This window comes from Kribbella sp. NPDC048837, assembly GCF_055586945.1.
Genome location: NZ_JBVJHF010000005.1, coordinates 447,436 through 559,303 on the forward strand (window position 1 = coordinate 447,436; position 111,868 = coordinate 559,303).

The following is a 111,868-nucleotide window of genomic DNA, read 5'->3' on the forward strand; positions in this document are numbered from 1 at the left end:
TGACCACCGGTTGCGGCGCGGGCAGACGCCGGCAACTCCCTGTTGTCCCGAAGCCCTTTAGAACAAGGGAGAACCGCCCCATGCCCGCGAAACGCCTCCTGCCGGTCGCGGTCGCCGCCTTGTGCGTGGCCGCCGCCGGACTCGGATTCGGCACCGCGCCACCGGCGCAGGCCGCCGGTGAGCAGGTCAGCATCTGGCTGACCACCACGAACGACGCGGCCGGCCAGAACGTCACCCGCGGCCTGCAGCAGCAGACGCCGGTGAACTTCGGCCCGGCCGGCGGCTCGGCCAACCAGACCATCACGGTCAACGAGAACACGACGTACCAGTCCTTCGAGGGCGGCGGCGCGTCGTTCGCCGACAGCTCCGCCTGGCTCTTGAACAGCAGCAACACGATCTCGGCCGCGACCCGCAACCAGGTCATGAAGGACCTGTTCGACCCGGTCGACGGCATCGGCCTGGCCTTCATCCGCAACCCGATGGGTGCCTCCGACCTGGCCCGGTTCAACTACTCCTACGACGACACCTGCTGCGACCTGAACGACTTCAGCATCAACCACGACCTGGCGGACGTGGTCCCGCTGACCAAGCAGGCCCGGCAGCTCAACCCCGCGGTCAAGGTGATGGGCTCGCCGTGGAGCGCGCCGGCCTGGATGAAGGACAACAACGACTTCGTCCACCGCGGCTGGCTGAAGGCCGAGTACTACCCGCTGTACGCGCAGTACTTCGTCAAGTACCTGCAGCAGAACGAGGCCCAGGGCAACCACATCGACTACGTCTCGGTGCAGAACGAGCCGACCTGTTGCGGTAACGACAACACCGGCTACGCGTCGATGAACTGGAACGGCGCCGGCCTGCTCAACTTCACCAAGAACCACCTGTTCCCCGCGCTGCACGCGGCCGGACTCACCACCAAGGTGCTGATCCTCGACTACAACTGGGGCAACTACAACGACCTCGGTTCGGTCCCGATCGCGGACGCCGGCCTGCGCAACGACCCGAACTTCGGCGGCATCGCCTGGCACGGGTACGGCGGCGACGTGAACCTGCAGACCCAGGTCCACAACCAGTACCCGACCGTGAACGCGTACATGACCGAGCACTCGGGCGGGACCTGGATCCCGAACCAGCAGGTCGAGGACATGAACAACCTGATCGACTACACCCGCAACTGGGACAAGTCGTGGGTCAAGTGGGGCATCGCCCTGGACGAGAACCACCTGCCGTTCGTCGGGGCCGGCTGCAACGTCTGCACCGGGCTCGTCACGGTGCACCGCAACGACAGCCAGCGCGGTCAGGTCACCAAGACCGTCGAGTACTACACGATGGGCCACCTGACCAAGTTCGTGAAGCCGGGCGCGCTGCGGATCGACTCGAGCGCGAACAGCTCGGTGAAGAACGTGGCCTGGAAGAACCCGGACGGCTCGAAGGCCCTGATCGCGTTCAACACCACCGGCAGCTCGCAGTCGGTGCGGGTGAACTGGGGTTCGCAGTCGTTCGTCTACACGCTGCCCACCAAGACGTCCGCGACCTTCACCTGGTCCGGTACGCAGGGCGGTGGCGGCGGTGGTGGCTCGGCGATCACCGGGCTGGCCGGCAAGTGCATCGACGTGGCCGGCGCCAACAGCGCGGACGGCACCGCGGTGCAGCTCTACGACTGCAACGGTACGGCGGCCCAGCAGTGGAGCCGCCCCGGCGACGGCACGATCCGTGCCCTCGGCAAGTGTCTCGACGTGAACGCCGGCTCGGTCGCCGATGGTGCTCGCGTGCAGCTGTATTCGTGCAACGGCACCGCTGCCCAGCAATGGACCTATACGAGTGGGAGAGATCTGGTGAATCCGCAGGCGAACAAGTGTCTTGATGTCACCGGCAACAACTCCGCGAACGCGACTCCGCTGCAGATCTGGACCTGCACCGGCGCGGCGAACCAGAAGTGGACCGTCTGATGCGCCGGGTGGCGGCGGTCGCCGCGGCTCTGGTGCTCGGGGCGGGACTGCTGATGACGGCGGCACCCGCACAGGCGGCGACCGGGACGATCACCGGGCTGGCCGGCAAGTGCGCCGACGTTGCCGCGGCCAACAGTGCCGACGGGACCGTCGTACAGCTGTACGACTGCAACGGGACCGGCGCGCAGAGCTGGAGCCGGAACTCCAACGGCACGTTGACCGCGTTGGGCAAGTGCCTCGACGTCAGTGCGGGCTCGGTGGCGAACGGTGCCCGGATCCAGCTGTGGACCTGCAACGGAAGCGCCGCGCAGCAGTGGACCTACACCGCCGGCCGGGATCTGGTGAACCCGCAGGCGAACAAGTGTCTCGATGTCACCGGCAACAACTCGGCGAACGGTACGCCGTTGCAGCTGTGGACCTGCACCGGTGCGGCGAACCAGAAGTGGAACGTCCCGGCGGCCGACGACGGACCGCCGCCGGCCGGTGGCGCGCCGATGGCGGCAGCGCCGTACCTGTACCAGGGCTGGGGCAGCCCGCCGAACCCGGCGACCGTGATGAACGCGGCCGGGGTGAAGTGGTTCACGATGGCGTTCATCCTGTCCAACGGGTACTGCAACCCGATGTGGGACGGCGGCCGGCCGCTCACCGGCGGCACCGACCAGCAGGCGATCAACACGATCCGCGCGAACGGCGGTGACGTGGTGGTGTCGGTCGGTGGCTGGTCCGGCAACAAGCTCGGGCAGAGCTGCAACAGCGCGAGCGAGTTGGCGGGCGCGTACCAGAAGGTGATCAACGCGCTGTCGCTGAAGGCGATCGACGTCGACATCGAGGACCAGGAGTTCGCCAACGCCGCGGTCCGGCAGAAGGTGATCGACGCGCTGAAGATCGTCGAGCAGAACAACCCGGGCATCGCGACGTACCTCACCTTCGGTACGACGACCTCCGGGCCGGACGGGAACGGTCAGGACCTGATCCGGCGGGGTGCGGCCTCCGGGCTGAACCTCGACGGCTGGGTGATCATGCCGTTCGACTTCGGTGGTGGGTCGACCAACATGGGCACGCTGACCCGGCAGGCCGCTGACGGGCTGAAGAACCAGGTCAAGTCGGCGTACGGGCTCAGCGACGACGCGGCGTACCGGAAGATCGGGATCTCGTCGATGAACGGGATCACCGATGTCGCCGGCGAGCGGGTCAACCTGTCCGACTTCGAGTCGATGCTGTCCTACGCCTCGGAGCACCACCTGGCACGCTTCACGTTCTGGTCGGTCAACCGCGACCGCCCCTGCACCGGCGGCCCCGCCGACTCCTGCAGCGGCGTCTCCCAGCAGAACTGGGACTACACCAAGGTCATCGGCCGCTACCGCGGCTGATCCTTGTCACACGAGGGGTGGACGGGCAACTGCCCGTCCACCCCTTCTGTTTGACCCTCCGGTAACCGGAGGGTGGAAGCTTGTCGCATGACGGCAACGGTGACAGTCGGCGAGTTCTCCCGCCTGACGCATCTCAGCGTGAAGACCCTGCATCACTACCACGAGATCGGCCTGCTGGCGCCAGCCTCGGTGGACCGCTCGTCCGGCTACCGCCGCTACGCCACCGCCCAGGTGGAAACGGCCTTGCTGATCCGCCGGCTCCGCGAGCTCCGGATGCCGCTGCCGGAGGTCCGCGAGCTGGTCGAGACGACCGACGGCAGCAAGCGCGAGGAGACCCTCCGCACGCACCTCGAGCGGATGGAGCAGGAGCTCGCGCACACCCGCGAGGTCGTCGCCTCGTTGCGTGAACTGCTCACGCCCGGCCGCCCGTCGCTCGACGTCGAATACCGGTTCATCCCCGCGTTCCGGGCGTACGGCGTGCGCGATCGGGTGGAGCGGGAGGGGATCGGGCCGTGGTGCGAGTACGCGTTCGGGCGGCTCAACGCGGTGGCCGGTGACATCACGGCGACCGCGGGAGCGACGTACAGCGACGACTTCTTCGCCGAGGATGCCGGCGAGGTCGTCGCGTTCCTCCCGGTCGCGCCGGACCAGGCGCCGGCCGACGGGGTCGAGCTCGTCGACCTGCCCGGCGGGTTCTTCGCGATCGCCGTCCACAGCGGGCCGCTGACCGACTTCGACCGCAGCTACGGCGCCCTCGGTACGCACGTCGCCGAGCACTGCGAGGTCGCTCCGGGCCCGATCCGCGAGCTGTACGTCGTCGGGCCGGGGGACGACCCCGATCCCACCACCTACCGAACCGAGATCTGCTGGCCGATCCAGCGAATCCCCGCACTGAAAGGCTGATTCATGTCCATCACCCTCGAGAACGTCGTCTTCGACTGCGCCGACGCCGCCGCCCTGGCAACCTTCTGGGCCGACGTGCTCTCGTCGGAGGTCGATGCAGACGGCAACCAGTTCTTCGCCACCGTGAACAGGTCGGCCGACGGCCCGACGCTGATGTTCGTCCAGGTCCCCGAACCGCGCTCCGGCAAGAACCGCCTGCACGTCGACCTCGCCACCGCCGACTGGTCCGCCGAGCTCGACCGCCTGGTCGGCCTCGGCGCCAAGCGCCTCGACGAGCACGACGAGTACGGCACCCACTGGATCACCCTCGCCGACCCCGAGGGCAACGTCTTCGACCTAGCCCGTGTCTGACGGTCCCACGCCTACTGCGCGGCACTCGGCACGGCACCTCGCCGCACTGGAGCAAAGGGCACGATGAACCACATCGAGGCCTTCGCTCCAGCACGCCGAGGCACCGCACCGAGCACCTGCTCGCTACGGCGCGGGACCGTCAGACACGGGCGCCGAGATCCGCTGACCACGTCTCTTGCGTGGGTGCGGTCGTGAGAGGAGGGTGGGAGGTGACCGGCGGCGCCGGCGGGGTGCTGCCCTGAGGGTAAGGGGGTGGACCGTGTACGCGCGTTCCACCACGATCCACGCCGCGCCCGGGTCGATCGACGCCGGTATCGCACAGGTGCGGGACGAAGTGATGCCGATGCTCGGGGAACTGGACGGCTGCGTCGGTCTGTCGATGATGGCCGACCGCGAGTCCGGCCGCTGCATCACCACCACGGCCTGGCGGTCGGAGGAGGCGATGCGGGCCACCGACGAACGGCTGCGGCCGGTCCGGGAGCGGCTCGCGCGGACGATCGGCGGGAGTCCGATGGTCCAGGAATGGGAGATCGCCGTCCTGCACCGCGATCACCGTTCGGTCGCCGGCGCCCGCGTCCGGGTCACCTGGGTGAAGGTCGACCCGATGAGCCTCGACCGGGCGATCGACGTCTACCGGCTGGCGTCGCTGCCGCGGCTCGAGGACCTGGCCGGCTTCTGCAGCGCCAGCCTGCTGGTCGACCGCGCGTCCGGCCGGGCGGTCTCGTCGGTCACCTACGACACCCAGGAAGCGATGGACGCGAACCGGGAGGCGGCCGCGTCGATGCGGTCGGCGACCGCGAAGGACGCCGGGGCCGAGATGCTCGACGTCTGCGAGTTCGAGCTCGCCCTCGCCCACCTCCACGTCCCCGAGCTCACCTGAAGTCCCGCTCACCTGGAGCAGTCGTCGGCGCATCCCGACCAGCACGGCCCGGACCCAACTCCGGGCCGTTGCTCAGTCCATCGTGTCGAGGTGCGCTTCCAGCGCATCCAGACGACCGCGCCAGAGATCGCGGTACGGCGCGAGCCAGGCGTCGACCTCCGCGAGCGGTGCCGGGCTGAGCCGGTACCACCGTCGCTGCGCGTCCTGCCGGACCTCGACCAGCCCGGCGTCGCGGAGGACCTTCAGATGCTTGGAGACCGCCGGCTGGCTCAGTGACAGCTGATCCACCAGCTCGCCGACCGGCCGTTCCCCGGCCCGCAGCAGATCCAGGATCTCCCGCCGCCGCGGCTCCGCCAGCACCTCGAACGTACTTGCCATATGAGGAATATACGTCGCCTACCGGCTGAGTTCGTGGCCGAAGGTCGCGGTGAAGGCGTCGCGGAACAGGTCGGGCAGGTCGGGCTCGCCGTCCTCGGAGGCCCAGCGCAGCAAGGCGACGTGGGCGATCCCCAGGCAGGCGCTGGCCGCGGCGCGAGCCTGGAACTCGAGAGCCGGATCGGCAGAGCCGGCGCGAAGTGCGGTGACGAAGGCTTCCTGCAGCCGGTTCTGGCTGTCGAGGTGGCGAGCCTGGAGCGCCGGCGTCGAGATCATCAACCGCAGCCGGGCGAGCAGCAGCTCCCGATCGGGCCCGGTGGTCAGGGCGAACGTCGCCAGCATCGTGCGCCCGATCCGGTCGGCCAAGGATCCGCCGGTCGGGAGTTCGCCGATCGTCGCCGCGGCCAGCTGATCGAAGTCGTCGTACAGGACCAGGTCTTCCTTGGTCGGGAAGTTCCGGTACACGGTCATCGCGGCGACGCCGGCCGCGCTCGCCACCTCGGTCACCGTGGTGGCGTCGTACCCCTGCTCGGCGAACAGCTGGATCGCCTGCCGCTGGATCCGCTGCTTGGTCTCCATCCGCTGGCGCGCCCTGAGGTTCACGTGGTAGATACTAACATCATGAGAGTATCTAACATGAATGACAGGGTGGCCCTGGTGACGGGAGCGTCGCGGGGGATCGGCCGGGCGATCGCGGAACGGCTGGCCGCGGACGGGGTCGAGGTCGCGGTGCACTACCACAGCGACAAGGCCGGAGCCGAGGAGACGCTCGAGCGCATCGGCGGTCGGGGATTCCTGGTCGGCGCCGAGCTCGGCGTACCGGGCGATGCCGACGAGGTCTTCGGGCAGTTGTCGGAAGGGCTGGCGGGACGGTCCTTGGGGATCCTGGTCAACAACGCGGCCGCGCCGCCGGCCGGTCCGCTCGAGACGGACACCGTCGACGCGTTCGACCGGCTGTTCGCGGTCAACGTGCGCGCGCCGTACTTCCTGATCCAGCGGCTGCTTCCGGTCCTGGCCGACGACGGGCGGATCATCTCGATCTCGTCCGCCGCGACCCGGATGGCGAACCCCGTCCAGACCTCGTTCGCGATGACCAAGGGCGCGGTCGAGACGATGACTCTCACGCTGGCCCAGGAGCTCGGGCGGCGTGGCATCACCGTCAACGCGGTGTCGCCGGGCGCGACCCGGACCGAGGCGAACGGCGCGTTCTTCGAGACCCCGGGACTGACCGACTTCGTCACGCACCACACCGCGCTCGAGCGGCTCGGTCGCGGCGACGATGTCGCCGAGGTGGTGGCGTTCCTGGCCTCCGACGCGGCTCGCTGGGTCACCGGTCAGACCGTGGATGCCACCGGCGGGCTGTTCCTCGGACCGCGTTTCGCCTGACGGGGTTGGGTTTTCCCCCGGTCTGTACGGTGGAAGGCCCGACCCGAAGACGGCGGTTGGCCCCAGTGTGTGGGTGGTCTGCACGGGCCTAGCGTCGTTGGCATGCACACGACGAATCAGGTGATGATGACCGCGCTGCAGGCGACACAGGAACCGACCGGAGGAGTGGCCGGGTGGGCCATCGACCTGATGGAGCGACTGGGAGCGCCAGGAGCGGGGCTCGCGGTCGCGCTGGAGAACCTGTTTCCACCGCTGCCCAGCGAGGTGATCCTGCCGCTGGCCGGGTTCGCGGCCAGCCGCGGTGACCTCGGGCTGCTGAACGCGATCCTCTTCACCACCCTCGGGTCGATCGTCGGTGCCCTCGCTCTGTACGGCGTGGGCGCGGGGCTGGGCCGGGATCGGACCAGGGCGATCGCGGGCAAGCTGCCGCTGGTGAAGGTGCAGGACGTCGACAAGGCCGAGGAGTGGTTCACCCGGCACGGGCCGAAGGCGGTGCTGATCGGCCGGCTGGTTCCCGTCGTCCGCAGCCTGATCTCGGTCCCGGCCGGGGTGGAGCGGATGCCGGTCGCGGTGTTCCTGGCGCTGACCGCGGTCGGCAGCCTGGTCTGGAACTCGTTGCTGATCGTCGCCGGCTATCAACTCGGCGAGCGGTGGCACGTGGTCGAGTCCTCGGTGGGCGTCTTCCAGAAGCTCGTGATCGCGGGCGCGGTGGCGGCGGTGGTGTGGTTCGTCGTCGTGAAGATCCGGGCCCGGCGTTCGGATTCTGAGAAAGTCAAGTAGCGCGCTCGACTTTGACTACGCTCGATCCAACACTTGCCGAGCACAGGAGTTGGGTCAGATGCCCTCAGTCGCGTTCGAACCGCAGGTCGTACCGGATCCGCCGGTCTGGCCGCAGTCTGTCGTCACCGTGGTCGGCAACCCCCGGCCCGGGTCCAGGACCGCGGCCGCGGCGGCGTCCGTGGCGGAGTTGCTCGCCTCCGAGCTCGGTACGCCGTACCGGATCGACGAACTGGTCGACCTGGTGACGTTCGCGCCGGCGATCTTCCAGGGGGAGCGGGCCGCGGACGAAGAGCGGGCGGCGCTGGAGAGCGCGGTCGATCTGGTCTCCTCGGCTTCGGTGATCGTGGTCGCGACGCCGGTGTACAAGGGCAGCTACACCGGTCTGCTGAAGAGCTTCCTCGACGTCCTGCCGCCGCAGGCGCTGGCCGGCGCGGTCGTGGTGCCGGTGACCGTCTCCGCGGCGCCTAGCCACAAGCTGCTCGCGGACCAGCACCTGCGTCCCGTTCTGGCCGAGCTCGGCGCCAGCGTGCCGGTCCCCGGGGTGATCCTCGAAGAGCGCGACCTCGAGGACCTCCAGGTCGTCCTGTCCACCTGGCTCCGGGCCAACGCCGGCATCGTCCAGGCAACCACCATCGCCCTCCAACCAGTAGCCGAGCCCACCCCAGCCCGCTAACGCCACCCCGGCCCAACCCTCCAGCCCAGCGGGCAGGCTTCAGTCTGCGTGGTTTGGCTGGGTGGGGGAGTGGCGGAGGGTTGAGGTGGCGGGTAGGAGGGTCGAGGTGAAGGTGAGGAGGGCGGCGGCTCCGACGATCACGCCGTAGATCCACAGCGGGCCGGTGGGAATGGCGCTGGTGGAGACCTTGGCCGAGTAGGGGAGCAGGCAGGCCAGGGCGACCAAGGTGCCGAGGGTGATGCCGGCCAGGGAGACCAAGGTGCTTTCCGTCCACAGCATGCGGAGAACCTGGCCGCGGGTTGAGCCGGTGAGGCGTTGGAGTGCGAACTCCCGGCGCCGGCGCAGCGTCGTCGAGACCAAGGTGTTGACGACCGAGACCGCGGTGTAGGCGATCAGCATTCCGACGAGCATGTAGTTGACCCACGCCTGTGTCTGCAGGTCTTCCGCGTTCGCGGCGACGAGGGTGTCCCGGTCGGCGACCTGTACGCCGGGATGCGCCGCGGCGAGTTCGGCGAGCGCCGGTCGTACGTCGGCTCCCGGCGCGGTGCGAACCAGGATCTGCTTGGTCAGCCCGTCCGTGGTGTGAGCCGCGACCAGCGAAGCGGGCAGGATGATGCTCTCGTAGCCGCGCTCGGCCGCGAAGGTCGCGACCACTCGCAGCGTCACCGCGGTGCCGTCGCCCAACGTCATGTCGATCGTCGAGCCCACCGGGCGGTCGATCTTCCCGGCCACATAGTCCGGCAGTGCCACGGTCGACCCGGTCAGGCCCTCGAGTGATCCGCTCGTCAGCCGCACCGGCGCCGTACCGTCGGCGCCCTGGGCGTCCACGCCGATGAGCGGAGCGCCGTCCTCGTCGAAGGGGGCGTTGCGCGGCTCGTCGATCGTTCCCAGGCTGGTGACGTACGCCGACGCACTCGCGACACCCGGCACCGCGCGGACCTGGCTCAGCACCGTGGGGGACAGGCCGGCGTCGGAGACGAGTACGGCGTCCGCCCGCAGATCCCGCGTGAAGGCCTCGGAGGACGCGTGGACCTGGGTGGTCTGCATGTAGAGGTTGGCGGTCGAGATGCCGACGGCAAGCATCACCGGCATCACCGCGGCCGACATCGCCACCGAGCGGGCGGTCACGTTGCGGATCGCGAGGCGGCCGTTGACCCGGGTCAGCGCCTGCACCGGCCAGCGCCAGACCGCGAGCACAGCCTTGGTCCAGAACGGTCCGAGCAATGCGACACCGATGGCCCAGCAGAGAATCGACGGGCCCGCGGTCGCACCGGCGAGCGGACCGGTCATCACGGTCGCGGTGACGATCAGCAGTGCGAGGCCGCCACCGAGGAACGCCAGACCGAACAGCAGGCGCACCCAGCTGAACCACTTCCGCTGCAGGGACGCCTCCATCAACGCCTCGACCGGCCGGATCTTCGCCGACTTGCGCGCCGCCATCAACGAGGCACCGATCGCCGCGAGGACAGCCGCCCCCGCACCGGCCGCGAACGGGATCAGGCCCTGGGAGAACTCGACGACCGGTGACGCGACACCGTGCGAACCGAGCTGGTCGAACAGGAACCGGCCGAGGAAGATCCCGGGTACGGCGCCCAGCGCGACCGCGGGGAGCGACACGAGCATCGCTTCGCCGAGGATCATCCGGCGCACCTGCCCAGGCGTCGTACCGATGCCGCGCAGCAACGCGAACTCGCGCTCGCGGTGCTGGGCGGACAGCGCCAGCGTGGACGCGACCACGAACATCATCGTCATCGTCGCGATCCCGCCGAACGATCCCGCGATCGAGATCAGCGCGGTCCGGTGCGACTCGGCGTCCGGGTGCTCGGCCAGGCCGCGGTCGATCCCGGCGCGGACCGTGATCCCGCCGCCGAGCGCCTCGATCCGGTCCTTCACCTCGTCGACATTCGTGCCTGGGGCAACAAGTACGCCGACGTCGGCGAAGCGGGCCGGGTTTCCGGCCAGCCGGGCCGCCTCGCCGTCGGAGAAGAACGCGTGACCGGCTGGTCCTGCGGCCGAGCCGCTCACGGTGAAGGTCGTCGGTTCGCCGTCGATCAGGAAGGTGACCCGGCTGCCCACCTTGGCGCCCGTCATCACCACCTGACCGGCGCGCGGCGCGTGACCCGACGTCAGCCGGTACGGCGCCAGCGCGGCCGAGGACCAGTTATGGCCTTCAGCAACCGAAGCTCCGACCGCTGGGAAGGTGAGGTCGCCGATGGCCTCCGAAACCCCTTGCACAGAACGGATCTTGGCGACCAGATCAGCCGGGACGCCGACCCGCTCGGGTAGCGGAGTCGCGTCCTCTGCGCCGGGTCGGAGGTGCGACTGCTTGCCGGTGACAACGAGGGAGGCGGCGGCGAGCCGGGTGGGCTCGACGTTGGAGCGGATCCCCGTCTCCATCAGGCCGCCGCACGCCATCACGATCGCGGTGCCGAAGACAACGGCGACGAAGGTGGCGATGAAGCCGCTCTTGCGGTGCCGCAAGGTGCGGACTGCCAGGCGCATCATCCCGCCACCGCCTTCAGCGTGGAACGCGCGCCGAGGTGGGTCATCCGGTCCGCGACCTCTTCGGCCGTCGGCGCGGTGAGGCTGCCGGCCAGGACACCGTCGGCGAGGAAGACGACCTGATCGGCGTACGACGCGGCGACCGGGTCGTGGGTGACCATCACGACCGTCTGGCCCTGCGTACGCACGGGTTCGCGGAGCAGCTCGAGGACGTCGGCCGCGGTCTGGGTGTCGAGAGCACCGGTGGGCTCGTCGGCGAAGATCACTGCCGGCCGGGCGACCAGGGCGCGAGCGATGGCGACGCGCTGCTGCTGGCCGCCGGACAGTTCACCGGGACGGTGCTTGCGCCGGTCGCCGAGGCCGACGCGGTCGAGGACCTCGCGGACGGCGGTGCGGTTCACCCGGCGCCCGTCGAGCTCCTGCGGCAGGGTGACGTTCTGCCAGACGGTCAGCGCGGGCAGCAGGTTGAAGGACTGGAACACGAACCCGATCCGTTCGCGGCGGAGCTCGGTGAGCCTGCGCTCGCTCAGCCCGGCCAGCGGCTGGCCGTCGATGTAGACGCTGCCAGAGGTCGGCCGGTCGAGCCCGGCGGCACAGTGCAGGAACGTGCTCTTGCCCGACCCGGACGGCCCCATCACAGCGGTGAAGGTGCCGGGCGCGAAGTTGATGCTGATGCCGTTGAGGGCGGTGACGGCGTTGGCGCCGCGGCCGTAGACCCGCCGTACGTCGTTCAGGACGACCGAGTACTCGGTGCCGACAGCTGTTTCCCGCGTCCGCTTCTTCATGCTGATGACGCTACGGAGCGCGGACCGGCCACCCCATGGTGCTGGACCACCGCGAAGGGTAGGTGAAACTCCACCTAGGAACGGAGCAGCGCCTTCAGTCCGGCCGTGTAGGAGGCGGGCGTGACGTCGCCGATCAGCAGGCGCTGGAGCACGAAGCCGGGCACCATCCCGAACATGACCTGCGCGATGTCGCGCGGGTCGGCGTCGGCGGAGACCGTGCCGTCGGCCTGGGCCCGGCGGGCGATCTCGAGGAAGTGGTCGCGCAGTTGGCAGTACTTGCCGCGGGCGGTCGCGTGGATCGACTCGTTGCGCAGGGCCTCCGCCCAGGCCTGGACCGCGACCCGGGTGACGTCGCCGCCGGGTGCCTCCGCGACCGCGACCACGTGGTTGAGCGTCGCCTCCAGTGCGGCCAACGGTGACAGCGGCTCGTCGGTGGCGAGGATCCGCTCGAAGAGGTCGTCGATCGTGCCCAGCGCGTCCTCGGCGATGGCCGCGACGATGTCCTCCTTGCTCTTGAAGTAGCCGTACACCGCGCCGGCGGACAGGCCGGACTCGCGGATCACGTCCGCCATCGTCGTCTTGTGGAAGCCCTGCTCGATCACGCAGAGCCGGGCGGCCGCGACAATCTGCCGGCGGCGGGCGAGCCGGTGCTCCTCAGTGACCTTGGGCATGTCCGGAACATAAAACGAATGTCCGTTCTTGACAAGTCGGCGTGGATGTTCCACGCTCGGATTAATAAAGAACGGTCATTCGGTTTTGTTAGGAGTCCCCGCCATGTCCGCTGAGGTGCACGCCGCCGAACGTCGCCGGCCCCCGCTGGTCGCAGTCATCACCCTGCTGACCGCCCTGCTCACCGTGCTGCTGATCGCCTTCGCCTGGCCGGCCGCACGATCCGAACCGCGCGACCTGCCGCTCGCCGTGGCCGGTCCCGCCCCGGCCGTCCAGCAGGTCACGGCCGGCCTGGACCAGGCGATGCCCGGTGGCTTCGAGGTCACCGCCGTACCGGATCGGGCCGCGGCGGTGCAGAAGATCCAGGATCGCGACGTGTACGGCGCGATCGTGCTCGACGCGGCGCAGCCCGAGGTGCTGACCGCGTCCGCGGGTGGTCCCGTGGTCGCCCAGATGCTGACGCAGATGTCGGCCCGCCTGTCCCCGGAGAACCCGCCGAAGGTGACGGATATCGTGCCGCTGCCGCAGGACGACCCACGCGGTGCCGGTCTCGCCGCGGGCGCGCTGCCGCTCGTGCTCGGCGGGATCATCGCGGCCGGTGCGCTGACCCAGTTGGTGCGGTCGGGGTCGAAGCGGATGATCGGCGCAGTCGCGTTCGCTATCACGGGTGGGCTCGCGTTGGCCGCCGTACTGCAGTACTGGCTCGGCTCGTTCGAGGGCAGCTACCTCGGCAACGCGGGCGTGATCGCGATGTCGATCGCGGCGATCAGCCTGACGCTGCTCGGCCTGGAATGGCTGCTCGGGACGGCCGGTCTCGCGCTCGGCGGCGCGGTGATGATGCTGCTCGGCAACCCGCTGTCCGGGATGACGAGTGCGCCCGAGATGCTGCCGAGCGGCTGGGGCGCGCTCGGGCAGTTGCTGCCGCCGGGAGCCGCGGGTACGGCGCTCCGCTCGGTGAGTTTCTTCGACGGTGCGGGGGCCGCTCGGCCCCTCGTCGTCCTGACCTGCTGGCTGGTCGCCGGACTGGCCCTTTGCGCACTCGGAGCGATGAAGTCACAGCGCGCCGTACACCCCCGCCACGAGGCGCAACCCATTACCGTCTGATTGTCATGACAACGCGGTGACCGGATTGTTACGTGCCGGTCACCGCGTTAGCGCGTACCTGCGCGGACAACGTTGTCTGTCAAGCATTGACTTCGGCGGTCCAGGGCTCCTACGGTCGCGGGAAAGCCCGCTCGGTTTGGGCAGGGGTACCGGGATGACAACGATTGCCCGAAGGTGGACCTGATGGTGACTAGGAAACGTTTCAAAGCAGCCGCTGTGGTGAGCGCGCTGCTGCTGGCGGTCTCGGCCTGCGGCCAGGGCTCGACGACCAAACAGCCGGAGGCGGGCGGCTCCCAGAGCTCGGGACCGGCGCACATCAAGATCGCGTACCAGCAGTGGGGCCCGGGCGTGGTGATGAAGAACTTCCTCACCGGCGTCAAGTCCGAGTACGAAGCGGCCAACCCCGGGTCGACGGTCGAGATCCTGCCCATCGTGGCCAGTGAGAACGACTATTACACCAAGCTCCAGCTGATGATGCGGTCGCCCAACACCGCGCCGGACGTGGTCTACGAGGACACCTTCCTGATCAACTCCGACATCACCGCCGGTTACCTGCGGCCACTGGACGACTACATCAAGAACTGGGACCAGTGGAGCCAGTTCGAGGACACCGCCAAGGGTGCGGCCAAGGCGCTGGACGGCAAGACGTACGGCGTTCCGGACGGCACCGACACCCGGGCGCTCTGGTACAACAAGCAGATCTTCGCCAAGGCGGGGCTGCCCGCCGACTGGCAGCCGAAGAACTGGGACGACGTCCTGTCCGCTGCTCGCACCATCAAGCAGAAGGTCCCCGGCGTCATCCCGATGAACGTGTACTCCGGCAAGCCGATGGGTGAAGCCTCGGCCATGCAGGGCTTCGAGATGCTGCTGTACGGCACGAAGGACACGCTGTACAACAACGACCAGCAGAAGTGGGTCGTCGGCAGCCAGGGCTTCAAGGACTCGCTGAACTTCATCAAGACCGTCTACACCGAGGGCCTCGGCCCGTCGCCGAAGCAGGCGCTGGACCCGAACATGGGCAGCAAGGTCGGGACCGAGCTGCTGCCGGGCGGCAAGCTGGGGATCGCGCTGGACGGCTCCTGGATCTACGGCAACTGGCAGAAGACCGGTGCGAAGCCGTGGCCGCAGTGGACCACGGTGATGGGCCAGACCGCGATGCCGACGCAGGACGGCGGCGGCAAGGGCAAGGTCAGCCTCTCCGGCGGCTGGACCTGGGCGATCCCGGCCAAGTCGAAGAACCCGGACGCGGCCTGGAACCTGATCAAGACCCTGCAGACCCAGAAGAACGCGGCCAAGTACGCGACCGACGGCGCGCAGATCGCGGTCCGCAAGGACGTCGCCGCCGACGCCGGCTACAAGAGCTCCTCGCAGAGCACCCAGTTCTTCACCGACCTGGTCTCGGTCACCGTGTACCGGCCGGCGTACGCCGAGTACCCGAAGGTCTCCAACGAGATCATCACCTCGATGGAGGCGGTGATGACCGGGCAGTCGTCGGTCGACGACGCGGCGAAGAACTACGACGAAGCGGTCGAAGGCATCGTCGGCAAGGACAAGACGACCCAGGGCCAGTAACCCGGCCCGGCGAGGAAGTTCCCCTGTGACGACGACAGTCGCCCCTACGGCGGCCGGCACCGCTCCTTCCGGTAAGTCCTCCGGAAGGAGCGGGAAGCCGCGGGCCGCGAAACTGCTCCGGATGCTGCCGCTGGGCCCGGCGATCGGCCTGATGCTGGTCTTCCTGGCCGGCCCCATCATCTACTGCGTGTACGCCGCGTTCACGAACATGGCGCTCACCGGCACCGGCGCCGCGAACGTGAAGTTCGTCGGCCTCGACAACTTCCGCAAAGCCTTCGGCAGCGGCGCGTTCACGAACGCGATCTGGCTGACCCTGGTGTTCACGCTGATCTCCGCGATCATCGGCCAGAACACCCTCGGGCTCGGCCTGTCGCTGCTGATGCGCCGGTCCACCAAGGTGGTCCGCAATTTCGTCGGTACGGCGGTCATCGGTGCGTGGGTGCTGCCCGAAGTGGTGGCGGCGTACCTGCTCAGCGCGTTCTTCAACGACGAGGGCACGCTGAACGTGATGCTGCACGCCGTCGGCCTGCCGGGTCAGGACTGGTTGTACGCGGCACCGATCATCGCGGTGTCGCTGGCCAACATCTGGCGCGGTACGGCGTTCTCGATGCTGGTGTACTCGGCGGCGCTGAGCGAAGTACCCAAGGAGATCGAGGAGTCGGCCGAGATGGACGGCGCGGCCGGCCTGCGGCGGCTCTGGTTCGTCACGCTGCCGATGATCAGCCGGGCGATCATGACCAACCTGATGCTGATCACGCTGCAGACGCTGAGCGTGTTCGGCCTGATCTTCGCGATGACGCGCGGCGGCCCCGGCACCAAGAGCCAGACGCTGCCGCTGTACATGTACGAGCAGGCGTTCAGCTTCTCCCAGATCGGCTACGGCACGGCGATCGCCCTGGTGATGCTGGCGATCGGCGCGGTCTTCTCGCTGATCTACCTGCGTGGATTGAACTCGGAGGCAGCGTGATAGCCCGCGACCGGATCAGCAAGTTGTCCGCCAACCTCGTTCTGCTGGCGATCGGCGTGCTGTTCGTGCTGCCCCTGCTGTGGGTGCTGTTCGCGTCGATCAACAGGACCGCCGGGTTGCGGGTCGAGTTCCCGACCCATCCGACCCTGGGGAACTTCAAGGCGGTGCTGAACACCGACACGACGTACCGTCCGGTGCTCAACGGCATCGTGCTGTGCGGCGGCTCCGCCTTGCTGACCATGGTCTGCGCGGTGCTGGCGGCGTACCCGCTGTCGCGCTTCAAGTCGAAGTTCAACCGGCCGTTCCTGCTGACCGTGCTGTTCTGCACCGGGTTGCCGATCACCGCGGTCATGGTGCCGGTGTACGGCCTGTTCGTGCAGCTGAACCTGGTCGACACCATCGGCGGCACGATCATGTTCATGGCGACCTCGTCGCTGCCGTTCGCGATCTGGCTGACGAAGACGTTCATGGACGGCGTACCGCTGTCCCTCGAGGAAGCCGCCTGGGTCGACGGCGCGGGCAACATGCAGGCACTGGTCCGCATCGTCCTGCCGTTGATGTGGCCCGGGATCGCGGTGGTGATGATCTTCACCTTCATCGGCATGTGGGGCAACTTCTTCGTCCCGTTCATGCTGCTGCTGTCCCCCGAGCGGCTGCCGGCGTCGGTCAGCATCTTCACCTTCTTCGGCCAGTACGGCGAGCCGAACTACGGCCAGCTGGCGGCGTACTCCCTGATCTACACGACGCCCGTCCTGCTGCTCTACCTACTCCTGAGCAAGAAGCTCGGCGGCGCCTTCGCCCTAGGTGGAGCCATCAAGGGCTGACACCAGCCCGGCGGGGCGGTCTGTGGTGTGGGCCGCGGGTGGTTCTCCCCTCGCGGCCTGCTACGCGCGCTCCTTCGTCGCGTGCTACGCAGGCCGCCCCGCCCGCCCTTGGGTGTGCGGGCTGCCGCCCGCGTGAGTGCTTGGCTGCTGTGGTTGCGGGGACGGGCTGTCTGTGTGTGGCGCGTGAGAACCCGGCTGGTGTGGTTGCGGGCGGGGAGCGCGCGGGGGCGCGGGATGACTGTTCTACTGGCGTTGTGGGGTGTGGGGGAGGACGAATCTTAGGTAGTTGGTGAACGGGGTGAAGCCCATTCGTTGGTAGACGGGGGCTCCTTGGGCGGTGGCTTGTAAGAGGATGCCATCGGCGCCGCGGGCGAAGGCGATCTGGGAGATGGCTGTGGTGACTAGGGTGCCGAGCCCTTGGCGGCGGGCTGCGGGGGTGGTGGCTACCCAGTAGATGCCGGCGGTGGGGGCGGTGTGGATGAGCATTGCGCAGGCGACGGGGGTGCCGTTTGTGCTCGCGACTACCGCGGTGACGTTTGGTGCCACCAGGACGGCTGGTGTGGCGAACTGGTCTACGGCCTTGATGTCTCGGCCGGTGTCGCGGAAGACATCGCGGTGAACCGTGGCGAAGGCTTCAACTCCGGCTTGGTCGACGACCTGGGTCAGGTCGACGGCTGTGGGAGGGGAGGGCGGGGGTGGTGGAGTGTGGAGCGCCATGCCTAGGGCGGTGGACCGAGGGTGGAGTCCTTTGGCTTGGGCCTCGTCGATCAGGTCTTGGTCGCGATGGGTCGACGCCCACACAATGAGGTCTCGGTGATGCCGCTGGCCGAATGCTTGGGCTTCGCTGAGCAGTTGCCCGGGGGCGACGTCCGGGGTCAGTCGCAAGGCTGCGTTGTGGAAGGCGCCGACGTAGTTGGAGGCGGCCGCGATGAAGAGGGCGCCCCGCTGCCGCGTGAGGACCGAGTCGTTGCCATGCCGACCGAAGTGCTCCACAGCTGCTTCGATGTTGTGATCTGAGGCGGCGTGCAGGTCCCTTGCATTCAACACATACCGCAGTTCATCACACGAGAGCAGGAACCTGCCTCCGAGTTTCGAGACGGTTGGCGACAGTGGCGGCGGCCGCTCCCTCCTGCCCACGGCAAGCCCGCACCCAATCTGTTCCTGTGGATCCTCCTGACCTCGATGAGCGTGTCGCTGGAGGATCGGAACGGCGCGTCAGCCGGGCAAGTGGGCTGCGGATCCGAAGGTGTTCGGGGCGCGGGGCAGAGTCCAGTGGAGCTGTCGGCCGATCGTGGATACCCGTTTGGTAGCGGTTGCCTCTGGCAAGGAGGTCTGCTGGAGGTGGGTCGACAGCAAGCTGGCGACGGTAGGAGCCCGCGCCGGGGTGGGTGGGAGCGGCGCGGGTGAGCGACGGAGGAGCGAATGTAGCGCCGCGCGGGGGAAGACTCAGCTCGGGGTCAAGGCTTGTAGGCGGTGGTGGGCGGCCTGGAGGGCGGTCGCGGATTGTAGGGCGGTGGGGATTTCGTCCAGGGCTGACCAGTATTCGAGTTTTTGGGTGAAGGGCCAGTCGAGTTGGAAGCAGGCTGTCCAGGCTCGGGCTGAGTGGACGAGGACCCGGAAGGCCAGGAGTGTGTCGTGGTCGGCGTTGGTGTCGGCCAGGGCGGCGAGGAGGTCTTTGTGGGCTTGGGCCGCGATGGTGGCGGGCTTGTGTTCGTGCCAGGCGTCGCGGAGGGCGCTGGTGGTGCGTTCGAGGGCGAAGGCGGCCAGGGCGCCGACTGCGGTCTGGATGACGGCGTCGAGCTGTTCGTCGCCTGCTACCAACGCGGCGGCTGACTGGGAGCCGACGGCGGTGGCGAGGACGAGGATGAGTCGGACGATGAAGCTGAGCAGGCGGTTGAGGCGGGTATGGTCCCGGGTGATCTCGACCTGTTGCAGCTGGATGCGGAGTTGCTTGATGGCTCGCAGCGCCGTACGGCGGTCGGCCCGGGATCCGCGGAGCGGACGGCCGAAGCTGTCGATCGCCTGCTCGATCTCGTCGGCGGGGATGCCGAGCAGGTCCGCGACCTCGGCGAACGGGAGCTCGGTCAGCAGTTTGGCGGCGGCGTCGGCCGTGGCGGCTTTCCGGGGCTGACGGCGGGAGCGCCGTGGCTCGCCGTTGCGGATGCTGTCGGCGGCCAGGTCGAGGAGGTCGTCCAGGCCGCGGACGACGTCGACCAGGGCCGCGTCGGCGGTCTTCCAGCGGTAGCCGGCGAGAGCGTTCGTACGGCGGAAGTCGTCCTCGACCACCTTCTGCAACGCCGGCGGCCAGCCGGCGAACTCGACGGCCGGCGGCTCCTCGAACGGTGCCGCGGGAGTGGAGTCGGGAACCAGTGGCTTGGCACCGGCACGGGTGCCGATGACCTCTTCGTTCTTCTTCCCCTGCCCCGGCACGATGAAGCTCACATCACCACCTTACGTGGCTACTCGGTTCGCTTCAGCTGCCAGACGGACGGGACGACGAGGGTCGCCACGGTGATGACGACGTACAGGGCGGCGCCGTACAGCTCGACCGCGGTGACGCCGGCGGCGGCCGCGACGGCGCCGACCGACAACTGGCCGATCGGTACGGCGATGATGGAGCCGAGCATGTCGTACGACGAGACCCGGGACAGCTTGTCGATCGGGATGTGCTGGCCGAGCGCGGTCTCCCAGCCGATGCCGAAGATCTCGTAGCTGATGCCGACCAGGAACGACATCGCGGCGACCATGATCGTGTTCGGTGCGAGCGCGAGGACGATCATGATCGGTGCGCCGAGCAGGATGCCGAGCATGCCGATCCGGAGCGGGTACTGGGGTTTGACCCGGATCATCAGCACGCCGCCCACGATGAGTCCGATGCCGAAGCAGGCGCTGGCGATGCCCCAGCCGGTCCGGCCGAAGGTGTCGTCGGCGATCACCGGGCCGAGGGTGCGGTAGCAGGCCACGAAGATCACATTCAGCACGCAGAAGCCGAGCACGACCACCCAGACCCACTGGCGGGAGACGAACTCGGCCCAGCCGACCCGCAGATCTGTCAGTACCGAGCTCGCCGAGCGTGGGATCCTCGGGATCGACAGCCGGGCGAGCAGGTACGCGCCGACCAGGAACGTGACCGCGTCGACCGCGAGCCCGATCCCCGGGCTGGTGAAGCCGACGAGCACGCCGGCGACCGCGCCGCCGCCGATCATCGCGACCGAGCGGGCGAAGCCGGAGACCGCGTTCGCCTGGGGGAGTTCGGCGCGGTCGACGATCGACGGCAGGATGCCGGTCAGCGCCGGCATCACGAACGCGGCGGCGGTGCCGTTCAAGGCCTCGATCGCGGCCAGCTGCCAGATCGTCGCGTGGCCGGACAGGACCAGTACGGCGGCGAGGCCCTGCGTGAGCCCGCTGACGGTGTTGGCAACGACGAGCACCAGATTCCGGGGGAGCCGGTCCGAGATCACTCCGCCGACCAGCAGGAAGACGATGTTCGGGATGCTGCGCGCGGCGAGCACGATGCCGACCGCGCCGGCCTTGTCGGACACGTCCAGGACAGCGAACACCAGGGCGATCGGCGCGATCGCGGAGCCGAGCAGTGACACGAAGCGGGCCGAGATGAAGATCCGTACGTCGCGATGCCGAAGCACCGCGAGATCCTGCCGCCAGCTCACCCGAACCCCTCTCCCGGAACTCGCCGATCCTACGAGCTCTCGGGTCGACCGGCCTGGGGTTTTTCCCAGAGCAGAGGTCTAGGCTCCGGGAGCGGCCGGGTCGGCGAGGCGGATGTTGAGTTCGACCTCCCACTTCGTCTTGCGAGGTTCTGTCCGGGGATCCGTGCGGAACAACTCGTACCGGCAGCCGAACAGGTCACCTTCGGCCACCTCGCGTCGATCGAGCGTGAGGTCCGCGGCCCAGTCGAGCAGCGCCCGGTTCGCCCGGAGGGAGTGGTTGCGGTAGGTCAGCGTCACGTACTGGCCGGCCGGGAGCGTGGCCGGCCGCACGCGCGCGTCACCGGTCAGCGGACCGGAGGTGAGCACGCCGACCTCGAGGTCCATCGGGCCGCTCATGTCGATCACATGCAGCCGGAGGAAGAACGAACCGACGTCGTCGATGCCCTGCCGGACGAGCCAGGCGCTGAGCTCGTCGATCAGTTCGTTCCGGACGCTCAACATGCCGCGGAAGGGCGTGACGACGCGGATGCCGAGATAGTCCCGCTCCGCCCGCTCGACCACCCGGGGCGGTTCCAGCAGATCCATCGGTCCCCTCCGTAAACCGTTTGGTCCACACCATATCCGGATGGGAAAGAACCTTCGTTTTCTGGGGGTTCGGGGTGGTTTGGTGCCGGAGGCAACCGTGTCTTTCGTTGTCAGGGGTGGGGACATGCGGGGGCTGCCGCTGGGGGCCGGTTTTCGCTACCTTGGGGTATTGGTCCTCGAACTGCAGGAGGCTCCGTGAAGATCAAGGACGTACTGCGCGGCAAGGGCAACCAGGTCGTCACCATCTCCCCAGAAGCCACTGTCACCGAACTGCTCGCACTGCTGGCCGATCACAACATCGGCGCGGTCGTGGTGAGCGCGGACGGGTCGTCGGTGGACGGCATCGTGTCCGAGCGCGACATCGTCCGGCTGTGGAACGGCACGCCGGACGCCGGCGAGGTCCGGGTGAGCGCGATCATGACCGCCGAGGTCCGGACCGCCACCCCGGACGACCTGATCGACAACCTGATGCGGCTGATGACCGAGCACCGGATCCGGCACGTGCCGGTGGTGGTCGACGGCAGCCTGGCCGGGCTGGTCAGCATCGGTGACGTGGTCAAGTCCCGGATCGGCGAGCTCGAGTTCGAACGCGAGCAACTCTCCAACTACATCACCAGCTGAGTCTGGCGTCAGGCGGCGACGAAGAGCAGCACCATCGCGAGCAGGAACAGCAGGCCGGCGCCGAGCAGAGCTGTGCCGATCAGGCCGCAGATCTGCCCGGCCTGAGCCATGCCCCGGTTGTTGTAGACGCCGGGAGTGGCGTCGATCTCCGCGACCGCCTGGGAGCCCAGCCACCAGGCGACCGGAGACACGACGAGCAGCCCGGTGCAGAGCGCGACCACGCCCAGGACCAGAGCGACCGTGGCCTGCGAGTGGTCGCGCAGTACGCCGTACGCCGGTTGGTCCGGGAAGCCGGGCTGGAGCGGGTAGAACGTGTGCGTCCGGTCCGTGGCATCCGTAGGCCGTTCGACGAACGACATTCTGTGCTCCTAGGGCGTGAGATCGACCAGGTCGCCGACGATGTCACTGCCCAGCTCGGCGAGCTGGGGCCGGACATCCTTGGCTTCCCCTACGACGACGACCAGGAGCCCGTTGGTTCCGACGTACCGGCGGTAGGCCTCGGTGGCCTCCGCGGCGGTGGTGCCGGCGATCTGGGTCAGGTACGTGTCGGCGAAGTCGATCGGTACGCCGTTCGCGATGTTGCTGCCGACCTGCTGGGCCACCGAGTCCGCCTGCTCGTAGCGCAGCGGCGCGGTCCGGATCAGGCTGTCCTTCGCCTCCTGGACCTCCTGCTCGGTCAGCCCGTCGCGAGCGACCCGCAGGATCCGCAGCGCGTCACCGATCGCGGCCCCGGTCACCTCGGTGCGTACGGCGCCGCCGAGGCTGAACGTCCCGCCCTTGCGTGGCGCGGCGAAGCTCGTCCGCGTGCCGTAGGTGTAGCCCTTCTCCTCGCGCAGCACGGTGTCCACGCGGGAGGTGATGGTGCCGCCGACCACGTGGTTCGCGACCGCGGCCGCACCCCAGGCGGGGTCCCGGCGGTCCGGACCGGCGCAGCCGATCAGCAGCTGGCTCTGCACGGAGCCCGGCCGGTCGACCAGGATGACCCGGTTGCCGGGGATGTACAGCGGCTCGGGCGTCTCCAGCGCCGTCCCGGCCGTGGAGGTCCAGCCGGCGAAGGCCCGGTCGATGATCGCCGCGACGTCGACACCGGTCGCGTCGCCCGCGAAGAGGATCTCCGCGCGCTCCGGGCCGATGTTGTTGCGGTAGAAGTCGGCCACCTGCACGTTGGTCAGCGGCCGGATCGTGTCCGGGGTCCCCGCGGTCGGCCGGGAGCGCCGCGTCGACGGGTCGAACAGGCCGGCCGCGAACGCCTCACGCGCCCGGTAGGCAGCGTTCGCCCGCTCCTGGTTGATCTCGCCGAGCCGGATCGTCACGTGCCGGCCGACGTCGGCCTGGTTGAACGCGGGCCGGGTGATCGCCTCCGCGAGCAGCTCGACCGCGGGCGCGAGATGCGACACCGGCACCGAGATCTCCACGTGCAGCGCGTCCGAGCTGACGTCCACGCCGTACGCCGCTCCGTGCCGCTCCAGCGCGGCGGCGAACTCGTTGGCCGAGTGCAGCTCGGTGCCCTCGTCGAGGGTGCGGGACATGATCGTCGCGACGCCCTCGAGCTCGCGCGGCTCGGCGATCAGCGGCATCGCGATCGTGACCCGGACGGTGGCGACGTACTGGCCGGGGCGGTCGAAGACGTGCACCGGGGCGCCGACGCTGGTGATCGTCGTGGTGGCGGCCGGGAACTTCCACGGGCGCGGAGCGCCGACGGCCGGCGGGGTGGTCAGAACCTGGTTCATGCCTGCTCTTCCTCGGTTTCGGCAGCTGTTTCCAAGCGACGGTAGGTCACCTGGACGCGCCCGGCGGCGCGGATCCATTGCGAGGCCGCGCTCTTGACCTGCTCGACGGTCACCGCGCGGACCTGGTCGATCCGGGTGTTGATCCGGTTCGGGTCGCCGAACAGCAGGGCGTGGTGGGAGATCTCGTCGGCGCGGCCGGCGCAGGTCGCCAGCTGCTCCAGCCAGTCCCGCTCGGCCTGTGCCTGCACGGTGGCCAGCTCGTCCTCCGTGACGCCGTCCTCGGCCAGCTTCTCGATCTCCTCCAGCAGCGCGTCCTCGACCTTCTGCAGGTCGATGCCGTCGGAGGCGATCCCGGTCAGCGTGCCGAACGAGACCCCGCCGATCAGCGGCAGCGCGCCGCCGGACACCGACTGCGCGATCTGCTCGTCGCGGACCAGCCGGCGGTTCAGCCGGCCGCTCTGGCCGGCGGCGAGGATGTCGAGCGCGAGCCCGGCCGCGTCCAGCTCCGGCGTGCCGTCCACCGGCAGCCGGAACATCATCGTGATCAGGTCGGACGGTACGTCGGACTTCACGTCGTCGCGGCGCACCTCGGTGAGCGGGCCGATCGTGCCGTCCGGCGCGGCCGGCGGCCGCGCGATCGCCGGCAGGTGCCCGAAGTACCGCTTGGCGGCGTCGAACGCGTCGTCGACGGACACGTCCCCGACGATCGTCAGGACGGCGTTGTTGGGGCCGTAGTACTTGCGGAAGAACGCGTGCACGTCCTCGACCGACGCGGCGTCGAGGTCGGCCATCGAGCCGATCGTCATGTGCGCGTACGGGTGGTCCTCGGGGAACGCGAGCCGGACGAGCCGCTCGTACGAGTCGCCGTACGGGCGGTTGTCGTAGCTCTGCCGCTTCTCCTCCTTGACCACGTCGCGCTGGTTGTCCAGGTTCTCCTGGTTGACCGCGTCGAGCAGGTAGCCCATCCGGTCGGCCTCGAGCCAGAGCGCGAGATCCAGCCCGCCGCTGGGCAGTGACTCGAAGTAGTTGGTGCGGTCGAAGAAGGTACTCGCGTTCAGGCTCGCGCCGGCCGTCTCCAGCAGGCTGAAGTGCTGACCGGAGGCGACGTTGCGCGACCCCTGGAACATCAAGTGCTCGAAGAGGTGCGCGAACCCGGTCAGGCCCGGCGGTTCGTGGCGCGACCCGACGTCGTACCAGAGGTTCACGGCGACGATCGGGACGGCGCGATCCGAGCTGACGACGACCCGCAGGCCGTTGTCGAGCGTCTGCTCCGCGATGGGGTACGTCAAGGGCATGCCTGCCACCCTACGTGGTCCGGAAATTGTTCGGGTGAGATGTCGATCTCGGCGCAGGTCGCGCATCGGGGTGGTAGATGCTGGAACCGACCCGCACAAGAGAGGTGACATCAGTGGGCAAGTACTTGGTGATGATCTACGACGACGAAGCCAAGTGGGACGCGGCCGATCCGTCCGTGATGGAGCAGAACCACAAGAACCACCAGGCCTTCGCGGAGGCCAACGGTCCGGCGCTGCGCGGCGGCGGGCAGCTGGACGGGAGCACCACCGCGACGTCGATCCGGTCCGACGGCCGTGGCGGGTGCGTCGTCACCGACGGGACGTTCGCGGAGACCAAGGAGGTGATGGGCGGCTACTACATCATCGAGGCGGCCGACCTGGACGAGGCGCTCGCGATCGCCAAGCAGGTCCCGTCTCCGATGGGTGGCGTCGAGGTACGCCCGATCATCAACGGTGGCTGACTCGATCTCCGCGGCGGTGGCGGAGGCTCACTCGAGCGAGTGGGCCTTCGTCCTCGCTGCCACGGCACGCGTCGCCGCCGATCTGGATCTGGCCGAGGACTGCGTGCAGGACGCGTACGCCAAGGCGTTGGTGCATTGGCGTGAGCAAGGCGTGCCGCGGCGGCCAGGGGCGTGGCTCACCACCGTCGCGACGCGGCGCGCGCTCGAGTTGCGGCGGCGGGCCGACGTCGCGCAGCGGAAGCTCCCGCTGCTGATGCCGGATCCGGTGGATGACGACTTCGCGGCCGAGGTGTTCCCGGACGATCGGTTGCGGCTCGTGTTCACCTGCTGTCACCCGGCGCTTTCGCAGGAAGCGCAGATCGCGTTGACACTGCGGCTGGTGTGCGGGTTGTCGTCGGCGGAGATCGCAAGGGCGTTCCTGGTGAAGGAAGCCACGATGCAGGCCCGGATCACCCGCGCCAAGCACAAGATCTCGCGGTCCGGGATCCCTTACCGGATCCCGCGGCGGGCAGATCTGCCGGAGCGCATCGACGCGGTGCTGGACGTCGTACATCTGGTCTACACGGCGGGACACACGGCCGCGGACGGGGACGGGCTGACCCGACCGGATCTGGCGCGGCGGGGGATCGATCTCGCCCGGATGATGCGGTTGCTGCTGCCGGACAGCGCGGAGGCGGCGGGTCTGCTCGCGCTGCTCGTGCTGACGGATGCGCGGCAGGCAGCCCGCGTCGACGACGCGGGGCAGTTGGTGCTGATGGAGGACCAGGATCGCTCGCTCTGGGACCGGGAGCTGATCGATGAAGGGCTCGCGCTGGTTCAGGAGGCCCTGGGCCGCTCGGTCGGACGGTTCGGACTGATGGCGGCGATCGCCGCCGTGCATGCCGAGGCCGACCGTTGGGAGGACACCGACTGGGCCGAGATCCTCGGGTTGTACGACGTGTTGCTGGCGCGCTGGCCATCTCCGGTGGTCGCGTTGAACCGGGTGGTCGCGCTCAGCTACGTGTCCGGTCCCGAGGTGGCCCTGGCGGAGCTGGCAGACGATCCGGCGCTGGCGACGTACCCCTATCTGGCGTCGACGCGGGCCGAGCTGCTCTGGCGGACCGGCCGGGTGGAGGAGGCGCGGGCGGCGTACGAGGAGGCGCTGGCGTTCACCAGCAACGCCGTGGAGGCGGAGTTCCTGCAGCGGCGGATCACTCGAGGCGCTTGAGCACCTCGTCGTGCAGGCGGCCGTTGGTGGCGACGGCGTTCGGACCGTTCGGGCCGGGAGCGCCGTCGACGGAGGTGAACTTGCCGCCGGCCTCGTCGACGATGATCGCCAGCGCGGCCATGTCGTAGAGGTTGAGCTCCGGCTCGGCGGCGATGTCGACCGCTCCCTCGGCGACCAGCATGTAGGACCAGAAGTCGCCGTACGCCCGGGTCCGCCAGCAGGACTCCATCAGCTCGGCCCACTGGTTCTTCTTGCCGATCTTCTCCCAGCCCTTGAGCGAGGCGTACGACAGTGAGGCGTCCTCGATCTTGCTCACGTCGCTCACCCGGCACGGCTGCGACGAGTGCAGCGCGCGGCCCGTCCAGGCGCCGTCGCCGTACGACGCCCACCAGCGCTTGCCCAGCGCCGGGGCGGACACCACGCCGACGACCACCTGGTCCTCGATCATCAGGCTGATCAGCGTGGCCCAGACCGGGACGCCACGGATGTAGTTCTTGGTGCCGTCGATCGGGTCGACCACCCAGCGGCGTACGCCCCAGCCGCTGGTGCCGTCCTCCTCGCCCACGAACGCGTCCCGCGGACGGGCCCGGGCGAGCGTCTTGCGCATCACGTCCTCGACCCTCTTGTCCGATTCGCTCACCGGGGTGAGGTCCGGCTTGGTGGCCACGTGCAGGTCGAGCGCCTTGTAGCGGTCCATCGTGGTCGAGTCCGCGTCGTCGGCCAGGATGTGGGCGAGCCGCAGGTCATCCGTGTGCGAAGGCATGCCGGAAGGCTAGCCCGTCGCCCCGCTCAGCGGGGGAGGAGCACGCAAACGTTGCGGATCGGTTGCGGCGCGGATTGAACCGAACACGGTCATTGAACGTGCAGTTAGTGTCTGACCACGTCCAACGACTGCCGGGAGGCGTCCATGTTCGAGCGCTTCGGGGACCTGCCGCTGCACGTCCTCGTGATTCACCTCGCGGTGGTGATGCTGCCGGTGGCCGCGCTCACGCTGATCGTCTTCGCGCTGGTGCCGAAGTGGCGCTGGTTCCTGCGGTGGCCGGCGCTGCTGCTCGGGGTCGGGGCGCTGGTCTGCGCGTACGTGGCGAAGAAGAGCGGTGAGGCGTTCGTGGCCGCGGTGCCGACGCTGCAGAAGCCGGTCGAGCTGCACGAGAAGCGCGGCGACCTGCTGTTCTGGTACTGCCTGATCTTCGCCGTGGTCGCCGTCGCCGCCTTCCTGCTGCTCGGCGGCCGGTCGGCGCTGGCCAGCGGAAAGGGTGAGAAGGCAACGACGAGCCGCCCGCTCGAGCTGGTCACCCAGGTCGCGGTCGTGGTGATCGCCGTCCTCGTCCTCTGGCAGACCATCCGGACCGGCGACGCCGGCGCCAAGGCGGTCTGGGACGGCCAGCTCCCGGCTAAGTAGCGTCCTGCTGCGGTACGGCGTCCTGGCGGGTCTCGCGGCCTTCGCGGCTGGCCAGGAGCCGGCGGAACGAGGCGACCCGCTCGGCGTCGGCGCGACCTTCGGCGACTGCCTCGTCGAGGGCGCAGTCGGGGGCGGTCTCGGTGTGGGTGCAGCCGCGCGGGCAGGTCTCGGCGATCTCGGCCAGGTCGGGGAAGGCGTGGATCAGCTGGTCCGGCTCGACGTGGGCCAGGCCGAAGGTGCGGATGCCGGGGGTGTCGATGAGCCACCCGCCTTCGGGCAGCCGCAGCACCAGGGTGTTGGTCGAGGTATGACGCCCACGGCCGGTCACCTCGTTGACCACGCCGATCGCCCGGTCCGCGCCGGGGATCAGCCCGTTCACCAGGGTCGACTTGCCGACGCCGGAGTGGCCGACGAGGACGCTCGTACGGTCGTCGAGTTGCGCACGGAGCTCGCTGAGGTCGCCACCTTGGTGGGTCGCGACGGACTCGACCCCGAGCGGGCGGTAGATCGAGAGCAGCGGATCCGGGTCGGCCAGGTCGGTCTTGGTCAGGCACAGCAGCGGCCGCATCCCCGCGTCGTACGCCGCCACCAGGAAGCGGTCGATCAGTCCGGTCCGCGGCTCCGGGTTCGCGACCGCGACGACGATGACGAGCTGATCCGCGTTCGCGACCAGCGGTCGTTCGACCGGGTCGTCGTCATCGGCCGATCGGCGCAGCAGTGTGGTCCGGGGGAGTACCTCGACGATCCGGGCCAGCGTCCCTTCGGAACCGCTCGCGTCGCCGTCCAGCTTGACCCGGTCACCGACGATCACGCTCGTGCGGCCGAGCTGACGCGCCTTCATCGAGGTCACCTCGTGGCCTCCGTGGGAGTCCTCGACCCAGCAGGCGTACCGCCCGCGGTCGCGGGTGAAGACGAAACCGATCACGGCGTCGTCGTACGAGGGGCGGTCCTTGGTCCGCGGCCGGGTCCGGCGCTTCGGCCGGTCGTACCGGGCCTCCTCGTCGTACCGCGACATCAGCCGGCGAGCTCCCGCCAGAGTTCGGGGAACTCTGGCAGCGTCTTCGCCGTGGTTCCGATGTTCTCGATCAGCAGGCCGTCGACGAGCAGGCCGAGGACGGCGGCGGCATGGGCCATCCGGTGGTCGTGGTACGTGCCGAAAAGTCCACCCTGCAAGGGCTTCGGCCGGACGATCAGCCCGTCGGCCGTCTGCGTCACGTCACCGCCGAGCGCATTGAACTCGTGCTCGAGCGCCGCCAGCCGGTCCGTCTCGTGGTTGCGCAGGTGCGCGATGCCGCGCAGGTACGACGGCCCGTCCGCGAAGGCGGCCACCGCCGCGATCACCGGGGTGAGCTCGCCGACCTCGCTCAGGTCGAGGTCCACGCCCTGCACGCGACCGCTGCCGCGAACCGTCAGCCCGTCGTCGGTGCGGGAGACCTCGGCGCCGAACCGGGTGAAGATGTCGCGGAGCTGATCACCCGGCTGCGTGGTCTGCGTGGGCCAGCCGGTCACGGTGACCTCGCCACCGGTCAGCACGGCCGCGGCCAGGAACGGCGCGGCGTTGGACAGGTCCGGCTCGATCGCGGTGTCCGTCGCCCGGATGGGGCCGGGGGCAACGACCCACCGGTTCGGCTCGCTGTCGTCGACCTGGACGCCGCGCTCGCGCAGCATCGCCACCGACATGTCCAGGTGCGGCTGGGACGGAACCGGCTTGCCGTCGTGCCGGATGTCGACGCCTTCGTCGTACCGGGCGCCGGCCAGCAGCAGCGCGGACACGAACTGGCTCGAACCGGACGCGTCGAGCGTCACCGTGCCACCGCGGACCGAGCCGGTGCCGGACACCGTGTACGGCATCCGGCCGGTGCCCGCGTCGTCGATCTGTACGCCGAGGGTCCGCAGGGCACCCAGGATGACGTCCATCGGCCGCTCCCGCGCGTACACGTCACCGTCGAACGCGACCACGCCGTCGGCCAGCGCGGCCACGGGTGGGACGAAGCGCATCACGGTGCCGGCCAGGCCGCAGTCGACGCTCGCCGGGCCCTTCAGCGAACCGGGGGTCACGGTGACCGTCGTACCGTTCTCGCTGATGCCGACGCCGAGCGACACCAGCGCGGACCGCATCAGGGCCGTGTCGCGAGCGGCGAGCAGGCCGGTCAGGTGCGAGGGGCCGTCGGCGATCGCGGCCAGGATGAGAGCGCGGTTACTGATCGACTTGGATCCGGGCACCGTGACCCGGCCGCTGACCGGTCCGTTGACGCGCGGCGTCGGCCAGCCCTGCTCTGTACTCATCCCACTCCTTCGGCTCGTGTCCTGCCTTGAGCCTAGGCCATGGGCACTCGGGCGTTAGCCGAGGTTGAGCTGCGCCTTCGCGAGTTTCGCGGCCTGACGGGTCTCGCGGGCCAGCTGCTTGGCCTCGCGCTTGGCCGCCTTCGCGCCACGCTTGGTCTCGCGTTTCGCGGCCTTGGCGCCGTGCGTGGCGCGCCAGGCCACGCCCGGCTTGCCCTCGGTGTCGACCGCGGCGAGCAGCAGCCCGCCGAACAGGCCCAGGTTCTTCATGAACTGGATCCGCTGCGCCGCCCGGGTCTCCTTGTCCTTCATCTGCCAGAACGGGTGACCGGCGACGGTTACCGGGATCAGCGTGGCCGCCAGCGTCGCGGCGCCGACCCGCCGGCCCTTGCCGCTGGCCAGCGCGAGACCGCCGAGGACCTGGACCGCACCGTTCAGCCGGACCAGGTTCACCGTGGTCTCCGGGATCCGGTCGCCGACCTGCGGCGGCGCGACCCGCTTCACCATCGGCACCAGCCGGTCCGTCACCGGCTGGGCCTTGGGCACCAGCGGCTCGGGGTTGCGGATCGAGTTCACACCCTGCACGACGAAGATCATGGACAGCAACGGCCTGGCCAGTGCGCGCACGACAGTCATGCCTCCTTCATACACCACGTGTTGTGTGACTCCCGGTACCCAACGATCAGATCGGGCATCCGTCCGGGCCGCAGGCGGCGTCGTCGGTCGCACCGGGGCTGGTGATCAGCGTGACCGGCTTGCGGTCGGCGTTCGCCCGGCGGAGCGCCTCCTGGAACACCTCGACCGGCTGGGCCCCGCTGACGCCGTACTTCTCGTCGATCACGAAGAACGGGACGCCGTTCGCGCCGTACGCCAGGGCCTGTGCCTGGTCCGCGGCGACCTCCTCGGTGTACGTCGTACTCGCGAGGACCTCGCGGACCCGGTCGGCCGGGAGGCCGGCCTCGGTGGCCAGGTCGGTCAGGGTGGCGTGGTCGCCGACCGGGAGACCGTCGGTGAAGTACGCCTTGAGCAGGCGCTCCTTCAGGCGGTCCTGGGTGTCGGCGGGCACCTGACCGGACTCGACCAGCCCACGGGCCAGGTGCAGCAGGCGGTGTGCGTCGACGGTGTTGGCGGACTTCGCCTGGTCGAGGTGGTACTCGAGACCGAGCTCCGCCGCGATCTCGGTGACGTGGGCGTTCGCCTGCACACCCCACTCGCGGCCGCGCCCGTACTTCTCGCCGAGCCGGGTCGGCAGGTCCCGCGGGTCGTCGTTCGTCGACGACGGATCCAGCTGGAAGCTGTGCCAGACGATCTCGGCCCGGTCGCCGCTCTGCTCGAGCGCCTGCTCGAGCCGCCGCTTCCCGATGTAGCACCACGGGCAGACGACGTCGGACCACACATCAATACGCATGCTTGTCGGCAACCTGACGCATTCCGGTCCTATTCCCAACCCGTCCCGGCTGTGACGCGTCTGACGCTCCATGGACGAAGAACTCGTGCGCGGACTCTTGAAGGAGCAGCATCCGGACCTCGCGGACCTGACGTTGCGTCAGGTGGTCGGAGGCTGGGACAACCAGCTCTGGCGGCTCGGGGACGAGCTCGCGGTGCGGATGCCGCGGACCGAGCGCGCGCCGGAGCTGCTGCGCAAGGAGTACCGCTGGGTGCCGGAGCTCGCGCCGCGGCTCCCGTTGCCGGTTCCGGTGCCGCAGCGGATCGGCGAACCGTCCGAGCGCTTCCCGCACACCTGGCTCGTCACCACCTGGGTGGGCGGCGAGCCGGCCGACCGTACGCCGATCACCGCGGCCCCGGCCGCCGACACGCTGGCCACCTTCCTGCGGGCCCTGCACCTGGACGCGCCCACGGACGGACCGGTCAGTCATGACCGCGGAGTCCCGCTGCGGACCCTGGGAATCGGCGCGGACGCACCCGTTGCCGTCCGCAAGGTGTGGGACGAGGCCGTGGCCGCGCCGGAGTGGGACGGCAAGCCCGCGTGGCTGCACGGCGACCTCCACCCGGCGAACGTCGTCGTCGACGACGGGATGCTCACCGGGGTGATCGACTTCGGGGACCTGAGCATCGGCGATCCCGCCTGTGACCTCGCCGCCGCCTGGGTGCTGCTGCCCGACGGTGCCGCCGAGCGTTTCTTCGCCATGTACGCGGCGGCGGACGACGCGATGATCACGCGCGCCCGGGGGTGGGCCGCCGGCAAGGCGCTGGCGCTGATCTCGGTCGGCGAAGCCGGGGACAAGGGTCTGCCGGGTGGCAAGCCGACCTGGGGCCCGGCCGGCCGGGCGGCTCTCGCGCGCTTGCTCTGACCGGCTCGGCTGCTGACAACCGTCCTGCTGTCGTGTCAGCACGGTGGCTGCCGGGTGTCAGGGCTGCCCTGGATCGTCATTCCGGTCAGCAGTTCTCCAGTGCGCATCAGGAAGGTACGACAATGCCTACGTTCACCACCCCCGAGCCGATCTCCGCCGTCCTGGACATCCCCGCCGGACGCGTCCAGTTCATCGCCGCCGACCGGACCGACACCGCCGTCGAGATCCTGCCCGCCGACCCCTCGAAGGGCCGCGACGTGAAGGTGGCGGAGGAGGCCAAGGTCGAGTACGGCGACGGCGTCCTGCGGATCGAGGTCGTGGCGAAGAACCAGTACTTCGGACCGTCCGGATCCGTCGCGGTGACGGTCCAGCTGCCGGCGGGTTCCCGGGTCGAGGTGAAGGCGGCCAGTGTCGAGCTCCGGGCTACCGGACGGCTCGGCGACGTGGTCGTCGGGAGCGAGCACGGCTCGATCGACCTCGGCGAGGTCGCGAGTGCCCGGCTCACCACCACCGCCGGCGACGTCATGGTCGGCCGCCTCAACGGCCCCGCCGAGATTCGCACCAGCAAGGGCGACATCCGGGTCGCCGAGGCCGTCCGCGGCTCCGTCGTACTGCACACCGTCGCCGGTGAGGTGGAGATCGGCGCGGCCGCCGGAGTCTCGGCCTCGCTCGATGCCGGCACCACCACCGGACGGATCAGCAACGCGCTCAAGAACACCGAAGGCGCCGCCGCCGAGCTGACCATCCATGCGACCACCACCGTCGGCGACATCGTCGCCCGCAGCCTCTGACCGCGTCCTCGATCGAAGGAGCACCCAGGTCGGGGCGTCCGCTCCGTACTCGGTGCGGCTCATGCACGACTTCTGGACCACGGTCTACCAGGCACTCGCGTGAGTACGCGTCGGCCGGGCCGCGGAGTGCGGCCCGGCCGACGTGGGGTTCAGCGGGCGGCTTGTTCGATCAGGGTGGTGACTGCCTTCGGGTGGGAGAGGGCGACCAGGTGCGAGGCGCCGGGGATCTCGACCGTCGTGGCGTGCGCGCGGTCGGCCATGAAGCGCTCGGCCGCTGGGGCGATGGCGTGGTCTCCGGTCGGGATCACGGCGTACTTCGGGAGTCCGGCCGGGGCCGTCTTCACGATCTGCTCGTCGAAGACTGCCGCGTTGACCGGGCGCTGGGACGCCCCGAGGACGGCGGCCTGCCGGGCGGGCAGGTCGGCGGCGAAGACCTGCCGGAACGCCTCCGGCTTCATCACCAGGTCGACGCCACCGGGGTAGCTGATCGCATTGGTGGTGTCCGGTCCGATCTCGCTGCCCGGGTACTTCGAGTTCAGGGCGCCGAGCGTCTCACCGGCCTCCGGGATGAACGCCGCCACGTAGACGAGTGACTTGACCCCGCTGGTCCCGGCGAGCTGGCTGACCAGCGCACCGCCGTACGAGTGACCGACGAGGACCTTCGGGCCGGGGATGCCGTTCAGGACCCCGGTCAGGTACGCCGTGTCGGTCGCGATCCCGCGCAGCGGTACGGCGGGAGCGACGACGTCGTACCCGTCCCGCTGGAGCCGGCTGGTCACCTCGGACCAGCTGGCCCCGTCGGCGAACGCGCCGTGCAGGAGGACGATGGTGGGCTTCTGCTTGTGCTCGGTCTGAGCGGTGGCGGTGGTTGCGCCGGTCACCAGTAGTGCGGCGGCGGCGACGAGGGCGCCGAGGCGGCGGAGCTTCATCGGGTCGCACCTGCCTCGACGGCGCTCGCGATGAAGTCGGCGACGGCCTTCGGCTGGGAGACGGCGACCGCGTGCGAACCGTCGACCTCGATCGTGGTGGCCTTCGCCCGGGCGGCCATCGTGCGCTGGCCCTCGGGGTGGATCGCCTCGTCGCGGGTGGCGACCAGGTCGAAGACGGGCAGCCGCTTCCAGGTCGCCGTACCCGACTTCTCCTCGAACGCCGCGGCGGCGATCGCGCGCTGCGTCCGGCTCAGGATCTCCGCGTCCTCGACGTCGGCGGCGAACAGGGCACGGAACTTGTCCAGGGCGATGCTGAGGTAGATCTCCTCGCCACCGTCACCGGTCGGCAGGGCGTGCGGCACCAGGCCGGAGGCGAAGTCGTTGGCGGGGAAGCTGCCGAGCAGGTCCTGCAGGCTCTCGCCCTCGTCGGGGAGGAAGGCGGCGACGTACACCAGGGCAGTCACATTGTCGGCCTGGTTCGCGGCGGCGGTGATCACGGCACCGCCGTACGAGTGCCCGACCAGGACGACGGGACCGTCGATCTCGCGGACCTGGGCCGCGACCCGGCTGCCGTCGAGGGCCGGACCGCGCAGCTCGTTGGCGACCGCGATCGCCGGGATGCCGCGGCTGGTGAGCTCGGCGATCACGCCCGCCCAGCTGGAGTTCTCCGCGAACGCACCGTGTACCAGGACGACGGTGGGGGTCTTCTCACTCATCTTTCTCGATCTCCTTCGTAGGTGGCTTGGTAGAAGGAAACCGTTCCGGCCCGGTCCGCCGGATCGACCGAACACCCGAACTTGTCACGAGCCTTTGGACCCGGCGGGTGGGGTGGTGCACCCAAAACTCATGCGTTCGGGGGAGAGGCGAAGCGCTCCAGCACCAGCCGGGTCAGCTGGACCCGCGAGTTCACGCCGAGCTTGCCGAACGCGGACCGCAGATGCGTGCCGACCGTACTCGCGGAGACGACGAGCTCCTCGGCCGCCGACCGGTTCGTGTGCCCCTCGGCGACGAGCAGCGCGACCCGGCGTTCCATCGGCGTGAGCGCCTCCCAACCCTCCTGAGCCCGCGGTGGTACGGCGGCCCACCGGCGCCGCCGTACGCCGGCCGCCTGGAGCACTGCCTGGATCCGGCCGGCTGGCGCGGTCGCGCCGAGCGTCGTCAGCGTGTCGAGCGCGTGTTCCAGGGTGGCGATCCCGGTCGTGCGGTCGCCGGACTCCAACTCGGCTCGGCCGTAGAGCTCCTCGGCTCGCGCAAGCAGCAGCGGCCGATGGGCGGTCCGGAGCACACCGGTCGCCGCGGCCAGCAGGCGCAGATCGTTGCCCGCAGCCACCAACTCCAAGGCCCCGCGAGACGCCGCCGACGGACTGGCGGCCACCTGCTCCGTCAGCCGATCCTCGGCCCGTGCTTGAACGAGGACGCCGGTCCGCTCCGGAAAGTCCTGCGGTACGTCGATCAGCCGGTCGGTGGCCTTGGAGTCGCCATCCGCGACAGCGAGCAGCGCGTTGATCGTCGGATCGTGGCCCGCGAACTCCCGAGCCTGGGTCAGTTGGCCGCGCTGGAGAGCGATCAACGCCAGCACCTGATGCGCAGCCGGGGCCAACGCGTTGTCGTGGAACTGACTCATCCAGCGCAGCCCTGTACTCGCGGCGTCCTCGGCCTCCCGCAGATTCCCCGCGGCGTACTCCAACCGAGCCGCCAGCACAGCCAGCTGCGGCGCGGCGAACGAGTCACCACCGGTCAGCATCTCGCGGGCCCGCTGCAGCGCGTGCGGCAATTCGTCGGTCTCCGCCCGGCAGTAGAGCTCGCCGACCTCGACCCGCGTCGCCGGCAGGCTGCCCAGACCCGGTGCCACCTCCCGCGCGGCGACGTACAGATCGCGTGCCTCCGCATACCTTCCCGCTGCCCGCGCGCGCTCTGCTTGCCCCACCTGCAGAACCGCCCGCGCGATCGGGTCCGCGGCCGTGCTCGCAGGCTCCGAACCGGCCAGTGCCCGGTAGGCGGCGAGGCGCTCGGCCAGGTGTGGGGCAGCTCCGGGAACGTCGAGATCGTGCGGATCCAGCAGTGCGATGGACCACTGGTGGGGTGCGAGGTGGAGACGGACCGACGCCCGAAGGTCGGGCGTGATCGGGCCGCGATAGAGGGCGGTTCCACTGAGCAGGTCCTCGGCGAAGGCCTTGGCCCGGTCGTACTGCCTGGCCGTGAGGAGGACGCTGACCACCTCCTCGCCGACCTCGGCCCGCAGCGGATCGTCGACCGGCGTGAGATCGAACGCCTCCTGGATGACTTCGGCGGCCGTGGTCGACATGGTCGCGAGCAGATCGCGAGCCGCCTTGCGCAACGTCGTGACGGCAGCGGTGTCGCCCGGTCGAGCCACCGCCAGAACATGCGGCGCGGCCGCCGCGGCCCCTTGCCCAGTCGACAAGAGCTGGTCGGCGATGGCCCCGTGCAGCGCACGCTGCGCGGATGGCGGTACGTCGGCCAGCGTGGCCGACCGCAGGAGCTCGTGGCGGAACCGCAGTACGGCGCCGGCGTCCGTCAGCAGTGCGGCCTGGATCGCTTCGTCGAGTGGTTCGGCCAGTCTGGCAACGGGCTCGCTCATCAGTACGGCGACGTCCTCCAGGCGGAACTCGCTGCCGAAGACCGCCGCCGTCCGGACCAGGGTGCGGCTGAGCTCGGACAGTCCGCTCGTACGACGACGTACGCCCTCCACCAGGCCGGTCGGCAACGGACCGGTGTCGCCGGAGCCGCTGCCGAGGTAGAGCCCGGCGATGAGCTGCTCGGCGAGGAACGGGATGCCTTGGACACCGGCCAGCTGCACGGCGAGCGTCGCATCGACCGGTCCGTTGAGCAGGTCGGTGGCGATGTCCTGGATGGCGTCGGCGGGAAGCGGAGCGAGGTCGATGGCGTGGATCAGGACCTGAGTACGAACGGCCTCGGCCAGCTGATCGGTCACGCCGCCCGGAGCCGGCCGGGTCGCGAGGAGCCAGAGCAGGTTGGCGTCGGCCAGCCGAGCGACGACGACGCTCAGGACGAAGGCGGTGAGCGGGTCGGACCACTGGGCGTCGTCCAGCACGATCAGGGCGGGGGTGCCGTCGAGGCGGCGGCCGATCAGGTCTGCCAGGCGCTCGGCCAGCCACAGGGGTTGGGTGTTGAGGGTGGCCAGCTCCAGGAAGTGCTCGGTGTCGATCAGGGGCTGCTGGCCGGCGCGAAGGGCCGGTGCGAGCGAGGCGAGCGGGCTGATGTTGTCGGTCTGGTGCGCAGCCGCCGTGGCGATCAGGAAGCCGTGACGCTCGGCCTGCTCGACGGCCGCGGCCAGCAAGGCGGACTTACCGATACCTGGCTCACCGGTGACGATCGCCAGCGCGGCCGTCCCGTCGGTGGCTGCCCGAAGTGCTTCCAGCAGCCGCCCGAGCTCGCTGGAACGTCCCCGCAACGGCGCCATGGTGGATTTGTATCACTCAGAGACAGCGGCGGACGGCCAGCAGGGCGTACGCGCGGGCCGCGTGCAGAACCTCGGCGAGGACGACGTGTTCGTCCGCGGCGTGGGCGTAGCGGACGTCGCCGGGGCCGTACTGCAGGGTGGGGATGCCGGCGGCGGCGTACAGCCGGAGGTCCGACCCGTACGGCGCGCCCTTGACGTCAGGTGTCTCCCCGCCGGCGTCGGTGGCGGCCGCCAGGGTCTGCGCGAGCAACGGATCGCCGTCGGGCAGGAGGCCGGAGGCGAACTCACCGCCCGGCCAGGTCACCGCGACCGGGTGCTCGCGGAGCCACTCGTCCTTCGCGCAGGCGTCGGCGATCGCGGTCTCGAAGGCGGCCCGTGCGTCGGCGAGCGGCTCACCGAGGCGTACGCCGTACCTGCCCTCGGCGATCAGCAGGTCCGGTACGGTGCTCGCCCAGTCGCCGGCCCGCACGGTGCCGACCGACAGTGGGTTGGGCAGATCGAGGTGGGCCAGCAACGGGTGCGGCTCGTGGTTTCGCGAGGATTCGAGGGCCTGCAGCGCTTCCTGGATCAGGACGAACTTCTCGATCGCGCTCACCCCACGGCTCCGGGTCGAGCCGTGTGTCGCCAGCCCCGGGACCTCCAGCCGGAACGTCAGCGATCCCGAGTTGGCCGGGATCACGCAGCCCGCGGTCGGCTCCGCGATCAGGCACGCCGTACCGCCGTGTCCCCGCCGCAACGTCGCGAACGCTCCGAGGCCGCCGTCCTCCTCGCCGACCACCGTGTGCACCGCCAGCGGCTTCCGCAACTTGATGCCTGCAGCAACGATCGCCGCCACCGCGCCGAGGATCGCCGCGACACCGCCCTTCATGTCACACGTCCCGCGTCCCCACATCACGCCGTCCTCGACCCGGGCCGAGAACGCGTCGCCGGTCGCGGGCACGACATCCACGTGCCCGTTGAGGATCAGCCCCGGCGTCTCGTGCCCGCCGAGCCGGCCGACACAACCCCAGGCCTCGTCCCGGGTGACCTCCATCCCGGGAAACTCCGGGTCGGCGGTCAGCGCCGGAAGGTCGATCCGCCAGTTGTCGACAAGCAGACCGAGCGTCGACAGCCGCTCCGCACACCACGTCTGTACGTCGCTCTCCGCAGCCGTCCCGTCCACACTCGGAATCCGCACCAGCTCCTGCAGGTCCTCGACGATCCGCTCGTCGTCGACCACCGCCAGAACCGCCCGCTCCACCTCACTCAGCATGCGCACATCATGCATCGAGCAGCTCGAGCACCCGCCGGCCGCCGCGGGGTGGGGTAACCGACCGTCCGCGCCCGGCGGACGGGCTCGGCCGCCCGCCGGACGCGGGGCGCCCAGCCCGGGTCGCCGCTCCACTTGAGGACGACCCGGGCCCCGCCGTCGACGAGCTCGTACGCGCTGGACTGCAGACCACCGGTCAGTTGCCGGACCAGCCGATAATCGGTGCCTAGGGCAACGTTCAGCTCGGCGACGACCGACGCGGTGGTCTCCGTCACGGCGTCAGGCGGTGCAGGTCGCGCGGGAACAGCGTGACCTCGCGGACGTTCTCGGCCTTGGTCAGCCGCGCCACGAACCGCTCGAGCCCGATCGCGAACCCGCCGTGCGGCGGCATCCCGTGCTTGAACGCCTGCAGGTACGAGCTGTACGCCGGTGCGTCCGGCGACTCACCCCGCGCCTCCAGGGCCGCGACGTAGTCGCTGTAGCGGTGCAGACGCTGCCCACCGGTGACCAGCTCCATCCCGCGGAACAACAGGTCGAACGAGTTCGACCAGCGCGGGTCCGACGGCTGCGGATGCGTGTAGAACGGCCGCTTCACCATCGGATAGCCCTCGACCGCGACGAACTCGCTGCCGTGTTCGCGCAGCGCCCACTCGCCGATCGCCCGCTCGTCGGCCGGCGCCAGGTCCGGCTCGTCCGGGTTCGCCCCGGCGATCTTCAGCGCCTCGCTGAAGTGCACGACCGGTACGTCGACCGGGATCTCGGGCAGCTCCACCCCGAGCCGCTCCAGCGCACCGCCGGCCCGCTCGCCGACCGCGGCCAGCATCCCGGCGACGGCCGACCGGAGCACCGCGAGGACGTCGCGGTGGTCCTGGATGAACCCGAACTCCGCGTCCAGCGAGACGTACTCGGCCAGGTGCCGGACCGTGTCGTGCGGCTCGGCCCGGAACACCGGCCCGACCTCGAAGACCCGCTCGAACACCCCGACCATCGTCTGCTTGTAGAACTGCGGCGACTGCGCCAGGTACGCCGGTCCGCCGAAGTAGTCCAGCGCGAACACGTTGGCCCCCGACTCCGTCGCCGTACCGACGATCTTCGGCGTCTGGATCTCCGTGAAGCCCTGACCGTCCACGGCGGCACGGAACCCGTGCAGGGCGGCCGCGGCGATCTCCCATCCGGCCCGGACGGAAGGATGCCGCAACGCGACCGGCGCGTTGTCCAGGACGACGGGCAGCCCGGCACCGACCGTGGGTCGCCACAGCTCGATCGGCGGCGTCGCGGCCGGCTCCGTCAGCGGCTCGATCACCGGGTCGACGATCTCCGCGCCACCGGGCGCCTGCGGGTTGGCGGCGACCATGCCGGTCACCTGGACGACGGTCTCCTCACCGAGCTCGTCCAGCTGTGCTTGGGTCTCCGGTGCCTTCACGACGATCTGGCTCAGGCCGGACCGGTCGCGCAGGATCAGGAAACTGACGGCGGCGAGCCGTCGTCTTCGGTGCACCCAGCCGGCCACCGTGACGGTCTGGCCCACTGCTGAGGGGATCTCATGGCTGAGAATGCGCATTGCTGTTTTCACCTCCAGGTTGTCTCTCGTACCCCGGAGGTGTGGGCGAAGGGGATCTCGCGGTGCCACCACACCTTCACCGGATCGGGCACGTGCCCGGGTCCGGCCTCTTGCCATGCATTCGCTCGGGAGTGTCTTCACGACCGCTCCACGTGCCGCCTTCACAGCAACCGGCGACTCTCTCGGACGTGACGTACGGCGCTACTCGGTTCCGTCAGCGCGAACAGATCCAAGATATCGCAGGCGGCAACCGGGTTTCACCGGCGGGAGGTCGACGGCGGGATCTGCACCGAGTCGGTGTCCTCCCGGCCGCCGACCCGGGCGTGCACGGTGATCTGGTTGTTCGCCCCGGTGCCCGGCAGCCACGCGGTCCACTCAGAGTTGAACGGCTTGACGTAGTTGTCGGTCCAGCAGGTCGCCCGCCGGATGTCGGTCGACCGCGAGCAGGTCCAGCCCTTGTCGTGCGCGGACAGGAAGGACAGGTTGCGTCCCCAGGAGATGTCCAGGGTCACCCGCTGGTTCGACACCCCGTTGACCTTGAGGAACCGGTTGTAGACGAACGGGTTCGGGTCGGTCTGCGGCGTCGGGGTGATGATCTGCAGCAGCGACTCGTCCACCTGGATCCCCGGCAGCACCTCGGAGTCGGTGTCACTGACCAGCCCGGCCGTCGCGGCCACGGTGAAGGTCCTGGCCGCCGCCGAGCCCTCCGACGGTACGGCGAAGTCCGCCGGCAGCGGAGCCGGCCGGGCCGGGGTCAGCGCCGTACAGGTCTTGGTCGTGGCCGAGCACTTCCAGCCGGCCGGGTTCGCGGCGATCGGCCACTCCAGCGCCGAGCCGTAGGTGATCTTCAGCGTGACGCTGGTCCGGTCCGTGCCGGGGGCAACGGTCAGGATGCGGTGGTGGACGTCCGGGTCGGCCTTCCCGTCGAGGATCTTCAGCAGGTTCTCGTCGGTCCGCGGGGGAGCGGGAGCGGTCAGCGTCTCGGAGTCGTCGTCGTACAGCCGGCCGGTCTTGGCCGAGACCGTGAAGGTGCGATCGGCGGTCGATCCACCGGTCGGGGTGTCGAACGTCACCGGCATCGGTTCAGGCGCCGCCGGGTTGTTCGCCGTACAGGTCTTGGTGGTCTGGTGACAGACCCAGCCGCTCGGGTTGCCGGTCAGCGGCCAGTCCAGCGAGGCACCGAACTTGAGGCCGATCACGACCGGGTCGGTGTTGCCGGCCGGGGGCTTGATGGTGAGGACGAAGCGCATCCCCGCCGCGGCCTGCGAGACGCCGGCCCGGTCGCTCGGGGCGCCGCCGCCGCTCGGCATGGTGATCGTCAGCAGGCCCTCGTCCAGGATCGGTGTCGTCGGCAACGGTGGCGTCGGGGTGGTCTGCGTCGGCGTCGGCGTCGGCGTCGGGGTCGGCTCGGCCGTCGGGGTCGGCGTCGTCGCCTGCTGGGTCGGCTCGGTCGTCGGCGCGGTGGTGGGCGCCGCGGTCGGAGCGGTCGTCGGCTGGGTGGACGGCGGTTTGACCGTCGGCGGCTTCACCGGCGGAACGGTCGGCGGATTCCCCGGCGGTTGGGTCGGCTGCTGCGCCGGCGGCTTGTCGATCGCCGCCGGGGGAGTGTCGTTGCCGCCAAGCGCCATCGCTGCGAGCACGGCGGCGACCGCGACGACCACGACCGCTCCCGCGCCGACCGCTGTCCGGGTGCCGTTCTCGGTGACCTTCTTCCAGCCGGTGGCGACGAAGCCGACCAGCCCGACCTTCGCGCCGGACGCGGCGGCCAGGTAGCCGAGGCCCGCGGTGCCCAGCAGGGCCGGGGCGAGCAGGGCCGGCAACGCACTGTTGACCTCGACGAGCTCGAGGTAGACCGCGGTGCACTTCGCGCAGTCGTCCAGGTGCTCGCGGACGTTGCGGTTCTCGCGCTTGGTCAGGCCGCCGCGGACGTACGCGCCGAGGCGCTCGGTCGTCCAGCGGCAGCGGTCGCCGGCGACGTCGGCCAGATGCTGCTGCAGGTACGCCTGCCGCAGACCCTCGCGGGCGCGGTAGGCCAGCGCGGACACGCCGTTCGCGGTCAGGCCGAGCAGCGGAGCGATCGCGGCCGGCTTCTCACCCTCGACCTCGGTGTGCCAGAGGACGGCCTGCCAGCGCTCGGGCAGGCTCGCGAACGCCTTGGCCGCCGCGCCGCTCTCGAACCCGGTGACCGTCGGATCGTCGAAGCTCTCCGGCTCCCGCTCGTACGCCGCGATGTCGTCGGTGGCGGTCACCTTCCGGCCGGACCGGATCCGGTCGACGTGCACCCGCCGGACCGTCGTCAGCAGGTACGCACGGAAAGAGATGTCGGGACCGCCGCCGGCCCGGAGCGCGTCCAGCACCTTGGCGAACGCGTCACTGGCCAGGTCGTCGGCGTCGTTGGCCGGGACCAGCTGGCGGGCCATCCGCTCGGCCGCGTGGTGGTGGCGGCCGAAGAGTTCGCCGTACGCCTCGAGATCGCCGTTGCGGACGCGCGCGATCAGTTCGGCGTCGCTCGGTCCTTCCGGCGTCTCCATCCAGCTCCCCCGTGGGTGTGTCACGACTGTCCGTACGGCGATGTGACGGTCCGTCACATTGTTGCCGGGAACAAGGTTCCCACGTGGGACGGATCCGCGCACGTCTCCTGACGCGGAATCGTGCACCTTTCCTGACGAGATGACCAGCCCGGAAGTTACGCGAAAAAAGTTCTGCGAATCCGCGTCATGAACCTCCGCCCCGGCTGTCTCACCTGCGAACGACGCTTCCGGCCGACCGGTCGGGAGACTGACGGGGCTATTCGAGGAGGGCCATGTCGCTGTTCGCGGACATCCGCCGACGACTCGACCTGCGTCCAGCCAAGTCCCTGAACCTGGCGGGGTCGCCCGCCCGGAACCGGCCGGAGGCGTCGTCTCCAGATCAACCGTGCGGACGGAGGGAGCCGCACGGCACAGCTGGTCCCGTCACAGACCACAGCGCCTATCTCGCGATCGCCGAGGCGCTGCGGGACGGGGCCGATGTCGTGCCTGCATCGGACGAGGTCGGACGCCGGCTGGCGGCCGACGGAGTCTCGCTGGTGGAGGCACTTGATGGGCTGAGTGCGTTGTACCGCTCGATCGCCGGGGGCGAGCCGGCTTTCGACGCGGTACGCGCACTCAGTTCCAGCTGGGCCGAGGCCTCTCTGGTCTACCTGCACTCACTGTCCTGCGAGGACCCGTTGACCGGGCTGTCCAGCCTGGCCCACCTGCGGTCCCGGCTCGGCGAGCTCTATCGAGAGGCGGAGTTCCGTGGCACTTCCGTACCGCAATCCCACGCACTGGTGGTTGTCGAGCCGCTCAATCCCCCGGGGACGTCGCCGTTCGACCGCGAGCTCCGGCTGGTCGACGTGGCGGAGTGCCTGCGGATCGTCTTCTGCGGCGGTGACGTACTGGGCCGCGTCGGCTCACACCGCGCGGCGGCGCTCGTCGGCCGCGAGCCGAACCTGCCGGAGCAGGTCGCGACGGTACGAGCCCTGATCACCCAGTGGCGGCTGGACACCGACGTACCCCAGCTGGCCCGGATCTGGATCGAAGGCCTGCCGCACACCGACGCGATGGCAGGGAGGGTTCTCGACGAACTCGCCAGACCTTAGGACCTGCGTCCGGACGCCGACAGGGGGGTGGCCGGACGCATCGGCCGGCGGCGGATCGCCTATCACGGGGTAGGCGATCCGCCGCCGCTTGTCCGTGGTCGTGTCTAGGCTGGTCCCATGTGCGGTAGGTATGCGTCCAGCCGGGACCCGTCCGACCTCGTCGTGGAGTTCGAGATCGAGGCGGGCAACGTCCGCGAGTCCGTGCAGGAACTGCCGGACAACTACAACGTCGCGCCGACCGATCAGGTGATCGCGGTGGTCGAGCGGAAGAACCGCGAGGTCCCCGACGAGACGATCCGCAAGCTGACCACGGTCAAGTGGGGACTGGTGCCGTCGTGGGCCAAGGACACCTCGATCGGGAACCGGCTGATCAACGCGCGGATGGAGACGGTCGCGGAGAAGCCCGCCTTCAAGAAGGCGTTCGCCACCCGCCGCTGCATCCTGCCGGCCGACGGCTACTACGAGTGGTACACGGCCGAGGAGAAGGTGAACGGCAAGCCGGTCAAGCAGCCGTACTTCATCCATCCGGCCGACGGCGGCGTCCTGGCCATGGCGGGGCTGTACGAGATCTGGCGCGACAAGTCGGTCGCGGACCCGGACCAGGACGAGGCCTGGCTGTGGACCTGCACGGTTCTGACCACGACCGCCACCGACGACCTCGGCCGCATCCACGACCGGATGCCGCTCCTGGTCGAGCGCGAGCGGTACGACGCCTGGCTCGACCCGCTGTCGTCGGATCCTGACGATCTGCTGGAGCTGCTGGTCCCCGCCGCCCCGGGCCGCCTGGAGGCGTACGCCGTCTCGAAGGCGGTCAGCTCGGTGAAGAACAACGGACCCCATCTGCTCGATCCGCTGCCGCCCGATGGTGTGGATCCGATCGACAAGCCGGCCACTCCGGAGGAGACCACTCTCTTCTGACGTTTCGTGCCCGCCGTTCGACGGTCCGGATGACAGGATGGGGCGGGTGACCGACGAACGGATTGTGGGGACGCCGCACGGCGAGGCCCGGATCGTGGCGCACCGGGCCCGGCGGCCGGTGGCGACGCTGGCCCTCGGTCATGGCGCCGGGGCCGGGATCGAGTCCGGTGACCTGGCCGCACTGGCCGCCCGGCTGCCGAAGCAGGACATCAACGTGTTCTTGATCGAGCAGCCCTGGCGCCGGGCCGGGAAGAAGCTCGCGCCGGCGCCGAAGGTGCTCGACGAAGCCTGGATCGCGATCATCGGCCAGCTCCGGGTCCGCACGCCGCTGGTGATCGGCGGCCGCAGTGCGGGCGCCCGGGTGGCCTGCCGGACCGCGAGCAGTCTGGGGGCGTCCGGCGTACTCGCGTTGTCGTTCCCGCTGCACGCGCCGGGGAAGCCGGAGAAGTCGCGGGTCGCCGAACTGCAGGGCACCGGGCTGCCGACGCTGGTCGTGCAGGGGGAGCGGGACCCGTTCGGGACGCCCGAGGAGTTCCCGCCGCTGACCGAGATGGCCGTCGTCCCGGACGCGGACCACTCCTTCAAGGTGCCGAAGCGGGCGGAGCTCGACCAGCAGGAGACGTACGACCTCCTGGTCGAAGCTGTGTTCGAATGGGTCAGCCGCGAGGTGTCCGGATAGTGGTCAGCGCCCGAACCCAGCTGTGAGCGGGAATGGGCTCGTCGCGGGGCGTGTTGTGACGAACATGATGGCGACGACCGAGGCTCCGGCGAGGACAGCTGGGAAGACCCCGGTATTCTCGATCACGATGCCGACTCCCACCACCACCGAGACACCCGAGCAGCGGACCGCGCGGTTCGAGCGCGAGGCGCTGCCTTTCCTGGACCAGATGTACGCCGCGGCGATGCGGATGACCCGTAATCCGTCGGACGCCGAAGACCTGGTGCAGGACACCTTCGCGAAGGCGTACAGCTCGTTCCACCAGTTCACGCCCGGCACCAACCTGAAGGCGTGGCTGTACCGGATCCTGACGAACACGTTCATCAACGGATACCGCAAGCGGCAGCGTCAGCCGACGCAGTCGCCGACCGAGGAGATCGAGGACTGGCAGCTCACCGCCGCCGAGTCGCACACTCCCGGCGGCCTGAAGTCGGCCGAGGCGGTCGCCCTCGAGCACCTGCCCGACTCCGACATCAAGGAAGCCCTGCAATCCATCCCGGAGGACTTCCGCCTGGCCGTCTACCTGGCCGATGTCGAGGGCTTTGCCTACAAGGAGATCGCCGACATCATGGGTACGCCGGTGGGCACCGTGATGTCGCGGCTGCACCGGGGCCGCCGCCAGCTGCGTGAGCTGCTGGGGGACTACGCCCGGGATCGCGGCCTGATCCCCACGCCGGACTCGGACCAGAGCACGGACGCGAGTACCGGCGCGACCGCGGAGAAGGAGGAGTCGTGAGCTGCGGCGAGCACCACGACGTCGACTGCAGCGAGATCCTGCAGCGGGTCTACGTCTTCATCGACAACGAACTCGAAGACGCCACCACGGACGAGATCCGGCAGCACCTCGAAGAGTGCGCCCCCTGCCTGGACCAGTACGACCTGGAACGCTGCGTCAAGAAGCTGGTCCACCGCTCCTGCGGTTCCGACCACGCCCCCGACGCCCTGCGCCAGAAAATCCTCCTCCGCCTCACCCAAATCCAGGTGGAAACCACCATCACCACCACCGACTGACGTTTGGCCGGTCGTTGTCGAATGCGTGCTACCGGTCGGTCGGACCGGGTCACCTGACCTGCGAGTCGTCAAAGCTGTAGGTGTACTTTCCGCCCCGTTCGACGAGGGCGAGCAGATCCTCGGCCTTTGCCTGGAAATGGGGCGAGATGCCCTGCAGGACGGTGATCGCGGACCGCAGGTACTGCGTCGCGGCGGTCGAATCGCCGGCCGCGGCGCTGACCTTGCCGTGTTCGAGCAGGAAGCATCCTTCGCGCAGCCGGTTTCCGAGCACGCGCACCAATTGGATGCCTTCTTCGATGCATTCGTGCGCTTTGCCGTAGTGGCCCTGACTTGCGTACACGGCGGCCAGACATTGCCAGCCCTGGGACTGCAGGTCGTCGTTGCGTGACCGTTTTCCCGCCTCGATGCTGTGGTGCAACGGCTCGATCGCGTCCTCGGAGCGACCGACGAGCAGGTGGGAAAAGCCGATGTTCAGATATCTCTTGCCGACCGACCGAAGATCACCCGACCGCTCCGCGAGCGCGATCCCCTGCCGGAACGCCTCGTCGGCGAGCGCGTAGTCACCGTTGCGTTCGTACAGGCCGCCGAGGGCGACGTACGAGACGCCTTCGACGGTCGGCTCGCCGAGCTCCTGGCTGAGGCGCAACGCTTCGGTGCCGAACGCGAGCGCTTCCGCGACTCGGTCCAGCCGGCCGAGCACGTGGGTCGCCGAGGTCGCCGCGCGGGCCTGACCAGGTCGGTCCCCGAGCGCCCGGAACATCGCGAGCGCCTTGAGCAGCCGGTCGGCGCCGACCTCGAGACTTCCGTTCTCCACTTCGGGAATCGCGCTGTCGTGCTCCAGCCACGCGGCCATCGTCCGCAGCCCGAGCCGCTCGGCGAGGTCCGCCGCGCCGAGCCCGAGCTCGCGCATCTCCACCCACCGCGAACGGGATTCATGGAAGCCGAACAGGGCCAGGACGAGCTCTGGAAACACCGGAGATCCGGACAGTGACGAGGCGGTCGCTTGGGAGTACCGATCCATCAGGTTGCGCTGCTCGGCGTCGAGCCAGCTCAGCGCCGACTCCGCGTCGGTGATCACCGGCGGCGGCGTGAAGGTGACCGTCGCGAACGCCAGCCGTGGGCTGGCCGGATGGGTCTTCGCCTGGCAGGCCCAGGCGAATCCCGTGTAGAAGCGCAGGATGCGTTCCAGGCCGGCGTCGCGGTCGGCGGGGGTGAGGGAGAGGTCGGCCTGCTCGCGGGCGTAGGCGCGGATGAGGTCGTGGAAGCGGTAGCGCTCGGGGGCGACTGACTCGAGCAGGTTGAGGTCGACGAGGCGCTCGAGGATGGCGTCGGTACGGCGGACCGGGAGATCGAGCAGGTGGGCCGCGACGACCGTGAGCAGGTCGGATCCGTCCGGAACACTGAGCAGGGGCAGGGCTCGCGCGGCCTCGCGGTCGAGCTCGCGATCACTGAACTCCAGGAACCGCACGGAGCTGGCGATGCTGGAACGGACGCCGGAATCGTCCGAGCCGAGGCTGTCGAGCCGGCGCTCCTCGTCGTGGAGGAGATCGACGAGGTGCTGGAGCGGCCACGACGGGCGGGCCACGAGCCGGCCGCCGATCAGTCGCACGGCCAGCGGCAGCCGACCGGTGAACGAGGCAAGGATCTCGGCGGCGTCCGGCTCGGCGGCGACCCGGGACTGACCAATGACCCCGGTCAGCAGCTCGACCGACTCCGACGCCGACAGTGCGTCGAGCCGGATCTGGCGCGCGCCGGGCAGCGTCGCGAGGGAACCGCGGCTGGTGATGATCGCCGCCGACCCGGGACTTCCGGGCAGCAACGGCACCACATGGGCCACGTCGGCGGCATTGTCGAGGAGCATCAGCACCCGGCGGCCGGCGAGCTGGGATCGCAGCAGCCCGGCGGCTTCCTCGACGCCGTCGGGGATCAGCTGGACGTCGAGACCGAGTGAGCGCAGCAACTGCCGCAGCGCTTCGCCGGTCGTCATCGGTTTGCCGGGACCGTAGCCGCGCAGGTTGAGATACAGGTGGCCGTCGGGATAGCTGTCGGCCAGCTTGTGCGCGGCCTGGACCGCCAGCGCTGTCTTGCCGATGCCACCCATGCCGGTCACGGTGACCAGGCCGACCGTGTCGTTCCGCGTCGCGCCGGCCGGAACCCGCAGAACCGTCAGGATTGCTTCGATCTGAGCAATCCGGCCGGTGAAGTCCGGAACGGCCGGAGGTAGTTGCCATGGCATCGGTAACGCGTCGCCCGGAGCGGGCATCTCCGGCTCCGGAACCGCCGTCCGGGCCGCCCGGCTCTTGCCACGAGCAACGGCCAGGAACTCGTCGGCCTCGGCCGCACTGAGGCCGAGGGCTGCGGTCAGTGAGCGAATGGTGTCGATCCGCGGCCGGCTGCGCGTGCCGCGCTCGAGGACGCTGATGGCCTGCTCGCTCAGACCGGCCTTTTCGGCCAGGGCCGCTTGGGTGAGCCCGGTCCTGGCCCGGAACCCGCGCAGCAGTTCGCTCAGGCTCGCCGTGGACAGCCCACCCACCTCCCTCACTCGTCGGACCCCACCCGGCTACGGTCGGTGCGGGACGTCGGGGCCCAACTCTAGGAGGATCCACCGACGGACCGCCGAGGTTATCCACACTGGTCCAATACCCAACACTCGTTTGAAACTAGCATTCAGTATGCGGCCGGGGACTCTCCGAATACGAGACCTGAGGTAAAGCTGGTCTGGTGCCGACCTGTGACCAAATTGCAAAGACCCCGGCTTTTGCCGGGGTCCTCGCTTTGCGTAGCCGCCTGCTGTCAGGCGTTCGGGCGCTTACCGTGGTTTGCGCCCTTCTTCTTGCGTGCGCGGCGCTTGCGGCCGGTCTTGCCCATTTCTAAGCCTCCTTGAAACAACTGCAAAGAGTCACAGTCTCTCATACCATGCCCAGCACTTCGCGTCGTGCGGCGGGTCACGGTCTGGCTTACAGTGTTTCGCGGCGCGCCTGATGAAGCAAAATCATGACGAGTCAGCGATGTGCTGTCTGCCCCCCTGTTCCTTGACGACGCCAGGGAACAAGACCGCGACCGCTGATCGGAGGTGACCTGTCGTGTTCAGTAGTGACGGTTGGGAGTGGTGAAGGTTAGAGTTCCCAGGTGAACAGCCGCTGGCCGCTCCGTCTGACGGTGGCGATCAGCACAGCTGTCGCCGCACTGGTGCTCGCCGTGGCGTTGTTCAAAACCAGGCTGGACGTGCCCACCGTGGCGCTCGGCCTGCTGTTGCTGGTCGGCGTACTACTGCGTTCCAAGGTCGGCCCTGTCAAGGCAGTCCTCGACCACGTGGTCTGTATCGCCCTCCTCCTGTTGTCCGGGCCCGCGGCAACTGTGGTTGTCGCGATTCTGCTGCCCCTTACCCAGGACCGTCGTGTTCCCCTGATGCGACGGGTGTTCAACGGCGCACAGGCGGTTCTGTGCGCCGCCGCTGCCGGCTTCGTGTACGTCCGGACCGGCGGTGTTCGTGGTGACGCCGTGTTGGACGCGCCGGGACAGGCAACGGTTTCCGGGTTCGCGGCGATCGTGACCTGGCTCTCGGTGAACGCCGCCCTGATGTGCCTGGTGCTGTGGCTGGACCGTGGTGGAACGCCGCCGCTGACCTTCCTGCGGAAGGCGGCTGCGCCCACCGTGATCCCGATGACCGGCTACGGGCTGCTCGGCGTCCTGCTCGCCGTGGTCTGGATCGGTGGTCTGGGCGTCGTGGCGGTGTTCCTGGTCGTCGTGCCGCTGGTGGTCGCCCGCTGGGCTCTCTCGCTGTACGAAGCCGAGCGCAACGCCCAGGCAGCGACCATGCGGGCCTTCATCCAGGTCATCGAGACCAAGGATCTGTACACGCGTGGTCACTCGGAGCGGGTGAGCGAAGGCGTCGGCATGCTGGGACGCCACCTCCAGCTCAACGAGGACCGCCAGCTCGCTCTGGAACATGCCGGCCTGCTGCACGACGTCGGGAAGGTCGGCGTCCCGACCAGGATCATCCGGAAGCCGGGACGGCTCGACGACAGTGAGATGGACGCGATCCGGCTGCACCCGGCCAGAGGTGTCGAGCTGATCGGGAACATCCCGTTCCTGGAAGAAGTGAAGTCCGCGGTCCTGCACCATCACGAGAAGTACGACGGCACCGGCTACCCGGCCGGCCTGGCCGCGGAGAACATCCCGTACTTCGCCCGGATCATCGGCATCGTGGACGCCTTCGACTGTCTCACCTCGACCCGCTCGTACCGGCCCGCCCGTGGTGTCGAGGAGACCTTGCAGATCCTGTTGCAGGACCGCTACACCCATTTCGACCCGCAGCTCGTCGACGCGTTCGTCGAGGTCATCCGCAAGGACGGCTGGAAGGCCGCGGCCGCGGATCAGCCGGCTCCCGACGGCAGCGCGCGAGCGGCGATCGATCACGACGACCTCAGTCTCGGCAGTGCCGGTGGCGCGTCCGGTTCGGCCGCCGGACCGGACGCCTGATGGTGAGCATGGACTCGCCCGATGTCCGGCGGATGGGCAGTGGCATCGTCGTCGTGGTGGCCGGAGGCGTCCTGGGGATCGCGGCGCTCGCCATCACCCTTCACCGTGGAGTCACGGAGTGGCCGTACGCCCTGACGTTCGGCGTGCTGGTGGCCATCGGCGAGATGGTCCAGTTCCGGTTCGACCGGAGCCGGAACCGGGCTCCGATCGCGACCAGTGCCGCGTTGGGGTATGCGTTGTTGCGGCCGCCGGAGGTCGCGATTCCGCCGGATGTGGCGCAGGTGATCGCGGTGATCGGGCTGGCCACGCTGGCCGGGGTGCTGCCGCGGATGCTGTCCGGATTGCGGTGGGATCTGGTGGTGTCGTCGCGGCGGATGTTGTCCGTGGCGGGGGCTGCCGCGGTGTTCTCGGCGGTGACGCCGTCGGATCTGTACTGGGACGGCTCGTGGACCGCGGCCATCTCGCTGACGGGTGCGATGCTGCTCGCGGTCCTGACGGCTGCGGGGATGGACGCGCTGATCGGGGCGGGGCAGGCGACCGAGAGGTTCAACCAGCCGTTCCCCGCGGCACTGCGGGACGAGACCGCCATCGCTGCGCGGATCGGGATGGCGATGGCCATCAGCGGAATGCTGCTGGCCATCGGTACGTCGCTGCTCGGCCTGTGGGGACCGCCGCTCGTCGTGGTGCCGCTGTTCCTGACGCAGTTCGCCTTCCGGCGGTACGCATCGGCGCAGCGGACGTATCGGACCACAGTGCGCTCGATGGCGCGGAGTACGGAGATCGCGGGTTTCAGCAGCCCGGGGCAGAACGCTCGTACCGCCCAGTTGGCGGTGGCGCTGGGACACGATCTGGGGCTGACGCCGGCGCGCATGGTGGCGCTCGAGTATGCCGCGCTGTTGTCCGGCGTCGGTCAGTTGGCCTTGGCGGATCCGAGTCCGGGTGGCGCCTCGCTGTTGCGGACGCGGGAGGAGCGGCAGCGGGCGGCGGCGATCGGTGCCTCGGTGATCGAGCGGTCCGGGGTGCTGGACCACGTCGCGGAGATCGTCCGGCACTCCAACGATCCGTACCGGCACGGCCGGGCGAACAACGCCGACATCCCGGTGGAGAGCGGGATCGTGAACGTTGCGCTGGCCTACGAACAGCTGGTCGGTGAGGGGACCGGACAGTCGCCGGCCAAGGCGATGGAGTCGATCGGCCTGGGGATCGGCGCGGAGTACGACCCGGTCGTGGTCGAGTCACTCCGGCGCGTGATCGGCCGCGGCTTCCGCTTCTGAGGACAGCCGCAACAGCGCCGGAGTGCCGGCACACGGCTCGAGGTCGTCCCACATCGGCGCGATCGACGCCGGGACCCGGCCCGATCCGCCCATCCCGGCGTACAGGAGCAATCCGGCCCCGGCCGCAATCAGTACGTCGCCCGGACTGACGGCCTGCCCGAACCCCGGAAGAGCCACCGGTACGACGTCTCCCAGCCAAGGCAGCCTGGTCGCCGCGTCGGACAACTCGTGGCGCGGGTCGCTCACCACCGCCTCACCGAGACCCGCGCGCGTCAGCGCATCGAGCGACACCGGCATGGCGCCGTTCACCGCGACCACGAGGGCGTTGCTGAAGAACCCGAGGGCCAGCAGCCCGACGCCGGGGTGGCGGAGGTTCAGCCGGAGGAAGACCGCGATACAGACCGCGGAGCCGAGCAGCCCGACCGGGTACGCCGTACCGCCGAAGAGGGAGCCGAGGAGCTGGCCGATCGCGGCCGCGGCTAGCCAGTGCACGCCGGTCAGCGCGTTGCCGGCCAGTCGTCCGAGCCGTCCACCGGTCGCGAGTGCCGCGGCGGCGGCGAGCACCATGACGAGGAGGACCAGCAGCACCCTGGCGATTCTGCCGCGCCTGTGGCCCGAATCCGGGCAAGCTGACTCCGCAGCGTGTCGACTTGGCGGCAAAACGTGACGGCGGCCCTCCACCAGGAAGGACCGCCGTCGGTTGCCGGGCGGGTACTACGACTTGGCCGCGGCCGCACCGCCCTCGTCGACGAGCTCGGGCAGGTCCTTGACTCCCGGGTCGCCCCGGTCGGCGACGTAGTCCGTCGAGTGGGTGGAGTCCAGCCCGTCCGGCACCTTGAGGGCCCGGAACACCAGCGTCAGCACGATCACCACGAGCAGGTTGAGGACGAACGCGGTCAGCGCGATGTAGGCCTGCGTATCGGTGAACGGGATGTTCGCCAGCGAGCCGCCGAAGTGTTTCTTCGTCGCCGGGTTGATCACGTTGTAGGCCTCGATGGTGCCGAACAGCATCGCCACCGCCCAGCCGGCCAGCAGCGCCCAGCGGTGGAACCACCGGGTGTAGAGGCCGACCACGATCGCCGGGAAGGTCTGCAGGATCCAGATCCCGCCCAGCAGCTGGAAGTTCAGCGCGAGCGTCTTGTCCAGCGTGAGCACGAACGCCAGCGCGCCGAACTTCACCGCCAGCGACGCCAGCTTGGAGACCTTCGCCTCCTGTGCCGGCGTGGCGTCGCGTTTGATGAAGTCGCGGTAGATGTTGCGGGTGAACAGGTTCGCGGCCGCGATCGACATGATTGCCGCCGGCACCAGTGCGCCGACCGCGATGGCGGCGAACGCGATCCCGGCGAACCAGGACGGGAACTCCTGGTCGAACAGCCGCGGGATGGCCAGCTGCGGGTTCGTCAGGCCGTCCAGGCCCTTGGTGTTCACGTTGGCCTTGATCGCCATGAAGCCGAGCAGCGCGAGCAGGCCGAGCAGCAGCGAGTACGCCGGCAGGATCGCCGCGTTCCGCCGGACGACGTTGCGGTTCTTGGTGGACAGCACCGCGGTCACCGAGTGCGGGTACATGAACAGCGCCATCGCCGACCCCAGCGCCAGCGTCCAGTACGCCGAGAAGCCCGCCTCACCGGGGATGAACGCGCCGACCGGCTTGCCGGTGGCCGGGTTGGTCGCGGTGAGCTTGGTCTCCGCGGCGTCGAAGATCGAGCCCCAGCCGCCCAGCACGTGCGGCAGGTAGAAGATCGCCACCGCGATCACCAGGTAGATCAGGCCGTCCTTGACGAACGCGATCATCGCCGGCGCCCGCAGACCGGACGAGTAGGTGTACGCCGCCAGGACCGCGAACGCGATCAGCAACGGGATGTCCTTGGCCAGCACGTTGTCGCCGCCGAGACCCATCGTCTCGAACACGGCCTGCATACCGACCAGCTGCAGGGCTATGTACGGCATCGTCGCCAGGATGCCGGTGACCGCGACCGCCAGCGACAGCGCGCGGCTGCCGTACCGGCCGCCGACGAAGTCCGCCGGGGTCACGTAGCCGTTGCGATGGGAGACCGACCACAGCCGGGACATGAAGATGAAGATGATCGGATAGACCACGATCGTGTACGGCACCGCGAAGAAGCCGCTGATCGCGCCGGTGGCGTACATCGCGGCCGGTACGGCGATGAAGGTGTAGGCGGTGTAGAGGTCGCCACCGAGCAGGAACCAGGTGACGAAGGTTCCGAACCCACGACCGCCCAGACCCCATTCGTCCAGGCTCTCCATCGAGCCGGAGTTGCGCCAGCGGGCCGCCATGAAGCCCATCGCGGTGACGGCGCCGAAGATGACGACGACGATGATGAGCTGGACCCAGTCGACCGAGGTGTTCACCGGTCCGCCTCCTTCGCCGTCCCCGGGTTGTCAGGGTCACCAAGCCCCTGCTCCGCCCGCCGGTTGCGCTCCTCCCGGCTCACCAGCCGGTAGCAGATACTCACCAGCGCCGCCGAGATGAAGACCCACAGCAGCTGGTACCAGTAGAAGAACGGGAAGCCCCACAACCGGGGCGCGTCCTTCGCGTAGGTGGAGACCAGGAGCGGTACGACGATCGCGACCGCCAGCAGGACGCCGGAGATCCAGTACGCGGGTTTGACCGCGGACAATCGGAACACTGCAAACCTCCTCGGGACGTAGCAGGCGCAACGGAGCACGCTACCGTTCGTACCCACACGGGACTAGATCTTCAGGGTGGTTCATGGATAACGAACGCGCATGGTTCATCCGGCGGGTCGTCCTGTCCGTGTTGTTCGTCGCGGTCGTTGCCGTTCCGCTGTATCCGGAGCTGTTCGGGCTGGACGAGGTCACGCCGTTCGCCCAGTTGGTCGCGTTCCGGCCGCAGGGGCTGGCCGTGGTCCTGGTCCTCGCGCTGTTGATGCTGCTGCGGCGCGGATGGCGGATCGCGGCCGCGCTGGTCGGCGTACTGGCGTTGACCGGGGGAGCGCTGACCGCGCCGCGGAAGTTCTCCGGCGCCCGGCCCGCGCCGGCGGGGTCCCGGGTGCCGACGATCATGGTCGCCAACGTGCTCGGCGGCGGCGCGGACGCCGGCGACGTGGCCCAGGTGATCCGGGAGCGGAAGCCCGACCTGGTTTCGTTGCCCGAGGCACAGGTCGACGTCCGGGAGGAGATCCGCGCACACCTGCAGGGCCTTGATTACCAGGGGTACACGACCCAGCCGAGCAAGGCGGTGGAGAGTGCGACCAGTGTGCTGGTGTCGTCGTCACTCGGCGCGGTCGCGTTCGATCCGGAGCAGGGTACGGCGTTCGGGCACATCGTCGTGACCGGTGGCACGCTCGGTGACATCCGGCTGATCGTCTACCACGGGTTCCCACCGCTGCCGGACGCGGTGACGACGTGGAAGGCGGATCTCCAGGTCCTGCGGCACTGGTGCTCGGAGGATCCGCCGACGATCGTGGCCGGCGATTTCAACGCGACGCTCGATCACGCGGAGTTCCGGCACGCACTGGGCGGCAACTGCCGGAGCGTGGCGCCGACGGTGGGCGACGGGCTGGTGGGGACGTGGCCGGCCGATCAGCCGGCGGTGGTGCGGACGCAGATCGACCACGTGGTGGTGACCCGGCAGTTCCAGCCGGGTGGGTTCACGACGTACGCGATCGCGGGCACGGATCACCGCGCGGTGGTGGCGACGGTCGCGGTCCCTACGACTGGGGGTTAGTCGCGGGGCGGTAGATGTACGGCTGCGAGGACTGGACCGCTTCGGTGAGCATCAGCAACAGGTCGGCGCGGGCCTCGATCGGCCGGCCGAACAGGTCGTCGTCGCCCGGGATCGGGAAGCCCTTCACGCCGATCGCGAGCTGGCTCAGCAAGACGTGCAGGACGCCGCGGGCGTTGAACACCGAGGGGGTCGGCCACTCCGGCAGCGTCTCGTGCATCAACGGCTGCTGGGCCGCGGTCGCCGCGATCGGCTTGAGCCAGCGCTCGAGCTCGTCGCTGGTCAGCATGTTGCGGTGCAGGATTGTCATCACCGCGTGCGCGACCCGGTCGTGCTCCTCGTGCACCCAGCGGTACTGCGTGTCCTTGACGATCCGGTCCGCGAGGACGTCGAGCAGCGCCCGCAGGACGCCCGCGTCGCAGTGCCGCGACCGGGCCAGGGCTCCGATCGCATCGGCGCCGTGGGCAACGGCATGCGCCCAGCCACAGTCCGGCACGAACCCGCGCAGGTCGCGCTCCCGGAGCAGCCAGGTGGCCAGCCGGTCGCCCCAGCGCATCACCACCTCGTCGTGCACCAGGAACTCGGCGTTGTCGCGGTGGATCACCTCCGCCAGCGTCAGCGCCGTGAACGAGCGCCGGAAGACCGTGTCGGTGCCGTCCTCACCGAGCCCGTAGTTCAGCCCGGCGCACAGACCGTCCCCGAACCCCGGCAGGAGATCGTCGTACACCCCGCGCTCCAGCCAGGTCGCGAGGGTCGGGTACGCGAGCGCGTCGCGGACCTGCGGGTTGGTGCTGGCCAGGCCGCGGACGAGCTCCTCGGTGAGGTCGGTCAGCGCACGGTCGCGCGGTACCGCGTAGTCCGCGGCCATCACGTCCTGCCAGTACGTCGACTCCACCCGAGCATCCTTTCATCCGACGCTGATCAATCAACACCTATCTACACCCTCTTGTCGAGCGGACCAGCGCAGGTGCTGGTATGAGCCGTCGGTAGCATCGGAGCGTGCCGTCTCTGACCGACGTGGCCCGTAACCACACCACCCTGGACCAGGCCGACCTGGATCGCCTGCAGCTGCTCGTCTCGGACTGGCAGATGCTGGCCGACCTGTCGTTCGCCGACCTGGTGCTCTGGCTGCCCGACACCGAGGGGCTCGGGTTCTGGGCCGGCGCGCAGATGCGGCCCACCACCGGGCCCACGGCGTACCTGGACGACATCGTCGGCAGCTTCATCCCGCGCGGCCGCCGGCACCTGCTGGACCAGGCGTACGACGGCGGCCGGATCTGCCGGGAGGGCGATCCGGAGTGGCGCGACGACGTCCCGGTCCGCGTCGAGACGATCCCGGTCCGCCGGGGCACCCGGGTGATCGCGGTGATCGCCCGGAACACCAACCTGCTCGGCGTCCGGACGCCGTCCCGGCTGGAGATCGCCTACCTGCAGAGCGCGACCGACCTGGCGCGGATGATCACCGACGGCGTCTTCCCGTACGGTGGGGAGCGGCTGCTGTCCACCACCCCGCGCGTGGGCGACGGCTGTATCCGGGTCGATCGGCACGGCATGGTGACGTTCGCCAGCCCCAACGCGTTGTCGGCGTACCGCCGGATGGGCCTCGTCACCGACCTGGTCGGGAGCCGGCTGAAGGACATCAGCGGCGAGCTCCTGCACAGCGGCCACAAGGTCGACGACGTGCTGGCGTCGGTGCTGACCGGGCGGGCGGCCAAGGAGATCGAGATCGAGAACTCCGACGCCACCTTGTTCCTGCGGGCGATCCCGCTCCGCGCGGACGGTCAGCACGTGGGGGCGCTGATCCTGCTCCGGGACGTGACGGAGCTGCGGAGCCGGGAGCGGGAGCTGGTCACCAAGGAGGCGACCATCCGGGAGATTCATCATCGCGTCAAGAACAACTTGCAGACCGTCGCCGCGTTACTCCGGATGCAGGGCCGGCGGATCTCCGTGCCGGAAGGCCAGGCGGCGCTGGCCGAGGCGGTCCGGCGGGTCGGATCGATCGCGATCGTGCACGAGACGCTGTCGGAGTCGTTCGACGAGCACGTGGACTTCGACGACGTCGCGGACCGGATCGCGCTGATGGTGGCCGATGTGTCGACCGTCGACACCTCCGTCGAGACCCGGCGTACCGGGAGCTTCGGCGTGCTGGACTCCGAGATCGCGACCCCGCTGGCGATGGTGCTCACCGAACTGATGCAGAACTCGGTGGAGCACGCCTTCGGGACCCGCGAGGGCGGTGAGGCCAGCGGGACGATCGAGCTGACCGCCGAGCGATCGGTGGGCCGGCTGCACGTCACCGTCGTGGACGACGGTCAGGGCCTGCCGGCGAACTTCGACTCCGAACTGTCCGGCAACCTCGGGCTGTCGATCGTCCGCACCCTGGTGATCGGGGAACTGGACGGGACCCTGGAGTTCGGCCCCCGCCACGACGGCAAGTCCGGCACCCAGGTCACCCTGGACATCCCGGTCAAGGAGTAGCCGCTCCAAGGAGCGGCCGGGGAAGCGTGGCGCCGGGAAAACCAAAGGCCCCGCGGATCCCGCGGGGCCTCGAAAGACTCGTGCTCAGGCGGTGCGAATGCGGGCGCGGGCGTTGCGGCGCTTCAGGGCGCGGCGCTCGTCTTCGCTCAGGCCACCCCAGACACCGTGATCCTGACCGGCTTCCAGTGCCCAGGCGAGGCACTGCTCACGCACGTCGCAGCGACGGCACACCTGCTTGGCCTCCTCGATCTGCATGATCGCCGGCCCGGTGTTGCCGATGGGGAAGAACAGTTCCGGGTCCTCGTCGAGGCATACGGCCCGGTGGCGCCAATCCATGGCGGATCCCATCTCTCTCAGTAGTTGTCGTACGCTGTCGGGTAGGTCTGTGCCCGATCAGCGGGTGCTTACTCGTCACTCGTCTCGCACGGGGGGTTCAGGGTGCGAGGTGTTCGATCCAGGACGTGTTGTGAACGTTTTCACGAACGAGACCATGTTCCCAATCTCAGCTGAGTGAAACAAGGGTTCTGGAGTTGTCGATCAGATCACAACACTTCCTTAACACTCCGAACCGGCGCACAGCGGTTCTCTCCATCCGCTTATCGGACAGAGGGTCCCTTCTGCGATCACCCGTTCACTGCAGGTAACCGTTCCAACCACCTTTTGGTTACGCACAACCTCAGATCCCTGTGGGGCTGGGGTTCCGCGAGCCAAGGCCGGGCTCGCGGAAGAGGTGGTGGTCGTCCTTGTGCCCGAAGTGCCCACGGCACGGGGCACTAAGCTGGCGAAGTGCCGACCGACTCCCCAGCTGCCGCCGTACCGAGACCGCTCAAGCTAGCCGCGGCTGTGGTCGCTGCGGAAGGGCTTGTGCTCATCGTTCTTGGATTTGCCGAAGCATTTACGCTCCACGGCGACCGTTTGGTGCTCGGTCTGACCACCACAGCATTCTTCGTCGTGTACGGCGCGGGCCTCGGATTCGTCGCCCGTGGGCTGTTCCGGGCGTCGACGTGGAGCCGCGGGCCGGCCGTGTTCGCCCAGCTGATCCAGCTGCTCGTCGCCTACAGCTTCTGGGGTGGGTCCACCAAGGCCGTCGCGATCGCCCTGGCGGTAGCGGCCGTCGGTGTGCTGGTCTGCGTGTTCCAGAAGGCGTCCACGGAGGCCCTGGCCGACAACCCGGCCAAGGACCACCCGGTCCTGTAGGACGCCGCTACTCCTTCAGCAGGCCGGTCCTGAGCTCGGTCAGGGTGCGGGCCAGCAGCCGCGAGACGTGCATCTGCGAGATGCCGATCTCCTCGGCGATCTGGGACTGCGTCATGCCGCGGAAGAAGCGCAGCGTCAGGATCCGCTTCTCCCGGGTGTCCAGCTGGGCCAGGAGCGGCTTCAGGGACTCCCGGTACTCCACGCTCTCCAGGGCTTCGTCCTCGCCGCCGAGGCCGTCCAGCACCGTGGTCGCGTCCGCCTCGTTCTGGTCCGGGGCGTCCAGGGACAGCGTGTTGTAGGCGTTGGCGGACTCGAGACCCTCGATCACCAGATCCGGCGACAGGCCCAGCCGGTCCGACAGTTCGGCGACCGTCGGCGCCCGGCCCAGCTCCTGGGTCAGCTCGGCCGTCGCCGCGGTCAGCGACAACCGCAGCTCCTGCAGCCGTCGCGGCACCCGGATCGCCCAGCCCTTGTCCCGGAAGTACCGCTTGATCTCACCCAGGATCGTCGGCGTCGCGTAGGTCGAGAACTCCACCCCGCGGTCGGAATCGAAGCGATCGATCGCTTTGATCAAGCCGATGGTCGCGACCTGGACGAGGTCGTCGTACGGCTCGCCGCGGTTGCGGAAGCGGCGGGCCAGGTGCTCGACCAGGGCCATGTGCAGCGAGACCAGGCCGTCGCGGGCCACGGTGCGTTCCGGCGTACCCGCCCCGGCAGCGGCCATCGTCCGGAACAGCGCGGCGGTACGGGTGCGTAGATCTGGAGTTTCCTGGGGCTCGCCCAGGGTTGCTTCGTCGGTCACGCGTTCTCCGCGGCGGTGGCGGTTGCCGTCACGGTGATCGTGAGCCGGCCGTCGATCGTCTCGGCGGCCACCGACTCGACCAGTGCGGTCAGCACGGTCCAGCCGAACGAATCGGTGTCCGGGCGCCAGCCGTCCGGGACGACGGCGCTGGTGCGCACGGTGAGCTGCGGCGCGTCGATCTCGTAGACGCACTCCAGCACGCCGTCGATCGCCTGCGGCAGCAGCAGCGCGCAGGCCTCGTCGACCGCGATCCGCAGGTCGTCGATCGCGTCCACGGTGAAGTCGTTGCGAGCAGCCAGGTTGCCGACCACCGATCGCGGTACGGCGATGTAGGCACTGTCCGCCGGGATACTCAGCCGAACCTCGGCGGATCGTCCGGTGCTGCTCACGCTGCCTCCCTCGTGTCCGGCGCGGCCGATCGGCCCACCACGCCGTACATCATCCAACCTGAAGGCCTCCGATGCACGGCGAGCGGGCCGGACCCGCGGACAATCCCGGGATTACGGGTGTTCGTGCTCCGAGCGGAGGCGGGCCAGGAAGGTCTGCGTGCGCGAGTGCTGCGGATTCCCGATCACGTCCTTGGGCGGGCCGGCCTCGACCACCACGCCGCCGTCCATGAACACGACGGTGTCGGCGACCTCCCGGGCGAACGACATCTCGTGGGTCACCACGATCATCGTCATACCGTCCAGCGCGAGCTCACGCATCACCGCGAGCACCTCGCCGACCAGCTCCGGGTCCAGCGCCGAGGTCGGCTCGTCGAACAGCATCAGCTTCGGCTGCATCGCCAGCGCCCGGGCGATCGCGATCCGCTGCTGCTGGCCGCCGGACAGCTGCGCCGGGTAGACGTTGCAGCGGTCCGCGAGACCGACCCGGTCGAGCAGCTTCATCGCCCGCTCCCGGGCGGACTTCTTCGACTCGCCCTTCACCTGCGTGGGCGCCTCGATGATGTTCTCCAGGGCTGTCTTGTGCGGGAACAGGTTGAACCGCTGGAAGACCATGCCGATCTCGCGCCGCTGGGCCGCGATCTGCTTGTTCTTCAGGCGATACAGCTTCCCGTCGCGGTCGGCGTACCCCATCAGGTCGCCGTCCACCCAGATCCGGCCGCCGTCGATCGTCTCGAGCTGGTTGATGCAGCGCAGGAACGTCGTCTTGCCCGAGCCGGACGGGCCGAGCAGGCAGACCACCTGACCACGATCGACGTCGAGGTCGATGCCCTTCAGTACCTCGTGGTGGTGGAACGACTTGGTCACGTTGACCGCGTGGACCAGCGGCTGTGCCGAAGGTGTGGCCGTCTCGGCGGCCGCCGCTTCAGTCATCACGCACCTCCCGCGCCGGCCGGGCGGGCGGCCCGTGGCGCCTTGGTTCCGAAGCCGCGGCCGAAGTGCCGCTCGAGGAAGTACTGCCCGACCATCAGCACACTGGTCGCGGCCAGGTAGTACAGCGTCGCGGCGACCGCGATCGGGAACGTCTTGTAGTACGTGCTCCCGATCGACTGCAGCTGGTAGAACAGCTCGCCGATCACCGGGACCGCGAGCAGCAGCGAGGTGTCCTTCAGCATCGCGATGGTCTCGTTGCCGGTCGGCGGCACGATCACCCGCATCGCCTGCGGCAGCACCACCCGGCGCATCACCTTGCCGCTGCCCATCCCGAGCGCCTCGGCGGCCTCGGCCTGACCCTTGTCCACGCTCATGATCCCGGCCCGGGCGATCTCGGCCATGTACGCCGCCTCGGACAGCCCGAGCCCGATCACACCGGCGATCAGGCCGGTGAAGACCTGGTTGGCGTCCAGGTTCAGGAACCGCCAGTCACCGGACATCCCGAGCCAGTCGATGATCTTCCAGTCGAACGGCACCCCGAACGAGATGCCCGCCGGGAACAGCACCCCGAGCGTGCCCATGGTGAACAGCAGCAGGTACCGCGGGACGCTGCGGAAGAACCAGGTGAAGGCCCAGGACACCCCGGCCAGGATCGGGTTGTCGGACAGCCGCATCACGGCCAGCAGGACCCCGCCGGACACGCCGACGATCATCGACAGCACGGTGACCAGCAGGGTGCCCCGGATGAAGCCGTTGATCACCGGCTGCTGGTTCATCGCCTGGAAGACGAAGCGCCAGTCGAACGCCTTGTTGGTCGCCAGCAGGTGGATCAGCATCCCGAGCAGGATCACGATCACGGCGATGGCGACCCATCGGCCGGGATGCCGGACCGGTACGGCGTCGATCGCGCCCGGCCGATCGGCATCCTCGGCGGCCGGGCGGGCTTCAGTGTCGGTGCTCATGGTCAGCTCACGGGTTCACGGCGAAGTCGGTGATCGCACCCGTGTCGTTGTTCCACTTCTGCAGAGTGCTCTTGTACGTGCCGTCGGTGTTCAGCGACTTCAGCGCGTCGGCGATCGCCTGCGCGAACGCGGTCTCCGCCTTCGGGACGACATAGCCGTACGGCGCGGCGTCGTAGATCTCACCGAGCTGCTCGAGCTTGTCGCCGGTCTGCTGGATCGCGTACGCCACGATCGGGGAGTCGGCCAGCATCGCGTCGGCCTTGCCGGCGACCAGGTCCGAGTTCGCCTGGTCCTGCTTGTCGCGGACGACGAGCTTGATCTCGGGCTTGCCCTCGGCCTTGCACTTGGCCTGCCGCTTCGGCAGGTCCTCCTCGAGCTGCACCGTGCCCTTCTGCACCGCGACGGTCTTGCCGCACGCGTCGTCGGCGTTGACGCCCTTCGGGTTCCCCTTCTGGGTCGCCCACAGCGTGCCGGCGTTGAAGTAGCTGACCATGTTGACCTGCTGCTTGCGCTGGTCGTTGATCGTGAACGACGAGACGCCGATGTCGTACTTGCCGCCCTGGACACCGGTGATGATCGTGTCGAAGCCGGCCGGCTGCCACTCGACCGTGACGCCGAACTTCTTCGCCACCGCGTCGAACAGGTCGACATCCCACCCGACGACCTTCGTGCCGCCCTGCAGGAACTCGTTCGGCGGGTAGCTGGCGTCGACGCCGACGACGATCTTGCCGGCCGACTTGATCTTGGCCGGCAGGGCGTTGCTCAGGCTGGGGTCCGCGCTCACCGCGGCGCTGGAGGGTGCGTTGGTCGGGGCGCTGGTGGAAGACCCACCTTCGAGCGAGCTCGAACCGCAACCGGCGGCGGCGAGAACCAGAACACCCGACAGTACGAGCGTCCTTCGCAGAACAGACATCTGCTCCTCCAAACCCGGGCGCCGGCCGTGCCCGGCGCCATGTGTCCGCATCTTGACACAGCCGCAGGCGTACGACGCACGGACCAACGCGGAATGGAGACCTATTCGTAGTCACCACACCCACCACGCGTGCGGCCCGTAGCGAGAATGGACACGCAGCGTGACGATGCACGCCGATCCGGCCGGAGTCCGCGCTGAACGCGGTGACAGCGCTATGCCGGGCCTCGACGGCTCCGCCGGTCATCCGGTCCGGGTGTGGGACCCCTCACAGCAGACCAGTGGGCTGTGTGGTTTACTGCTGCGCACGGGCGATCCCCTGCTTTCGAACACTTCTCCCCAGTTTCGCGAAAGGGCTCTGATGGTCGCCCAGCCATTCTCACCTGAGGTTTCCGACCCCTACGCCGGTGACGCCGTCTTCGAGTTGCACCGCGGCGGCAAGATCGAGGTGACGTCCTCGGTCCCCGTCCGCGACGCCGACGACCTGTCGAAGGCCTACACCCCGGGTGTCGCCCGGGTCTGCACGGCGATCGCCGAGGACCCGTCGCTGGTCCGCCGCTACACCTGGAAGTCCAATGTGGTCGCGGTCGTCACCGACGGCACCGCAGTCCTCGGCCTCGGCGACATCGGGCCGGCCGCGTCGCTGCCGGTGATGGAGGGCAAAGCCCTGCTGTTCAAGGAGTTCGGCGGCGTCGACTCGGTACCGATCGCGCTGGACTGCACCGACGTGGACGAGTTCGTCGAGACCGTCGTGCGGATGGCGCCGACGTTCGGCGGGATCAACCTCGAGGACATCTCGGCGCCGCGCTGCTTCGAGATCGAGCGGCGGCTGAAGGAGCGGCTCGACATCCCGGTCTTCCACGACGACCAGCACGGTACGGCGGTCGTCGTACTCGCGGCGCTGCGGAACGCGCTCCGGGTCACGGGGAAGTCGATCGCGGACATCCGCGTGGTGATCTCCGGGGCCGGCGCGGCCGGGGTCGCCTGTGCCCGGATCCTTTTGCAGGCAGGGGTTGGCGACCTCGCGGTCGTCGACAGCAAGGGCGTGCTGCACGAGGACCGCTCCGACCTGAACCCGGTGAAGCTGTCGCTGGCCCGCGACACCAACACCGGCGGGCTGTCCGGCCGGCTCGTCGATGCGCTCGAGGGCGCCGACCTGTTCCTCGGTGTGTCCGGCGGGACCGTGCCCGAGGAAGCGATCGCGCGGATGGCCGACGGGGCGATGATCTTCGCGCTGGCGAACCCGAATCCGGAGGTGCACCCGGACATCGCGCACCGGCACGCCGCCGTGGTTGCGACCGGCCGCTCGGACTTCCCGAACCAGATCAACAACGTCCTCGCGTTCCCCGGCATCTTCCGCGGCGCCTTCGACGCCAACGCGTCCCGCATCACCGAAGGCATGAAGCTCGCCGCCGCCGACGCGCTGGCCGGCCTGATCGCCGAAGCCGACCTGCGCTCCGACTACATCATCCCGTCCCCGTTCGACGAGCGCGTCGCCCCCGCGGTCGCCGCCGCGGTAGCCGCGGCAGCCCACACCGACGGCGTCGCCCGCCCCTGAGGCTCCACCGCACCCGCGCGCGGCGCGGGTGCGGTGATGCCGGTTACTGAGTGGTCGGCTTCTCCGGGCCTAAGGTGGTTCGCATGCTTGCTGCCTATGCCGCCAAGTTCGACGCCGAGAACCCGATCGCCGCGCTGGAGGTGGGGGAGCGGCCCGACCCGACGGTGCCCGACGGCTGGGTGACGATCGACGTACGGGCGACAGCCCTCAACCATCACGACCTCTGGTCGCTGAAGGGCGTCGGCCTGGCCGAGCAGAGTCTGCCGATGATCCTCGGCTGTGACGCGGCCGGCGTCGACCCCGACGGGAACGAGGTCGTCGTGCACGCGGTGATCTCGGACCCGGCCTGGAAGGGCGACGAGACGCTGGACCCGAAGCGGTCGCTGCTGAGCGAGCGCTACCAGGGCACGCTGGCGGAGAAAGTCGCCGTACCGGCGCGGAACGTCGTACCGAAGCCGGCCGGGTTGAGCTTCGAGCAGGCCGCGTGCCTGCCGACCGCGTGGCTGACGGCGTACCGGATGCTGTTCACGCAGTCCGGTCTCAAGCCGGGCGACACCGCGCTCGTGCAGGGCGCGGGCGGTGGTGTGGCGACCGCGCTGATCACGCTGGCGCGGGCCGCGGGGATCCGGGTCTGGGCGACCAGCCGGGACGAGGCGAAGCGGGCCAAGGCGCTGGAGATCGGCGCGCACGACGTGTTCGAGTCCGGGGCGCGGTTGCCAGAGCGGGTCGACGCCGTGATGGAGACCGTCGGCCAGGCCACCTGGTCGCACTCGCTGAAGTCGCTCAAGCAGGGCGGCACCCTGGTGATCTCCGGCGCGACCAGCGGCCAGGCACCGAAGTCGGCCGAGCTGAACCGGATCTTCTTCCTGCAGCTGCGGGTCCAGGGCTCCACGATGGGCACCCGCGCCGAGCTCGCCGAACTCGTCCAGTTCATGGCGAACGCCGGCATCTCCCCGCACATCGACTCGGTCCTGCCCCTGGCAGACGCCCGCAAGGGCTTCACCAAGATGAACGAAGGCGACGTCTTCGGCAAGATTGTCTTTACTATCTGACGTGGAGAAGCCAGAAATCAGGCCGGCTGGGGTCGAGGATGCCGAGGCCGGCGCTTGGTGTCACCTGCAGTGCTGGCTGGAGGCGTACGCCGGCCTCGTGGACCCGGTGAAGCTGGCCGAGCGGACCGCTGACATCGATACCCGGATCGAGCGGTGGACGACCGCGGCCGAGGAGGGCCGGCCGCGCTGGGTCGCCCTGAACCCGGATCCCGGCGCCCCGATGCGCGATCGGGTCGTCGGGTTCGTCGCGATCCGGCCCACCCAGGACGAGGACGCACCGGTCCCGCTCGAGGTGCAGGCGATCTACACCCGGAAGGCCTGGTGGGGCACCGGCCTCGGCAGCCGCCTGATGGAGGTTGCCATCGGCAACCAGCCGGCCAGCCTCTGGGTGCTGGACGGGAACGAGCGGGCGCAGGCGTTCTACCGCCACAAGGGTTTCGTCGCCGACGGCACGGTCGCCGACGAGCCGTTCTTCGACGTCACCGAGCTGCGGATGGTCCGCCGGTAGTGCCAGCGGCACTCCTGTGACACTCACGGCGTGCGACGTTTCATGGCTGAAACATGCGCGTCGCACCCGGGCAACGAGAGCGGTCCAGTCTGGTCCTACCGCGAGACACCCCCGCGGGTTCGATCCGCCCGATCGATCGATGAGGAGCAGGAGTGCCCATGAGGCCGACCTTGACGGTGATCGCCGACCCCGCCGACCGCTGGATGACCAAGGCCGCCTGTGTCGGCCAGGCGCCGGCGTACGACGAGACGGCCAGCCAGTGGGAGCAGCGCAAGGCGCAGGCTCTGTGCCTGACGTCGTGCCCGGTGATCGAGGAGTGCCGCGAGTGGGCCCGCCGGACCAAGTTCACCGGCACGGCGGCCGGTGAGAAGTTCCTCTACGGACGCCGCCGCGGCCGCCCCGGCCCGCAGGAGCGCCGCCGTACGCCCGCCCCGATGGTCGAGGAGCAGCAGGCCAGCTAGGTCGCTCAGACGTTGACGAGCTCGTCGGCGCGCTCCGCGTCGGCGGGCTTCCCGGTCCGCCGGAGCGGCGACGTCAACGTTGGAATGAGGTGCTGCCGGTTGTGGACGACCGCGATGATCGCCAGCACCAGGTAGATCCCGCTCAGCACGTACCGCCCGGTCTGACCCGGTACGGCGAACTGGACCGCGAACAGACCCGCCAGCGTCCAGGCCGCCCAGCGCGGGAAGCGGAGACTGAGCAGAACGGCGATCCCGAGCAGCGTCTGCGTCGCGGTCAGCAGGAATTCCTCGATCTGCCGGCCGTCGAGGTGCAGGGCGATCGGTCCACCGCCGATGCCGTACGCGATCGGGAGGCTGCCGATCAGCAGGGTCCACTGGTTCACCTTGGCCGAGATCAGCAGGCCGAGCGCGGCCGCGCCCTTACCGCGCCAGGCGAACAGCAGCGCGACGATGAACTCCGGCGCTTCCGAGGCCAGCGGCGCGAGCCACTGGACCAGCAGGAACTGGTCGATCCCGAGCGCCCGCCCACCCGCGACGAGTGAGTCCGCGAACGGCTCCGCCGACGCCAGGATCACGCCCGCCGCGACCAGGAACATCCCGATCACGGTGATCCGCCGCTGGACCGTCGGCAGGCCGCCGATCGTCGCGGCCGGCCCGATCAGGTCCGGCTCGTCGTCGTGCTCGGACACGGCCGCGCGGTAGAGGTAGTACGCGAAGAAGGCGAGCAGCAGGATGCCCAGCAGCAGGTGGATCTCGCCGGTCACCGGGATGATGAAGGCGACCACGCCGGCGATCGCCAGGAAGCCGAGCTCGCGGCGGTAGCCGGTCTCGAGGACGAGCGCCTTCACCGAGCGGCCGCTCCGCCGGGAGGCGACGTACAGGCTGACCAGGACGACGCTGGACCAGCCGAGGCCGAGGAGCAGCCGGTTCGAGCCGGTCATGTTCGCTGCGGCGTACTGCACGTAGTCCGGGTTCGAGCCGGCGGTGTGCGCGAAGTAGAGGTCCACGGCGTACTCCGGGAGCACGGCGATGACCGCCAGCAGGGCGATCGCCAGGCCGCCGGAGATGTCCACCTCGGCGGCTTCGGCGGCCCAGGCCAGCACGAAGGACGCGGCGACGACGGCGAGACCGAAGATCAGCATCGACGCCAGGGCCGGCGGATGCGTTCCGGTGAGCCGGAGGACGACCGCGGGGATCGCCACCACGAGCAGCACCAGGACGGGGCGGAGAGCTCGGAACATGGTTCCAGCCTGCCATCGTTTTGATACTTTCGCAATTGCGAAAGTGTGAGACCGTGCTCACCACGGCACGGCGGGCTGTCCGCGGACCGGTCCACCGGTCACAATGACTGCGCGATGACGACACCGTTTCCCGAACCCACGAAGGCGCAGCTGGACTCCGCCGCCGGCACCTTCGCGATGCTGTCCGCCCCGGTGCGGCTGCATCTGGTCTCGCTGGCGGCCCAGGGCGAGTACGACGTCGGCACGCTGGCCGACCGGGTGGGCGTGAGTATCGCCACCGCCAGCCAGCACCTCGGCAAACTCCGGCTGGCCGGCATCATCACCGCCCGCCGCGAGGGCCGCCGCCACATCTACACCGTCGACGACCCGCACGTCCTCAACCTCGTCGACCAGATCTTCGAACACATCGCCCCCGACGGCACCCTCGCCCCCGACCCACCCCGCCGCACCAGACCGCCCCACACCAGCTAGAGCACGTGCCGCAAGTACCTCGCGGGTGCCTCCAGATACGCCTTCCAGTTCCGCACCAGCGTCAGGTCGTCCCAGGTGGTCCTGCGGATGCCCCACTCACCGACCTCGAGGATCGTCGCGCCCGGAAGCGCCGCGATCACGGGGGAGTGCGTCGCACACAGCACCTGTGACCCGGCCGCGGCCAGATCGCTGAGTACGCCGACCACCGCAAGGCTGCTGGAGAACGACAGTGCCGACTCGGGCTCGTCCAGGCAGTAGAAGCCCTGCCGGGTGAAGCGATCGTTGATGATGCTGAGGAAGCCCTCCCCGTGGCTCATCTCATGGAAGACAGGCTCGGGCCGCGCGCCGGGGTTCTGCTCCAGGTAGGTGTAGAAGCTGTGCATCGTCTCGGCGCGCAGGAAGAACCCGGCGCGTTTGGCGCCGACGCCCCGGGTCAGGAGGAGGTCGTCGGCCAGCGACGACTCCGTGGCCCGGGTGGTCAGGCGGGCTCCGGTGGAGCCGCCTTCGGGGGAGAGACCGAAGGCTACGGCGATCGCTTCGACGAGGGTGGACTTGCCGGTGCCGTTCTCGCCGACCAGGAAGGTGACGCCGGGGTCGAGGTCCAGGCCGTCGGTCAGCAGTTGGCGGACGGCGGGGGATGGTGTGGGCCAGCGGCCGGACGGACGAATGCCCTCCGCCGCGGTCACCCGGCGTACTGGATGATCGGCGAAGGGCATTCGCTCAGGTTAGTCGTCTTCGTCGTCGAGGCGGGCCAGCCAGGTGGCGAAGCGTTCGATGGGGGTTTCGAAGTCGGGGTTCAGGTCGACGAACTCGCGCAGGCGTTCGGCGACCCAGGCCAGCGTGACGTCTTCCTCGCCACGCCGGCCCTCGAGTTCCTCGATCCCTCGGTCGGTGAAGTACACGTCAGCTGAAGGCCTGCTTCAGCAGCGTGGCCTGCTCGGTGCCGTGGACGCCGTGCGAGCCGACCGCCGGGGCGGCCATGGCCGGCCGGGAGACCCGGTAGAACGGCTTGCCGCCGAGGTGCTCGGTCAGGTTCAGCGCCATGAACGGCCACGGGCCCTGGTTCGCCGGCTCGTCCTGCACCCAGCGGACCTCGGTCGCGTTCGGGAACTTGGCCAGCTCCGCGACGACCTCCTCCGACGGCAGCGGGTAGAGCTGCTCGACCCGCAGGATCGCGGTGCTGATCTTGTCCGGCTCCGCCTTCTTCCGCTCGGCCAGCAGGTCGTAGACGATCCGGCCGGATGCCAGCACGACTCGCTCGACGGTGCCCGGGTTCGCCTCGGCCTCGGCATCGCCGATCACCGGCCGGAAGGTGCCGTGGGTCAGCGCCTCCGGCTGCGACACGGCCTCCTTGCGCCGCAGCAGCTGCTTCGGTGTGAAGACGATCATCGGGGTGTGCTCCTCGCCGAGCGTGTGCCGGCGGAGGAGGTGGAAGTACGACGCCGGAGTCGACGGCTGCGCCACCGTCATCGCATTCTCCGCGCACAGCGCGAGGAAACGCTCGATCCGGGCCGAGGTGTGGTCCGGGCCCTGGCCCTCGTAGCCGTGCGGCAGGAGCAGCACGACACCGGACTTCTGGCCCCACTTCGCCTCACCGGACGAGATGTACTCGTCGATGATCGACTGCGCGCCGTTGACGAAGTCGCCGAACTGCGCCTCCCACAGCGTCAGTGCCTCCGGCCGGGCCACGGAGTACCCGTACTCGAAGCCGAGGGCGGCGTACTCGCTGAGCAGCGAGTCGTAGACGTAGAAGTTCGCCTGGTTCTCGTCCAGGTTCTGCAGCGGGACGTAGTCCTGGCCGTTGACCCGGTCGATGACCGCGGCGAACCGCTGGACGAACGTGCCCCGGCGGCTGTCCTGGCCGGCCAGCCGGACCGGACGCCCGGCCAGCAGCAGCGAGCCGAACGCGGTGATCTCCGCGCTGGCCCAGTCGATCGGGCCCTCGGTGATCGCGTGCGCCCGGCGCTGCAGCTGCGGCATCACCTTCGGGTGCACGGTGAAGCCTTCCGGCAGCGTGGTATGCGCGTCGGCGATCTTCTTCAGCACCTCGGGCGTGGTCGCGGTCGCGTCCGGGCCGTCCGGCTTGTCCGGGTAGACCGGGGCGGTCACGTACGGCGCCGGGGTGTCCGGCTGGCTCTTCGCCTCGCGGACCTCGGCGAAGACCCGCTCGAGCCGGTGCTGGAAGTCCACCATGGCCTGCTCGGCCTCTTCGATCGTGATGTCGCCACGACCGATCAGGGCCTCGGTGTAGAGCTTGCGGACCGACCGCTTCTGCTCGATCAGGTCGTACATCAGCGGCTGGGTGAAGCTCGGGTCGTCACCCTCGTTGTGACCGCGGCGGCGGTAGCAGACCAGGTCGATGACGACGTCCTTGTTGAACGCCTGCCGGTACTCGAAGGCCAGGTCGGCGACCCGGATGCACGCCTCGGGGTCGTCGCCGTTGACGTGGAAGATCGGCGCCTGCACCATCCGGGCCACGTCGGTGGAGTACATCGACGAGCGGGACGAGGCCGGGGAGGTGGTGAAGCCGACCTGGTTGTTCACGATCACGTGGATCGTGCCGCCGGTGCGGTAGCCGCGCAGCTGGGACAGGTTCAGCGTCTCCGCCACCACGCCCTGGCCGGCGAAGGCCGCGTCACCGTGTACGAGCACCGGCAGCACCGGGAACGCGGCGCCGCGGTCCAGGAGGTCCTGCTTGGCCCGGACGATGCCCTCCAGCACCGGGTCGACGGTCTCCAGGTGGGAGGGGTTCGCCGCCACCGAGACCTTGATCTTGTCGCCGAACTCGGAGACGAATTCACCCTCAGCGCCCAGGTGGTACTTGACGTCACCGGAGCCCTGGACGGTCCGCGGGTCGATGTTGCCCTCGAACTCGCGGAAGATCTGGCCGTACGACTTGCCGACGATGTTGGCCAGCACGTTCAGCCGGCCGCGGTGCGCCATGCCGATCGCGACCTCTTCCAGCCCGGCGCCGGCCGCCTCCTCGCAGAGCTCGTCGAGCAGCGGGATGGTGGTCTCCGCACCCTCGAGGGAGAACCGGCGCTGGCCGACGTACTTGGTCTGCAGGAAGGTCTCGAACGCCTCGGCCTCGTTCAGCTTGGCCAGGATCCGCAGCTGCTCCTCGCGCGGCGGCTTGGTGTGCGGCCGCTCGACCCGCTCCTGCAGCCACTTGCGCTGCTCGGGGTCCTGGATGTGCATGTACTCGATGCCGGTGGTGCGGCAGTAGGAGTCGCGCAGGATGCCGAGGATCTCGCGCAGCTTCATGAACCGCCGGTCGCCGCCGAACGAGCCGGTGGCGAACTCGCGGTCCAGGTCCCACAGCGTCAGGCCGTGGGTGGCCACGTCCAGGTCGGGGTGGCTGCGCTGCTTGTACTCCAGCGGGTCGGTGTCGGCCATGATGTGGCCGCGCACCCGGAACGCGTGGATCAGCTCGAGGATCCGGGCCTGCTTGCTGATGTCCTCCTCGTGGCTGTGCGGGAGGTCGGCGGCCCAGCGGATCGGCTCGTACGGGATCCGCAGCGACTGGAAGATCTCGTCGTAGAAGCCCTCCTGGCCGAGCAGCAGCTGGTGCAGGCGGCGCAGGTACTCACCCGACTGGGCGCCCTGGATGATCCGGTGGTCGTACGTCGAGGTCAGCGTCATCACCTTGCTGACCGCGAGCTTGGCCATCGTCTCGTCGGCCGCGCCCTGGTACTCCGGCGGGTACTCCATCGCGCCGACGCCGATGATGCAGCCCTGGCCGGTCATCAGCCGCGGCACCGAGTGCTGGGTGCCGATGGTGCCGGGGTTGGTCAGGCTGATCGTGGTGCCCTGGAAGTCGGGCAGCGCCAGCTTGTTGTCCCGGGCCCGGCGGACGATGTCCTCGTAGGCCATCCAGAACTCGGCGAACGTCATCGTCTCGGCGGCCTTGATCGACGGCACCAGCAGCTGCCGGGTGCCGTCCGGCTTCTGCATGTCGATGGCCAGGCCGAGGTTGATGTGGGCCGGCTGCACGTGCGTCGGCTTGCCGTCGGTCTCGTCGTACGACGCGTTCATCTCCGGCAGCGTCTTCAGTGCCTTCACCAGCGCCCAGCCGATCAGGTGGGTGAAGGAGACCTTGCCGCCGCGGGCGCGCTTGAGGTGGTTGTTGATGACGATGCGGTTGTCGATCAGCAGCTTGACCGGAACCTGCCGGACGCTGGTCGCGGTGGGGACCGTGAGGCTGGTCTCCATGTTCTGCGCCGTCCGCGCGGGCGCGCCGCGCAGGATCTGCCGCTCGGTCTCCGCGCCGGCGGGAGCGGGCTTGGGCTGGGCGCTGGGCGGCTGGTTCACCGTGCCTCCGGTCGGGGCGGCGCTGGTGGAGGCCGGCGCCGCTTTCGCTGCGGGTTGGTTCTGCGGTGCGGCGGCCTGCGCAGCGGCCGGCGGTGGTGCGGCAGCCGCGGCAGCGGCGGCGGGCTGGCTCGAGGCGGGCGCGGACGCTGCCGTGCCGCGGCTCGGCGCCTCGGGAGTCTTGTTCTCGGACACCGGATCGGGCCGGGGAGCGTCGGCCGGGGTGGTCGTCACCGGCTTCGCGTCACCTGGCTGAGAGGTCTTGAAACTGTCGCTGTTGAAGTAGGCGAGCCACGCCGGATCCACCGAATTCGGGTCCTGCTGGTACTTCTCGTACAGCTCGTCGACCAGCCATTCGTTCGCACCGAAGGCTGCTAGGGGATTGGTGTCTGATGGCTCGGTGGCCACTGGGCAGTTCGCCTCTTCCGATCGGGTCCGGTACCGCGGTTGTTATTCCTGATGTTATGGGTGGTGTCCCATGCAAAGGCTAATAGCACGCCGAGCACTTCCACAGCCCGGGACCACCGGACCAGTGCATCGGGTGGTCAGGCCCTCCGGACTTGATCGATCGAGGCCTGAAACACTGTGCAGGCAGGTGTTTCAGCTCACTGGCCGGTCTCTCACCGTCCGGTGACCTGGTGAGGGGTCGACGGAACTGCGGGACCCCTTGCAGAGGTGGGATTTCGCCGCCTGCCGCGGTGACGCTGAGTAGAGGGTTTGAGCGTGGATGCCCACTGTATGCAGTTGCCCACTCGCCGGCGGTGACGATCAGGACTGTGCAGGAATGTGGTCAACGTCACGCCGTGGATCAGTCCAGTTGGCGGTGATTGGTCTCTACCGGTTGCTCAGCCGCCGGACCAGCTTGAGGCCTGACCAGGTGGCGTCGATCGCGCACACCTTCACGTCGACCACCCCGAGCGGCAGCGCCAGCTCGCGGATCCCGTTCTCGTCCAGGTCGGTCGGTACGCCGGACGAACGCTTCGGCCAGGCGATCCAGATCATCCCGGCCGTGGTCGTCTTCTCGAGCAGGACGGGCAGGCGGCCGGTCAGCCGGGCCCGGTCCGGGCAGAACGCCAGCACGACGTCGTACGGCGTACGTCCGGCCCGGCGGGCCACCGGCGTACCGGCCGGCAGGCCCTCGATGGCGAAGCCGGCCGGCGCGTTGTCCAGGAGTACGGCGTACTCCGGCTTGATCCCGAGCTTGGCGGCGAGCGGCTTGCCCGAGTAGCCCGGTGTCGCGGTCATGCCCCGGATGCTAGCTCCCGGGTGTGGTGCTCGATCAGCTCGCGCAGTTGCGGAGTGTGGGTGGTGGCGACGGACCGGGAGAGCGGCGTCTGCCGGATCCGCTCCAGCATCTCGGCGAATCCGTTCGCGTCGGCGCGGCTCTCGAAGTCGAGGTCGATGTAGACGGTTCCCGGGTCGCCGGCCGGTCGGCTGATCCGGTAGGCGAGGACGTTGTGTTCCTGGCGAGCCCGGTCGTACCGGTCGAACGCGGCCTTCCAGGCGTCGTAGTCGGCGACTGTGTTCTCTACATGCAGTGTGATCATGGGTTCAGCGTGGGCGGCCCGGCCGGCCGTTCCCATCCCCGATCCTGGGGATCTTCGTCGTACGCTCGCGGTGTGCTGGATCGGGTCGAGCGACTGTGTTCCGGCGGCCTCGATGCCAAGGCTCTGCGCGAGCGGGTGCTGGCCGAGGTGCGCCGATCGGTGGCCTTCGACGGGCATGTCTGGGTGCTGACCGATCCGGTCTCGCGAGTGGGTACGTCGCCCTTGGCCGACGTACCGGGGTTGTCGTGGAGTGAGCTCCCGCGGCTGGTGCGGTGGCGGTACCTGAGTCAGGGGACCCGGTGGACCGACCTGATCGAGGCCGGGGTGCCGGTGCGGTCCTTGTGTTCGGCAACTGATGGCGATCTCGCGAGCTCGCCTGCCTGGTGGGAAGTGCAGCGGGACCTCGGGGTGGTCGACGTACTGACCGTGGTGTGCCGGGATCGGTTCGGGTGCTGGGCTTGGCTGGACCTGTGGCGGTTGACACCCGCGGAGCCGTTCACCCGGGCCGAGCAGGACCTCGTCGCATCGCTTGTGCCTGCAGTGACCTCAGGTCTGCGGCGCGCGCAGGCCCGGACCTTCCTGGCGGCTCCACGGGTCGCACCAGCCGGGCCGGCGATCGTCGTGCTCGATCCGGAGCTGACGGTCCAGGTCCGTACGGCGGCGGCCCGGGAGGCGCTCGATCGCCTCAACCCGCCGGACGATCCGTCCGTGATGATGGCGATCCCGGCGGCGGCGTACAACCTCGCGGCCGCGTTGATCGCCGAGGAGGCCGGGATGCCGGTCGGGCCGGCGTGGTCGCGGGTCCATCTCGCGGCCGGAAGATGGGTCACCCTGCGCGCGGCGCGGGCCGGGACGGAGATCGCGGTCAGCATCGAGGAGTCGACGCCGGCGGAGCGGTTGGAGGTGTTCGGGCTGGCGCACGGGTTGAGTCCGCGGGAGCGGGAGGTGCTGGCGGAGCTGGCCACCGGTGCCGATTCGCGGCGGCTGGCGGAGCGGTTGGTGCTGTCCGAGCACACCGTCAACGATCACGTGAAGGCCGTGCTGGCCAAGACCGGGACCGCGACCCGCGGTGCCTTGCTCGCCCGAGTGGCCGGAACGGGCTGACGGGAACCGGGGCCGCGGCGGCATACTTGCTGGATGGCGTTGACGGATGAGGCGATCGTCAAGATCAAAGGGATGATCACCTCGGGGGAACTGGGTCCAGGGGATCGGCTGCCGAAGGAGGCGGACCTCGCGGCACGGCTCGGCCTGTCGCGGAACTCGCTGCGCGAGGCGGTCAAGGCGCTGACGCTGGTGAACGTGCTGGACGTCAAACACGGCGACGGTACGTACGTCACCAGCCTCGACTCGGCGCACCTGCTGGACGCGCTGAACTTCATGGTCGACCTGCATCGCGACGACTCGGTGCTGCAGTTCTTCGAGGTCCGGCGGCTGCTCGAGCCGGGGGTCGCCGCGCTGGCCGCGGTCCGGATCAGCCAGGAGCAGGTGATCGAGCTGCGGCTCCTCTGCAGCGATCTCACCGCGGACTCGCCGGTCGAGGACCTGGTCGCCAACGACCTGCGGTTCCATCGCGCGATCGCGGAGGCGACCGGGAACCAGGTCGTGTGCTCGCTGCTCGACGGCATCTCCGGCGCGACCCAGCGGGCGCGGATCTGGCGCGGCGTCACCCAGGCCGGCGCGGTCGAGCGGACGCTGTCCGAGCACGCCGCGATCCTGGACGCGATCGAGATCGGCGACGCCGAGGCGGCCCGCGCCTGGATGACCGCCCACATCGCCGGCGTCGAGACCTGGCTCCGCAAGGCCCCGTGACCGATCAGCCGCCGCCTCCGCGCAGTGCCCTGACACTGCGGCTGGTGCTCGCGGTCTTCGGTGTGCTCCTGTGGATCGCGGCGGCGGTGCTGTCGGCCGTCTACGACCTGCCGGTTGGATGGGTGATCGCGTTCGGGGCGCTCGCGGTGGTCGCACTGGTCGATCTGGTGATCGTTGCCTGGCGCAAGCGTCAGGAAAAGGGTTGAACCGGGCCGGGAGGGCGACCTACCCTGGGTGACGTCCCATTCCCGACGTCAGGGGTCCGCGTTGTAACTCCGAGGTCTTCTCCGCAGCCGATCGATCGCCACCCGTCGCGGTGTGCGGTCTCGTCCGAGACCTCATCTGGAGTGCACGCCTATGAGCTTTTCCCTGTCCTGTACGGACCTCTACTTCGCCTGGCCGGACGGCGACGTGCTGTTCGACGGGCTCACCTTCGTCGCCGGCCCGGTGCGGTCCGGCCTCGTCGGCCGCAACGGCACCGGCAAGTCGACGCTGCTGCGGCTGATCGCCGGCCGGCTCACCCCGCAGCGTGGGGCGATCCGGGTGTCCGGCGAGCTCGGGTACCTGCCGCAGGACCTGACCCTCGACACGTCGCTGCGGGTCGACCAGGCGCTCGGCATCGAGGCCGTCCGCCGGGCGATCGTCGCGATCGAGTCCGGTGACGCCTCGGAGGAGAACTTCGCGATCGTCGGCGACGAGTGGGACGTCGACGAACGCGCCGAGGCCCTGCTCGGCAAGCTCGGGCTCGGCGCGATCGGCCTCGACCGCAACGTCGGCGAGCTGTCCGGCGGCGAGACGATCCTGCTCGGCCTGGCCGCCGAGTTGCTGCGGCGTCCCGACGTCCTGCTGCTCGACGAGCCGACCAACAACCTCGACCTGCGGGCGCGGCGGCACCTGTACGACGCCGTCGACCAGTTCCGTGGTGCGTTGCTGATCGTCAGCCACGACCGGGAGTTGCTGGACCGGGTCGACCAGATCGGCGATCTGCGCAAGGGCGACGTCACCTGGTACGGCGGCAACCTGACCGCCTACGAGGAGGCCGTCGCCGTGGAGCAGGAGGCCGCCGAGCGGATGATGCGCGCGGCCGAGGCGGACGTCCGCAAGCAGAAGCGCGACCTGGTCGAGGCGCGGATGAAGATGGACCAGCGCCGGGCCCGTGGGCAGCGGGCGTTCGAGCAGGGCGGCATCCCGAAGATCATCGCGGGCGGGCTGAAACGGTCCGCGCAGGTGTCGGCGGGCAAGCATCTCGGCATGCAGAGCGAGCGGCTCGAGTCGGCGCAGGAGGCACTGGCCGATGCGGAGGCGATGGTCCACGACGACGACACGATCCGGGTCGATCTGCCGAAGACTGCCGTGCCCGCGGGCCGGATCGTGCTGCGGTTGGAGGACCACGTCCTGCGGACCGGGGCGCACGTCGACCTGGAGATCCGGGGGCCGGAGCGGATCGCGTTGACCGGGCCGAACGGCGCGGGCAAGACGACGCTGCTGCAGTCGATCACGGATGGTTCGCTGCCGGTGGTGCCGTTCCGGTATCTACCGCAGCGGCTCGATCTGCTCCGCGACGACCTGTCGATCGTGGACAACCTGGCGCTGCTGGCACCGAGCACGGAGAACCAGGAGCGGCGGTCGCGGCTGGCCCGCTTCCTGTTCCGCGGGCGGGCGGCCGATCAGCTGGTCAGCACGCTCTCCGGCGGGGAACGGTTCCGGGCCACGCTCGCCGCGCTGCTCCTGGCCGAGCCGCCACCGCAGTTGCTGATGCTGGACGAGCCGACCAACAACCTCGACCTGGCCAGCGTGGCGCAACTGAAGGATGCCCTGTCGTCGTACAGCGGTGCGCTGCTGATCGCCAGCCACGACGTGCCGTTCCTGCGCGAGATCGGCATCACCCGCTGGGTCGAGCTGACCCCGGAGACGCTGACGGAGATCGAGCCGCTGTAGTCCGTGGTGCCCAGGCCCCGTCATCCCGGTTGGGATGGCGGGGCTTTCTCGTGCTTGGCTTTTGATACCCCTAGGGGGTATGTTGAGAACCATGAACGAGCATGAGCACGAGCACGGTGGACACGAGCACAGTGGGCATGAGCACAGTGGACATGCGCACGGTGGACACGAGCACGGGCACGCGGATCACGCGGCGCAGTTCAAGGACCGGTTCTGGGTCAGCCTGGCGCTGGCGGTGCCGGTGGTCTTCTTCAGTGAGATGTTCGCCGACCTGCTCGGCTACACGCCGCCGGAGTTCCCCGGTTCCGGCCTGATCGCGCCCGTGCTCGGCACGGTGATCTTCGCGTACGGCGGACGCCCGTTCCTGACCGGCGGCTGGGCCGAGCTCAGGTCTCGCCGGCCCGGGATGATGCTGCTGATCTCGATGGCGATCACCGTCGCATTCGTGGCGTCCTGGGTGACGACGCTCGGCATCGGCGGGTTCGACCTGGACTTCTGGTGGGAGCTCGCGCTGCTGATCGTGATCATGCTGCTCGGGCACTGGCTGGAGATGCGTGCGCTCGGCGCCGCGTCGGGTGCACTCGACGCGCTGGCCGCGTTGCTCCCCGACTCGGCCGAGAAGGTGACCGACGACGGCGTGGTCGAGGTGTCGCTGCACGAGTTGCAGGCGGGTGACGTCGTACTGGTTCGTTCGGGTGGGCGCGTGCCCGCGGACGGGACCGTGGTCGAAGGGGCGGCCGAGGTCGACGAGTCGATGATCACCGGTGAGTCGCGACCGGTGGCGCGGGCCGTCGGGGACCCGGTGGTCGCCGGGACCGTTGCCACCGACAACGCTCTGCGGGTCGAGGTCACCGCTGTCGGCGACGACACCGCGCTGGCCGGGATCCAGCGGCTGGTGGCCGAGGCGCAGGCGTCCTCGTCCCGCGCGCAGGCGCTGGCCGACCGGGCGGCGGCGTTCCTCTTCTACTTCGCGTCGGTCGCCGGGCTGATCACGTTCGTGGTGTGGGCGCTGCTGGGCGAGGTCGACGAGGCCGTGACGCGGACCGTGACCGTGCTGGTGATCGCCTGCCCGCATGCGCTCGGACTGGCCATCCCGCTGGTGATCGCGATCTCGACCGAACGCGCCGCGAAGGCCGGCGTCCTGGTGAAGGACCGGCTGGCGCTGGAGCGGATGCGCACGATCGACGTGGTGCTGTTCGACAAGACCGGCACCCTGACCAAGGGCGAGCCGGCGGTCACCGGAGTCGCCACGGTCGGATCGATCTCCGACGAGGAGCTGCTGGAGCTGGCCGCCGCGGTCGAGGCCGACAGCGAGCACCCGCTGGCCAAGGCGATCGTCCGGGCGCATGCCGATCGCGTGCCGGCCGGTCGCGGGCGTGGTGTGGTGGCCTCGGAGTTCCGGTCGCTCACCGGGCGCGGCGTCCAGGCGGTCGTGGACGGTTCACCGGTTGCCGTCGGCGGGCCGGCGCTGCTGCGGGAGTACGGCGTACTCGAGCCGGCGGAGCTGGAAGCGGAGGTCGAAGCCTGGAAGGCCCGTGGGGCCGCGGTGCTGCATGTGGTCCGGGATGGACAGGTGGCCGGGGCGATCGCGTTGGAGGACGCGGTCCGTGAGGAGTCCAAGCAGGCGGTCGATTCGCTGCACCGGCGGGGTGTGAAGGTCGCGATGATCACCGGTGACGCGCACCAGGTCGCGGACGCGGTCGCGCAGGAGCTGGGGATCGACGAGGTCTTCGCCGAGGTCCTGCCGCAGGACAAGGACGCGAAGGTCGCCGAACTCCAGGCCCGCGGGCTGAAGGTCGCCATGGTCGGCGACGGCGTCAACGACGCACCCGCCCTGGCTCGCGCCGAGGTCGGTATCGCCATCGGCGCGGGGACCGACGTCGCGATCGAATCCGCCGGCGTCGTCCTGGCCGCCGACGACCCGCGAGCTGTCCTCTCGGTGATCGCTCTCTCGCGCGCCAGCTACCGCAAGATGTGGCAGAACCTGGGCTGGGCCACCGGCTACAACGTCATCACGGTCCCCCTGGCCGCGGGCGTCCTCGCCTTCGCCGGAGTTGTCGTGTCCCCGGCGGTCGGCGCCGTCCTGATGTCGATCTCGACGATCGTGGTCGCCCTCAACGCGCAACTGCTCCGACGGCTCGACCTGTCACCCGCTCGGCTGTAATCCGGCCAGCGTGACCGTGACCAAGCGCCGTACCGCCGCTTTCGACGGTACGGCGCCGGCCGCGGTCAGGGCGTGGACGCAGTACGCCGCCAGCTCCTTCGGGGGGATGTCGTCGCGGACGTCGGTCAGGAGGTCCGCGAGGAAGTCGATCAGGTGTGCGCGGGCCAGGGTGACGTGCTCGGACCTATGCAGGGACGCGGCCGGCTCCGCGGTCGGATGATCGTGGCAGATGAAGGCGTAGGCCTCCAGGACCGCTTCGAGACTGCCGGTCCGCTCCCACGTGTCCGCGAGTTGCTGGAGATGATCGCCGACCTGGCGCTCGTGCCACGCGACCAGGATCGAGTCGACGTCCGGGAAGTACTTGTAGAGCGTCGCCCGACCGAGCCCGGTCCGCTTCGCGACCTCCGACATCGTGACGCCGGTCAGCCCGCGCTCGGCCACCAGCGCGGCGGCCGCGTCGAGCACCGCCGCCCGGACCGCCTGGCGATGCGACGCGATGGTGTCGTCCCACAACTTCGGCACGGGATCAGAGTACCTGGACAGATCGTCGTTGTTCGAGACACTATGTATCGAAAAAGGAGTTTTCGGATGGCGATGGTGGAGGCGCGCGTCGGGACCGATCGCGCGGCGCGGTACGTCGAGCAGCTCAGCAGCCACTTCGGGCATCAGCCGGGCGGGATGAAGGTGCTGTCCAGTTCTCCTGGTGAGCTGGTCATCGACCTCGGTGAGGCGACCTGGTCGATCCGTGCGCTCGAGGATGCGCTGGTGCTCCGGGTCGAGGCGGCGGACGCGGACCACTTGCGGGAGACGAGCGCGCACGTGGCGAGCCGGATCGAGCAGATCGGCCGACGGGACGGCCTGCGGGTCGAGTGGCAGCCGGCGGCCGAAATGGGCTGATTGCACAGTCGGGGCGCCCGGGGTGTGCACGATGGACGGTGATCCGGCCGGGCGAGCGCCGTACGTTCGGTGGAATCCCCAGGACTGGAGGCTCCGATGGCCGGTTCATCTGTTGGTACGGACGACTACGCGCTCGCTCGGGTTCCCGAGAGCGCCCGTTATTCCTGGTGGTCTGTCGCGACGCAACGCTTCGGGCAGATCTCGGCGCTCAGCCAGTTCCTGCTCGGGGCGACGCTCGGGTTCGGCATGAGCTTCTGGTCGGCGTTCTGGGCGCTCACGCTCGGCGCGGTGGTCCTCGAGCTGGTGGCGATCCTGATCGGCATCATCGGTGCGCGGGAAGGCCTGCAGACGTCGGTGATCGCTCGCTGGACCGGGTTCGGCCAGGCCGGGTCGTCGCTGATCGGGCTGGCGATCGGGATCAGCCTGATCGGGTGGTTCGGGATCCAGTCCGCGGTGTCCGCGGCCGGTCTGAGCCAGCTGGTCGGCGTACTCCCGACGTGGGGCTGGTCGCTCGTCTTCGGTCTCGCCGTCACGCTGGTCGTGCTCCGCGGGTTCCACTCGATGGCCTGGGTCGCCTATGTGACGGTGCCGGCGTTCCTGATCCTGGTCGGCTGGTCGATCATCAGTGAACTGTCCGACCACAGTGTCAGCGCGCTGGTCAACGCAGCACCGCCCGGTCCGCACCTGAGCCTGCTGGAGGGTACGACGCTGGTCGCCGGCGGATTCATCGTCGGTGCGGTGATCACCCCGGACATGACCCGCTTCAACCGGACGGTCGGGGACGTGGTCAAGCAGACCGTGCTCGGGATCACCCTCGGCGAGTACGTGATCGGACTGTGCGGCGTCCTGCTCGCCCACGCCGTCGGCTCGGCGAACGTGATCACCATCGTCACCTCGTCGGTCGGCTGGGTCGGCACGCTGGTGATCATCCTGGGCACGTTGAAGATCAACGACTGGAACCTCTACAGCTCTGGCCTCGGCGTGGTGAACTTCATCGGCACCGTCTTCGGCCGGCACGTCAACCGGGCCGTGGTCACGCTCGTGGTCGGCATCGCCGGCAGTGTGCTCGCGGCCGGCGGGATCCTGGACAAGTTCACCGACTTCCTGATCGTGCTCGGCGTGGCGTTCCCGCCGATCGCCGGGATCATGGTGGCGGAGTACTTCGTGGTGAAGCGCTGGCGTCCCGAGCTGGACGCGACCCGGGCCGAGGGCACGTTGCCCGCGACCGCGCCGACCTGGGTGCCGGCCACGATCGTGATCTGGATCGGCGCCGCCCTGATCGGCAAGTACGTCGCCTGGGGTCTGCCCAGTATCAACTCGCTCGTCGTCGGCTTCGCGGCGTACGTCGTGGCCGGCCGGCTCGGCCTGATCCGCGGCGTCGGGACGAGTCGCACCATGGAGAGTGCGCCGACCGGCGTGACTGCCGTTGCTCAACCCGGGAGGATCTGAATGCGTATCGGCATCGATGTCGGTGGTACCAACACCGACGCCGTGCTGCTGGACGGCACCGCTGTGCTGGCCGCCAACAAGTCGGCCACCAGTGCGGACGTCACCGCGGGCATCATCGACACCCTCGATCGGTTGCAGGCCGAGCGGTCCTTCGACCCGGGCCAGATCCAGGCGGTGATGATCGGCACCACGCACTTCATCAACGCCCTGGTCGAGGCCCGCCGCCTCGCCCCGACCGCGGCCCTGCGGCTCGGGCTGCCCGCGACGGCGTCGCTGCCGCCGCTGGTGGACTGGCCGGAGCGGCTCGTCGAGGCGATCAGCGGGCGGAGCTACCTGGCCCACGGCGGGCACGAGTTCGACGGACGGCACATCGCCGAGCTGGACGAGGACGAGCTGCGCCGGCACGCCGCCGACATGGTCGCGCACGGCGTCCGGTCGGTGGCGATCTCCTCGGTGTTCTCGCCGGTGAGCAACGAGTTCGAGCTGCGGGCGGCCGAGATCCTGCGGTCCGAGCTGGGCGACGACGTGGCGATCTCGTTGTCGCACGAGATCGGCCGGATCGGCCTGCTCGAACGGGAGAACGCGACCATCATCAACGCGGCCCTGCGCGAACTGGCCGCGAGCATCGTCGACGGCCTGGCCGGCGCGGTCGCCGGGCACGGCATCGCCGCACCGCTGTACCTCAGCCAGAACGACGGCACCCTGATGGACGTCGACTTCGCCCGCCGCTACCCGGTCGCCACGTTCGCGTCCGGCCCGACCAACTCGATGCGCGGCGCGGCCCTGCTGTCCGGCCTGGACACCTGTGCGGTGGTCGACGTCGGCGGTACGACGAGCGATGTCGGCGTACTCACGCACGGCTTCCCGCGGGAGGCGACCACCGAGGTGGACGTGGCCGGGGTCCGGACCAACTTCCGGATGCCCGACGTGCTGAGCATCGGCATCGGCGGTGGCAGTTTGGTGGCTGAGGGCAACGACCTGGTGACGGTGGGCCCGCAGTCGGTCGGCTACCGGCTGACCGAGCAGGCACTGGTCTTCGGTGGTACGACGCTCACCGCGACGGATATCGCGGTGGCGGCCGGCCGCGCCGAGGTGGGTGACGTGGCCGCGGTCGCCGATCTCGACCCGACCATGGTGGAGGCGGCGCTGGCGCGAGTGGCGGCCGACATCGCGGACGCGGTCGAGCGGATGCGGACCTCACCCGATCCGCTGCCGGTGGTGGCCGTCGGCGGTGGGTCGATCCTGCTGCCGGACGATCTGCCGGGGAGCCTCGCGGTGCACCGGCCGGATCACTTCGCGGTGGCGAACGCGATCGGCGCGGCCATCGCCCAGGTCGGCGGCGAGGTCGACCGGGTCTACGCGATCGATCCCGGTCGCCGGGACGCGGTGGTGGACGAAGCGCGCCAGGAGGCGGTCGACCGGGCTGTTGCGGCGGGCGCCGATCCGGCGCAGGTCCGGATCGTCGACTTCGACGAGGTCCCGATCCCGTACCTGCCCGGCAACGCGACCCGGATCCGCTGCAAGGCGGTCGGCGACCTGAGGCTGGGGCAGTCATGAGCACGCTGTCCGCCGGCGATCTGCCGGCGCTGGCGCGGGGTGCCGCCGTACTCGGGACCGGTGGGGGCGGGGATCCGCATATCGGGCGGCTGCTCGCGCAGCAGGCGTTGCGGGAGCACGGGCCGGTGGAGATCGTTGCCGTCGGCGACCTTCCCGACGACGCGTGTGTGCTTCCGGTGGCCATGATGGGCGCGCCGACCGTGATGGTGGAGAAGCTGCCGTCGGCGGACCAGATCTCGGTCGCGGTCCAGACGCTGGCCAGGTACGTCGGCAAGACCCCGACGCACATCGCCTGTATCGAGGCCGGCGGCGTCAACTCGACGGTCCCGGTGATCGCGGCCGCGCAGCTCGGCCTGCCGTTGGTGGACGGCGACGGCATGGGCCGCGCGTTCCCCGAACTGCAGATGGTGCTGCCGACGCTGGCCGGCATCGACGCGACCCCGATGTCGATCGTCGACGAGAAGGGCAACCGCGGCGTCTTCGACACCATCGACAACCCGTGGGCCGAACGGCTGGCGCGATCGGCGACGGTCGACATGGGCTGCTCGGCGATCGTCTCGCTCTACGCGATGACCGGCGCCGAGGTCCGGGCGTCGTTCGTCCCCGGCACACTCAGCCAGTGCCTCGCCATCGGTCAGGCGATCGAGCTCGCCCGGCAGGCACACGCCGATCCGGTCGCGGCCGTGGTGGATCGGCTCGGCGGACGGCTGCTGCACGTCGGCAAGGTCGTCGACGTGCAACGCCGTACGACGACCGGCTTCGCTCGCGGGGACGCCGCGATCGACGGGCTGGACGCCTCACACGGGCGGCTGCTGGTGCTGCGGTTCCAGAACGAGCACCTGGTCGCCGAACTGGACGGAGCCGCGGTCGCGACGACCCCGGATCTGATCATCGTTCTGGACACCGAGTCCGGTGAGCCCATCACCACCGAGGCGTTGCGCTACGGCCACCGCGTCAGCGTGCTGGCCGCGCCCGCCGACGAACGCTGGCATTCACCGGAAGGCATCGCCCTGGTCGGCCCGCGGTACTTCGGCTACGACCTCGACCCGATCCGCGCCCTGGAGACCGTATGACCGAGCGAAGCGAGGGCATCAAAAAGCACAGCGCGATCCGTGCCTCATGCGCGCCCGGAGCGAAGCGAGGACGGGTATGAGCTGGGAACTCGGGATCGAGCACCTGAGGGATCTCGCGCGGGGCGCCGCGATCCTCGGGACGGGTGGCGGCGGTGATCCGCTGATCGGGCGGTTGCTGGTCGAGCAGGCGATCCGCGAGTACGGCCCGGTGACGGTGCTGGACCCGGACGAGCTGGACGACGACGCGTTCGTCATCCCGACCGCCCAGATGGGTGCGCCGACGGTCATCGTGGAGAAGATCCCGCGGGGCAGCGAGCCGGTCGGGGCGTTGCGTGCCCTCGAGCGCCACCTCGGCCGGACCGCGGACGCGACCATGCCGATCGAGTGCGGCGGCATCAACTCGATGATCCCGCTGCTCGTCGCCGCCCGGACCGGCCTGCCGGTGGTCGACGCCGACGGCATGGGCCGCGCGTTCCCCGAGCTGCAGATGGAGACCTTCTCGGTGTACGGCGTGCCCGGGTCGCCGATGGCGATCGCGGGGGAGCACGACGAGACCGTGGTCATCGACACGGGCGCCGACAACCGGCAGATGGAGTGGCTGGCGCGCGGGATCACGATCCGGCTCGGCGGCGTCGCGCACATCGCGGAGTACTCGATGACGGGCGCCGAGGTGAAGCGCACCGCCGTACCGCGCACGCTGTCCCTGGGTCTGTCGCTCGGGCGGGCGGTCCGCGAGGCGCGGTCGGCGCACGAGGACCCGATCGAGGCGATCCGGGCCGCGCTCGCGCCGACGTTGTACAACCACCTGCGCGTGCTCTTCCGCGGCAAGGTCGTCGACGTGGAACGCCGTACCGTCGAGGGTTTCGCGCGCGGCCGGGCCCGGTTCACGGCGTACGACGGGACCTCGGAGCTGGAACTGCGCTTCCAGAACGAGAACCTGGTCGCGGTGGTCGACGGCGACGTGGTGTGCACGGTGCCCGACCTGATCTGCGTACTCGAGGCGGACACCGCGGAACCGATCACCACCGAGGGCCTCCGCTACGGCCAGCGGGTCACCGTGGTCGGCATCTCCACCCCCGACCTGATGCGCACCCCCGAGGCCCTGGCGGTCTTCGGTCCCGCCTGCTTCGGCCTCGACGTCGACTTCAGCCCGGTCGAACGACGGACCGAAAGTCCCGCGATCACCCGCTGAACGGGTCTCGACCTGTCAGGATCGGGCCATGACGACGGTCATCCGGGAGCAGGACCTCGGGGCGCTGGTCGTCGGCGTCACGCTGCTGGGGTCCGGTGGTGGCGGCGACACCGGCGCGTTCGGGCGGATGCTGCGCCGCCGGCTGGGCGCGGGCGAGTTGGTACTGCGGGACGCTTCGGACGTGCCGGGTGCGTACCTGAGCCCGATCGGCGTGGTGGGTGCGACGAGTGTGCTGGCGGAGAAACTGCCCAGCGGCGGTGAGTTCGACGCCGCCGTACGGGCGGTCAGCCGGTGGACCGGCCAGGCGGTCACCGGGCTGATGTCCCTCGAGGCGGGTGGGCTCAACGGGCTCAGTCCGCTCATCGCCGCGCTGGACCTCGGACTGCCGTTCGTCGACGCCGATCTGATGGGCCGGGCGATGCCACGGCTCGATCAGTTCTCCTGGGCGGCGGCCGGGCGGTCGCTGACGCCTTGCGCGCTCAGTGAACCGAGCGGGCAGGTGATCGTGGTGGATCACGTGGACGCGACCGGTCTGGAGCGCGCTGTCCGGAGCTTCGTCGCCCACACAGGTGGCTGGGCCATCTTGGCGCTAGCGCCGACTCCGGTCGACGCTGCCACCTCGGATGCGGTCAGTGGCAGTCTGACTCGGGCTCTGGCGCTCGGACGCGCGCATGCCGGCCTGGAGCTCGGGGCTGCGCCGAAGACGGTGGCGGCTGCGCTGGGTGGACGGCTCCTGGGAGGCGGTCGGGTCGAGGAGGTCGCGCGGCACGCGATCGCTGACGGCGGTGCAGCCTTCGGCCGGGGCAGTGTCTGTGTGGTCGACTCAGCGAGCCGGGCGGTGTTGCGGATCGAGACCGAGAACGAGTACCTGCTCGCCATGGTCGACGGAGAGCCGGTCGTCAGTACGCCGGACCTCGTGTGCGTGCTGGATCGCAGGACCTTGCAGCCCATCGCGGTCGAGGTGATCCGCACCGGCGACGAGGTCCTCGTACTTGCGCTACCCGGACCGGAGTGGTGGCGGCGCGACGATCGGATCCAGTACGTCGGTCCACGTGCCTTCGGCCTCACGTGCGAGCCACATCTCCTGGAGGCCTCGTGATTGCGCCTTCGCTGACCGCGATGCTGACGTCACCCGGTTGGCGCGATGTCGTCGTACTGGGTGGAGCTCAGGAACCAGGCCCCGCCCTGACTGGCTCCCGCGTGCTCATGGACGTTGCCGGGCACCCTGCGCCGATGGCGGGGGAGTTGCTGGTTGTGGTGCTGGCAACCGACCACACCGACTGGCGGATCGACGCACTGATCAGCCGGGCCTCGGCCGCAGGTGCGGCGGCCGTGTTGCTGGCCGGTGTGGAGCCGTTGGGGCGGGGAGCTCAGTTGCTGGCCGAGCGGCTGCGGTTGCCGGTGCTGGGCAGTACCGATCCACTCGCGGCTCACGAGCACCTGAACAAGGTGACGGCCGAGCCTGGCGTGGTCCGGGCGGACCTTGTCCTGCGGGCTGTCACCGCACTGCGGCGTGCGGACGCGGATCTGGCGTCGGTGCTGCGTACGGCGTCCGCCGTACTGGATCGGCCGGTGACGTTGGCGGGGTCCGACGGGGGCACGCTGGCGGGGGAGGCGTTGGGGGCCGAGGAGCGGGCTGCCCTGGTGGCTGAGCTGCCGGTAGTTCCGGTGGGTTGGGCTGCGCCGTACCGGGTGGACCTGCCGAGTGGTGCGGTGCTGATCGCGGTGTCGGTGCTCGGTGCCGGGCCGGTGTGCTGGCTGGTGGCGCGGTTGCCGGCCGTGGTGCCGGCTGAGGTTGCCGCCGTACCGGCTGTGTTGACGGTCGTGGCGCCGGCGGTGGGGGAGCGGCTGGCACTGCGGCGGCTGGAGTTGGAGCGGGATGCCCGGCAGCGTACGTCGTTGCTCGGTGAGCTGCTCCACGGTGAGCCGTCGGAGGCTACCCGCCGGCGGGCGGTGGACCTCGGGTGGCAGCTGGACGGGTGGCACACGGGGATCCGGATCGGGGCAGACGGGCCGGTGGATGTCGCGGGGCGACGGGCCGATGTGGTGGAGGCCTTCGATGCCGAAGGTCTGCAGGCGGTCGTGGTCGAGCAGGGGGACGGGTGGTCGGCGTGGATCACCGCCGCCCGCGAGCCCACGGCGACGCAGGTCCAGCAACAGGCCGCGGCCATCCGACGCGTCCAACGGCGGTTGGTGAAGACGGTCGACGCGTACGTCGGGGTCGGCCGGGTCGCACCGGGTCCGAGCGGGATCGCGAGCTCGCTGGCCGAGGCGGGTGACGCGGCCGGTCTGGCCCGGGGCCGAGCCGAAACCGGTCGCTTCCTGCATGTGGACCGGCTCGGCCTGGCGCAACTCCTCCTGGCCTGGACCCGCACCGACACCTTCCAGCCGGCCGCCCGTGCTCTGCTCGCCCCCATCGAAGACCAACCCGGCGACCTCGTGACGACCCTCGCCGTCTACCTCGACACGGAGTCCTCGCTCGCCGAAACAGCCGCCGTCCTGGGCATCCACCGCAACACGGCGGCCGCCCGCATCGCCAAGATCCAGCACCTCCTGGGCGTAGACCTCGCCAACCCCGACGAACGCCTAGCCCTCCACTTAGCCTCCCGAACCTCCAGAACCTAGTTGTGCCGGGGCTCTAGGGGGTTGGGGCGTCCTCGCGGAGGAGGCCGGCTGACTTCAGGTCTGGCCAGAGGGCTTTGGGGACCTCGGTGCGGGCGAGGGCCGCGTTGGTGTGGACCTCGTCGGGGGTGCGGCAGCCTACGGCGATGCCGGCGACGGCGGGGTGGAAGAGCGGGAAGGCGAGGGCGGCGGCCGGGAGGGTGACGCCGTGCGACTCGCACACGTCGGCGATGCGATTCGCCTTGTCCAGCAGGGCTTCCGCGGCCGGTTCGTAGTTGAACGTGGCGCCCCGCGTCGGGCGCGGCCGGGACAGCAGGCCGGAGTTGAAGATGCCCACGGCAACCACCTGGACGTCGTTCTCGAGGCACGCGGGAAGGACGTCGTCGAGCCCGTCGGGGTCGATCAGGGAGTACCGGCCGGCCAGCATGATCGCGTCGATGTCGATCTCGGTGACGAAACGAGTCAGCATCGCGGTCTGGTTCATCCCGGACCCGATCGCGCCGATCACCCCCTGGTCGCGCAGCTCGATCAGCGTCGGGAACGCCGTCGCGACGGCCTCCTCGTAATGATCGTCCGGGTCGTGCACGAAGACCACGTCCAGCCGGTCGGTGCCGATCCGCCGCAGCGAGTCCTCGATGCTCCGCAGTACGCCGTCCCGCGAGAAGTCCCACCGCCGCCGACGGGTCGTGTTGATGGCGAACCCCTCGTCATCAACGGCTTCCGAATCGGCCGTGTAGATGATCCGGCCGACCTTGCTCGACAGCACGAACTCGTCCCGCGGCTTGTCCCGCAGCCCGGCCCCGAGCCGCTCCTCGGCCAGCCCGAGCCCGTAGTGCGGCGCGGTGTCGAAGTACCGCCAGCCCTCGTCCCAGGCCGCGTTCACGGTGGCGACCGCGTCGGCCTCGCTCACCTCACCGAGTAGGTTGCCGAGCGGCGCACCGCCGAGCCCGACCCGCTGACCGTCCGGAAAGATCTTCATGAGCGTGCCGCCGGAAGCCGCAGGTTCTGCATCCCGCCGTCGACGGCGATCGCCGTACCGGTCGTCGAACCCGACAGCGGACTGGCCAGATACGCGATCGCGTGCGCGACCTCGTCGGCCGAGACCAACCGGCCCATCGGCTGACGCGCCTCCAGTGCCGCGCGTTCGGCGGCAGGATCCTGGGCCACGTCGAGCAGCCGGCCGACCCACGGCGTGTCCGCCGTACCGGGGTTCACGCAGTTCACCCGGATCCCTTCCCGCACGTGGTCCGCGGCCATCGCCATCGTCAGCGCGAGGACGGCGCCTTTGCTCGCCGAGTACAACGCCCGGTTCGGCAGCCCCGCGGTGGCGGCGATCGAGCAGGTGTTGACGATCGCGGCGGCCGGGGACTTGCGCAGGTACGGCAGGGCGGCCCGGGTCACCCGGGCGATCCCGACCACGTTGACGTCGAGGACGCGGTGCCACTCGTCGTCGTCGTTCGCGGCGATCGTGCCCTGCGCGCCGATGCCGGCGTTGTTCACCACGATGTCGATCCCGCCGAGCTTGAGCGCGGCCGCGGCGACCGCGTCCCGGATCGAGCCGTCGTCGGTGACGTCCGCGGCGATCCCGGTCAAGGGCTCGGCGACCTCGGGCTTGAGGTCGAACACGACCACCTGGGCGCCGCGGGACGCCAGTAGCTGCGCGGCCGCGAGTCCGATGCCCGAGGCACCTCCGGTGACTACTGCGCGGAGGCCGGCGAAATCGGTCACTTGTGCTCCTCTGTCAGGTCTGTCCAGATCTTGCCACTCGGGTACCGGAAGTCGGTCAGCGTCTCGACATCCATCTCAGCACCGAACCCGGGCTTCACCGGCGCCACGTAGTGCCCGTCCCGGATCACCACCGGGTCCAGGAAGTGTTCGTGCAGGTGGTCGACGTACTCGATCACCCGGTCGTCGGCCGACCCGCTCACCGCTACGTAGTCGAACATCGACAGGTGCTGGACCAGCTCGCACAGCCCGACCCCGCCGGCGTGCGGACACACCGGTACGCCGAACTTCGCGGCCAGCAGCAGGATCGCGATGTTCTCGTTCACCCCGGCGACCCGGGCCGAGTCGAGTTGCACGACCGACAGCGACCCGGCCTGCAGCATCTGCTTGAACACGACCCGGTTCTGCACGTGCTCACCGGTCGCGACCCGGATCGGCGCGATGGCCCGCGCGATCGCCGCGTGCCCGAGGATGTCGTCCGGGCTGGTCGGTTCCTCGACCCACCAGACGTCGTACGGCGCCAGGGCCTCGACCCACCGGATCGCCTCGGCGACATCCCAGCGCTGGTTGGCGTCGATCGCGATCCGGATGTCCGGGCCGACCGCCTCGCGGGCCAGCCGCATCCGGCGGATGTCGTCGTCCAGGTTCGCGCCGACCTTGAGCTTGATCTGGGTGAAGCCCTCCGCGACCGCCTCGTGACACAGCCGGACCAGCTTGGCGTCGTCGTACCCGAGCCAGCCGGGCGTCGTCGTGTACGCCGGGTAACCGCGCTCCCGCAGCAGCGCCTCCCGCTCGGCCCGCCCGGGCTTCGCGGCGCGCAGGATCTCCAGCGCCTCCTCCGGCGTCAGCGCGTCGGTCAGGTAGCGGAAGTCGACCAGGTCGACGATCTGCTCGGGCGTCAGGTCCGACAGCAGCTTCCACAGCGGTACGCCGGCCCGCTTGGCGGCCAGGTCCCACACCGCGTTGACGACCGCGCCGATCGCCATGTGCATGACGCCCTTCTCCGGGCCGAGCCAGCGCAGCTGCGAGTCGTGCACGAGCGACTTCCAGAACCCACCGAGGTCGTTCAGCGTCGCGTCCAGGTCGAGTCCGATCACGTGGTCGCGGAGCGCCTCGATCGCCCCGGTCTGCACGTCGTTGCCACGGCCGATCGTGAACGCGAATCCGTGCCCCTCCAGCCCGTCGTCCGCGTCGGTGCGCAGGATCAGGTACGCCGCGGAGTAGTCCGGGTCGGTGTTCATCGCGTCGGAGCCGTCCAGGTCCAGCGACGTGGGGAAGCGGACGTCGTACGTCTCTAACTCGGTGAATCGTGGCATCAGGACCCGATCTGCAGCTGTGGGCGGACTGTCGGAGGAATCCTATAGGATATGTGCCGCGAGCGACACTGGTAGGCGTTGCCGGGCTCCGCCCCACGCCTGGTTAGAGTCGGTGCGTGGATCCGGAAACTGGTGGTGTGCTGCGGCTCGGACGGCGGTCGTTCGGGCCGGACGAGTTCGCGGTGATGGCGATCGTGAACCGCACCCCGGACTCGTTCTTCGACGGCGGCGCGACGTACGCGACCGAGGCCGCACTGGCCGCGATCGATCAGGCGGTCGCCGACGGCGCGGACATCGTCGACATCGGCGGCGTCAAGGCCGGGTACGGCGAACCCGTCGACGAAACCGAGGAACTCCGCCGCACCGTCGACTTCGTCGCCACCGTGCGGGCGCGGCACCCGGAGCTCCTGATCAGCGTCGACACGTTCCGTAGCGGAGTCGCTCTCCGGGTCGGCGAGGCCGGTGCCAACCTCATCAACGACACCTGGTCCGGCCATGACCCGGAGCTCGCGGCGGCGGCCGCGGCCAGCAGTGCCGGGCTGGTCTGCAGCCACGTCGGCGGCCTCAAGCCCAGGACCGATCCGCACCGGATGGCGTACGACGACGTCGTGGCGGACGTGATCCGGACGACCACCGCCTTGGCCGAGCGGGCCATTGCGGCCGGCGTCCGACCGGACGGGATCGTCATCGACCCGACCCATGACTTCGGCAAGAACACGCTGCACTCGCTCGAGGTGACCCGCCGGGTCGACGAGCTCGCGGCCACCGGCTGGCCGGTGCTGGTGGCGATGTCCAACAAGGACTTCCTCGGCGAGACGCTGGACCTGCCGTCCGGCCGTCGTGGTCCGGCGACGCTGGCCGCGGTCAGCGTCGCGGCCTGGCTCGGTGCCCGGGTGTTCCGGGTCCACGACATCGCCGGAACCCGGCAGGCTCTCGACCTGATCGCCGTACTGCGGAAGTCGGCGACGCCGGCGTACACCCGAAGGAGCTTGGTGTGATCCGGAACGCGGCCGGCTGGGCCGAGATGACCGAGGACGAACTGATCGCCGCCTATACGGTGGCGGACCGTTCGGTGCCGCGGGTCCGGGTCAACTTCGTCACCAGCCTCGACGGTGCGGTGACGTTGGAGGGACTGTCCGGAGGCCTGTCCAGCAAGGACGATCAGAGCATGCTCGGCCGGTTGCGGATGCTGGCCGACGTCGTGCTCGTCGGTGCCGGCACGCTGCGCGCGGAGGGGTACGGCGGGCTCCGGCTCGGTGCCAAACGGCGTACATGGCGGGTCGAGCACGGTCTGCCGGGCGACCCGACTCTCGCCGTGGTGTCCGCGCGGCTCGAACTGGCCGCCACCAGTCCGGTCTTCACCGAGGCGCCGACGCGGGCGATCGTGATCACCTGTGCGGCGTCACCGGCCGATCAGCGGGAGGCGCTCGGCGACGTCGCGGATGTGCTCGTCTGTGGTGACGACAAGGTAGATCTGCCCCAGGCTCTTGAGGCCTTGACCGAGCGCGGGCTGACGCAGGTGCTGTGTGAGGGCGGTCCGCATCTGCTCGGCTCGCTCACCGCCGCGGATCTCGTCGACGAGCTCTGCCTGACCGTGTCGCCGCTGCTGGCCGGGCCGGGTGCGCGGCGGATCACCGATGGTCTGGCGTCCAGTGAGGCCCGCCCGTTGTCGCTGCTGCACGCACTGACCACCGACGACGGATTCCTGTTCCTGCGCCACGGGCGGGAGGCCGGCTAGTGCCGATCGTCGCCGCCGCGGTCTGCCCGCATCCGCCCGTGATCGTGCCCGAGCTCGCCTTCGGTGCCGCGCCCGAACTCGATCCGCTCCGGGCCGCGTGCCTGGCCGCGATCGACCTGCTGGCGGAGGCCGATCGCTTGGCGATCGTCGGCTCCGGTCCGGTGACCGGCCGGCGGTACGACGCCTCCGCCGGTGGCGACTTCGGTCCGTACGGCGCTCCGCAGGTGCGGGTCGGGGACGGCGAGCGCGTGCTGCCGTTGTCCTTGCTGGTCGGTGCCTGGCTGGTCGAGCAGAGCAAGGTCGCCGGACTCCGCCGTACGTCGGTCTCGGTCGCGGCGGACGAGTCACCGGGAGAGTGCGTGCGTCTCGGCCGGGAGATTGCCGAGGGCAACGAACGGATCGGGCTGCTGGTGATGGGCGACGGGTCGGCGCGCCGCAGTGATCACGCACCGGCGCACCTGCATCCGCGGGCCGAGATCTTCGACACCACGGTCGCGGAAGCCTTGCAGAGCGTGGATCTGGAGGTCCTGGCCGCGCTCGATCCGGACCTGGCGACCGTGCTCCAAGCCGCCGGCCGTGCACCCTGGCAGGTCCTCGCGGGCGCACTCAGGGAAACCGCGTTCACCGGCGACCTGACCTACAACGCCGCGCCCTACGGCGTCGGCTACTTCGTCGCCGGTTTCACGCAGCACTCGCCGAGGTGACTGCATACTGTCCGGGTGACTGAGGAGCGCGCGGGATATCGGCGGTCGGCGAAGTCGCCGCGGGGTGAGGCGCGGCGCCGCGAACTGCTCGACCGCGTCGCCGACGAACTGGGCACCACCGGCCTCGTCGACTTCTCCCTGCGCCGCGCCGCGAAGGCCGCCGGTACGACGCACAAGGTGCTTCTCTACCACTTCGACGGCCCCGAAGACCTCCTCACCCAAGCCGTCCTCCAACTCCGCGAACGCCGCATCACCCGCAGCCTCGCGGCGGCCGGTGGACCGCCCGACCGGTCGCTCGCGGACCGGGTCCGCTCGATCTGGCCGGCCCTGATCGGCGAAGAATCCTGGGTCCTGGACCAGGCGATCGGCCTGGCCATGTACGACGCGGCGCGGTATGCCGACCTGGCTCGGTCGGCCTCGCAGCAGTACATGCCCGCGTTGCTGTCCCTCTGCCCCGAGACCTGGCCGGAGCAACGCAAACGCGAGGTCGCCGAGCTGATCCTCGCCACCCTCCGCGGCTTCCTGATCGAGTGGCGCACCAGCGGAGACGCCGCCGGCATCGACGCCGGCTTCGCCGCCCTCACCCGAGCCCTGGAACGCGAGGAATCCGCGCCGAGCTGAGCCCACGTGGGCCGTCCCACGGAGCCCGCGCCTGGCCGGCCCCGGCGTACAAGCGTGGACAGTTTGCGAACCACGTGGTTCACTTCTGGTATGCGCGAAAAGGTGGGGTTCAGCAGTGGCGGTGTTGAGTGTGCGGCGTGGTACTACCCGGGGTCGAACGGCGGCTGTGTGGTGATGGCCGGGGGGTTCGGGGTGACGAAGGAGCCGGGGACGGACCGGTTTGCGGAGCGGTTCGCGGCGGCTGGGTTCAGCGTGCTCGCGTTCGACTACCGGCGCCTCGGTGAGAGTGGTGGGGAGCCGCGTCAGGTCGCGCGGATCGCCGATCAGTTGGCCGACTGGCGGGCGGCGATCGACTTCGCCGCGACGCTGCCGGGCGTGGACCGGGTCGCGATCTGGGCGTTCTCGTTGTCCGGCGGGTACATCCTGCAGTTGGCCGCGGAACATCCAGGGATCACCGCGGCGATCGCCCAGTCCGCGAACGTCGACGGTCCGGCCGCGACGCGGAACGCCTCCCGATACCAGACCCCGTTGACGGCACTCAGGATGGTCGGCCGGAGTCTTCTCGACACGGTCGGCGGTCTGCTCGGTCGTCCTCCCAAGATGGTCGCTCTGGCCGGCCCGCCCGGCACCGTCGCCCTGCTCAACACTCCGGATGCGCAGCTGAGCAACGAGGTCCTCAACCCCGGCAACCGCTACCCCGACTGGCAGCAGTCGATCGCGGCCCGCTCCGTCTTCCCGGCAGCGTTCTACCGCCCGGCCAAGTACGCCGCCCGGACCCGCTGCCCCGTCCTCTTCGTCGTCTGCGACCACGACCAATCAGCCCTGGCCGCACCAGCCCTCAAAGCCGCCGCCGAAACCCCGCAAGCCGAAGTCCTCCAAGTCCCCGGCGGCCACTACGCCCCGTTCCTGGAAGCCCACGAGCCAACAGTCGACGCTGAGCTCGCGTTCCTCCGACGTCACCTGCTCGACCAACCCGCTCCCACCCAGCCCCCACTCACCCACTCCACCTAACAAGCCCAGCCAGCCGCCGCTCACGGCGTGAAGGGTGCGCGGGCGGCCGGTGCCGCGTGAGTGGTGCTCGGGCCGGACTAGGCCGGCTCGATCGGGATCGCCGGCCAGCGGGGTGCGGTGGCGGCCAGGTCTTCGCGGCCGGCGGCGCGTAGTTGGTCGACGAGTTCGGCTCGGGCCGTCTCGACCGCGGTGCGGGCGGCCGTGGGGGAGTCGTGGGGGCCGGACCAGTTGCAGGTGGCGTCGCCGGCGTACCAGGGGCCGTTGGGTGAGCGGCGTACGTGGGCCGCGGCCAGGCGGGCAGCGGGGAGGGGAGTGGCTGCCAACTCAACGACGGCCTCGATCGGAACCACCTCGGCGTCGAGATCGAGGACGGGCTGGAGCTCGACCGCATCGGTGAGGACGAACTCGTAGCCGGCCGGAGCCCGGTCGGCGATCCAGCCGAAGGCTCGCTCGGCCAGCTCTGCGAGCTCCGTCGCCAGCGTCGGATCCATGAGCGTCTGTACGCCGCACAGCCGCGGATCCGTCGGCCGCAACTCGGCCTGGCACCGACGCACGAGCATCTCCTCCGGCAACGACTGCCGCCGCCCGAGAATCCGCGACAACCCCACCACATCGAAGTTCAGCTCGTCCGGCGTCCGCCTCACCCCCGCCACGAACGCCTCACCCACCCGAGTCCCCCGCGTCGTCCACGCACCGACATGCCACCTGCTGAGAGCCGTCACCCCACTGACCCTACCGACGGAATCACGGCGGTCGGCGTGGCGGATCGTAGGCTGGCTGGGTGAGTTATAGCCCGAGTCGTCTCGCGGACATCCTGGCTGAGTCGGTCAGTTGGATGACTGTGCGTACGGCGGACTCCGTCCCCGGACCGGAGTGGGTGTCGTGTGCGGAGCTGGTCGCGGAGCAGCAAGCCGGCGGCGATCCGACGTACGGGTGGCGTACGGCGGCAGCGGCCGACTACGCGCGGGACTACGCGATCGATCCGCCCGTGCAGGTCGCGGCCATGTTCACGCTGATGTGGTACGTCCAGGTGCCCGCACTGGTCGCCGGAGTGAGTGCTGCGGTTACTGGGGTCTCACCGGAGGTGTCGCCGGCCGCACTGGCGTTCCGGCGGCATCCGACCGCGCACTACCCGACTGAGGTCGCCCTGCTGTCCAAAGCGGTCGTTCCAATCACTACTGCCGCAGAGCAACTCAGGGCTCACACCACTGCGTTCCTGGACTCCTACGAGCCCGCGGTGAAGCTCGGATCGCTGCAGCGCTTCGGTGCCGTCGACGACGAGGTGCGGGCCGCGATCCGCTTACCGGACGAGGCCCCGTACGCGGAGCGCGCGGCCGAGGCGTTCGGGGTGTCGCTGGAGGACAAGCTGCGCACGTCCTGCTGCTACTTCTACGTGCTGCCGAACGTGAACGCCTGCACCACCTGCCCACGCTTCCGCTGAATTTCGCTCAGAGCGGAACAGCCCACCCACGTCCGGATCCGGCCGGAAAACTGTCGGTGGTGGCGGGGAACATGGCGGGCATGACTCGTCATCTTCCTCAGGCGTCACCGATGGGTAATCCCACGTCGGTTGTCCGGCCTCTGGTCCGGGGTTAGGTTCGCAGTCGTGACCTCGCCCGGTGGTTCTCCGGCGACGACTCCGATCGGCTCCCGGGCCGAGGCGGAGGGTTATGTCGCGATGGTCTGTTTCAAGCACGGTCCTCCCCGGCTGTTCGGCGTCGAACTCGAATGGACCGTGCATCACGCGGATGATCCGCGGCGGCCCCTCGACGCCGATCGATTGAGCAAGGCCCTGGGCGTGCACGCGCCCGCGACCCTGGTGCGAGGCAGTCCGCAGCTGCCGCTCGGCCGGGGCGCTCTGGTCACTGTGGAGCCCGGTGGCCAGGTAGAGATCTCCGGCCCGGCCGTGGATTCGATTCCCCGGCTGATCGACGACACCGCCGCCGACGCGGCCGAGCTGACGTCCCTCCTTCTCGATGCGGACCTGATTCCGGGCGCCCACGGCCTGGATCCCTTCCGTACGCCCCGCCGCATCCTCACCGTCCCGCGCTACGCGGCGATGGAGCACGCTTTCCAGCGCCTCGGCCCGCACGGACCACGGATGATGTGCAGTACGGCGGGCCTGCAGATCTGCCTCGACGCCGGTGAGAAGGACCAGGCCGCGCTCCGCTGGCGCGCGCTGCACGATCTCGGCCCGGCTCTCGTCGCCCTCTTCGCGAACTCGCGCCGCCGGGCCGGCGCGGACACCGGCTGGGCCTCGGCCCGGACCGAGGCGACGTTCGGCACGTGTGCCCCGTTCACCGAGCCACCGCCTCTCGACGGCGATCCGGCTGCCGCGTGGGCGCGGACGGCGATGGAAGCGCCGGTGCTGTGCCTGCGCCGCGGCGACACCTGGGACGCACCGGACGGACTGACGTTCGGCGCCTGGGCGGACGGGCAGCTGCCCGGCGACAGACCGACGTACGACGACTTGGACTACCACCTGTCCACACTGTTCCCACCCGTGCGGCCGCGAGGGTATCTCGAGGTGCGCTACCTCGACGCGCAGACCGCCGACGGGTGGATCGCCCCGACCCTGCTGCTCACCGCGCTGATGTCCGACCCGGCCGTGATCGACCAGGCGCTGGCCGCGGCCGAGCCGGCCGCGGGCCGCTGGTTCCCCGCGGCTCGCGAAGGGCTGGACGACAAGTTGGTCCTGCAGGCCGCGCGCGACGTGGTCGAGCTGGGCACCGAAGTCCTGGACCGGACCGGCGCGGACCCCGAACTCGTCGCCGCAGTCGAGACCCGGCTGCAGCGCATCGTCGACGACACCCATGGAAGGCGAGCTTCATGAATCACCAACTGTCCGAACTCTCCCCCGAGGGCCTGCGCGCGTTCGTGGCGGAGCAGCTCGAGCGGTCCCGGGCGCGGACGGTGCAGCTCACCGACGCGGTCGATACCGACGACCTGGTCAAGCAGCACTCCAAGCTGATGTCGCCGCTGGTCTGGGACTACGCGCATGTCGGCAACCAGGAGGAGCTGTGGCTGGTCCGCGACGTCGGCGGACGTGATCCCGTGCGCCAGGACATCGACGAGATGTACGACGCGTTCATGCACCCGCGAGCGGATCGGCCGGCCCTGCCGCTGCTCGGCCCGGCGGAGACGCGGTCCTACGTGACCGAGGTGCGGGACAAGGTGCTGGACGTCCTGGATCACGTGAAGTTCGACGGCGGCCGTGAGCTCGTGGACAACGCCTTCGCGTTCGGGATGATCACGCAGCACGAGCAGCAGCACGACGAGACGATGCTCGCGACCCATCAGCTGCGCGTCGGTGCGCCGGTGCTCGACGCGCCGCCGCCACCGGCCGGACGCCAGCTGGCCAGGACCGAGGTGCTGGTGCCCGGCGGGGTCTTCGAGATGGGGACGTCGATCGAGCCGTGGGCGCTGGACAACGAGCGGCCCGCGCACGCCGTCCGGGTGGCGCCGTACGTGATCGACACCGCGCCGGTGAGCAACGGCGACTACCTCGCGTTCGTGCTCGCCGGTGGGTACGACGATCCCCAATGGTGGTCCGAGGCCGGCTGGGCGCACGTGCGGAAGGCGTCGCTGGTCGCGCCGCGGTTCTGGGAGCTCGCCGACGGTGAGTGGTGGCGGCTGCGGTTCGGGCATCGGGAGCGGCTGCCGCTGGACGAGCCGGTGATGCACGTCTGCTTCTACGAGGCCGAGGCGTACGCGCGGTGGGCCGGGAAGCGGTTGCCGACCGAGGAGGAGTGGGAGTTCGCGGCGCGGTTCGATCCGGCCACCGGACGGACCCGGCGGTTCCCGTGGGGTGACGAGAGCCCGGGACCGCAGCACGCGAACCTCGGCCAGCGGCATCTCGCCCCGGCGCCGGTCGGCGCGTATCCGGCCGGTGCGTCACCGCTGGGTGTCGAGCAGTTGATCGGCGACGTCTGGGAGTGGACCTCGAGCGACTTCACGCCGTACCCGGGGTTCCGCGCCTGGCCCTACGACGAGTACTCGCTGGTCTTCTTCGGGCCCGACTACAAGATCCTCCGCGGTGGTTCCTTCGGCACCGACGAGGTCGTTGCCCGAGGCACCTTCCGGAACTGGGACTACCCGATCCGGCGGCAGATCTTCGCCGGTTTCCGGTGCGCCCGCGACCCGCGTCCTGAGGAGCTGCACGACTGATGTGCCGCCACCTGGCCTACCTCGGCCCGCCGGTGACCCTCGCCTCGCTGGTCCTCGAGCCGTCGCATTCCCTGTTCGAGCAGAGCTGGGCGCCCGCGGACATGCGCGGCGGCGGGACCGTCAACGCCGACGGCTTCGGCCTCGGCTGGTTCCCCGAGGGGGACGCCGCCGTCTACGGCCGCCCGGTGCGGTACCGGCGGAACGTGCCGATCTGGACCGACGAGAACCTCCCGGGCCTGGCCGCCTCGATCCGGTCCGGCGCCGTCATCGCCGCCGTCCGGAACGGGACCGTCGGGATGGCGTACGGTCAGTCCGCGGTCGCGCCGTTCATGGCCGGCAACTGGTTGTTCAGCCACAACGGACGGGTCCCCGGCTGGCCGGAGTCGACGCAGAAGCTGGCCGAGCGGCTCCCGGTCACCGACCTGCTCCAGCTCGACGCGCCGGTGGACTCCGCACTGCTGTGGGCGCTCATCGCCAACCGCCTCTCGGACGGGGTCCCACCGGCCGACGCGGTGGCGGCCGTCGTCCAGGAAGTCGAGGCGGCGGCACCCGGCTCACGTCTCAACATCCTGCTCACCGACGGCGAGCAGTTGGTCGCCACCTCCTGGACCCACTCCCTCACAGTCCGCCGGACCACCGACTCGGTGACCGTCAGCTCGGAGCCCTTCGGCCCCGGCGACTGGACCCCCGTCCCCGACCGCTCCCTCCTCGTGGCCACCGGCACAACACTCCAGATCACCCCGATGGAAGGACGAGAGTGACCCTCATCGACGTACATCTGACTCCGGACTATGCCGCGCGGGCTTTGCGGGACGATGTTCGGGCGGGGTTGACCGCTAGCCCTAAGTGGCTGCCGCCGAAGTGGTTCTACGACGCTCGCGGGAGTGAGTTGTTCGAGGAGATCACGCGGCTGCCGGAGTATTACCCGACCCGGGCCGAGCGCGAGATCCTGCGGACCCGGGCCGGGGAGATCGCGGCCATCACCAAGGCGCACACGCTGGTCGAGCTCGGATCCGGATCGTCGGAGAAGACCCGGCTGCTGCTGGACGGCCTGCGTGACGGCGGCTCGCTGACGACGTTCGTACCGCTGGATGTCTCGGAGTCGGCGCTGCGGGACGCGTCGGACGCGATCAACGCCGACTATCCGGCGCTCGAGGTCCACGGCGTGGTCGGTGACTTCACCGCCCACCTCGACAAGCTTCCCGGCGATCCGCCGCGCATCGTCGCGTTCCTCGGCGGGACCATCGGCAACCTTCTCCCGGCCGAGCGCGAGACCTTCTACGCATCGATCCGCGAGGTCCTCGAGCCGGGGGAGTGGCTGCTCCTCGGGACCGATCTGGTGAAGGATCCGAAGACGCTGGTCGCGGCGTACGACGACAGCGCGGGTGTCACCGCCGAGTTCAACCGGAACGTGCTGCGGGTGATCAACCGCCAGCTGGGCGCGGACTTCGACGTGGAGGCGTTCAGTCACGTAGCGATCTGGGACGCCGAGAACGAGTGGATCGAGATGCGGCTGCGGGCCGACCGGGCGATGCGCGTGCTGATCCCGGAGGTCCACCTCGAGGTCGAGTTCGCCGCGGGCGAGGATCTGCACACGGAGATCTCCGCCAAGTTCCACCGCCACGGCGTGGCGGCGGAACTGGACAAAGCGGGCTTCACCTCGGCCGCGTGGTGGACCGATGCGGAAGCCCGCTTCGCCCTGTCACTCTGGCAGGCCGTCTGACCTCAGCCGGCCGACTTGATCAGACCGTTGATCTTGTCGATGTACGCCGGCAGCTCGGAGATCGGCTTCTTCCCGCTCAGGATCGGCTGGTAGTTCGCCGTGGTCAGGTCACCGACCTGCTGCGCCCACTGCGTCGTGAACCGGACGCCGACCGTCTTCTCCGCGGCCAGATCGGCCTTGACCGTGTCGACGACCGTCGTCTGCTGCGCCTTCGTCAGCGCGTCGAAGTAGCTCGCCTGCGCCGGCGTGTAGGCGGGCGGCGCGACCGGCGAGGCCGGCAGCACGGCGTCCCACACCTTGGTGTTGAGGTACTCGAGCACCTTGAACGTGGCGTCCTGGTTCTTCGTGTACTGCGGGGTGCAGATGCCGACCGAGTCGTACAGGGTCGTCGGGGTGTCGACCTGCGGGAACGGAGCGAACCCGTACTTCACCTTCGGCTTGTCGGTCTGGAACCCGGCGGCCAGCCACTGCCCGCCGAACATCATCGGCACCTTGCCCGCGGAGAACAGCGACTGCACGTTCGAGGCGTCGTACCCGGGCGGTGAGACCGATCCGCTCTTGATCGCGTCGATCAGCTTCTGCACGCCCTCGGTGTACTTCGCGTCGGCCTCGGCCTTGGTCGGGTGGTTCACGTTGTCGGTGAACGGTGCGCCACCGGCCGAGACGGAGTACATGCTCATCGTGAACGGGCCGTCCAGCGAGGTGAGCTGGTCGGCGACCAGGCCGTACTTCGCGCCGTTCTTGTTCGCCAGCTTCGCGGCCGCGGCGTACATCTCGTCCCAGGTCCAGCCGGCCTTCGGCACCGGCAGGCCGGCCGCGGTGAACGCGTCCTCGTTGTACCAGACGCCGTACGTGTTCATCAGCGACGGCAGGCCGCCCATCTGGCCGTCGGCGGTCTTCCAGTTCTCCATCGCGGAGCCGACGAACTTGTCGGCCTTGAAGTCGCCGTCGCCGTCCTTGATCTTGCTGCTCCAGTCGACCAGCAGCCCCTGCGAGGTGTACTGCTGCTCTGTGTCGTTGCCGCACCAGAACAGGTCCGGCAGCTTCTTCGCCTGGGTCAGTGAAGCGAGCTTGTCGCCGAAGTTGCCGGCCGGGGTGTCGAGCAACTGGACGGTGATGTTGTCGTCCTTGAAGTCGGCCAGTGCCTTCTTGATCGCGGCGTTCGTCTGGGCCGACTCCCACGTCATCACGGTCACGGTGACCGGGCCGTCACTGGACCCGCCACCGGAATCCGAGCCACTGCAGGCTGTTGCGGTCAGCAACCCGGCACAGGCCAACGTTGTAACAAAGAGCGTGCGTTTCACAGGAGATCCCCTCTATTTCTGGGTCGTGCTGCCGAGCGAGCCGAGGCCCTGGATGAAGTAGCGCTGCGCAGCGAAGAAGACGATCAGCGGCGGCAGCATGTAGAGCAGGTTGGTGGCCATGTAGTAGCTCCAGTCCGGCGTCTTGCCGGCGAACGGCGAGATGAACGACGCCATGCCCACCGACAGCGGCCACTTGCCGGACGAGTACAGGTAGACCAATGGGTTCAGGTAGTCGTTCCACGACGCCTGGAAGGCCAGGATCGCCATCGTCAGCCAGGCCGGCCGGGTCAGCGGCAGCATCACGCTGACGAAGATCCGCAGGTGCCCGGCGCCGTCGATCTTGGCCGCCTCGTCGATCGAGTACGGGATCGCGAGGAAGTACTGCCGGGCGAGGAAGATGAACAACGGGTTCCCGCCGAGGAACGCCGGCACGATCAGCGGCAGCCAGGTGTCGTACCAGCCGATGCTCTTGTAGAGCTGGAACAACGGGATCAGCCCGATCACACCCGGCAGCAGCATGCTGCCGACGAACAGGTAGAACCACACCTTCCGGCCGGGGAACCGCAACCGGGCCAGCGCGTAGCCGGCCATCATCGCGGTCATCACCCCGCCGAGCACGCTGAGCGCGGTGATAATGATCGAGTTCAGCAGCAGCCGGGGGAAATGGATCGCCTTCGGCCCCTCGATGAAGTTGCTCCACTTCCACTCGTGCGGCAGCAGCTTCGGGGGAATGTCGAACACCGCGGTCTGGCTCTTCAGGCCGATGGTGATCATCCACAGCAGCGGCACGATCATCACCGCGCAGATGAACAGCGCGACCACGTACCACGCCGTCGTACCGACCAGGCGGGGTTTCTTCTTCGCGGGCGGCGGCGGGGCCGGCGGCTCGGTGCCGACCGTCGGCGCGGTCGCTTCGGCGGTCTCAGTCGGGAGTGTTGTCACTGTACGTCCAGAGCGAGGAGAACTTCGCGGTCAGGGCGATCACGGCGATGATGATCACGAACAGCACCCAGACCTGCGCCGAGGCGTAGCCCAGTTGCGGGATCTGGCCCAGGCTGGGGAAGCCGTTCTTGTAGATCGACAGCATCAGCACGTTGGTGCTGAATCCCGGCCCGCCGTTGGTCAGGATCTTCGGCTGGTTGAACGTCTGCAGGGCGGCGGTCGTCTGCAGGATCACCTGCAGCAACATGATCGGGCTGATCATCGGCATGGTGATCCGGAAGAACACCGACCACGGCCCGGCGCCGTCCACGCGCGCCGCCTCGTACAACTCGGTCGGCACCGACTGCAGTGCGGCCAGGAAGATGATCATCGTGCCGCCGACGCCCCACAACATCACCAGGACGACGGCCGGCATCGACATCTTCGGGCTCTGCAACCACAGACTGGTCGGCAGACCGAGCCGGTCCAGAACGGTGTTCAGGAGCCCGACCTGCGGGTCGAGGATGAACTTCCACAAGGTGATCGTGGCGACCGCCGGGAGTACGACGGGCAGGTAGGACAACGTCCGTACGACCCGGACGCCGGCGAACCGCTGGTTGCAGAACATGGCCAGCGCGAGCCCGAGGATCAGCGACAACGGCACGTAGAGGACCACCAGGTACCCCGTCGCGCGCAGCGCCGGCCAGAACGCCGGATCGACCGTGAACAGCCGCCGGAAGTTGCCCAGGCCAACGAACACCGGGTCGACCAGCCCGTTGTACCTGGTCAGCGAGAGGTAGAACGACCGGATCAGCGGGTACGCCACGAAGACCGTGAACCCGATGATCCCCGGGGCGATGAACAGATACGCCGCCTTCGTGTCGGAGCCGGCGTTCCGGCTCATCCCGCCGCGGCCGCGACCGGTCCTGCGGCGGCCGGTCGCCGGGGAAGACAGTCTGCTCACGCTTCCCTCACCACGATCGGAGAACGACTCATCGTGCCTCCTGGACGGTAACGTTTCCAACGTTTTACTGTTGGGTGACGATGCCGTGTCGTGAAAAGGAAGTCAACCCCGTGTCCGAAACGTTTCCAAGCAGGCCGGAGGCCACCCGGCCGACGATGATCGACGTCGCCCGCCGGGCCGGTGTCGGGCTGGGCACGGTGTCCCGGGTGGTCAACGGTGGGCACGGCGTCCGGGACGAGACCGCGCAGCGGGTCCGGACCGCGATCGAGGAGCTCGGGTTCCAGCGCAACGAGGTCGCCCGGGCGCTCCGGCCGGGGAAGAAGTCGTCGAGTCTGGCGCTCGTCCTCGGTGACCTGACCAACCCGTTCTACGCGACCATCGCGAAGGCGTCGCTCGAGGTCGCCGGGCACTCCGGGTTCGCCGTCGTGCTGGGCAGTGTCGACGAGGACCCGGAGGGTGAGAAGCGGGCGATCCAGGAGCTCGTCAGCCGGCAGGTCGCCGGCCTGATGATCGTGCCGGACCAGGGGGACCACTCGTTCCTGGTGGGCGCCGGCGTACCGGTGGTGTTCGTGGACCGGCCGGCCACCGGGCTCGAGGCCGACATCGTGATGGTCGACAACGAGGGTGGCGGCCGGCTCGCCGCCGAACACCTGCTGGCGCAGGGACATCGGCGGATCGCGATCCTGCTCGCGCCGTCGTACTACACCACCGGGCGACGCCTGCGCGGGTACCGGCGCGCCCACCGGACCGCCGGGATCGACGTCGACGAATCGCTCGTCGTGCAGCTGCCCGAGGGCAACGCGGAAGCCGCAGCCAAGGCGACCCGCGAGGTGATGCTCCGGACCGATCCGCCGACCGCGATCTTTGCCTCGACCAACTTTCTCACCGAGGGTGTGCTGCGGGCGCTGGGGGAGCTCGGCCGGGAGCCCGCGGTGGTGGGCTTCGACGACTTCCGGCTGGCCGACATGCTGCCGACGCCGGTCACGGTCGTTGCCTCGGACATCGCCGAGCTCGGCCGCAGTGCGGCGCGGCTGCTGCTCGATCGCGCCTCGGGGGCGGACACCCGTCCGCCGCAGCGGATCGTGTTGCCGTGCGCCCTGATCCAGCGCGGCTCCGGCGAGCGTTCGCCGGATTCTGCTGCGAAGAGAATGGCGCGGTGAGCCACTGCCTCCGTGGCTAGTGTCGTCGCATGCACTACGAGTCCTTCGGTGCCGGCCGCCCGATCGTCTTCCTGCCCGGCTGGGGCGGCGACGCCGGTGAGGGACGCGACCTGCATGAGCCGATCTTCGCGGACCGTACCGGCTGGCGGCGGATCTATGTCGATCCACCCGGGACCGGGAAGTCGCCCGCGGTGCCGGGCATCGTCGACCAGGACGGCATGCTCGCGGCGATCCTGGCCCTGATCGACGAGGTGGTCGGGGACGAGCCGTTCGCGCTGGCGGGTACGTCGGCCGGCGGCCTGCACGCCCGCGGCATCATCAAACGCGACCCGTCCCGCGTCCTCGGTCTCCTGCTCCGCGTGCCCGGCATCGTCGTGGACCGCACGCAGCGGACGCTGCCGACCGACGAGCCCACCAAGACGACGGCGTGGCACGAGAAGCAGCGGAAGTACTACGACGTCGCCGAGGCGCAGGCCGATCTCGCCTTCCTCGGACGGATCCAGGCTGAAGTCTCGACGTACGCACTTCTTGAAGATCCTTCCGGGCGGTTCGAGCGCCCGACGCTCATCGTGACCGGTCGTCTGGACACCATGACCGGCTACGCGGACGCGTGGTCCGTCCTCGACGACTACCCCAGAGCGACCTATGCGGTGCTGGACGGCGAGGGGCACGAGCTCCCCGTGCACACCGACGCGGTGTATCGCGCCCTCGTGACCGACTGGCTGGACAGGGTCGAGCACCCGGACGCGTGAGGGGCGGAACGCGCGTCCGGGTGCTCGTCTTCCGGGTGGTGGCCGGTCGGGTGATCGTCAGAAGTTCGGCCAGGCCCAGCCGAGGTAGCTGGAGAAGTACGGGAGCTTGGCGAGGCCGATCTTGCCGTTGACGCTGGTGGCCCAGAAGTAGCCGTCACCGCGGGCCACGCCGACGTGGCCGTAAGGGGCTGCGAGGTCCCAGAAGACCAGGGCGCCCCTCGGCGGGTTCAGGTCGCCGCGGTGCGCGACGCCGCGGGCCACGGCGTCGTTCCAGTCCGCCTTGGCGGAGGCCCAGATGGCCGTCTTGCCGTACGAGTTCTCGGCGGCCATCTCGCAGTACCCCTGGAACGCCGTCGACCCGTTGCGGGCGGCGTACCAGGCGATGGCGTTGTCGGCGCGCGGGTTGCTGGTGCACAGCGGTGCGACCAGGCCGGAGCTGCCGGTGTTGACGTAGGCGTCGGAGATGAAGCCCTTGCCGGGGACGTGGTCCCAGATCAGGCTGCGGCCGAACTTGCCGGTGACCGGCTCGCCGTAGATCTGGCAGTCGATCTCGACCGGTCCGTTCGGCTGGGTGCCGACCGCGCCGAAGGTGGTCGCGTTGCCGGACCGGATGGTGACGCCGAGGCCGCTGTCGGTGACGACGGTGCCGGTCGCGGCGCTCGCGGGGAGGGCGGTCAGGGTGGCGCCCCCGAGGAGGAGCGCGACGGCGGTGGTGATGCGTAAGAGGGCGGTACGCATGGGCGGTTTGTCCTTTTCGCTCGGGGAGTGGCGAACTGGCACTGACTTACAGAGAATCAGAGGGTTACGGTGTTGTCGCAGTGGGCAACGATCGAGTGCTGAGTCCCCGGGAGTGCGCTGTGAGGCCTGCACAGGCTCGCTTTGTGATCGGCTCCCGGATGCGCGAGCTCCGGGAAGCGTTCGGTGTGCCGCTCAGCCGGGCGGCCGCGGAGTCCGGCTGGGACAAGGGCCACCTGTCCCGGGTCGAGCGCGGCCACACCAAGCCCAGCCGCGAGCTGATCGAGTGGTACGACGCCTCGTTCGGGGCCGGGCAGGCCCTGGTCAATCAGTTGATGGAGCTGGACGCCGCCGTCCGGGCCGGGCGCGACATGTCACAGCGCGACATCCGGCGGCACGTCCAGCCGGTGCTCCTCGGTGGATCCGTCCCGATCGACCACCACCCCGAGGATCGCGCCGAACTCGTGGGGGAGACAGTCCCGGACGGCACGCGGGTCTGCCGGGACCAGTCGTTCGAGAAGATGTGGGAGATCCGGAACAGCGGCGAGCGGCCGTGGCGCGACCGCCGGCTGACCCGGCAGGGCGCGGCCGGGGCGCCCGGGTGGTTGCGGTCGCCGTTGCAGGAGCGCCTTCCGGACGCCGAGCCGGGCGACATCGTGAGCGTGTCGATGACGCTGCAGGCGCCGTCCCAGGTCGGCGCGTCGACGGCATACTTCAAGATCACCGACGAGGCCGGCCGGCTGTACTACCCCGGTCTGGAGTCACCGCCGATGTACTGCACGATCTTCACCGTCTACGAACTCTAGGGATTACCCCCTTGGCGTGTTTGGCCTGCTCTGCATAGGTTTGCTGGATTCCTGATCCCCGCCCGGACACACAGGAGTTGGCAGATGATCAGATCTCGCACGATCGCTCTGGCCCTGGCTGCGGCGCTTGTCGTCCCGCAACTGGCCACCAGCACAGCCACGGCGGCCCGGCCGTCCCGGGGTCCGGTGGATCCGCCGGTTCCGTCCATCCCGCAGAAGTACCTCGACCAGCAGATCAACTGGTCGGTCTGCCCGTTCGACGCCCAGGTCAAGGCGATCTACCCGCAGGCACCGACGACGAACTGCGCGAAGGTGACCGTCCCGATGGATTGGGCGCACCCGGACGCACACCCCGACGTCCAGGTCGCGATCGCGTACAGCCAGGCCACCGGTACGTCGAAGGGCCTGATGACCACCAACCCCGGTGGACCGGGTGGTGCCGGCCTGACCCTGTCGGCCGCGCTGGCCCTGGACAAGACCCACCTGTTCAGCGACTTCGACCTGCTCGGGTTCGACCCGCGCGGCTTCGGCCAGAGCACTCCGCTGCAGTGCCTGACCACGACCGAGAAGCTCGAAGCCCTGCCGGTGACGCCGGACTACAAGGAGCGCACCAAGCTGACGCACCAGGTCGAGGTGGCCGAGGCCAAGCTGCTGGCCGACGCGTGCTCGGCGACCGAGTTCAGCAAGTTCGTCAGCAGCCAGCAGACCGTGTACGACATGGAGTTCCTGCGCGCCCTGTTCAAGGCCCGGCAGCTCAACTTCATCGGCTACAGCTACGGCACCTGGCTCGGCGGCTGGTACGCCGACACGTACCCGTCGAAGGTCGGCCGGTTCGTGATCGACTCGAACATGGACTGGACCCACACGCAGTGGCAGAACGTGAACTTCGACCCGTTCTCCGGCCAGCGCCGGCGGGACACCCAGTTCTTCCCGTGGATCGCCCGGCACGCCGACATGATCCAAGGGCTCGGGAGTACGCCGAAGCAGGTCACCGCGAAGTACGACCAGGTCCGCGCCGGCCTGGTGAAGCTGGTCAAGGCCGGCACCAGCAGCGTCCGCGGTGACAACCTGGATGGCACGATCTACAGCACCATCTACGGCAACGTCCGGTTCATCCGGGCGACGCTCGACATCCTGGTGCACGACGAGTACGTGAAGGACCCGTCGGCCTCCGGTGAGATCGAGCTGCGACACGTCGACCGGGCCTGGGCCCGGATCTCACCGGAACTGCAGGCGTTCGACACACTCGCCGCGATGCGGGCCCGGTACGGCGTGACCCCGGCGCCCTCGGCCGCCGCGGCGGCGGCGCTGCGGGTCGACTCGGTCCGGTCGATCCTGGCGGACGCGCGGGAGACCGCGGCCAAGTCGACGTCCGGCGACGCGGTCGTGAACCTCGGGGCGTTCGGCGACACGGTTCGCTGCAACGACACCGCGTGGAGCCACGACCCGGGCTTCTATCTGCGGGAGGCGGACAAGATGGCGAAGAAGTACAGCTTCTTCGGCTACATGAACGGCGTACCGTTCTGCGCCTTCTGGCCGTATGCCCCGCAGGACCGGAAGCTCGACCTGAAGGGCTCGCCGCGGCTGCTGATGATCCAGGGCGAACTCGACCCGGCGACGGCGTACGAAGGTGCGTTGCGCACGCACAACGCCACCGCGCGGGCCACCCGGTTCGTCGCCATCGACGACGAGGGCCAGCACGGGCAGTACGTCGGCTCGGCCTCGTCGTGTGCGGAGGCGATCGGGGACCGGTTCGTTTTCACCGGCGAACTGCCGGGCAAGGACCGGGTCTGCGGTACGTCGCCACTCCCGGCCGAGCTCACGGTCTACCCGGTAAACGGGCCGGTCGACGGGAACGCCGTACACCTGCCGAACTCGAAGTCGGGTGGGCACAAGGTGAACCCGTTGCTGCAGCGGACGCTGGACACCGTGGCCAACGGCGCTCTCCGGTAGAACCTGCGACGAGGGGCCCGGTGCTGCCGGGCCCCTCGGTCAGTTGCCGTACTCCGCGTCGATCTCGGCGTCGATCTCGGCCTTGCGCTTGATCCAGCGTTCGCTGAGGCCCTTGACCTCTTCGCCGATGAAGTCGATGAAGCCGAGCGAGACGCGGATCCGGCGGTGCGCGTCGGTGCCGTCGCCGGCGGCGTCGAGGACCCGGCGCAGTGAGTCGGCCCAGCGGACCAGGGCCTGGTCCTCGCTCATCATCGTCTGGTACCAGGCGTCGTCCTGGACCACGTACACGTCGCGGCGAGTGCCGGGCTCGCGCTCCCGGGTGGCCAGGCGCAACTGCAGCAGGTAGTTGACCGCGCCGGAGACCGCGGCCGGACTCGCCTGGAGCTGGTCGGACAGCTC

The 111,868-nt window shown here is 69.6% G+C and carries 111 protein-coding genes (1 of these 111 cut by a window edge); 59 read left to right on the forward strand and 52 right to left on the reverse strand.

Features of this window, described 5'->3' with window-relative positions; genetic code table 11:
- Positions 1-80: 80 nt before the first annotated feature.
- The 5 genes from ACZ6O0_RS25565 to ACZ6O0_RS25585 all read left to right on the forward strand — a co-directional run bounded on the left by ACZ6O0_RS25565 (position 81) and on the right by ACZ6O0_RS25585 (position 5,450).
- Positions 81-1,946, forward strand: coding sequence for a ricin-type beta-trefoil lectin domain protein (locus tag ACZ6O0_RS25565; RefSeq protein ID WP_465767495.1), 1,866 nt, complete (start codon positions 81-83; stop codon positions 1,944-1,946).
- Complete coding sequence (locus tag ACZ6O0_RS25570) at positions 1,946-3,316, forward strand: ricin-type beta-trefoil lectin domain protein (protein ID WP_465767496.1); 1,371 nt, start codon at positions 1,946-1,948, stop codon at positions 3,314-3,316. Before ACZ6O0_RS25565 ends, ACZ6O0_RS25570 begins: the two co-directional genes overlap by 1 nt.
- Positions 3,317-3,403: 87 nt before the next feature.
- Positions 3,404-4,219, forward strand: coding sequence for a MerR family transcriptional regulator (locus ACZ6O0_RS25575; protein ID WP_465767497.1), 816 nt, complete (start codon positions 3,404-3,406; stop codon positions 4,217-4,219).
- A 3-nt stretch (positions 4,220-4,222) separates the two neighbouring features.
- Positions 4,223-4,570, forward strand: a complete 348-nt coding sequence (locus ACZ6O0_RS25580; protein WP_465767498.1) for a VOC family protein — start codon at positions 4,223-4,225, stop codon at positions 4,568-4,570.
- Between the two features lie 259 nt (positions 4,571-4,829).
- Positions 4,830-5,450 carry an antibiotic biosynthesis monooxygenase gene (locus ACZ6O0_RS25585; protein WP_465767499.1) on the forward strand — a complete coding sequence of 207 codons (621 nt, stop codon included), beginning with the start codon at positions 4,830-4,832 and terminating at the stop codon, positions 5,448-5,450.
- A gap of 72 nt (positions 5,451-5,522) precedes the next feature.
- Here the strand turns inward: ACZ6O0_RS25585 and ACZ6O0_RS25590 are convergent, their stop codons facing one another.
- Positions 5,523-5,828: an ArsR/SmtB family transcription factor gene (locus ACZ6O0_RS25590; protein ID WP_465767500.1), complete on the reverse strand. Its 306-nt coding sequence runs from the start codon at positions 5,826-5,828 to the stop codon at positions 5,523-5,525.
- Positions 5,829-5,846: 18 nt separating this feature from the next.
- On the reverse strand, positions 5,847-6,428 hold the full coding sequence (locus tag ACZ6O0_RS25595; protein WP_465767501.1) for a TetR/AcrR family transcriptional regulator: 582 nt from the start codon (positions 6,426-6,428) through the stop codon (positions 5,847-5,849).
- Between the two features lie 33 nt (positions 6,429-6,461).
- Between ACZ6O0_RS25595 and ACZ6O0_RS25600 the strand changes: the two genes are divergently transcribed.
- From ACZ6O0_RS25600 to ACZ6O0_RS25610, 3 genes are all read left to right on the forward strand, one after another.
- Positions 6,462-7,211, forward strand: coding sequence for an SDR family oxidoreductase (locus tag ACZ6O0_RS25600; RefSeq protein WP_465767502.1), 750 nt, complete (start codon positions 6,462-6,464; stop codon positions 7,209-7,211).
- 102 nt (positions 7,212-7,313) lie between these two features.
- Positions 7,314-7,991, forward strand: coding sequence for a DedA family protein (locus tag ACZ6O0_RS25605; RefSeq protein ID WP_465767503.1), 678 nt, complete (start codon positions 7,314-7,316; stop codon positions 7,989-7,991).
- A gap of 58 nt (positions 7,992-8,049) precedes the next feature.
- Positions 8,050-8,664 carry an NADPH-dependent FMN reductase gene (locus ACZ6O0_RS25610; RefSeq protein ID WP_465767504.1) on the forward strand — a complete coding sequence of 205 codons (615 nt, stop codon included), beginning with the start codon at positions 8,050-8,052 and terminating at the stop codon, positions 8,662-8,664.
- Positions 8,665-8,703: 39 nt separating this feature from the next.
- On the opposite strand, the gene ACZ6O0_RS25615 is transcribed toward ACZ6O0_RS25610, so the two are convergent.
- From ACZ6O0_RS25615 to ACZ6O0_RS25625, 3 genes are all read right to left on the reverse strand, one after another.
- A complete protein-coding gene (locus tag ACZ6O0_RS25615) occupies positions 8,704-11,169 on the reverse strand; it encodes an FtsX-like permease family protein (protein WP_465767505.1) in 2,466 nt (821 codons plus the stop codon).
- Entirely contained in the window at positions 11,166-11,951 is a 786-nt protein-coding gene (locus ACZ6O0_RS25620; RefSeq protein ID WP_465767506.1) for an ABC transporter ATP-binding protein, read from the reverse strand. The genes ACZ6O0_RS25615 and ACZ6O0_RS25620 overlap by 4 nt, the downstream gene beginning before the upstream one ends.
- A 74-nt stretch (positions 11,952-12,025) precedes the next feature.
- The gene (locus ACZ6O0_RS25625) at positions 12,026-12,622 is read right to left on the reverse strand and encodes a TetR/AcrR family transcriptional regulator (RefSeq protein ID WP_465767507.1); all 597 of its coding nucleotides are present in this window, start codon (positions 12,620-12,622) and stop codon (positions 12,026-12,028) included.
- Between the two features lie 103 nt (positions 12,623-12,725).
- Between ACZ6O0_RS25625 and ACZ6O0_RS25630 the strand changes: the two genes are divergently transcribed.
- The 4 genes from ACZ6O0_RS25630 (at position 12,726) to ACZ6O0_RS25645 (ending at position 17,087) form a co-directional block, all read left to right on the forward strand.
- Positions 12,726-13,724 carry a hypothetical protein gene (locus ACZ6O0_RS25630; protein ID WP_465767508.1) on the forward strand — a complete coding sequence of 333 codons (999 nt, stop codon included), beginning with the start codon at positions 12,726-12,728 and terminating at the stop codon, positions 13,722-13,724.
- A 183-nt stretch (positions 13,725-13,907) separates the two neighbouring features.
- Positions 13,908-15,296 carry an extracellular solute-binding protein gene (locus tag ACZ6O0_RS25635; protein WP_465767509.1) on the forward strand — a complete coding sequence of 463 codons (1,389 nt, stop codon included), beginning with the start codon at positions 13,908-13,910 and terminating at the stop codon, positions 15,294-15,296.
- Positions 15,297-15,321: 25 nt separating this feature from the next.
- A complete protein-coding gene (locus ACZ6O0_RS25640) occupies positions 15,322-16,263 on the forward strand; it encodes a carbohydrate ABC transporter permease (protein WP_465767510.1) in 942 nt (313 codons plus the stop codon).
- Positions 16,260-17,087 (forward strand): carbohydrate ABC transporter permease, encoded by an 828-nt coding sequence (locus tag ACZ6O0_RS25645; protein ID WP_465767511.1) that lies wholly within the window; start codon positions 16,260-16,262, stop codon positions 17,085-17,087. The genes ACZ6O0_RS25640 and ACZ6O0_RS25645 overlap by 4 nt, the downstream gene beginning before the upstream one ends.
- Before the next feature lie 243 nt (positions 17,088-17,330).
- Here the strand turns inward: ACZ6O0_RS25645 and ACZ6O0_RS25650 are convergent, their stop codons facing one another.
- The 4 genes from ACZ6O0_RS25650 to ACZ6O0_RS25665 all read right to left on the reverse strand — a co-directional run bounded on the left by ACZ6O0_RS25650 (position 17,331) and on the right by ACZ6O0_RS25665 (position 21,340).
- Complete coding sequence (locus tag ACZ6O0_RS25650) at positions 17,331-18,080, reverse strand: GNAT family N-acetyltransferase (RefSeq protein WP_465767512.1); 750 nt, start codon at positions 18,078-18,080, stop codon at positions 17,331-17,333.
- A 453-nt stretch (positions 18,081-18,533) separates the two neighbouring features.
- Complete coding sequence (locus tag ACZ6O0_RS25655; RefSeq protein WP_465767513.1) at positions 18,534-19,529, reverse strand: hypothetical protein; 996 nt, start codon at positions 19,527-19,529, stop codon at positions 18,534-18,536.
- Between the two features lie 17 nt (positions 19,530-19,546).
- A complete protein-coding gene (locus ACZ6O0_RS25660; protein WP_465767514.1) occupies positions 19,547-20,755 on the reverse strand; it encodes an MFS transporter in 1,209 nt (402 codons plus the stop codon).
- 78 nt (positions 20,756-20,833) lie between these two features.
- Positions 20,834-21,340 carry a GyrI-like domain-containing protein gene (locus ACZ6O0_RS25665; protein WP_465767515.1) on the reverse strand — a complete coding sequence of 169 codons (507 nt, stop codon included), beginning with the start codon at positions 21,338-21,340 and terminating at the stop codon, positions 20,834-20,836.
- A 195-nt stretch (positions 21,341-21,535) separates the two neighbouring features.
- Here ACZ6O0_RS25665 and ACZ6O0_RS25670 point away from each other — a divergent pair, with 195 nt between their 5' ends.
- Positions 21,536-21,961, forward strand: a complete 426-nt coding sequence (locus tag ACZ6O0_RS25670) for a CBS domain-containing protein (RefSeq protein ID WP_465767516.1) — start codon at positions 21,536-21,538, stop codon at positions 21,959-21,961.
- Positions 21,962-21,969: 8 nt separating this feature from the next.
- Here the strand turns inward: ACZ6O0_RS25670 and ACZ6O0_RS25675 are convergent, their stop codons facing one another.
- The 3 genes from ACZ6O0_RS25675 to ACZ6O0_RS25685 are packed head-to-tail and all read right to left on the reverse strand — an operon-like array spanning position 21,970 to position 24,986.
- Positions 21,970-22,320 (reverse strand): DUF4190 domain-containing protein, encoded by a 351-nt coding sequence (locus ACZ6O0_RS25675; protein ID WP_465767517.1) that lies wholly within the window; start codon positions 22,318-22,320, stop codon positions 21,970-21,972.
- A gap of 9 nt (positions 22,321-22,329) precedes the next feature.
- A complete protein-coding gene (locus ACZ6O0_RS25680) occupies positions 22,330-23,691 on the reverse strand; it encodes a M16 family metallopeptidase (RefSeq protein ID WP_465767518.1) in 1,362 nt (453 codons plus the stop codon).
- The gene (locus ACZ6O0_RS25685) at positions 23,688-24,986 is read right to left on the reverse strand and encodes a M16 family metallopeptidase (RefSeq protein WP_465767519.1); all 1,299 of its coding nucleotides are present in this window, start codon (positions 24,984-24,986) and stop codon (positions 23,688-23,690) included. The genes ACZ6O0_RS25680 and ACZ6O0_RS25685 overlap by 4 nt, the downstream gene beginning before the upstream one ends.
- Positions 24,987-25,099: 113 nt before the next feature.
- On the opposite strand from ACZ6O0_RS25685, the gene ACZ6O0_RS25690 reads away from it, so the two are divergent.
- On the forward strand, positions 25,100-25,447 hold the full coding sequence (locus ACZ6O0_RS25690; RefSeq protein ID WP_465767520.1) for a YciI family protein: 348 nt from the start codon (positions 25,100-25,102) through the stop codon (positions 25,445-25,447).
- The gene (locus ACZ6O0_RS25695; RefSeq protein WP_465767521.1) at positions 25,440-26,654 is read left to right on the forward strand and encodes an RNA polymerase sigma factor; all 1,215 of its coding nucleotides are present in this window, start codon (positions 25,440-25,442) and stop codon (positions 26,652-26,654) included. Before ACZ6O0_RS25690 ends, ACZ6O0_RS25695 begins: the two co-directional genes overlap by 8 nt.
- On the opposite strand, the gene hisN is transcribed toward ACZ6O0_RS25695, so the two are convergent.
- Positions 26,638-27,417: a histidinol-phosphatase gene (hisN, locus tag ACZ6O0_RS25700; RefSeq protein ID WP_465767522.1), complete on the reverse strand. Its 780-nt coding sequence runs from the start codon at positions 27,415-27,417 to the stop codon at positions 26,638-26,640. The two genes, ACZ6O0_RS25695 and hisN, sit on opposite strands and share 17 nt — an antisense overlap.
- Positions 27,418-27,561: 144 nt before the next feature.
- On the opposite strand from hisN, the gene ACZ6O0_RS25705 reads away from it, so the two are divergent.
- Positions 27,562-28,056, forward strand: coding sequence for a DUF2231 domain-containing protein (locus ACZ6O0_RS25705; protein ID WP_465767523.1), 495 nt, complete (start codon positions 27,562-27,564; stop codon positions 28,054-28,056).
- On the opposite strand, the gene rsgA is transcribed toward ACZ6O0_RS25705, so the two are convergent.
- The 4 genes from rsgA to ACZ6O0_RS25725 are packed head-to-tail and all read right to left on the reverse strand — an operon-like array spanning position 28,049 to position 31,747.
- On the reverse strand, positions 28,049-29,071 hold the full coding sequence (gene rsgA, locus ACZ6O0_RS25710) for a ribosome small subunit-dependent GTPase A (protein WP_465767524.1): 1,023 nt from the start codon (positions 29,069-29,071) through the stop codon (positions 28,049-28,051). The two genes, ACZ6O0_RS25705 and rsgA, sit on opposite strands and share 8 nt — an antisense overlap.
- Complete coding sequence (gene aroA / locus ACZ6O0_RS25715) at positions 29,071-30,342, reverse strand: 3-phosphoshikimate 1-carboxyvinyltransferase (protein ID WP_465767525.1); 1,272 nt, start codon at positions 30,340-30,342, stop codon at positions 29,071-29,073. The genes rsgA and aroA overlap by 1 nt, the downstream gene beginning before the upstream one ends.
- A gap of 54 nt (positions 30,343-30,396) precedes the next feature.
- Entirely contained in the window at positions 30,397-30,975 is a 579-nt protein-coding gene (locus tag ACZ6O0_RS25720; protein ID WP_465767526.1) for a DoxX family membrane protein, read from the reverse strand.
- Between the two features lie 46 nt (positions 30,976-31,021).
- Positions 31,022-31,747 (reverse strand): DsbA family oxidoreductase, encoded by a 726-nt coding sequence (locus ACZ6O0_RS25725; protein ID WP_465767527.1) that lies wholly within the window; start codon positions 31,745-31,747, stop codon positions 31,022-31,024.
- Between the two features lie 70 nt (positions 31,748-31,817).
- Here ACZ6O0_RS25725 and ACZ6O0_RS25730 point away from each other — a divergent pair, with 70 nt between their 5' ends.
- Both ACZ6O0_RS25730 and ACZ6O0_RS25735 read left to right on the forward strand, forming a co-directional pair.
- Positions 31,818-32,651, forward strand: a complete 834-nt coding sequence (locus ACZ6O0_RS25730) for an aminoglycoside phosphotransferase family protein (RefSeq protein WP_465767528.1) — start codon at positions 31,818-31,820, stop codon at positions 32,649-32,651.
- Positions 32,652-32,773: 122 nt separating this feature from the next.
- Entirely contained in the window at positions 32,774-33,442 is a 669-nt protein-coding gene (locus ACZ6O0_RS25735; RefSeq protein WP_465767529.1) for a DUF4097 family beta strand repeat-containing protein, read from the forward strand.
- 149 nt (positions 33,443-33,591) lie between these two features.
- Here ACZ6O0_RS25735 and ACZ6O0_RS25740 read toward each other — a convergent pair whose 3' ends face one another.
- The 7 genes from ACZ6O0_RS25740 to ACZ6O0_RS25770 all read right to left on the reverse strand — a co-directional run bounded on the left by ACZ6O0_RS25740 (position 33,592) and on the right by ACZ6O0_RS25770 (position 43,154).
- A complete protein-coding gene (locus ACZ6O0_RS25740) occupies positions 33,592-34,371 on the reverse strand; it encodes an alpha/beta fold hydrolase (protein WP_465767530.1) in 780 nt (259 codons plus the stop codon).
- The gene (locus ACZ6O0_RS25745; RefSeq protein ID WP_465767531.1) at positions 34,368-35,087 is read right to left on the reverse strand and encodes an alpha/beta fold hydrolase; all 720 of its coding nucleotides are present in this window, start codon (positions 35,085-35,087) and stop codon (positions 34,368-34,370) included. Before ACZ6O0_RS25745 ends, ACZ6O0_RS25740 begins: the two co-directional genes overlap by 4 nt.
- Positions 35,088-35,215: 128 nt before the next feature.
- On the reverse strand, positions 35,216-37,813 hold the full coding sequence (locus ACZ6O0_RS25750; protein WP_465767532.1) for an ATP-binding protein: 2,598 nt from the start codon (positions 37,811-37,813) through the stop codon (positions 35,216-35,218).
- Between the two features lie 16 nt (positions 37,814-37,829).
- The gene (locus ACZ6O0_RS25755; protein WP_465767533.1) at positions 37,830-39,065 is read right to left on the reverse strand and encodes an ArgE/DapE family deacylase; all 1,236 of its coding nucleotides are present in this window, start codon (positions 39,063-39,065) and stop codon (positions 37,830-37,832) included.
- A complete protein-coding gene (locus ACZ6O0_RS25760) occupies positions 39,059-39,337 on the reverse strand; it encodes a hypothetical protein (RefSeq protein ID WP_465767534.1) in 279 nt (92 codons plus the stop codon). The genes ACZ6O0_RS25755 and ACZ6O0_RS25760 overlap by 7 nt, the downstream gene beginning before the upstream one ends.
- Positions 39,334-40,623: an aspartate--tRNA(Asn) ligase gene (gene aspS / locus ACZ6O0_RS25765; protein WP_465767535.1), complete on the reverse strand. Its 1,290-nt coding sequence runs from the start codon at positions 40,621-40,623 to the stop codon at positions 39,334-39,336. Before aspS ends, ACZ6O0_RS25760 begins: the two co-directional genes overlap by 4 nt.
- A 257-nt stretch (positions 40,624-40,880) precedes the next feature.
- Positions 40,881-43,154 carry a sigma-70 family RNA polymerase sigma factor gene (locus ACZ6O0_RS25770; RefSeq protein WP_465767536.1) on the reverse strand — a complete coding sequence of 758 codons (2,274 nt, stop codon included), beginning with the start codon at positions 43,152-43,154 and terminating at the stop codon, positions 40,881-40,883.
- A gap of 272 nt (positions 43,155-43,426) precedes the next feature.
- On the opposite strand from ACZ6O0_RS25770, the gene ACZ6O0_RS25775 reads away from it, so the two are divergent.
- The 5 genes from ACZ6O0_RS25775 to rsrA all read left to right on the forward strand — a co-directional run bounded on the left by ACZ6O0_RS25775 (position 43,427) and on the right by rsrA (position 46,892).
- Entirely contained in the window at positions 43,427-44,245 is an 819-nt protein-coding gene (locus tag ACZ6O0_RS25775; protein ID WP_465767537.1) for a hypothetical protein, read from the forward strand.
- 117 nt (positions 44,246-44,362) lie between these two features.
- Complete coding sequence (locus tag ACZ6O0_RS25780) at positions 44,363-45,163, forward strand: SOS response-associated peptidase (RefSeq protein ID WP_465767538.1); 801 nt, start codon at positions 44,363-44,365, stop codon at positions 45,161-45,163.
- A gap of 37 nt (positions 45,164-45,200) precedes the next feature.
- Positions 45,201-45,842 (forward strand): alpha/beta hydrolase family protein, encoded by a 642-nt coding sequence (locus ACZ6O0_RS25785; protein WP_465767539.1) that lies wholly within the window; start codon positions 45,201-45,203, stop codon positions 45,840-45,842.
- Positions 45,843-45,969: 127 nt separating this feature from the next.
- Positions 45,970-46,617, forward strand: a complete 648-nt coding sequence (locus tag ACZ6O0_RS25790; protein ID WP_465767540.1) for a sigma-70 family RNA polymerase sigma factor — start codon at positions 45,970-45,972, stop codon at positions 46,615-46,617.
- A complete protein-coding gene (gene rsrA, locus ACZ6O0_RS25795; RefSeq protein WP_465767541.1) occupies positions 46,614-46,892 on the forward strand; it encodes a mycothiol system anti-sigma-R factor in 279 nt (92 codons plus the stop codon). The genes ACZ6O0_RS25790 and rsrA overlap by 4 nt, the downstream gene beginning before the upstream one ends.
- A 49-nt stretch (positions 46,893-46,941) precedes the next feature.
- Here the strand turns inward: rsrA and ACZ6O0_RS25800 are convergent, their stop codons facing one another.
- Both ACZ6O0_RS25800 and ACZ6O0_RS25805 read right to left on the reverse strand, forming a co-directional pair.
- The gene (locus ACZ6O0_RS25800; protein ID WP_465767542.1) at positions 46,942-49,434 is read right to left on the reverse strand and encodes an ATP-binding protein; all 2,493 of its coding nucleotides are present in this window, start codon (positions 49,432-49,434) and stop codon (positions 46,942-46,944) included.
- A 251-nt stretch (positions 49,435-49,685) separates the two neighbouring features.
- Positions 49,686-49,760: a 50S ribosomal protein bL37 gene (locus ACZ6O0_RS25805; protein ID WP_369759046.1), complete on the reverse strand. Its 75-nt coding sequence runs from the start codon at positions 49,758-49,760 to the stop codon at positions 49,686-49,688.
- Between the two features lie 261 nt (positions 49,761-50,021).
- Here ACZ6O0_RS25805 and ACZ6O0_RS25810 point away from each other — a divergent pair, with 261 nt between their 5' ends.
- Both ACZ6O0_RS25810 and ACZ6O0_RS25815 read left to right on the forward strand, forming a co-directional pair.
- Positions 50,022-51,374, forward strand: coding sequence for an HD-GYP domain-containing protein (locus ACZ6O0_RS25810; protein ID WP_465767543.1), 1,353 nt, complete (start codon positions 50,022-50,024; stop codon positions 51,372-51,374).
- 8 nt (positions 51,375-51,382) lie between these two features.
- Positions 51,383-52,648, forward strand: coding sequence for an HD-GYP domain-containing protein (locus ACZ6O0_RS25815; protein WP_465767544.1), 1,266 nt, complete (start codon positions 51,383-51,385; stop codon positions 52,646-52,648).
- Here ACZ6O0_RS25815 and ACZ6O0_RS25820 read toward each other — a convergent pair.
- The 3 genes from ACZ6O0_RS25820 to ACZ6O0_RS25830 form a co-directional block, all read right to left on the reverse strand.
- Positions 52,610-53,236, reverse strand: coding sequence for a DUF5317 domain-containing protein (locus ACZ6O0_RS25820; protein ID WP_465767545.1), 627 nt, complete (start codon positions 53,234-53,236; stop codon positions 52,610-52,612). The two genes, ACZ6O0_RS25815 and ACZ6O0_RS25820, sit on opposite strands and share 39 nt — an antisense overlap.
- A gap of 126 nt (positions 53,237-53,362) precedes the next feature.
- Positions 53,363-55,018: a monocarboxylate uptake permease MctP gene (mctP, locus tag ACZ6O0_RS25825; RefSeq protein WP_465767546.1), complete on the reverse strand. Its 1,656-nt coding sequence runs from the start codon at positions 55,016-55,018 to the stop codon at positions 53,363-53,365.
- Complete coding sequence (locus tag ACZ6O0_RS25830) at positions 55,015-55,296, reverse strand: DUF3311 domain-containing protein (protein WP_465767547.1); 282 nt, start codon at positions 55,294-55,296, stop codon at positions 55,015-55,017. Before ACZ6O0_RS25830 ends, mctP begins: the two co-directional genes overlap by 4 nt.
- An 83-nt stretch (positions 55,297-55,379) precedes the next feature.
- On the opposite strand from ACZ6O0_RS25830, the gene ACZ6O0_RS25835 reads away from it, so the two are divergent.
- Positions 55,380-56,357 carry an endonuclease/exonuclease/phosphatase family protein gene (locus tag ACZ6O0_RS25835; RefSeq protein ID WP_465767548.1) on the forward strand — a complete coding sequence of 326 codons (978 nt, stop codon included), beginning with the start codon at positions 55,380-55,382 and terminating at the stop codon, positions 56,355-56,357.
- Here the strand turns inward: ACZ6O0_RS25835 and ACZ6O0_RS25840 are convergent.
- Positions 56,341-57,249 carry a DUF2785 domain-containing protein gene (locus ACZ6O0_RS25840; RefSeq protein ID WP_465767549.1) on the reverse strand — a complete coding sequence of 303 codons (909 nt, stop codon included), beginning with the start codon at positions 57,247-57,249 and terminating at the stop codon, positions 56,341-56,343. The two genes, ACZ6O0_RS25835 and ACZ6O0_RS25840, sit on opposite strands and share 17 nt — an antisense overlap.
- A 104-nt stretch (positions 57,250-57,353) precedes the next feature.
- On the opposite strand from ACZ6O0_RS25840, the gene ACZ6O0_RS25845 reads away from it, so the two are divergent.
- The gene (locus tag ACZ6O0_RS25845) at positions 57,354-58,832 is read left to right on the forward strand and encodes a sensor histidine kinase (RefSeq protein WP_465767550.1); all 1,479 of its coding nucleotides are present in this window, start codon (positions 57,354-57,356) and stop codon (positions 58,830-58,832) included.
- Positions 58,833-58,916: 84 nt separating this feature from the next.
- Here the strand turns inward: ACZ6O0_RS25845 and ACZ6O0_RS25850 are convergent, their stop codons facing one another.
- A complete protein-coding gene (locus ACZ6O0_RS25850; protein ID WP_012922773.1) occupies positions 58,917-59,168 on the reverse strand; it encodes a WhiB family transcriptional regulator in 252 nt (83 codons plus the stop codon).
- Positions 59,169-59,747: 579 nt separating this feature from the next.
- Between ACZ6O0_RS25850 and ACZ6O0_RS25855 the strand changes: the two genes are divergently transcribed.
- Positions 59,748-60,029: a hypothetical protein gene (locus ACZ6O0_RS25855; protein WP_465767551.1), complete on the forward strand. Its 282-nt coding sequence runs from the start codon at positions 59,748-59,750 to the stop codon at positions 60,027-60,029.
- Positions 60,030-60,036: 7 nt separating this feature from the next.
- On the opposite strand, the gene ACZ6O0_RS25860 is transcribed toward ACZ6O0_RS25855, so the two are convergent.
- From ACZ6O0_RS25860 to ACZ6O0_RS25880, 5 genes are all read right to left on the reverse strand, one after another.
- A complete protein-coding gene (locus ACZ6O0_RS25860; protein ID WP_465767552.1) occupies positions 60,037-60,831 on the reverse strand; it encodes an RNA polymerase sigma factor SigF in 795 nt (264 codons plus the stop codon).
- A complete protein-coding gene (locus ACZ6O0_RS25865; RefSeq protein WP_465767553.1) occupies positions 60,828-61,220 on the reverse strand; it encodes an ATP-binding protein in 393 nt (130 codons plus the stop codon). Before ACZ6O0_RS25865 ends, ACZ6O0_RS25860 begins: the two co-directional genes overlap by 4 nt.
- 111 nt (positions 61,221-61,331) lie before the next feature.
- Complete coding sequence (locus ACZ6O0_RS25870) at positions 61,332-62,102, reverse strand: amino acid ABC transporter ATP-binding protein (RefSeq protein ID WP_465767688.1); 771 nt, start codon at positions 62,100-62,102, stop codon at positions 61,332-61,334.
- Between the two features lie 47 nt (positions 62,103-62,149).
- A complete protein-coding gene (locus tag ACZ6O0_RS25875; RefSeq protein WP_465767554.1) occupies positions 62,150-63,112 on the reverse strand; it encodes an amino acid ABC transporter permease in 963 nt (320 codons plus the stop codon).
- A 7-nt stretch (positions 63,113-63,119) separates the two neighbouring features.
- A complete protein-coding gene (locus ACZ6O0_RS25880) occupies positions 63,120-64,025 on the reverse strand; it encodes an ABC transporter substrate-binding protein (protein WP_465767555.1) in 906 nt (301 codons plus the stop codon).
- 358 nt (positions 64,026-64,383) lie between these two features.
- Here ACZ6O0_RS25880 and ACZ6O0_RS25885 point away from each other — a divergent pair, with 358 nt between their 5' ends.
- From ACZ6O0_RS25885 to ACZ6O0_RS25900, 4 genes are all read left to right on the forward strand, one after another.
- Positions 64,384-65,580 (forward strand): NAD(P)-dependent malic enzyme, encoded by a 1,197-nt coding sequence (locus tag ACZ6O0_RS25885; RefSeq protein ID WP_465767556.1) that lies wholly within the window; start codon positions 64,384-64,386, stop codon positions 65,578-65,580.
- A gap of 83 nt (positions 65,581-65,663) precedes the next feature.
- Positions 65,664-66,632 (forward strand): zinc-binding dehydrogenase, encoded by a 969-nt coding sequence (locus tag ACZ6O0_RS25890; protein WP_465767557.1) that lies wholly within the window; start codon positions 65,664-65,666, stop codon positions 66,630-66,632.
- Between the two features lies 1 nt (position 66,633).
- Positions 66,634-67,140 (forward strand): GNAT family N-acetyltransferase, encoded by a 507-nt coding sequence (locus ACZ6O0_RS25895; RefSeq protein ID WP_465767558.1) that lies wholly within the window; start codon positions 66,634-66,636, stop codon positions 67,138-67,140.
- 158 nt (positions 67,141-67,298) lie between these two features.
- Complete coding sequence (locus tag ACZ6O0_RS25900) at positions 67,299-67,601, forward strand: WhiB family transcriptional regulator (RefSeq protein WP_465767559.1); 303 nt, start codon at positions 67,299-67,301, stop codon at positions 67,599-67,601.
- A 5-nt stretch (positions 67,602-67,606) separates the two neighbouring features.
- Here the strand turns inward: ACZ6O0_RS25900 and ACZ6O0_RS25905 are convergent, their stop codons facing one another.
- A complete protein-coding gene (locus ACZ6O0_RS25905; RefSeq protein WP_465767560.1) occupies positions 67,607-68,842 on the reverse strand; it encodes a sodium:proton exchanger in 1,236 nt (411 codons plus the stop codon).
- Positions 68,843-68,956: 114 nt separating this feature from the next.
- Here ACZ6O0_RS25905 and ACZ6O0_RS25910 point away from each other — a divergent pair, with 114 nt between their 5' ends.
- Positions 68,957-69,313: an ArsR/SmtB family transcription factor gene (locus tag ACZ6O0_RS25910; protein WP_465767561.1), complete on the forward strand. Its 357-nt coding sequence runs from the start codon at positions 68,957-68,959 to the stop codon at positions 69,311-69,313.
- On the opposite strand, the gene ACZ6O0_RS25915 is transcribed toward ACZ6O0_RS25910, so the two are convergent.
- The 5 genes from ACZ6O0_RS25915 to ACZ6O0_RS25935 all read right to left on the reverse strand — a co-directional run bounded on the left by ACZ6O0_RS25915 (position 69,310) and on the right by ACZ6O0_RS25935 (position 75,168).
- Positions 69,310-70,029, reverse strand: coding sequence for an AAA family ATPase (locus tag ACZ6O0_RS25915; RefSeq protein ID WP_465767562.1), 720 nt, complete (start codon positions 70,027-70,029; stop codon positions 69,310-69,312). The two genes, ACZ6O0_RS25910 and ACZ6O0_RS25915, sit on opposite strands and share 4 nt — an antisense overlap.
- A 9-nt stretch (positions 70,030-70,038) precedes the next feature.
- Entirely contained in the window at positions 70,039-70,215 is a 177-nt protein-coding gene (locus ACZ6O0_RS25920) for a DUF6104 family protein (protein WP_360365326.1), read from the reverse strand.
- A gap of 1 nt (position 70,216) precedes the next feature.
- Positions 70,217-74,029 (reverse strand): multifunctional oxoglutarate decarboxylase/oxoglutarate dehydrogenase thiamine pyrophosphate-binding subunit/dihydrolipoyllysine-residue succinyltransferase subunit, encoded by a 3,813-nt coding sequence (locus ACZ6O0_RS25925; protein WP_465767563.1) that lies wholly within the window; start codon positions 74,027-74,029, stop codon positions 70,217-70,219.
- Between the two features lie 426 nt (positions 74,030-74,455).
- Positions 74,456-74,866 (reverse strand): DUF3052 domain-containing protein, encoded by a 411-nt coding sequence (locus tag ACZ6O0_RS25930; protein WP_465767564.1) that lies wholly within the window; start codon positions 74,864-74,866, stop codon positions 74,456-74,458.
- Positions 74,863-75,168 carry a hypothetical protein gene (locus ACZ6O0_RS25935; protein ID WP_465767565.1) on the reverse strand — a complete coding sequence of 102 codons (306 nt, stop codon included), beginning with the start codon at positions 75,166-75,168 and terminating at the stop codon, positions 74,863-74,865. The genes ACZ6O0_RS25930 and ACZ6O0_RS25935 overlap by 4 nt, the downstream gene beginning before the upstream one ends.
- A gap of 72 nt (positions 75,169-75,240) precedes the next feature.
- On the opposite strand from ACZ6O0_RS25935, the gene ACZ6O0_RS25940 reads away from it, so the two are divergent.
- The 5 genes from ACZ6O0_RS25940 (at position 75,241) to ACZ6O0_RS25960 (ending at position 81,079) form a co-directional block, all read left to right on the forward strand.
- Positions 75,241-76,272 carry a helix-turn-helix transcriptional regulator gene (locus ACZ6O0_RS25940; RefSeq protein ID WP_465767566.1) on the forward strand — a complete coding sequence of 344 codons (1,032 nt, stop codon included), beginning with the start codon at positions 75,241-75,243 and terminating at the stop codon, positions 76,270-76,272.
- A 33-nt stretch (positions 76,273-76,305) separates the two neighbouring features.
- On the forward strand, positions 76,306-76,977 hold the full coding sequence (locus ACZ6O0_RS25945; RefSeq protein ID WP_465767567.1) for a FadR/GntR family transcriptional regulator: 672 nt from the start codon (positions 76,306-76,308) through the stop codon (positions 76,975-76,977).
- Positions 76,974-77,183 carry a DUF6343 family protein gene (locus ACZ6O0_RS25950; RefSeq protein WP_465767568.1) on the forward strand — a complete coding sequence of 70 codons (210 nt, stop codon included), beginning with the start codon at positions 76,974-76,976 and terminating at the stop codon, positions 77,181-77,183. Before ACZ6O0_RS25945 ends, ACZ6O0_RS25950 begins: the two co-directional genes overlap by 4 nt.
- A gap of 151 nt (positions 77,184-77,334) precedes the next feature.
- Positions 77,335-78,915, forward strand: a complete 1,581-nt coding sequence (locus ACZ6O0_RS25955; RefSeq protein ID WP_465767569.1) for an ABC-F family ATP-binding cassette domain-containing protein — start codon at positions 77,335-77,337, stop codon at positions 78,913-78,915.
- Between the two features lie 91 nt (positions 78,916-79,006).
- Positions 79,007-81,079, forward strand: a complete 2,073-nt coding sequence (locus ACZ6O0_RS25960; RefSeq protein ID WP_465767570.1) for a copper-translocating P-type ATPase — start codon at positions 79,007-79,009, stop codon at positions 81,077-81,079.
- Here the strand turns inward: ACZ6O0_RS25960 and ACZ6O0_RS25965 are convergent.
- Positions 81,062-81,601, reverse strand: a complete 540-nt coding sequence (locus ACZ6O0_RS25965; protein ID WP_465767571.1) for a TetR/AcrR family transcriptional regulator — start codon at positions 81,599-81,601, stop codon at positions 81,062-81,064. The two genes, ACZ6O0_RS25960 and ACZ6O0_RS25965, sit on opposite strands and share 18 nt — an antisense overlap.
- Positions 81,602-81,667: 66 nt before the next feature.
- On the opposite strand from ACZ6O0_RS25965, the gene ACZ6O0_RS25970 reads away from it, so the two are divergent.
- From ACZ6O0_RS25970 to ACZ6O0_RS26000, 7 genes are all read left to right on the forward strand, one after another.
- Entirely contained in the window at positions 81,668-81,976 is a 309-nt protein-coding gene (locus tag ACZ6O0_RS25970; RefSeq protein ID WP_465767572.1) for a DUF2218 domain-containing protein, read from the forward strand.
- A 96-nt stretch (positions 81,977-82,072) separates the two neighbouring features.
- A complete protein-coding gene (locus ACZ6O0_RS25975) occupies positions 82,073-83,425 on the forward strand; it encodes a purine-cytosine permease family protein (protein ID WP_465767573.1) in 1,353 nt (450 codons plus the stop codon).
- Complete coding sequence (locus tag ACZ6O0_RS25980) at positions 83,426-84,982, forward strand: hydantoinase/oxoprolinase N-terminal domain-containing protein (protein ID WP_465767574.1); 1,557 nt, start codon at positions 83,426-83,428, stop codon at positions 84,980-84,982.
- Positions 84,979-86,055, forward strand: coding sequence for a DUF917 domain-containing protein (locus tag ACZ6O0_RS25985; protein ID WP_465767575.1), 1,077 nt, complete (start codon positions 84,979-84,981; stop codon positions 86,053-86,055). The genes ACZ6O0_RS25980 and ACZ6O0_RS25985 overlap by 4 nt, the downstream gene beginning before the upstream one ends.
- Positions 86,056-86,131: 76 nt before the next feature.
- Positions 86,132-87,247 (forward strand): DUF917 domain-containing protein, encoded by a 1,116-nt coding sequence (locus tag ACZ6O0_RS25990; RefSeq protein WP_465767576.1) that lies wholly within the window; start codon positions 86,132-86,134, stop codon positions 87,245-87,247.
- A 28-nt stretch (positions 87,248-87,275) separates the two neighbouring features.
- On the forward strand, positions 87,276-88,346 hold the full coding sequence (locus ACZ6O0_RS25995) for a DUF917 domain-containing protein (protein ID WP_465767577.1): 1,071 nt from the start codon (positions 87,276-87,278) through the stop codon (positions 88,344-88,346).
- Between the two features lie 134 nt (positions 88,347-88,480).
- Positions 88,481-89,872: a PucR family transcriptional regulator gene (locus ACZ6O0_RS26000; RefSeq protein WP_465767578.1), complete on the forward strand. Its 1,392-nt coding sequence runs from the start codon at positions 88,481-88,483 to the stop codon at positions 89,870-89,872.
- A gap of 13 nt (positions 89,873-89,885) precedes the next feature.
- Here the strand turns inward: ACZ6O0_RS26000 and ACZ6O0_RS26005 are convergent, their stop codons facing one another.
- Genes ACZ6O0_RS26005 through ACZ6O0_RS26015 form a run of 3 tightly spaced genes read right to left on the reverse strand, consistent with a single transcriptional unit; the run spans position 89,886 to position 92,910 of the window.
- Positions 89,886-90,848, reverse strand: a complete 963-nt coding sequence (locus ACZ6O0_RS26005) for an aldo/keto reductase (protein WP_465767579.1) — start codon at positions 90,846-90,848, stop codon at positions 89,886-89,888.
- A complete protein-coding gene (locus ACZ6O0_RS26010) occupies positions 90,845-91,597 on the reverse strand; it encodes an SDR family NAD(P)-dependent oxidoreductase (protein ID WP_465767580.1) in 753 nt (250 codons plus the stop codon). The genes ACZ6O0_RS26005 and ACZ6O0_RS26010 overlap by 4 nt, the downstream gene beginning before the upstream one ends.
- Positions 91,594-92,910 carry an L-fuconate dehydratase gene (locus tag ACZ6O0_RS26015; protein WP_465767581.1) on the reverse strand — a complete coding sequence of 439 codons (1,317 nt, stop codon included), beginning with the start codon at positions 92,908-92,910 and terminating at the stop codon, positions 91,594-91,596. Before ACZ6O0_RS26015 ends, ACZ6O0_RS26010 begins: the two co-directional genes overlap by 4 nt.
- A 116-nt stretch (positions 92,911-93,026) precedes the next feature.
- Here ACZ6O0_RS26015 and folP point away from each other — a divergent pair, with 116 nt between their 5' ends.
- The 5 genes from folP to ACZ6O0_RS26040 all read left to right on the forward strand — a co-directional run bounded on the left by folP (position 93,027) and on the right by ACZ6O0_RS26040 (position 96,984).
- A complete protein-coding gene (gene folP, locus ACZ6O0_RS26020; protein WP_465767582.1) occupies positions 93,027-93,908 on the forward strand; it encodes a dihydropteroate synthase in 882 nt (293 codons plus the stop codon).
- Positions 93,905-94,648: a pyrimidine reductase family protein gene (locus ACZ6O0_RS26025; protein WP_465767583.1), complete on the forward strand. Its 744-nt coding sequence runs from the start codon at positions 93,905-93,907 to the stop codon at positions 94,646-94,648. The genes folP and ACZ6O0_RS26025 overlap by 4 nt, the downstream gene beginning before the upstream one ends.
- Positions 94,648-95,352 carry a class III extradiol dioxygenase subunit B-like domain-containing protein gene (locus tag ACZ6O0_RS26030; protein ID WP_465767584.1) on the forward strand — a complete coding sequence of 235 codons (705 nt, stop codon included), beginning with the start codon at positions 94,648-94,650 and terminating at the stop codon, positions 95,350-95,352. Before ACZ6O0_RS26025 ends, ACZ6O0_RS26030 begins: the two co-directional genes overlap by 1 nt.
- A gap of 15 nt (positions 95,353-95,367) precedes the next feature.
- Entirely contained in the window at positions 95,368-95,973 is a 606-nt protein-coding gene (locus tag ACZ6O0_RS26035; RefSeq protein WP_465767585.1) for a TetR/AcrR family transcriptional regulator, read from the forward strand.
- A gap of 90 nt (positions 95,974-96,063) precedes the next feature.
- A complete protein-coding gene (locus ACZ6O0_RS26040; protein WP_465767586.1) occupies positions 96,064-96,984 on the forward strand; it encodes an alpha/beta hydrolase in 921 nt (306 codons plus the stop codon).
- 77 nt (positions 96,985-97,061) lie between these two features.
- Here the strand turns inward: ACZ6O0_RS26040 and ACZ6O0_RS26045 are convergent, their stop codons facing one another.
- Entirely contained in the window at positions 97,062-97,706 is a 645-nt protein-coding gene (locus ACZ6O0_RS26045) for a hypothetical protein (protein WP_465767587.1), read from the reverse strand.
- A gap of 59 nt (positions 97,707-97,765) precedes the next feature.
- On the opposite strand from ACZ6O0_RS26045, the gene ACZ6O0_RS26050 reads away from it, so the two are divergent.
- From ACZ6O0_RS26050 to egtD, 5 genes are all read left to right on the forward strand, one after another.
- Complete coding sequence (locus tag ACZ6O0_RS26050) at positions 97,766-98,425, forward strand: (2Fe-2S)-binding protein (RefSeq protein WP_465767588.1); 660 nt, start codon at positions 97,766-97,768, stop codon at positions 98,423-98,425.
- Positions 98,426-98,590: 165 nt separating this feature from the next.
- Complete coding sequence (locus ACZ6O0_RS26055; RefSeq protein WP_465767589.1) at positions 98,591-99,817, forward strand: glutamate-cysteine ligase family protein; 1,227 nt, start codon at positions 98,591-98,593, stop codon at positions 99,815-99,817.
- Entirely contained in the window at positions 99,814-101,151 is a 1,338-nt protein-coding gene (gene egtB, locus ACZ6O0_RS26060; protein WP_465767590.1) for an ergothioneine biosynthesis protein EgtB, read from the forward strand. Before ACZ6O0_RS26055 ends, egtB begins: the two co-directional genes overlap by 4 nt.
- Complete coding sequence (gene egtC, locus ACZ6O0_RS26065; RefSeq protein ID WP_465767591.1) at positions 101,151-101,912, forward strand: ergothioneine biosynthesis protein EgtC; 762 nt, start codon at positions 101,151-101,153, stop codon at positions 101,910-101,912. The genes egtB and egtC overlap by 1 nt, the downstream gene beginning before the upstream one ends.
- Positions 101,909-102,874 (forward strand): L-histidine N(alpha)-methyltransferase, encoded by a 966-nt coding sequence (gene egtD, locus ACZ6O0_RS26070; RefSeq protein ID WP_465767592.1) that lies wholly within the window; start codon positions 101,909-101,911, stop codon positions 102,872-102,874. Before egtC ends, egtD begins: the two co-directional genes overlap by 4 nt.
- Positions 102,875-102,876: 2 nt before the next feature.
- Here egtD and ACZ6O0_RS26075 read toward each other — a convergent pair whose 3' ends face one another.
- The 3 genes from ACZ6O0_RS26075 to ACZ6O0_RS26085 all read right to left on the reverse strand — a co-directional run bounded on the left by ACZ6O0_RS26075 (position 102,877) and on the right by ACZ6O0_RS26085 (position 106,063).
- Complete coding sequence (locus ACZ6O0_RS26075; protein WP_465767593.1) at positions 102,877-104,061, reverse strand: extracellular solute-binding protein; 1,185 nt, start codon at positions 104,059-104,061, stop codon at positions 102,877-102,879.
- A gap of 129 nt (positions 104,062-104,190) precedes the next feature.
- Entirely contained in the window at positions 104,191-105,120 is a 930-nt protein-coding gene (locus ACZ6O0_RS26080) for a carbohydrate ABC transporter permease (protein WP_465767594.1), read from the reverse strand.
- Entirely contained in the window at positions 105,101-106,063 is a 963-nt protein-coding gene (locus tag ACZ6O0_RS26085) for a carbohydrate ABC transporter permease (RefSeq protein ID WP_465767595.1), read from the reverse strand. Before ACZ6O0_RS26085 ends, ACZ6O0_RS26080 begins: the two co-directional genes overlap by 20 nt.
- A 110-nt stretch (positions 106,064-106,173) precedes the next feature.
- Here ACZ6O0_RS26085 and ACZ6O0_RS26090 point away from each other — a divergent pair, with 110 nt between their 5' ends.
- Together ACZ6O0_RS26090 and ACZ6O0_RS26095 are read left to right on the forward strand one after the other, a co-directional pair.
- Positions 106,174-107,223, forward strand: coding sequence for a LacI family DNA-binding transcriptional regulator (locus ACZ6O0_RS26090; RefSeq protein ID WP_465767596.1), 1,050 nt, complete (start codon positions 106,174-106,176; stop codon positions 107,221-107,223).
- Between the two features lie 29 nt (positions 107,224-107,252).
- Positions 107,253-107,975, forward strand: a complete 723-nt coding sequence (locus ACZ6O0_RS26095; protein ID WP_465767597.1) for an alpha/beta fold hydrolase — start codon at positions 107,253-107,255, stop codon at positions 107,973-107,975.
- A 57-nt stretch (positions 107,976-108,032) separates the two neighbouring features.
- Here ACZ6O0_RS26095 and ACZ6O0_RS26100 read toward each other — a convergent pair whose 3' ends face one another.
- Complete coding sequence (locus ACZ6O0_RS26100; RefSeq protein WP_465767598.1) at positions 108,033-108,713, reverse strand: SH3 domain-containing protein; 681 nt, start codon at positions 108,711-108,713, stop codon at positions 108,033-108,035.
- Positions 108,714-108,856: 143 nt separating this feature from the next.
- On the opposite strand from ACZ6O0_RS26100, the gene ACZ6O0_RS26105 reads away from it, so the two are divergent.
- Together ACZ6O0_RS26105 and ACZ6O0_RS26110 are read left to right on the forward strand one after the other, a co-directional pair.
- Complete coding sequence (locus ACZ6O0_RS26105) at positions 108,857-109,516, forward strand: NBR1-Ig-like domain-containing protein (RefSeq protein ID WP_465767599.1); 660 nt, start codon at positions 108,857-108,859, stop codon at positions 109,514-109,516.
- 84 nt (positions 109,517-109,600) lie between these two features.
- Positions 109,601-111,469, forward strand: a complete 1,869-nt coding sequence (locus tag ACZ6O0_RS26110) for an alpha/beta hydrolase (RefSeq protein ID WP_465767600.1) — start codon at positions 109,601-109,603, stop codon at positions 111,467-111,469.
- Between the two features lie 39 nt (positions 111,470-111,508).
- On the opposite strand, the gene ACZ6O0_RS26115 is transcribed toward ACZ6O0_RS26110, so the two are convergent.
- A protein-coding gene (locus tag ACZ6O0_RS26115; RefSeq protein WP_465767601.1) for a GbsR/MarR family transcriptional regulator crosses the window boundary here: on the reverse strand, positions 111,509-111,868 show its 3' portion. It continues 144 nt past the right edge of the window; 360 of the gene's 504 nt are visible here — the last part of the coding sequence; its start codon lies off the right edge, out of view — the gene reads right to left on this strand; its stop codon occupies positions 111,509-111,511.

Excerpts from the sequence above, each read along its gene's own strand:
- ACZ6O0_RS25565 (WP_465767495.1), top strand. The coding sequence starts at position 81 with ATGCCCGCGAAACGCCTCCTGCCGGTCGCGGTCGCCGCCTTGTGCGTG.
- ACZ6O0_RS25570 (WP_465767496.1), top strand. The coding sequence starts at position 1,946 with ATGCGCCGGGTGGCGGCGGTCGCCGCGGCTCTGGTGCTCGGGGCGGGA.
- ACZ6O0_RS25575 (WP_465767497.1), top strand. The coding sequence starts at position 3,404 with ATGACGGCAACGGTGACAGTCGGCGAGTTCTCCCGCCTGACGCATCTC.
- ACZ6O0_RS25580 (WP_465767498.1), top strand. The coding sequence starts at position 4,223 with ATGTCCATCACCCTCGAGAACGTCGTCTTCGACTGCGCCGACGCCGCC.
- ACZ6O0_RS25590 (WP_465767500.1), bottom strand. The coding sequence starts at position 5,828 with ATGGCAAGTACGTTCGAGGTGCTGGCGGAGCCGCGGCGGCGGGAGATC.
- ACZ6O0_RS25600 (WP_465767502.1), top strand. The coding sequence starts at position 6,462 with ATGAATGACAGGGTGGCCCTGGTGACGGGAGCGTCGCGGGGGATCGGC.
- ACZ6O0_RS25605 (WP_465767503.1), top strand. The coding sequence starts at position 7,314 with ATGCACACGACGAATCAGGTGATGATGACCGCGCTGCAGGCGACACAG.
- ACZ6O0_RS25610 (WP_465767504.1), top strand. The coding sequence starts at position 8,050 with ATGCCCTCAGTCGCGTTCGAACCGCAGGTCGTACCGGATCCGCCGGTC.
- ACZ6O0_RS25615 (WP_465767505.1), bottom strand. The coding sequence starts at position 11,169 with ATGATGCGCCTGGCAGTCCGCACCTTGCGGCACCGCAAGAGCGGCTTC.
- ACZ6O0_RS25620 (WP_465767506.1), bottom strand. The coding sequence starts at position 11,951 with ATGAAGAAGCGGACGCGGGAAACAGCTGTCGGCACCGAGTACTCGGTC.
- ACZ6O0_RS25625 (WP_465767507.1), bottom strand. The coding sequence starts at position 12,622 with ATGCCCAAGGTCACTGAGGAGCACCGGCTCGCCCGCCGCCGGCAGATT.
- ACZ6O0_RS25630 (WP_465767508.1), top strand. The coding sequence starts at position 12,726 with ATGTCCGCTGAGGTGCACGCCGCCGAACGTCGCCGGCCCCCGCTGGTC.
- ACZ6O0_RS25635 (WP_465767509.1), top strand. The coding sequence starts at position 13,908 with ATGGTGACTAGGAAACGTTTCAAAGCAGCCGCTGTGGTGAGCGCGCTG.
- ACZ6O0_RS25665 (WP_465767515.1), bottom strand. The coding sequence starts at position 21,340 with ATGGATCTGCTGGAACCGCCCCGGGTGGTCGAGCGGGCGGAGCGGGAC.
- ACZ6O0_RS25675 (WP_465767517.1), bottom strand. The coding sequence starts at position 22,320 with ATGTCGTTCGTCGAACGGCCTACGGATGCCACGGACCGGACGCACACG.
- ACZ6O0_RS25680 (WP_465767518.1), bottom strand. The coding sequence starts at position 23,691 with ATGAACCAGGTTCTGACCACCCCGCCGGCCGTCGGCGCTCCGCGCCCG.
- ACZ6O0_RS25685 (WP_465767519.1), bottom strand. The coding sequence starts at position 24,986 with ATGCCCTTGACGTACCCCATCGCGGAGCAGACGCTCGACAACGGCCTG.
- hisN (WP_465767522.1), bottom strand. The coding sequence starts at position 27,417 with ATGCCTTCGCACACGGATGACCTGCGGCTCGCCCACATCCTGGCCGAC.
- ACZ6O0_RS25705 (WP_465767523.1), top strand. The coding sequence starts at position 27,562 with ATGTTCGAGCGCTTCGGGGACCTGCCGCTGCACGTCCTCGTGATTCAC.
- rsgA (WP_465767524.1), bottom strand. The coding sequence starts at position 29,071 with ATGTCGCGGTACGACGAGGAGGCCCGGTACGACCGGCCGAAGCGCCGG.
- aroA (WP_465767525.1), bottom strand. The coding sequence starts at position 30,342 with ATGAGTACAGAGCAGGGCTGGCCGACGCCGCGCGTCAACGGACCGGTC.
- ACZ6O0_RS25720 (WP_465767526.1), bottom strand. The coding sequence starts at position 30,975 with ATGACTGTCGTGCGCGCACTGGCCAGGCCGTTGCTGTCCATGATCTTC.
- ACZ6O0_RS25725 (WP_465767527.1), bottom strand. The coding sequence starts at position 31,747 with ATGCGTATTGATGTGTGGTCCGACGTCGTCTGCCCGTGGTGCTACATC.
- ACZ6O0_RS25730 (WP_465767528.1), top strand. The coding sequence starts at position 31,818 with ATGGACGAAGAACTCGTGCGCGGACTCTTGAAGGAGCAGCATCCGGAC.
- ACZ6O0_RS25735 (WP_465767529.1), top strand. The coding sequence starts at position 32,774 with ATGCCTACGTTCACCACCCCCGAGCCGATCTCCGCCGTCCTGGACATC.
- ACZ6O0_RS25740 (WP_465767530.1), bottom strand. The coding sequence starts at position 34,371 with ATGAAGCTCCGCCGCCTCGGCGCCCTCGTCGCCGCCGCCGCACTACTG.
- ACZ6O0_RS25745 (WP_465767531.1), bottom strand. The coding sequence starts at position 35,087 with ATGAGTGAGAAGACCCCCACCGTCGTCCTGGTACACGGTGCGTTCGCG.
- ACZ6O0_RS25750 (WP_465767532.1), bottom strand. The coding sequence starts at position 37,813 with ATGGCGCCGTTGCGGGGACGTTCCAGCGAGCTCGGGCGGCTGCTGGAA.
- ACZ6O0_RS25755 (WP_465767533.1), bottom strand. The coding sequence starts at position 39,065 with ATGCTGAGTGAGGTGGAGCGGGCGGTTCTGGCGGTGGTCGACGACGAG.
- aspS (WP_465767535.1), bottom strand. The coding sequence starts at position 40,623 with ATGCGCATTCTCAGCCATGAGATCCCCTCAGCAGTGGGCCAGACCGTC.
- ACZ6O0_RS25770 (WP_465767536.1), bottom strand. The coding sequence starts at position 43,154 with ATGGAGACGCCGGAAGGACCGAGCGACGCCGAACTGATCGCGCGCGTC.
- ACZ6O0_RS25775 (WP_465767537.1), top strand. The coding sequence starts at position 43,427 with ATGTCGCTGTTCGCGGACATCCGCCGACGACTCGACCTGCGTCCAGCC.
- ACZ6O0_RS25780 (WP_465767538.1), top strand. The coding sequence starts at position 44,363 with ATGTGCGGTAGGTATGCGTCCAGCCGGGACCCGTCCGACCTCGTCGTG.
- ACZ6O0_RS25785 (WP_465767539.1), top strand. The coding sequence starts at position 45,201 with ATGGGGCGGGTGACCGACGAACGGATTGTGGGGACGCCGCACGGCGAG.
- ACZ6O0_RS25790 (WP_465767540.1), top strand. The coding sequence starts at position 45,970 with ATGCCGACTCCCACCACCACCGAGACACCCGAGCAGCGGACCGCGCGG.
- ACZ6O0_RS25815 (WP_465767544.1), top strand. The coding sequence starts at position 51,383 with ATGGACTCGCCCGATGTCCGGCGGATGGGCAGTGGCATCGTCGTCGTG.
- ACZ6O0_RS25835 (WP_465767548.1), top strand. The coding sequence starts at position 55,380 with ATGGATAACGAACGCGCATGGTTCATCCGGCGGGTCGTCCTGTCCGTG.
- ACZ6O0_RS25850 (WP_012922773.1), bottom strand. The coding sequence starts at position 59,168 with ATGGATTGGCGCCACCGGGCCGTATGCCTCGACGAGGACCCGGAACTG.
- ACZ6O0_RS25875 (WP_465767554.1), bottom strand. The coding sequence starts at position 63,112 with ATGAGCACCGACACTGAAGCCCGCCCGGCCGCCGAGGATGCCGATCGG.
- ACZ6O0_RS25880 (WP_465767555.1), bottom strand. The coding sequence starts at position 64,025 with ATGTCTGTTCTGCGAAGGACGCTCGTACTGTCGGGTGTTCTGGTTCTC.
- ACZ6O0_RS25885 (WP_465767556.1), top strand. The coding sequence starts at position 64,384 with ATGGTCGCCCAGCCATTCTCACCTGAGGTTTCCGACCCCTACGCCGGT.
- ACZ6O0_RS25890 (WP_465767557.1), top strand. The coding sequence starts at position 65,664 with ATGCTTGCTGCCTATGCCGCCAAGTTCGACGCCGAGAACCCGATCGCC.
- ACZ6O0_RS25900 (WP_465767559.1), top strand. The coding sequence starts at position 67,299 with ATGAGGCCGACCTTGACGGTGATCGCCGACCCCGCCGACCGCTGGATG.
- ACZ6O0_RS25905 (WP_465767560.1), bottom strand. The coding sequence starts at position 68,842 with ATGTTCCGAGCTCTCCGCCCCGTCCTGGTGCTGCTCGTGGTGGCGATC.
- ACZ6O0_RS25910 (WP_465767561.1), top strand. The coding sequence starts at position 68,957 with ATGACGACACCGTTTCCCGAACCCACGAAGGCGCAGCTGGACTCCGCC.
- ACZ6O0_RS25915 (WP_465767562.1), bottom strand. The coding sequence starts at position 70,029 with ATGCCCTTCGCCGATCATCCAGTACGCCGGGTGACCGCGGCGGAGGGC.
- ACZ6O0_RS25930 (WP_465767564.1), bottom strand. The coding sequence starts at position 74,866 with ATGACCGCGACACCGGGCTACTCGGGCAAGCCGCTCGCCGCCAAGCTC.
- ACZ6O0_RS25935 (WP_465767565.1), bottom strand. The coding sequence starts at position 75,168 with ATGATCACACTGCATGTAGAGAACACAGTCGCCGACTACGACGCCTGG.
- ACZ6O0_RS25945 (WP_465767567.1), top strand. The coding sequence starts at position 76,306 with ATGGCGTTGACGGATGAGGCGATCGTCAAGATCAAAGGGATGATCACC.
- ACZ6O0_RS25955 (WP_465767569.1), top strand. The coding sequence starts at position 77,335 with ATGAGCTTTTCCCTGTCCTGTACGGACCTCTACTTCGCCTGGCCGGAC.
- ACZ6O0_RS25960 (WP_465767570.1), top strand. The coding sequence starts at position 79,007 with ATGAACGAGCATGAGCACGAGCACGGTGGACACGAGCACAGTGGGCAT.
- ACZ6O0_RS25970 (WP_465767572.1), top strand. The coding sequence starts at position 81,668 with ATGGCGATGGTGGAGGCGCGCGTCGGGACCGATCGCGCGGCGCGGTAC.
- ACZ6O0_RS25975 (WP_465767573.1), top strand. The coding sequence starts at position 82,073 with ATGGCCGGTTCATCTGTTGGTACGGACGACTACGCGCTCGCTCGGGTT.
- ACZ6O0_RS25980 (WP_465767574.1), top strand. The coding sequence starts at position 83,426 with ATGCGTATCGGCATCGATGTCGGTGGTACCAACACCGACGCCGTGCTG.
- ACZ6O0_RS25985 (WP_465767575.1), top strand. The coding sequence starts at position 84,979 with ATGAGCACGCTGTCCGCCGGCGATCTGCCGGCGCTGGCGCGGGGTGCC.
- ACZ6O0_RS25990 (WP_465767576.1), top strand. The coding sequence starts at position 86,132 with ATGAGCTGGGAACTCGGGATCGAGCACCTGAGGGATCTCGCGCGGGGC.
- ACZ6O0_RS25995 (WP_465767577.1), top strand. The coding sequence starts at position 87,276 with ATGACGACGGTCATCCGGGAGCAGGACCTCGGGGCGCTGGTCGTCGGC.
- ACZ6O0_RS26000 (WP_465767578.1), top strand. The coding sequence starts at position 88,481 with ATGGCGGGGGAGTTGCTGGTTGTGGTGCTGGCAACCGACCACACCGAC.
- ACZ6O0_RS26005 (WP_465767579.1), bottom strand. The coding sequence starts at position 90,848 with ATGAAGATCTTTCCGGACGGTCAGCGGGTCGGGCTCGGCGGTGCGCCG.
- ACZ6O0_RS26015 (WP_465767581.1), bottom strand. The coding sequence starts at position 92,910 with ATGCCACGATTCACCGAGTTAGAGACGTACGACGTCCGCTTCCCCACG.
- ACZ6O0_RS26040 (WP_465767586.1), top strand. The coding sequence starts at position 96,064 with ATGCGCGAAAAGGTGGGGTTCAGCAGTGGCGGTGTTGAGTGTGCGGCG.
- egtB (WP_465767590.1), top strand. The coding sequence starts at position 99,814 with ATGAATCACCAACTGTCCGAACTCTCCCCCGAGGGCCTGCGCGCGTTC.
- egtC (WP_465767591.1), top strand. The coding sequence starts at position 101,151 with ATGTGCCGCCACCTGGCCTACCTCGGCCCGCCGGTGACCCTCGCCTCG.
- ACZ6O0_RS26075 (WP_465767593.1), bottom strand. The coding sequence starts at position 104,061 with ATGACGTGGGAGTCGGCCCAGACGAACGCCGCGATCAAGAAGGCACTG.
- ACZ6O0_RS26095 (WP_465767597.1), top strand. The coding sequence starts at position 107,253 with ATGCACTACGAGTCCTTCGGTGCCGGCCGCCCGATCGTCTTCCTGCCC.
- ACZ6O0_RS26100 (WP_465767598.1), bottom strand. The coding sequence starts at position 108,713 with ATGCGTACCGCCCTCTTACGCATCACCACCGCCGTCGCGCTCCTCCTC.
- ACZ6O0_RS26110 (WP_465767600.1), top strand. The coding sequence starts at position 109,601 with ATGATCAGATCTCGCACGATCGCTCTGGCCCTGGCTGCGGCGCTTGTC.